The sequence below is a fragment of the Pantoea allii genome (assembly GCF_002307475.1).
Taxonomy (GTDB): domain Bacteria; phylum Pseudomonadota; class Gammaproteobacteria; order Enterobacterales; family Enterobacteriaceae; genus Pantoea; species Pantoea allii.
The window spans coordinates 115,344-230,686 of record NZ_NTMH01000011.1 but is presented as its reverse complement, the minus strand read 5'-3'; the positions used below and the strand labels follow the sequence as shown (position 1 = coordinate 230,686).

The 115,343-nt window shown below is 51.8% G+C and carries 98 protein-coding genes, 1 riboswitch and 1 other annotated feature (1 of these 100 only partly in view); of the genes, 56 read left to right on the top strand and 42 right to left on the bottom strand.

Going from position 1 to position 115,343, the window contains the following annotated elements; translation table 11 throughout:
- Positions 1–81: 81 nt before the first annotated feature.
- The 5 genes from CMR03_RS03970 (at position 82) to CMR03_RS03950 (ending at position 4,988) form a co-directional block, all read left to right on the top strand.
- A complete protein-coding gene (locus tag CMR03_RS03970; protein ID WP_063880220.1) occupies positions 82–447 on the top strand; it encodes a YkvA family protein in 366 nt (121 codons plus the stop codon).
- Positions 448–464: 17 nt separating this feature from the next.
- Positions 465–1,331: a DNA-binding transcriptional regulator YeiE gene (gene yieE, locus CMR03_RS03965; RefSeq protein ID WP_063880219.1), complete on the top strand. Its 867-nt coding sequence runs from the start codon at positions 465–467 to the stop codon at positions 1,329–1,331.
- A 185-nt stretch (positions 1,332–1,516) separates the two neighbouring features.
- Complete coding sequence (locus tag CMR03_RS03960; protein WP_096010844.1) at positions 1,517–2,989, top strand: amino acid permease; 1,473 nt, start codon at positions 1,517–1,519, stop codon at positions 2,987–2,989.
- Between the two features lie 134 nt (positions 2,990–3,123).
- Positions 3,124–4,200 carry a FecCD family ABC transporter permease gene (locus CMR03_RS03955; protein ID WP_096010843.1) on the top strand — a complete coding sequence of 359 codons (1,077 nt, stop codon included), beginning with the start codon at positions 3,124–3,126 and terminating at the stop codon, positions 4,198–4,200.
- Positions 4,200–4,988: an ABC transporter ATP-binding protein gene (locus tag CMR03_RS03950; protein WP_096010842.1), complete on the top strand. Its 789-nt coding sequence runs from the start codon at positions 4,200–4,202 to the stop codon at positions 4,986–4,988. The genes CMR03_RS03955 and CMR03_RS03950 overlap by 1 nt, the downstream gene beginning before the upstream one ends.
- Positions 4,989–5,024: 36 nt before the next feature.
- On the opposite strand, the gene fghA is transcribed toward CMR03_RS03950, so the two are convergent.
- The 3 genes from fghA to ptrR form a co-directional block, all read right to left on the bottom strand.
- On the bottom strand, positions 5,025–5,870 hold the full coding sequence (gene fghA / locus CMR03_RS03945) for an S-formylglutathione hydrolase (protein ID WP_096010841.1): 846 nt from the start codon (positions 5,868–5,870) through the stop codon (positions 5,025–5,027).
- A gap of 11 nt (positions 5,871–5,881) precedes the next feature.
- Entirely contained in the window at positions 5,882–7,006 is a 1,125-nt protein-coding gene (locus tag CMR03_RS03940; RefSeq protein ID WP_063880215.1) for an S-(hydroxymethyl)glutathione dehydrogenase/class III alcohol dehydrogenase, read from the bottom strand.
- A 78-nt stretch (positions 7,007–7,084) separates the two neighbouring features.
- Positions 7,085–7,996, bottom strand: a complete 912-nt coding sequence (gene ptrR / locus CMR03_RS03935; RefSeq protein ID WP_063880214.1) for a putrescine utilization regulator PtrR — start codon at positions 7,994–7,996, stop codon at positions 7,085–7,087.
- Positions 7,997–8,102: 106 nt separating this feature from the next.
- On the opposite strand from ptrR, the gene CMR03_RS03930 reads away from it, so the two are divergent.
- The 7 genes from CMR03_RS03930 to mglC all read left to right on the top strand — a co-directional run bounded on the left by CMR03_RS03930 (position 8,103) and on the right by mglC (position 16,349).
- Entirely contained in the window at positions 8,103–9,230 is a 1,128-nt protein-coding gene (locus tag CMR03_RS03930; protein WP_096010840.1) for a YbfB/YjiJ family MFS transporter, read from the top strand.
- 125 nt (positions 9,231–9,355) lie between these two features.
- On the top strand, positions 9,356–10,021 hold the full coding sequence (gene folE / locus CMR03_RS03925) for a GTP cyclohydrolase I FolE (protein ID WP_014594111.1): 666 nt from the start codon (positions 9,356–9,358) through the stop codon (positions 10,019–10,021).
- A 50-nt stretch (positions 10,022–10,071) separates the two neighbouring features.
- The gene (gene yeiB, locus CMR03_RS03920) at positions 10,072–11,232 is read left to right on the top strand and encodes a DUF418 domain-containing protein YeiB (protein WP_096010839.1); all 1,161 of its coding nucleotides are present in this window, start codon (positions 10,072–10,074) and stop codon (positions 11,230–11,232) included.
- A gap of 142 nt (positions 11,233–11,374) precedes the next feature.
- Positions 11,375–12,415, top strand: a complete 1,041-nt coding sequence (gene galS / locus CMR03_RS03915; RefSeq protein ID WP_096010838.1) for an HTH-type transcriptional regulator GalS — start codon at positions 11,375–11,377, stop codon at positions 12,413–12,415.
- Between the two features lie 317 nt (positions 12,416–12,732).
- Positions 12,733–13,728, top strand: a complete 996-nt coding sequence (gene mglB, locus CMR03_RS03910; protein ID WP_063881216.1) for a galactose/glucose ABC transporter substrate-binding protein MglB — start codon at positions 12,733–12,735, stop codon at positions 13,726–13,728.
- Positions 13,729–13,798: 70 nt separating this feature from the next.
- A complete protein-coding gene (mglA, locus tag CMR03_RS03905; protein WP_063880209.1) occupies positions 13,799–15,319 on the top strand; it encodes a galactose/methyl galactoside ABC transporter ATP-binding protein MglA in 1,521 nt (506 codons plus the stop codon).
- A gap of 19 nt (positions 15,320–15,338) precedes the next feature.
- Positions 15,339–16,349, top strand: a complete 1,011-nt coding sequence (gene mglC / locus CMR03_RS03900) for a galactose/methyl galactoside ABC transporter permease MglC (protein ID WP_063880208.1) — start codon at positions 15,339–15,341, stop codon at positions 16,347–16,349.
- A gap of 456 nt (positions 16,350–16,805) precedes the next feature.
- Here mglC and sanA read toward each other — a convergent pair whose 3' ends face one another.
- The 6 genes from sanA to metG all read right to left on the bottom strand — a co-directional run bounded on the left by sanA (position 16,806) and on the right by metG (position 23,763).
- Positions 16,806–17,522: an outer membrane permeability protein SanA gene (sanA, locus tag CMR03_RS03895; RefSeq protein WP_063880207.1), complete on the bottom strand. Its 717-nt coding sequence runs from the start codon at positions 17,520–17,522 to the stop codon at positions 16,806–16,808.
- A gap of 134 nt (positions 17,523–17,656) precedes the next feature.
- Complete coding sequence (locus tag CMR03_RS03890; RefSeq protein WP_096010837.1) at positions 17,657–19,354, bottom strand: NAD-dependent malic enzyme; 1,698 nt, start codon at positions 19,352–19,354, stop codon at positions 17,657–17,659.
- Positions 19,355–19,523: 169 nt separating this feature from the next.
- A complete protein-coding gene (gene cdd / locus CMR03_RS03885) occupies positions 19,524–20,414 on the bottom strand; it encodes a cytidine deaminase (RefSeq protein ID WP_096010836.1) in 891 nt (296 codons plus the stop codon).
- 119 nt (positions 20,415–20,533) lie between these two features.
- Positions 20,534–21,226: a CidB/LrgB family autolysis modulator gene (locus tag CMR03_RS03880; RefSeq protein WP_096010835.1), complete on the bottom strand. Its 693-nt coding sequence runs from the start codon at positions 21,224–21,226 to the stop codon at positions 20,534–20,536.
- Positions 21,219–21,611 (bottom strand): CidA/LrgA family protein, encoded by a 393-nt coding sequence (locus CMR03_RS03875; protein ID WP_096010834.1) that lies wholly within the window; start codon positions 21,609–21,611, stop codon positions 21,219–21,221. The genes CMR03_RS03880 and CMR03_RS03875 overlap by 8 nt, the downstream gene beginning before the upstream one ends.
- Positions 21,612–21,729: 118 nt before the next feature.
- Complete coding sequence (gene metG, locus CMR03_RS03870) at positions 21,730–23,763, bottom strand: methionine--tRNA ligase (RefSeq protein ID WP_096010833.1); 2,034 nt, start codon at positions 23,761–23,763, stop codon at positions 21,730–21,732.
- 175 nt (positions 23,764–23,938) lie between these two features.
- Between metG and apbC the strand changes: the two genes are divergently transcribed.
- Entirely contained in the window at positions 23,939–25,051 is a 1,113-nt protein-coding gene (apbC, locus tag CMR03_RS03865) for an iron-sulfur cluster carrier protein ApbC (protein ID WP_096010832.1), read from the top strand.
- On the opposite strand, the gene CMR03_RS03860 is transcribed toward apbC, so the two are convergent.
- A complete protein-coding gene (locus tag CMR03_RS03860) occupies positions 25,048–25,503 on the bottom strand; it encodes a GNAT family N-acetyltransferase (protein ID WP_096010831.1) in 456 nt (151 codons plus the stop codon). The two genes, apbC and CMR03_RS03860, sit on opposite strands and share 4 nt — an antisense overlap.
- Before the next feature lie 335 nt (positions 25,504–25,838).
- Here CMR03_RS03860 and ahpC point away from each other — a divergent pair, with 335 nt between their 5' ends.
- Together ahpC and ahpF are read left to right on the top strand one after the other, a co-directional pair.
- Positions 25,839–26,402: an alkyl hydroperoxide reductase subunit C gene (gene ahpC, locus CMR03_RS03850; protein WP_096010829.1), complete on the top strand. Its 564-nt coding sequence runs from the start codon at positions 25,839–25,841 to the stop codon at positions 26,400–26,402.
- Between the two features lie 71 nt (positions 26,403–26,473).
- Complete coding sequence (gene ahpF / locus CMR03_RS03845) at positions 26,474–28,042, top strand: alkyl hydroperoxide reductase subunit F (RefSeq protein WP_063880197.1); 1,569 nt, start codon at positions 26,474–26,476, stop codon at positions 28,040–28,042.
- 49 nt (positions 28,043–28,091) lie between these two features.
- Here ahpF and CMR03_RS03840 read toward each other — a convergent pair whose 3' ends face one another.
- Both CMR03_RS03840 and CMR03_RS03835 read right to left on the bottom strand, forming a co-directional pair.
- On the bottom strand, positions 28,092–29,051 hold the full coding sequence (locus CMR03_RS03840) for an AEC family transporter (protein ID WP_096010828.1): 960 nt from the start codon (positions 29,049–29,051) through the stop codon (positions 28,092–28,094).
- A 93-nt stretch (positions 29,052–29,144) separates the two neighbouring features.
- Entirely contained in the window at positions 29,145–29,342 is a 198-nt protein-coding gene (locus tag CMR03_RS03835) for a hypothetical protein (protein WP_096010827.1), read from the bottom strand.
- Positions 29,343–29,643: 301 nt separating this feature from the next.
- Positions 29,644–29,740: riboswitch (TPP riboswitch) on the top strand.
- A 31-nt stretch (positions 29,741–29,771) separates the two neighbouring features.
- On the opposite strand from CMR03_RS03835, the gene thiM reads away from it, so the two are divergent.
- Both thiM and thiD read left to right on the top strand, forming a co-directional pair.
- Entirely contained in the window at positions 29,772–30,572 is an 801-nt protein-coding gene (thiM, locus tag CMR03_RS03830) for a hydroxyethylthiazole kinase (RefSeq protein WP_244181331.1), read from the top strand.
- Complete coding sequence (thiD, locus tag CMR03_RS03825) at positions 30,559–31,359, top strand: bifunctional hydroxymethylpyrimidine kinase/phosphomethylpyrimidine kinase (RefSeq protein WP_063880193.1); 801 nt, start codon at positions 30,559–30,561, stop codon at positions 31,357–31,359. Before thiM ends, thiD begins: the two co-directional genes overlap by 14 nt.
- Before the next feature lie 34 nt (positions 31,360–31,393).
- On the opposite strand, the gene CMR03_RS03820 is transcribed toward thiD, so the two are convergent.
- The 13 genes from CMR03_RS03820 to CMR03_RS03755 form a co-directional block, all read right to left on the bottom strand.
- Positions 31,394–32,080, bottom strand: coding sequence for a GntR family transcriptional regulator (locus CMR03_RS03820; RefSeq protein WP_096010944.1), 687 nt, complete (start codon positions 32,078–32,080; stop codon positions 31,394–31,396).
- A gap of 48 nt (positions 32,081–32,128) precedes the next feature.
- The gene (locus tag CMR03_RS03815; protein WP_096010825.1) at positions 32,129–33,598 is read right to left on the bottom strand and encodes a mannitol dehydrogenase family protein; all 1,470 of its coding nucleotides are present in this window, start codon (positions 33,596–33,598) and stop codon (positions 32,129–32,131) included.
- Between the two features lie 156 nt (positions 33,599–33,754).
- On the bottom strand, positions 33,755–34,657 hold the full coding sequence (yegS, locus tag CMR03_RS03810; RefSeq protein ID WP_063880192.1) for a lipid kinase YegS: 903 nt from the start codon (positions 34,655–34,657) through the stop codon (positions 33,755–33,757).
- Positions 34,658–34,887: 230 nt separating this feature from the next.
- Positions 34,888–36,261 (bottom strand): prephenate-dependent tRNA uridine(34) hydroxylase TrhP, encoded by a 1,374-nt coding sequence (gene trhP / locus CMR03_RS03805; RefSeq protein ID WP_096010824.1) that lies wholly within the window; start codon positions 36,259–36,261, stop codon positions 34,888–34,890.
- A gap of 122 nt (positions 36,262–36,383) precedes the next feature.
- Positions 36,384–37,091: an envelope stress response regulator BaeR gene (gene baeR, locus CMR03_RS03800; RefSeq protein WP_063880190.1), complete on the bottom strand. Its 708-nt coding sequence runs from the start codon at positions 37,089–37,091 to the stop codon at positions 36,384–36,386.
- 6 nt (positions 37,092–37,097) lie between these two features.
- Positions 37,098–38,486 (bottom strand): envelope stress sensor histidine kinase BaeS, encoded by a 1,389-nt coding sequence (gene baeS / locus CMR03_RS03795; RefSeq protein ID WP_096010823.1) that lies wholly within the window; start codon positions 38,484–38,486, stop codon positions 37,098–37,100.
- On the bottom strand, positions 38,483–39,883 hold the full coding sequence (gene mdtD, locus CMR03_RS03790) for a multidrug transporter subunit MdtD (protein ID WP_063880188.1): 1,401 nt from the start codon (positions 39,881–39,883) through the stop codon (positions 38,483–38,485). The genes baeS and mdtD overlap by 4 nt, the downstream gene beginning before the upstream one ends.
- 12 nt (positions 39,884–39,895) lie before the next feature.
- On the bottom strand, positions 39,896–42,973 hold the full coding sequence (gene mdtC / locus CMR03_RS03785; RefSeq protein ID WP_096010822.1) for a multidrug efflux RND transporter permease subunit MdtC: 3,078 nt from the start codon (positions 42,971–42,973) through the stop codon (positions 39,896–39,898).
- Positions 42,970–46,092 carry an MdtB/MuxB family multidrug efflux RND transporter permease subunit gene (locus tag CMR03_RS03780; RefSeq protein ID WP_063880186.1) on the bottom strand — a complete coding sequence of 1,041 codons (3,123 nt, stop codon included), beginning with the start codon at positions 46,090–46,092 and terminating at the stop codon, positions 42,970–42,972. Before CMR03_RS03780 ends, mdtC begins: the two co-directional genes overlap by 4 nt.
- Entirely contained in the window at positions 46,092–47,324 is a 1,233-nt protein-coding gene (locus tag CMR03_RS03775) for an MdtA/MuxA family multidrug efflux RND transporter periplasmic adaptor subunit (protein WP_096010821.1), read from the bottom strand. The genes CMR03_RS03780 and CMR03_RS03775 overlap by 1 nt, the downstream gene beginning before the upstream one ends.
- Positions 47,325–47,842: 518 nt before the next feature.
- On the bottom strand, positions 47,843–49,195 hold the full coding sequence (yegD, locus tag CMR03_RS03765) for a molecular chaperone (RefSeq protein ID WP_096010820.1): 1,353 nt from the start codon (positions 49,193–49,195) through the stop codon (positions 47,843–47,845).
- Between the two features lie 76 nt (positions 49,196–49,271).
- Positions 49,272–52,607, bottom strand: a complete 3,336-nt coding sequence (locus CMR03_RS03760) for a diguanylate cyclase (RefSeq protein ID WP_096010819.1) — start codon at positions 52,605–52,607, stop codon at positions 49,272–49,274.
- A 164-nt stretch (positions 52,608–52,771) separates the two neighbouring features.
- On the bottom strand, positions 52,772–53,386 hold the full coding sequence (locus CMR03_RS03755) for a phosphatase PAP2 family protein (protein WP_063880181.1): 615 nt from the start codon (positions 53,384–53,386) through the stop codon (positions 52,772–52,774).
- A gap of 279 nt (positions 53,387–53,665) precedes the next feature.
- Here CMR03_RS03755 and udk point away from each other — a divergent pair, with 279 nt between their 5' ends.
- The 3 genes from udk (at position 53,666) to asmA (ending at position 56,802) form a co-directional block, all read left to right on the top strand.
- Positions 53,666–54,307 (top strand): uridine kinase, encoded by a 642-nt coding sequence (gene udk / locus CMR03_RS03750; protein WP_063880180.1) that lies wholly within the window; start codon positions 53,666–53,668, stop codon positions 54,305–54,307.
- Between the two features lie 84 nt (positions 54,308–54,391).
- Positions 54,392–54,973 (top strand): dCTP deaminase, encoded by a 582-nt coding sequence (gene dcd / locus CMR03_RS03745; protein WP_063880179.1) that lies wholly within the window; start codon positions 54,392–54,394, stop codon positions 54,971–54,973.
- 14 nt (positions 54,974–54,987) lie between these two features.
- Positions 54,988–56,802 (top strand): outer membrane assembly protein AsmA, encoded by a 1,815-nt coding sequence (gene asmA / locus CMR03_RS03740; RefSeq protein WP_096010818.1) that lies wholly within the window; start codon positions 54,988–54,990, stop codon positions 56,800–56,802.
- Between the two features lie 10 nt (positions 56,803–56,812).
- Here asmA and CMR03_RS03735 read toward each other — a convergent pair whose 3' ends face one another.
- Positions 56,813–58,378, bottom strand: coding sequence for a TerC family protein (locus CMR03_RS03735; RefSeq protein ID WP_096010817.1), 1,566 nt, complete (start codon positions 58,376–58,378; stop codon positions 56,813–56,815).
- A 777-nt stretch (positions 58,379–59,155) separates the two neighbouring features.
- On the opposite strand from CMR03_RS03735, the gene wbaP reads away from it, so the two are divergent.
- From wbaP to wzzB, 31 genes are all read left to right on the top strand, one after another.
- On the top strand, positions 59,156–60,589 hold the full coding sequence (wbaP, locus tag CMR03_RS03730) for an undecaprenyl-phosphate galactose phosphotransferase WbaP (RefSeq protein ID WP_063880176.1): 1,434 nt from the start codon (positions 59,156–59,158) through the stop codon (positions 60,587–60,589).
- A gap of 278 nt (positions 60,590–60,867) precedes the next feature.
- The gene (locus CMR03_RS03725) at positions 60,868–62,007 is read left to right on the top strand and encodes a polysaccharide export protein (RefSeq protein ID WP_096010816.1); all 1,140 of its coding nucleotides are present in this window, start codon (positions 60,868–60,870) and stop codon (positions 62,005–62,007) included.
- A gap of 9 nt (positions 62,008–62,016) precedes the next feature.
- On the top strand, positions 62,017–62,451 hold the full coding sequence (locus tag CMR03_RS03720; RefSeq protein ID WP_063880174.1) for an arsenate reductase/protein-tyrosine-phosphatase family protein: 435 nt from the start codon (positions 62,017–62,019) through the stop codon (positions 62,449–62,451).
- A 12-nt stretch (positions 62,452–62,463) separates the two neighbouring features.
- Complete coding sequence (gene wzc, locus CMR03_RS03715) at positions 62,464–64,641, top strand: tyrosine-protein kinase Wzc (RefSeq protein WP_063880173.1); 2,178 nt, start codon at positions 62,464–62,466, stop codon at positions 64,639–64,641.
- Between the two features lie 255 nt (positions 64,642–64,896).
- Complete coding sequence (locus CMR03_RS03710) at positions 64,897–66,033, top strand: EpsG family protein (protein ID WP_063880172.1); 1,137 nt, start codon at positions 64,897–64,899, stop codon at positions 66,031–66,033.
- A 129-nt stretch (positions 66,034–66,162) separates the two neighbouring features.
- Positions 66,163–67,080 (top strand): glycosyltransferase family 2 protein, encoded by a 918-nt coding sequence (locus CMR03_RS03705; protein WP_063881214.1) that lies wholly within the window; start codon positions 66,163–66,165, stop codon positions 67,078–67,080.
- A gap of 81 nt (positions 67,081–67,161) precedes the next feature.
- On the top strand, positions 67,162–67,914 hold the full coding sequence (locus tag CMR03_RS03700; protein ID WP_096010815.1) for a glycosyltransferase family 2 protein: 753 nt from the start codon (positions 67,162–67,164) through the stop codon (positions 67,912–67,914).
- 45 nt (positions 67,915–67,959) lie between these two features.
- Positions 67,960–68,994, top strand: a complete 1,035-nt coding sequence (locus CMR03_RS03695) for a glycosyltransferase (protein ID WP_096010814.1) — start codon at positions 67,960–67,962, stop codon at positions 68,992–68,994.
- Between the two features lie 87 nt (positions 68,995–69,081).
- On the top strand, positions 69,082–71,295 hold the full coding sequence (locus CMR03_RS03690) for a phage tailspike protein (protein ID WP_096010813.1): 2,214 nt from the start codon (positions 69,082–69,084) through the stop codon (positions 71,293–71,295).
- 144 nt (positions 71,296–71,439) lie between these two features.
- The gene (wcaK, locus tag CMR03_RS03685) at positions 71,440–72,702 is read left to right on the top strand and encodes a colanic acid biosynthesis pyruvyl transferase WcaK (protein WP_096010812.1); all 1,263 of its coding nucleotides are present in this window, start codon (positions 71,440–71,442) and stop codon (positions 72,700–72,702) included.
- A 4-nt stretch (positions 72,703–72,706) separates the two neighbouring features.
- Positions 72,707–73,930 carry a glycosyltransferase gene (locus tag CMR03_RS03680; protein ID WP_096010811.1) on the top strand — a complete coding sequence of 408 codons (1,224 nt, stop codon included), beginning with the start codon at positions 72,707–72,709 and terminating at the stop codon, positions 73,928–73,930.
- Positions 73,927–75,267, top strand: a complete 1,341-nt coding sequence (locus CMR03_RS03675) for a lipopolysaccharide biosynthesis protein (protein WP_063880166.1) — start codon at positions 73,927–73,929, stop codon at positions 75,265–75,267. Before CMR03_RS03680 ends, CMR03_RS03675 begins: the two co-directional genes overlap by 4 nt.
- A 267-nt stretch (positions 75,268–75,534) precedes the next feature.
- A complete protein-coding gene (gene galF / locus CMR03_RS03670) occupies positions 75,535–76,431 on the top strand; it encodes a UTP--glucose-1-phosphate uridylyltransferase GalF (protein WP_063880165.1) in 897 nt (298 codons plus the stop codon).
- 45 nt (positions 76,432–76,476) lie between these two features.
- On the top strand, positions 76,477–77,490 hold the full coding sequence (galE, locus tag CMR03_RS03665) for a UDP-glucose 4-epimerase GalE (protein ID WP_063880164.1): 1,014 nt from the start codon (positions 76,477–76,479) through the stop codon (positions 77,488–77,490).
- Between the two features lie 510 nt (positions 77,491–78,000).
- Positions 78,001–79,077: a UDP-N-acetylglucosamine--undecaprenyl-phosphate N-acetylglucosaminephosphotransferase gene (gene wecA, locus CMR03_RS03660; RefSeq protein WP_096010810.1), complete on the top strand. Its 1,077-nt coding sequence runs from the start codon at positions 78,001–78,003 to the stop codon at positions 79,075–79,077.
- Positions 79,078–79,233: 156 nt separating this feature from the next.
- A complete protein-coding gene (gene rfbB / locus CMR03_RS03655) occupies positions 79,234–80,319 on the top strand; it encodes a dTDP-glucose 4,6-dehydratase (protein ID WP_096010809.1) in 1,086 nt (361 codons plus the stop codon).
- A complete protein-coding gene (rfbD, locus tag CMR03_RS03650; RefSeq protein WP_096010808.1) occupies positions 80,319–81,215 on the top strand; it encodes a dTDP-4-dehydrorhamnose reductase in 897 nt (298 codons plus the stop codon). The genes rfbB and rfbD overlap by 1 nt, the downstream gene beginning before the upstream one ends.
- 55 nt (positions 81,216–81,270) lie before the next feature.
- The gene (rfbA, locus tag CMR03_RS03645; RefSeq protein WP_096010807.1) at positions 81,271–82,146 is read left to right on the top strand and encodes a glucose-1-phosphate thymidylyltransferase RfbA; all 876 of its coding nucleotides are present in this window, start codon (positions 81,271–81,273) and stop codon (positions 82,144–82,146) included.
- 76 nt (positions 82,147–82,222) lie between these two features.
- Positions 82,223–82,786 carry a dTDP-4-dehydrorhamnose 3,5-epimerase gene (gene rfbC, locus CMR03_RS03640; RefSeq protein ID WP_096010806.1) on the top strand — a complete coding sequence of 188 codons (564 nt, stop codon included), beginning with the start codon at positions 82,223–82,225 and terminating at the stop codon, positions 82,784–82,786.
- A gap of 4 nt (positions 82,787–82,790) precedes the next feature.
- Positions 82,791–84,032 (top strand): flippase, encoded by a 1,242-nt coding sequence (locus CMR03_RS03635; protein WP_096010805.1) that lies wholly within the window; start codon positions 82,791–82,793, stop codon positions 84,030–84,032.
- A complete protein-coding gene (locus CMR03_RS03630; protein ID WP_096010804.1) occupies positions 84,019–84,927 on the top strand; it encodes a glycosyltransferase family 2 protein in 909 nt (302 codons plus the stop codon). The genes CMR03_RS03635 and CMR03_RS03630 overlap by 14 nt, the downstream gene beginning before the upstream one ends.
- Complete coding sequence (locus CMR03_RS03625; RefSeq protein WP_096010803.1) at positions 84,924–86,108, top strand: EpsG family protein; 1,185 nt, start codon at positions 84,924–84,926, stop codon at positions 86,106–86,108. The genes CMR03_RS03630 and CMR03_RS03625 overlap by 4 nt, the downstream gene beginning before the upstream one ends.
- A gap of 36 nt (positions 86,109–86,144) precedes the next feature.
- Positions 86,145–87,182, top strand: coding sequence for a glycosyltransferase family 4 protein (locus CMR03_RS03620; RefSeq protein WP_096010802.1), 1,038 nt, complete (start codon positions 86,145–86,147; stop codon positions 87,180–87,182).
- Positions 87,179–88,285, top strand: a complete 1,107-nt coding sequence (gmd, locus tag CMR03_RS03615; protein WP_096010801.1) for a GDP-mannose 4,6-dehydratase — start codon at positions 87,179–87,181, stop codon at positions 88,283–88,285. The genes CMR03_RS03620 and gmd overlap by 4 nt, the downstream gene beginning before the upstream one ends.
- 2 nt (positions 88,286–88,287) lie before the next feature.
- The gene (gene fcl / locus CMR03_RS03610) at positions 88,288–89,250 is read left to right on the top strand and encodes a GDP-L-fucose synthase (protein WP_096010800.1); all 963 of its coding nucleotides are present in this window, start codon (positions 88,288–88,290) and stop codon (positions 89,248–89,250) included.
- A gap of 1 nt (position 89,251) precedes the next feature.
- A complete protein-coding gene (locus CMR03_RS03605; protein WP_096010799.1) occupies positions 89,252–89,716 on the top strand; it encodes a GDP-mannose mannosyl hydrolase in 465 nt (154 codons plus the stop codon).
- 4 nt (positions 89,717–89,720) lie between these two features.
- On the top strand, positions 89,721–91,136 hold the full coding sequence (locus CMR03_RS03600; protein WP_096010798.1) for a mannose-1-phosphate guanylyltransferase/mannose-6-phosphate isomerase: 1,416 nt from the start codon (positions 89,721–89,723) through the stop codon (positions 91,134–91,136).
- Positions 91,137–91,138: 2 nt separating this feature from the next.
- Positions 91,139–91,882 (top strand): glycosyltransferase family 2 protein, encoded by a 744-nt coding sequence (locus CMR03_RS03595; protein ID WP_096010797.1) that lies wholly within the window; start codon positions 91,139–91,141, stop codon positions 91,880–91,882.
- Positions 91,883–91,886: 4 nt separating this feature from the next.
- Entirely contained in the window at positions 91,887–93,263 is a 1,377-nt protein-coding gene (gene cpsG / locus CMR03_RS03590) for a phosphomannomutase CpsG (RefSeq protein WP_096010796.1), read from the top strand.
- Between the two features lie 186 nt (positions 93,264–93,449).
- On the top strand, positions 93,450–94,859 hold the full coding sequence (gndA, locus tag CMR03_RS03585; protein ID WP_096010795.1) for an NADP-dependent phosphogluconate dehydrogenase: 1,410 nt from the start codon (positions 93,450–93,452) through the stop codon (positions 94,857–94,859).
- A 96-nt stretch (positions 94,860–94,955) separates the two neighbouring features.
- Entirely contained in the window at positions 94,956–95,960 is a 1,005-nt protein-coding gene (wzzB, locus tag CMR03_RS03580) for an LPS O-antigen chain length determinant protein WzzB (protein WP_096010794.1), read from the top strand.
- A gap of 192 nt (positions 95,961–96,152) precedes the next feature.
- Here the strand turns inward: wzzB and CMR03_RS03575 are convergent, their stop codons facing one another.
- The 12 genes from CMR03_RS03575 to hisL all read right to left on the bottom strand — a co-directional run bounded on the left by CMR03_RS03575 (position 96,153) and on the right by hisL (position 106,221).
- Positions 96,153–97,451: a succinylglutamate desuccinylase/aspartoacylase family protein gene (locus CMR03_RS03575; protein WP_096010793.1), complete on the bottom strand. Its 1,299-nt coding sequence runs from the start codon at positions 97,449–97,451 to the stop codon at positions 96,153–96,155.
- A 104-nt stretch (positions 97,452–97,555) separates the two neighbouring features.
- A complete protein-coding gene (locus CMR03_RS03570; RefSeq protein ID WP_096010792.1) occupies positions 97,556–98,353 on the bottom strand; it encodes an ABC transporter substrate-binding protein in 798 nt (265 codons plus the stop codon).
- 66 nt (positions 98,354–98,419) lie between these two features.
- Positions 98,420–98,899: a YbaK/prolyl-tRNA synthetase associated domain-containing protein gene (locus CMR03_RS03565; protein ID WP_063881212.1), complete on the bottom strand. Its 480-nt coding sequence runs from the start codon at positions 98,897–98,899 to the stop codon at positions 98,420–98,422.
- Between the two features lie 88 nt (positions 98,900–98,987).
- The gene (gene hisIE / locus CMR03_RS03560; protein ID WP_096010791.1) at positions 98,988–99,599 is read right to left on the bottom strand and encodes a bifunctional phosphoribosyl-AMP cyclohydrolase/phosphoribosyl-ATP diphosphatase HisIE; all 612 of its coding nucleotides are present in this window, start codon (positions 99,597–99,599) and stop codon (positions 98,988–98,990) included.
- Complete coding sequence (hisF, locus tag CMR03_RS03555) at positions 99,593–100,369, bottom strand: imidazole glycerol phosphate synthase subunit HisF (RefSeq protein ID WP_096010790.1); 777 nt, start codon at positions 100,367–100,369, stop codon at positions 99,593–99,595. The genes hisIE and hisF overlap by 7 nt, the downstream gene beginning before the upstream one ends.
- Positions 100,351–101,088 (bottom strand): 1-(5-phosphoribosyl)-5-[(5-phosphoribosylamino)methylideneamino]imidazole-4-carboxamide isomerase, encoded by a 738-nt coding sequence (gene hisA, locus CMR03_RS03550; RefSeq protein ID WP_063880147.1) that lies wholly within the window; start codon positions 101,086–101,088, stop codon positions 100,351–100,353. Before hisA ends, hisF begins: the two co-directional genes overlap by 19 nt.
- Positions 101,088–101,678 (bottom strand): imidazole glycerol phosphate synthase subunit HisH, encoded by a 591-nt coding sequence (hisH, locus tag CMR03_RS03545; protein ID WP_063880146.1) that lies wholly within the window; start codon positions 101,676–101,678, stop codon positions 101,088–101,090. The genes hisA and hisH overlap by 1 nt, the downstream gene beginning before the upstream one ends.
- On the bottom strand, positions 101,678–102,745 hold the full coding sequence (hisB, locus tag CMR03_RS03540) for a bifunctional histidinol-phosphatase/imidazoleglycerol-phosphate dehydratase HisB (RefSeq protein WP_096010789.1): 1,068 nt from the start codon (positions 102,743–102,745) through the stop codon (positions 101,678–101,680). Before hisB ends, hisH begins: the two co-directional genes overlap by 1 nt.
- Before the next feature lie 2 nt (positions 102,746–102,747).
- Entirely contained in the window at positions 102,748–103,818 is a 1,071-nt protein-coding gene (gene hisC, locus CMR03_RS03535; protein ID WP_096010788.1) for a histidinol-phosphate transaminase, read from the bottom strand.
- Positions 103,815–105,122 carry a histidinol dehydrogenase gene (gene hisD, locus CMR03_RS03530; RefSeq protein WP_063880143.1) on the bottom strand — a complete coding sequence of 436 codons (1,308 nt, stop codon included), beginning with the start codon at positions 105,120–105,122 and terminating at the stop codon, positions 103,815–103,817. The genes hisC and hisD overlap by 4 nt, the downstream gene beginning before the upstream one ends.
- A 3-nt stretch (positions 105,123–105,125) precedes the next feature.
- Positions 105,126–106,025, bottom strand: a complete 900-nt coding sequence (hisG, locus tag CMR03_RS03525; RefSeq protein WP_063880142.1) for an ATP phosphoribosyltransferase — start codon at positions 106,023–106,025, stop codon at positions 105,126–105,128.
- 52 nt (positions 106,026–106,077) lie between these two features.
- Positions 106,078–106,198, bottom strand: a sequence feature (His leader region).
- Positions 106,174–106,221 carry a his operon leader peptide gene (gene hisL / locus CMR03_RS24925; RefSeq protein ID WP_100396937.1) on the bottom strand — a complete coding sequence of 16 codons (48 nt, stop codon included), beginning with the start codon at positions 106,219–106,221 and terminating at the stop codon, positions 106,174–106,176. (Overlaps the previous feature by 25 nt.)
- Positions 106,222–106,399: 178 nt before the next feature.
- On the opposite strand from hisL, the gene CMR03_RS03520 reads away from it, so the two are divergent.
- Positions 106,400–107,227 carry an SDR family oxidoreductase gene (locus CMR03_RS03520; protein ID WP_063880141.1) on the top strand — a complete coding sequence of 276 codons (828 nt, stop codon included), beginning with the start codon at positions 106,400–106,402 and terminating at the stop codon, positions 107,225–107,227.
- 44 nt (positions 107,228–107,271) lie between these two features.
- On the opposite strand, the gene CMR03_RS03515 is transcribed toward CMR03_RS03520, so the two are convergent.
- From CMR03_RS03515 to puuD, 3 genes are read right to left on the bottom strand one after another with little or no spacing between them, the layout of a single operon-like run.
- A complete protein-coding gene (locus CMR03_RS03515; protein WP_096010787.1) occupies positions 107,272–108,549 on the bottom strand; it encodes an NAD(P)/FAD-dependent oxidoreductase in 1,278 nt (425 codons plus the stop codon).
- A gap of 27 nt (positions 108,550–108,576) precedes the next feature.
- Entirely contained in the window at positions 108,577–109,134 is a 558-nt protein-coding gene (gene puuR, locus CMR03_RS03510) for an HTH-type transcriptional regulator PuuR (protein ID WP_096010786.1), read from the bottom strand.
- Positions 109,131–109,892: a gamma-glutamyl-gamma-aminobutyrate hydrolase gene (puuD, locus tag CMR03_RS03505; protein WP_096010785.1), complete on the bottom strand. Its 762-nt coding sequence runs from the start codon at positions 109,890–109,892 to the stop codon at positions 109,131–109,133. Before puuD ends, puuR begins: the two co-directional genes overlap by 4 nt.
- Positions 109,893–110,104: 212 nt before the next feature.
- Here puuD and CMR03_RS03500 point away from each other — a divergent pair, with 212 nt between their 5' ends.
- Entirely contained in the window at positions 110,105–111,520 is a 1,416-nt protein-coding gene (locus CMR03_RS03500) for a glutamine synthetase family protein (RefSeq protein ID WP_096010784.1), read from the top strand.
- A gap of 375 nt (positions 111,521–111,895) precedes the next feature.
- Positions 111,896–113,254: an APC family permease gene (locus CMR03_RS03495; protein ID WP_063880136.1), complete on the top strand. Its 1,359-nt coding sequence runs from the start codon at positions 111,896–111,898 to the stop codon at positions 113,252–113,254.
- A gap of 54 nt (positions 113,255–113,308) precedes the next feature.
- Here CMR03_RS03495 and ygbI read toward each other — a convergent pair whose 3' ends face one another.
- The gene (ygbI, locus tag CMR03_RS03490; protein WP_096010783.1) at positions 113,309–114,076 is read right to left on the bottom strand and encodes a DNA-binding transcriptional repressor YgbI; all 768 of its coding nucleotides are present in this window, start codon (positions 114,074–114,076) and stop codon (positions 113,309–113,311) included.
- A 264-nt stretch (positions 114,077–114,340) separates the two neighbouring features.
- Between ygbI and ltnD the strand changes: the two genes are divergently transcribed.
- Positions 114,341–115,246, top strand: a complete 906-nt coding sequence (ltnD, locus tag CMR03_RS03485) for an L-threonate dehydrogenase (protein ID WP_096010782.1) — start codon at positions 114,341–114,343, stop codon at positions 115,244–115,246.
- Positions 115,246–115,343, top strand: partial view of a 3-oxo-tetronate kinase gene (otnK, locus tag CMR03_RS03480; RefSeq protein ID WP_096010943.1) — the beginning only. 1,165 nt of this gene lie beyond the right edge of the window; 98 of the gene's 1,263 nt are visible here — the first part of the coding sequence; it begins with the start codon at positions 115,246–115,248; the stop codon falls past the right edge of the window. The genes ltnD and otnK overlap by 1 nt, the downstream gene beginning before the upstream one ends.

Sequence of the window (115,343 nt, the reverse complement as noted above, 5' to 3'; positions counted from 1 at the left end):
CGCATCATCACGCCAGGTTTGTTAAAAGTGAAATTGATTATATATTTATAATCTACCGCTATAAGTGATAAGGCAGGGTTTATGCTGTTCGCACGACTGGGGCGTTTCATTACGCTTATCAAAAGAGATGTTTTAACGCTCGTCTATGCCTGTCGCGATCCGCGAACGCCGCTGTGGTGTAAAGGCCTGGCGGTAGGACTTATGGCATACGGTATCAGCCCCATTGATTTGATTCCTGATGTAATCCCGGTGGTGGGGCTACTGGATGATGCGGTGATCATTCCCACGGGTGTCATGGTGTTGCTGAAAATGCTGCCGAAGGCGGTGCGTGACAGCAGCGCGGAGCGTGCCCGGCAACAACGCGTACGCGGTAAAAAAGTGTTCAGCGTGCTGGCGGTGGTGTTCCTGCTGTGGATAGCCTTGATCATTTACCTTGTACAGCGTTAAGTCATTCAGGAGTTCCCATGCACATTACACTGCGGCAAATTGAAGTCTTCACCGAAGTGCTGAAAAGCGGTTCCACCACCCAGGCTTCCCAGGTGCTGGCTTTGTCTCAGTCAGCCGTCAGCGCGGCCCTCGCCGATCTGGAAAACCAGCTTGGCGTTCAGCTTTTCGATCGCGTCGGCAAGCGGCTGGTACTGAACGAGCATGGCCGGTTACTCTATCCCCGCGCCGTGGGGCTGCTTGAACAGGCCACAGAAATCGAACAGTTATTTAAAGAAGATAACGGTGCGATTCGTATTTATGCCAGCAGTACGATAGGGAATTACCTGCTGCCTGGGATGATTGCCGGCTACCGCCGTGATTTCCCGACCTTGCCTTTAGAGCTGAGCGTCGGAAACAGTCAGGACGTGATCACGGCCGTCTCTGATTTTCGAGTAGACGTGGGGTTAATAGAAGGCCCGTGCCATATGACGGAACTGGTGAGTGAACCCTGGCTTGAAGATGAGCTGGTGGTATTTGCCGCGCCCGATGCTCCGATTTTGCAGCAGCCGGTCACACTGACAACCCTGGCCGATGCTACCTGGATTCTCCGCGAACGCGGTTCAGGCACCCGTGAAATCGTTGATTATCTCTTATTGTCCCATTTACCGACGTTCCAGCTCGGTATGGAACTGGGGAATTCTGAAGCGATCAAACATGCCGTCCGGCACGGTATGGGCATTAGCTGTTTGTCCCGCCGCGTCATCGCCGATCAACTGAGCGCCGGAACGCTTATCGAACTGAATACGCCGTTGCCCAATCTGACGCGTACGCTTTACCGCATTCATCATCGGCAAAAACACATCTCAAAGGCCCTGACGCGGTTTTTGTCCTACTGCCGTGAATAAACGCAGAGAGCCGATCTGGTGGTGAAATCAGCGGTTCAACCCCTTGAAATTCAGGGAAACAGGCATCGCCGCTAATAATTTCCCGTGAATCATGAAGGTAACTTATAACTGTATAGCATTCGCTATACAGCACGGCCTTTGCTGCTACAATCGCGCCTTATTTTTACCCAGCGTAATGTTTACACATGCATAATGACTCAAATACAACACAACAACCTGCGTTACGACGCGATCTAAAAGCACGTCACCTCACCATGATCGCCATCGGCGGTTCAATTGGTACAGGTCTCTTTGTCGCATCGGGTGCCACCATCTCTCAAGCTGGCCCCGGCGGCGCGTTACTCTCCTATGCCTTAATTGGCCTGATGGTCTACTTCCTGATGACCAGCCTGGGTGAACTGGCGGCGTTTATGCCGGTATCGGGCTCTTTTGCTACCTATGGTGCAAAATATGTCGAAGAAGGCTTCGGTTTCGCGCTGGGCTGGAACTACTGGTACAACTGGGCGGTTACGATTGCTGTCGATCTGGTGGCCTCCCAACTGGTCATGAATTACTGGTTCCCGGATACGCCAGGCTGGATCTGGAGCGCTCTGTTCCTGAGCCTGATGTTCCTGATTAATTACATCTCGGTGAAGGGCTTTGGCGAAACGGAATACTGGTTCTCGCTGATCAAGGTTGTCACCGTGGTGATCTTTATCGTGGTCGGCGTGCTGATGATTGTCGGCATTATGCGCGGCGCCGAAAATGCAGGCTGGCATAACTGGCAGGTGGGGGACGCGCCCTTTGCAGGTGGGTTTGCCTCGATGATCGGTGTGGCAATGATTGTCGGTTTCTCATTCCAGGGCACTGAGCTGATCGGTATCGCGGCGGGTGAATCAGAAGATCCCGCTAAGAATATCCCGCGCGCGGTGCGTCAGGTGTTCTGGCGTATTCTGCTGTTCTATGTGCTGGCTATCCTGATCATCAGCCTGATTCTGCCTTATACCGATCCGCAGCTGCTGCACAATGATATTAAAGATATCAGCGTCAGTCCGTTTACGCTGGTGTTCAAAAATGCCGGTCTGCTGTCGGCGGCGGCGGTGATGAATGCGGTGATTTTAACGGCGGTATTGTCCGCCGGTAACTCCGGAATGTACGCCTCAACGCGAATGCTTTATAACCTGGCTCGTGAAGGCAAAGCGCCGCGTATTTTTGCCCGACTGTCAAAAGGCGGTGTACCGCGAAATGCCCTGTGGGCGACCACGGTGGTGGCGGGCCTGTGCTTTTTGACCTCGAAATTTGGCAATCAGGAAGTCTATCTCTGGCTGTTGAATACCTCCGGCATGACCGGTTTTATCGCCTGGCTGGGGATTGCGATCAGCCACTATCGTTTCCGTCGTGGTTATGTGGCGCAAGGGCGTGATCTTAACGCATTGCCTTACCGTTCGGGCTTCTTTCCTGTCGGTCCCATTTTTGCCTTTATCCTCTGCCTGATGATCACCTTAGGCCAGAATTATCAGGCGTTCCTGCAGGACAGAATTGACTGGTATGGTGTGGCAACCACCTATATTGGTCTACCGCTGTTTCTGCTTATCTGGCTGGGTTACAGGCTGGTGCGGGGCGGTCGCATTATCAAATACAGTGAGATGGAATTCCCTCTCCATCAAGACGATAAATGACCAGAAGCGCACGGTGAAAGCCGTGCGCTTTTTACCTTACGTCATCACTGTTAACATTCGATGAATTGATAATTATTATCACCTGCACTATTGTGGCTGCGATTTTAATTTTGGAGCCATTACTGGGTTGAATCATGACAACGGAATCCTCGTTGATCGGTGCTGAAGAGGGCCATCAGCACACACTGACAAACTATCATCAGGTTGTGCGCCGCCGCCTGTTCTGGCTGGGCGCGCTGCTGATAGCAATACTCGCCTCACTCATTCTCGATTTTACGCTCGGTCCGGCAGGGCTTTCTTTATCCGTGCTGTGGCACACACTGCTGTCTCCCGAGAGCGTTGATGCGGGTACGCGCGTGATCGTCTGGGATATCCGCTTACCCTATGCATTAATGGCCATTGTTGTCGGCCTCGCGCTCGGTCTGGCCGGGGCGGAAATGCAAACCATCCTGAATAATCCCCTTGCCAGCCCCTTCACGCTGGGCGTGTCCTCTGCGGCCGCGTTTGGTGCCGCGCTGGCCATTATTCTGGGCGTGGGTATTCCCGGTATTTCCGGGCAGTGGTTTATTTCAGCTAACGCGTTTCTGTTTGCCCTGTTCGCCGCATTAATGCTGGACGGGATTACACGCTGGACCCAGGTGTCCTCGTCAGGTGTGGTGCTGTTTGGTATCGCCCTGGTGTTTACCTTCAATGCACTGGTTTCGATGATGCAGTTTATCGCCAGTGAAGATACGCTGCAGGGACTGGTGTTCTGGACCATGGGCAGCCTGGCGCGCGCGTCCTGGGAAAAACTGGGCGTACTGAGTGCAGCCTTTGCGGTGCTGGTTCCTTTCTCCATGCTCAGTAGCTGGAAGCTCACCGCGCTGCGGCTGGGGGAAGACAGGGCGATCAGTTTTGGTATCGATGTGCGTCGCTTGCGTCTGGCGACTCTGCTGCGCATCAGCGTGCTTTCCGCACTGGCGGTGGCTTTCGTTGGCCCCATTGGCTTTATTGGCCTGGTCGCACCCCATATTGCACGCATTATGTTTGGTGAAGATCATCGCTTTTATTTGCCTGCCAGCGCACTTACCGGTGCACTGGTGCTGTCGCTGGCTTCCGTGGCGTCGAAGAACCTGATCCCTGGCGCGATCATTCCGGTCGGCATTGTCACTTCGCTGATTGGTGTCCCGTTCTTCCTGAGTATTATTCTGCGTCATCGGGGGAATGTGTGATGGAACAAGGTTTAAGCCTGGTCGGTTTCACCACCGGTTACCCTAAACGTCGGGTGATTGAAAACCTGAATGTCGCGCGTTTGCCGCGTGGCGAGATTACGGTACTGCTTGGACCGAACGGCTGCGGCAAATCAACGCTGCTGCGTGCACTGGCCGGGCTGAATAAAGGGCAGGGCGAACTGTGGCTAAACGGGGAAGACCTGATGACCCAGCCTTTCGCGCGCCGTGCCAGGCAGGTGGTTTATCTACCCCAATCCCTGCCGGCGGGTGTTCACCTGCACGTGCTGGAGTCCATTATTGTGGCGCAGCGTGCCTCTAGTGGATTACACAGTGCCGCCAGCGAAGCGGACGTGATGAAGCTGCTGGAGCAGTTGGGCATCGCTCATCTGGCCATGCGTTATCTCGACCAGCTGTCTGGCGGACAAAAACAGTTGGTTGGCCTGGCGCAGTCGCTTATTCGTCGGCCTGCGCTGCTGCTGTTGGATGAACCGCTCAGCGCGCTGGATTTAAATTACCAGTTCCACGTGATGGATTTGGTCCGGCGCGAAACCGCGCTGCGCAATATGGTTACGGTGGTGGTGGTGCACGACATCAATATCGCCTTGCGCCACGCTCAGCATGCGTTGATGCTCAAAGAGGGCAAACTCATTGCTGAAGGCGCGCCGGATCACGTCATCACACCCGCGACGCTGGCGCAGGTTTACGGCGTGCAGGGCCGCATTGAGCACTGTTCGCGAGGAACACCGCAGGTCATGATTGACGGGCTGGTCCAGGAAGGGCTGGCGTAGAATCCGGGGATTGCTCAGGCAATCCCCTTTTTTATATCACCCCACCAACAGGTGTTGCGCATGGAAGCGCAGGTGATCTTCGACAAAACTGGCAATGAAGAAGTAACTGTGATCGTAGCCAGGCTGGATACGCAGTGTTAATGGAAAGCCCATCTCCTGGGCAATCGCTTCTAAGCGCTCCGGCTGGAGTTGATCGGCCAGGAACTGATCGCTGTCGCCCTGATCGATCAACAACGGCAGGCGATGCTGAACGTTATGCATCAACTGACAGCTGTCATATGCGCGCCAGGCCTGGCGATCTTCTCCCAGATAGGCCGTGAATGCTTTCTGGCCCCAGGGAACGTCGCACGGATTGACGATAGGCGCAAACGCCGAGGCAGACGCAAAGCGATTGCCCAGACGTAATGCCAGCATCAGTGCGCCATGTCCACCCATTGAGTGCCCCATGATTGACTGACGTTCACTGACCTTAAAGTTATCGGCAACCACTGCGGGCAGCTCTTCACTGAGGTAGTCGAACATACGGTAGTGGCTTGCCCAGGGCTGTTGCGTGGCATTGAGGTAAAACCCCGCGCCCTGACCCAGATCATAGCCCTCGTCATTGGCGACCTGCTCACCGCGTGGGCTGGTATCTGGCATGATTAACACCAGACCCAGCTCGGCGGCAACACGCTGCGCGCCCGCCTTGGTGGTGAAGTTTTCATCATTGCAGGTCAGCCCCGCCAGAAACCACACCACCGGCGGTGGGGACTCACCGCGTGGGCCTGGCAAATAGATACTGAACGTCATCGGGCAGTTCAGCACCTGTGACTGATGACGCCAGCGCTGCTGCCAGCCGCCAAAAATTCGATGCTCTTCCAGCAGCTCCAGAGTAGATGTCATAGCGCCCCCGATTACTTATTAAAATGCACGACAGAGCGGATCGATTTTCCATCATGCATTAAATCAAAGGCGTCATTAATCTCTTCCAGCGGCATGGTGTGCGTGATGAAATCATTCAGGGCAAATTTGCCGTCCAGATAATCCTGCACAATACCAGGCAACTGTGAGCGGCCTTTTACGCCACCAAAGGCAGAGCCACGCCAGACACGACCAGTAACCAGTTGGAACGGACGCGTCGAAATTTCCTGACCCGCACCCGCTACCCCAATGATCACCGACTCACCCCAGCCTTTATGACAGCATTCAAGGGCAGAGCGCATGACGTTGACGTTACCGATACATTCAAATGAGAAATCCACCCCGCCGTCGGTGAGTTCAACAATCACATCCTGAATGGGTTTGTCATAATCTTTCGGGTTAATCAGATCGGTCGCGCCCAGCTTACGGGCCAGATCGAACTTGCTGGTGTTGATATCAATACCAATAATGCGACCGGCTTTGGCCATTTTTGCGCCGATGATTGCGGATAGTCCAATACCGCCCAGACCAAAGATGGCAACGGTATCGCCTTCTTTAACCTTAGCCGTATTCATCACCGCACCCATGCCGGTGGTCACACCGCAGCCCAGCAGGCACACTTCTTCCAGCGGGGCTTCTTTACTGATTTTTGCCAGGGAGATTTCAGGCACGACAGTGTATTCAGAGAAGGTGGAGGTACCCATGTAGTGGAAAATGGGCTTGCCGTCTTTGAAGAAACGCGTAGTACCGTCAGGCATCAGACCTTTGCCTTGCGTAGTACGAATGGCCTGACAGAGGTTGGTTTTACCGGACAGGCAGAACTTACATTTGCCGCATTCTGGCGTGTAAAGCGGGATCACGTGATCGCCCACTTCAACGCTGGTCACGCCTTCGCCCACCGCTTCAACAACGCCACCGCCTTCGTGACCCAGAATGGCTGGAAACACACCTTCGGGATCGCTGCCAGACAGCGTGTAAGCATCGGTATGACAGACGCCGGTCGCGACGATACGTACCAGCACTTCCCCTTTCTGCGGCGGCATTAAATCCACTTCTTCGATTTTCAGCGGTTCGCCTGCGGCCCAGGCTACGGCGGCGCGGGTTTTGATCATGTTCATGCAATCCCTCTTACAGTCAGATTGTGACGCGACATGGCGTCTGGATGGTCGTGATAAGTTAAAAATAGCGCGGAAACACTATTCCGCTGCATGCAATGGATGCATCAGCTCATCATTGAGCGGACGATCGTGAAATTGTTCGATAATAAGGTACTTCAGCGCCTCAACGTTGGGCGTGAAGGCATCGCGTCGCCACATCAGCCAGGTGGCGGTGTCGCGGTATTCAGCCGGAAGGCTGTGTACCTGCACACGGGCGCGGTCTGGCATCTGTTTCAGGACCGACGCCGGTATCATGGCAACGCCAGCACCGCCCGCCACGCAGGCCAGCATGGCGTGATAGGACTGAATCTCCATCACCGTGTTAGGTGCCGCCTGACTGTCGCGATACCATGCTTCAAGTTTAACCCGGTAGGAGCAGCTGTTACGAAACGCAAACAAGGTATCCTCCTGGGTGTCCCGTGCGCAGGTCACCGGGATATGGTCAAGGTCGGTGATTAAAACCATTTCCTCGCGAAAGGCAATGCAGCCATTGAGATCGTCGTGTTGAACCGGCCCATCGACCAGGGCTGCCGCCAGGGTGCCTTCGCGCACCCGATCGATAATTTCTCCCGAGGTGCCGGTGATCAGCGATAAGGCGACCGCAGGAAAACGTTGATGGTAGGCAGCAAGAAGGCCGGGCAGGCGCGTCGCCGCCGTGCTCTCCATGGAGCCAAGCGCGAAGTTACCGCCAGGCTTACCCGCCCGGGTCATGCTTAATGCTTCATCACTCAACGCCAGAATACGCTGTGCGTAATTAAGGAAATTATGGCCCATAGGCGATAACCGGATGCGCTGTTTTTCGCGAATAAACAGATCCACCCCCAATTCCTCTTCCAACTGGCGCAGGCGCGTGGTGAGATTGGACGGTACCCGATGCAAGTGTTCTGCCGCACGGGCCAGGGAACCGCTCTCTGCCACGGAACAGAACATACGTAACTGAACTAAATCCATAGTGTTCTCTTACCGTAAACAAGTTGCTTAAGATTATTCACTTTTTGTGAGTTTAAGCATCGTTCATGCTATAAGCAAGTTTCAACGCAAAAAACTGAGGTACCAGATGGCGTTTCGCGTGGCGATAAGTGCATTTTTAACCTTGTTTGTGGCTATGGGAATAGGGCGCTTTACCTTTACCCCCCAGGTGCCCTTGATGATCCAGGAACATCAGTTAACCCTCACCAGCGCCAGTCTGGTGGCGGCGTTAAACTACCTGGGTTATCTGTGTGGATCTTTTGATGCCATGCGCGCGCACCAACGCGTTGAGCTGCGTCTGCAACTGGGAATATGGGGCACCGTTGTACTGACGGCGTTGTCAGCACTGGCTGACGGGCCTGGATGGCATGGGGTGATCCGCTTTGTTATTGGTTGGGCCAGCGGCTGGGCGATGGTGCTGGTCGCGGCCTGGAGCAACGAGCAGTTGCACCACCATGGCCGTCCCGGCCTGTCGGCAGCGGTGTTTGCCGGGCCGGGCGCAGGCATTTTTGTCAGCGGCCTGTTGGCCGTGGCGCTACACAGTTTACAGGTCAGCGCAGCACTGGCCTGGTCGGTTTATGCAGCGCTGGCAGCGGTACTGGTCGCGCTTATCAGCCGCAACCTGCCGCGCGCGGGTGAACTGCATCGGCCCGAACAGGCCCCGCAACCGCTGGTTCTGACCCGCAATCTGAAGCGGCTAGTTCTGAGTTACAGTCTGGCCGGCTTTGGCTATATTTTGCCAGCAACCTTTCTTTCACAGATGGCAGCAGCGCGTTTCCCTGACAGTGCCACGGCCCAGTTTGTCTGGCCGGTATTCGGTGGGGCGGCAGTTGTGGGTATTGTGTTAGGCATTGCCACTCGCCGGACAGGCAGCAGCCATGCCCGCTTAGCCGTGGTGCTGTGGGCGCAGGCGTTGGGCGTGCTGGCGGCGGCGCTGCTCCCTGGATTCAGCGGCCTGCTAACAGGCGCGCTGCTGGTCGGCGGGGGCTTTCTGTGCGTGGTGCAGCTGTCGCTGCTCTGCGCCCGTGAGCTGGCACCGCAACATATGCGTTACATGGCCGGGCTGCTGACAACCGGATATGCGATTGGGCAGTTGGCAGGGCCGATGCTTTCCTCGCTTTCAACGCTGTTCTTACATCGCCTGGAGCCTGCCTTGTGGGTCGCCGGTGCCAGCCTGATATGGGCAGGGTTGCTGGTCTGGCGACGGGCAGCATGAAAAGCTTTCATCCCCAATCAGATTGATTGCTGGATTACCTGCACAGAAAGTTTCACAATACGCGCTCAGTAATATGACCCGCTGGCAACAAACGGCGGGCGCAACACCTGCCGGAGAAGAGTAAGATGAGTACCTTAAGTCAGGAAGCTGCACTGGTCCACGAAGCGCTGCTGGCGCGTGGACTGGAAACGCCGCTGCGTGCACCCACGCGTGAAATAGACGATGAAACGCGTAAGAGCCTGATTGCAGGCCATATGACGGAAATCATGCAGCTGCTGAATCTGGATCTTGAAGATGACAGCCTGATGGAAACCCCGCACCGCATCGCCAAAATGTATGTCGATGAGGTCTTTTCCGGTCTCGATTATGCCAACTTCCCCAAAATCACCCTCATTGAAAACAAGATGAAAGTGGATGAGATGGTCACGGTTCGCGACATTACGCTGACCAGCACCTGCGAACATCACTTTGTGATTATCGATGGGAAAGCGACGGTTGCCTACATCCCCAAAGATAAAGTGATTGGCTTATCAAAGATCAACCGTATCGTACAGTTTTTCGCACAGCGGCCTCAGGTGCAGGAGCGTTTAACCCAGCAGGTCCTGCTGGCGCTGCAGACGCTGTTGGGCACCAACAACGTTGCCGTCTCGATTGATGCCGTTCACTATTGTGTCAAAGCGCGCGGCGTGAAGGATGCAACCAGCGCGACCACGACGACCTCGCTGGGCGGCCTGTTTAAATCCAGCCAAAACACCCGTCAGGAATTTCTGCGCGCGGTACGTCATAACTAAAGCTGACAGGCGGGCGCGGCTGTCGTCTGCCTGATACTTCAGGATTCCACATGCAACGCTACCTCGTGCTGGATTTCATTCGGGGCTGTGCCATTCTCGGCATTCTGGTGTTAAACATTATTGGCTTTGGTTTACCTTCCGCCGCGTATCTCAATCCCGCCTGGCAAGGCAGCGTCACGCTCTCTGATGCCTGGACATGGGCCATTTCCGACATCTTTGCCCAGCTCAAATTCCTGACGCTATTCGCTCTGCTGTTTGGCGCAGGGCTGCAAATGCAGCTGTCACGCGGCAGTCGCTGGCTGAGTGCCCGTTTATCCTTGTTAGTGGTGCTGGGATTTATTCACAGTGTCTTTATCTGGGAAGGGGATATTTTACTGGATTACGGCATTATCGGGCTGATCACCTGGCGTATGTTGCGTGATGTACCTTCTACGCGAGGGCTCATTAACACGGGCGTCCTGCTCTATCTGATGGGATGTGCCGTATTGCTGGTGTTCGGGCTTATCTCCAGCCCTGAACCTTCGCCATCGTGGCTCCCGGGCGCCGCCGGGATTCAGTATGAACAGTTCTGGAAGCTGACGGGCGGCCTGGCTGCCGTGCAGATTCGTCTGGACCACCTTTCCTCGGGCCTGATGGCGCTGGTGGCGCAGTATGGCTGGCAACTGGCCGGATTGATGATGCTGGGTGCTGCTCTGGTGCGCTGCGGCTGGCTGAAAGGCGCCTTTCCGGTACAGCACTACCGGCGCGTAGCCGCAATGTTATTGCCGCTGGGGTTACTGATCGCTACTGTCGGTGTTGCCGCACAGTGGTGGGTCGACTGGGATTACCGCTGGAGCGCTTTTTTTCTGCAACTGCCGCGTGACCTGGCCAGTCCATTGATCAGTCTTGGCTATGTCGCATTATGTTTCGGCTTTTGGCCTTCTCTCCAACGCTGGCGGCTGAGCTATGCCATCCGCTGCGTGGGCAGGATGGCGCTCAGCAACTATCTGTTGCAATCCCTGATATGCACCACGCTGTTTTACCGCTTCGGCTTGTTTATGCATTTCTCACGGCTACAGCTGGTTATGCTGGTACCGGCCATCTGGTGCGTTAACCTGCTGTTTTCTGTGCTGTGGTTGCGCTATTTTCCGCAGGGCCCAATGGAATGGGTCTGGCGTCGTCTGACGCAAATTGCGGCAGGCACCTCATCCACTTCCCCTTCTGAAAGATAATGACCGCCATCACAAAGGTTACAGAATTGTATGTAACCGTTTTCATTGATGTGACGTAATTCACGCTGCACGCTCTTCTTCCCTGACAAAATAGCGCCGGTGTTGTAACTGGCATAATGCCTTATCTCTCTGGAAGTGCTGCATGATAACGATTCGTGATGTTGCGCGTCAGGCCGGTGTGTCGGTCGCTACCGTTTCGCGCGTACTAAATAACAGCAGCGCGGTCACCGCTGAAACACGTGAAGTGGTGTTACAGGCGGTTGACGCTCTGGGCTATCGCCCAAATGCCAATGCACAGGCGCTGGCAACCCAGGTGAGCGATACCATCGGGGTGGTCGTCATGGATGTGTCCGATCCCTTTTTTGGCGCGCTGGTCAAGGCGGTAGACACGGTGGCACAGCGCGTACATAAACATGTTCTGATCAGTAACTCCTGGCACCATGAAGAGAAAGAGCGTCATGCGATTGAGGTACTGATTCGCCAACGCTGCAATGCGCTGGTGGTGCACGCGAAAACGCTTTCAGACGCGGAACTGGCTGATTTTATGAGCCAGGTGCCCGGTATGGTGGTGATTAACCGTAGCGTGCCGGGTTTTGAGCACCGTTGCGTCAGCCTTGATAATGTAACAGGCGCATTGATGGCCTCAAGAATGCTGCTGCAACAGGGTCATTGCCGCATTGGCTATCTGTGTTCCAGCCATCCTATCGAAGATGTCGCGCAGCGGCGGGAAGGCTGGCTGCAGGCAATGGCAGAGCAGGGGATTCGCCCGCAGGAAAGCTGGATTGCCAGCGCGGAGCCTGATATGCAAGGGGGCGAAGCGGCAATGGTGGAACTCCTGGGCCGTAATCTCAACCTCAGTGCCATCTTCACCTACAACGACAGCATGGCGGCGGGAGCCCTCACGGCCTTAAAAGACAACGGTATTCAGGTGCCCCAGCATTTTTCAGTGGTGGGCTTCGATGATATCCCGATTTCACGTTATACCGATCCTCAACTGACCACGGTCCGTTATCCTATTGTTTCTATGGCGAAACTTGCCACTGAGCTGGCGCTTCAGGGCGCGGCGGGCTGTATCGACAGCAGTGCAAAACACATCTTTATGCCGACGCTGGTACGCCGCCACTCGGTGGCGCAAAAGCAAATTGTGGAGTCCGTCACTAATTCAGGCGATTCAGCGATGTAACCGTTTTCAATCTGTGATTGTATTCACAGTTAATTAACATTGCTCTCACTATGATGGCAGCGTCTAACAGTACTGAAACATTATGTAACGCCACTCTCTTCATGAGGGGGCCGACCGGGCGTCGGTTTACATGGTTCATGACACGCACTATGGATGCATTGCCTACACGGAAGTCACGGAAGTCGAGTTTTGCATGGCACAGCAGGGGCTCCGCCTGATAAAGCGCATCCTGCCTCGCCGAATAATTCTACCTGATGTTCTGACGCCATCTGGGCGGCTGAACAAAAAAAGACCCTGCAAAAAAAACCGGAGATACCATGAATAAGAAGGTTTTCACGCTCACAGCACTGGTTGCCAGCATGATGTTTGGTGCAACTGCTCATGCCGCTGACACACGCATCGGCGTGACCATTTACAAATACGACGACAACTTTATGTCGATGGTTCGTAAAGATATCGAGAAAGAAGCCAATACACTGGGCGGCATTCAGCTGCTGATGAATGACTCACAGAACGATCAATCCAAACAGAACGATCAAATTGACGTGCTGATGGCAAAAGGCGTGAAAGCGTTAGCCATTAACCTGGTTGACCCGGCTGCGGCGGCCGTTGTCGTGCAAAAAGCCCGTGCTAACGATATTCCCGTGGTGTTCTTCAATAAAGAGCCTAACGCTAAAGTGCTGGCCGGCTATGACAAAGCGTACTACGTGGGTACCGACTCTAAAGAGTCAGGCGTGATTCAGGGCAAACTGATTGAGAAGCACTGGAAAGCGACCCCAGCATGGGACCTGAATAAAGATGGCGTGATCCAGTATGTTCTGCTGAAAGGCGAGCCAGGCCATCCTGATGCAGAAGCACGTACCAAATATGTTATCGACACGCTGAACAAAGACGGCCTGAAAACCCAGAAGTTAGCGATGGATACGGCTATGTGGGATACCGCTCAGGCGAAGGATAAGATGGACGCATGGCTGTCTGGTCCAAACGCTAAGAAAATTGAAGTGGTTATCGCTAACAACGATGCAATGGCAATGGGCGCAGTTGAAGCACTGAAAGCGCACAACATGTCTTCCATTCCGGTATTCGGTGTGGATGCGTTACCTGAAGCGCTGGCGCTGGTTAAGTCAGGTGCAATGGCGGGTACCGTGCTGAATGACGCGGAAAACCAGGCGAAAGCGACCATTGATATGGCGAAAAACCTTGCAGATGGCAAACCGGCTACGGCAGGCACCAACTTCAAGATGGTAGATAAGATCGTCCGCGTACCTTATGTACCGGTCGATCAAGAAAACCTGTCTCAGTTCCAGAAATAAGTTTTTGCAGATGGGCGCGGCAGCTGCTGCGCCTTTTTTATGTCATCACCGTTTTTTAGCCAGGTAAATTATGGCCAGTGATAATACGACCGCGCAGCGCGAATATCTGCTGGAAATGACCGACGTCAGTAAATCATTTCCCGGCGTGAAAGCTCTCGATAACGTTAATTTAAAAGTGCGGCCTCACTCCGTTCATGCACTGATGGGTGAAAACGGCGCTGGTAAATCGACGTTGTTAAAGTGCTTGTTTGGTATCTATAAAAAAGATACCGGCAGTATTCTTTTTCAAGGGCAGGAAATTGATTATAAAAGCTCCAAAGAAGCGCTGGAAAACGGCGTATCAATGGTGCATCAGGAATTAAATCTGGTATTGCAACGCACCGTGATGGACAACATGTGGCTTGGGCGTTATCCACGCAAAGGCTTCTTTGTCGATCAGGACAAAATGTACCGTGATACCAAAGCGATTTTTGACGAGCTGGATATCAATATCGATCCTCGTGATAAAGTCGCCCATCTCTCTGTCTCGCAAATGCAGATGATTGAGATTGCTAAAGCGTTTTCCTATGACGCAAAAATCGTGATCATGGATGAACCGACTTCCTCCTTAACGGAAAAAGAAGTTAATCATCTGTTCACGATTATCCGTAAGCTGAAAGATCGCGGCTGCGGTATTGTTTATATCTCGCATAAGATGGAAGAGATCTTCCAGCTGTGCGATGAAATTACCATCCTGCGTGATGGTCAGTGGATTACGACTCAGCCGCTTGAAGGGCTGGATATGGATAAGATCATCTCCATGATGGTCGGACGTTCACTGAGCCAGCGCTTCCCGGATCGTATCAACGTCCCGGGAGAAACCATTCTTGAGGTGCGTAATCTGACCTCACTGCGTCAGCCTTCTATTCGTGATATTTCGTTTGATTTGCGTAAAGGGGAGATACTCGGCATTGCCGGGTTAGTGGGTGCAAAACGTACTGATATCGTTGAAACGCTGTTTGGCATTCGCGAAAAATCAGGCGGCACCATTAAACTGCATGGTAAAACGATTAACAATCATACGGCCAATGAAGCCATTAACCACGGCTTTGCGCTGGTGACGGAAGAGCGTCGTTCTACCGGTATTTATGCTTTTTTGGATATTGGCTTTAATTCTCTTATATCCAATATCAAAAAATATAAGAACAGTATTGGCCTGCTGGATAATAAACGCATGAAAAGCGATACCCAATGGGTGATCGATTCCATGCGGGTAAAAACCCCTGGGCACCATACGCAAATTGGTTCGCTTTCTGGTGGTAACCAACAGAAAGTGATTATTGGACGCTGGTTGCTGACTCAGCCCGAAATATTAATGCTCGATGAACCGACGCGCGGGATTGATGTGGGTGCCAAATTCGAGATTTACCAGTTGATGGCGGAGCTGGCAAAGAAAGAAAAGGGCATCATTATTATCTCTTCCGAAATGCCAGAGCTGTTAGGCATCACCGATCGTATTCTGGTAATGAGTAACGGTCTGGTAGCCGGCATTGTTGATACGAAAACTACCACGCAGAACGAAATATTGCGTTTAGCGTCATTACACCTTTAATGAAGTAAGGGCTGTTAACATGAAAGCGACTACAAAAAAGAATGCGCTAACCTGGCTTAAAGAGGGCGGCATTTATGTCGTACTGCTGGTACTACTGGCTATTATTATTTTCCAGGACCCGACATTTTTAAGTTTAATGAACCTGAGTAACATTCTCACCCAGTCCTCGGTGCGTATTATTATCGCATTGGGCGTCGCCGGGCTGATTGTGACCCAGGGTACGGACCTGTCAGCAGGCCGTCAGGTGGGACTGGCGGCGGTTGTCGCGGCAACGCTGCTGCAGTCGATGGATAACGTCAATAAAGTGTTTCCACACATGGAAACTGTACCAATCCCAGTGGTTATTCTGATCGTCTGTGCAATTGGTGCAGTGATTGGGCTGGTTAACGGTATTATTATTGCCTATCTCAAAGTGACGCCGTTTATTACCACGCTCGGCACCATGATTATCGTTTACGGTATTAACTCCCTGTATTACGACTTTGTGGGTGCGTCACCTATCGCAGGTTTTTATGACGGCTTCTCAACCTTTACTCAGGGGTTTCTGCGTTTCGGTGATTTCAAGCTGTCGTACATCACGTTCTATGCGCTGGTTGCCATCGTTTTCGTCTGGATTCTGTGGAATAAAACCCGCTTTGGTAAAAACATTTTTGCCATCGGGGGCAACCCGGAAGCGGCGAAAGTCTCAGGCGTCAATGTTAACCTGAACCTGATTTTAATTTATGCCTTGTCCGGTGTGTTTTATGCCTTCGGCGGCATGCTGGAAGCGGGCCGTATCGGCTCAGCCACCAACAACCTCGGCTTTATGTATGAGTTAGATGCAATTGCAGCCTGCGTCGTCGGCGGGGTCTCCTTCGCCGGTGGTGTGGGTACCGTTGCGGGCGTGGTGACCGGTGTACTGATCTTTACCGTTATCAACTACGGTTTGACCTACATCGGTGTGAACCCTTACTGGCAGTACATCATCAAGGGCGGCATCATTATCTTTGCAGTGGCGCTCGACTCGCTGAAGTATTCGCGTAAAAAATAACAGAAGTGGCAATCATACAAGCGGCCTCCGGGCCGCTTTTTTTTGGACCGTGCAAATGCGCGTTCGTCAGCTGGTCTTTAGGCTGGGCACGGCCTTAATATCATCAGTTCATCAGTTCATCAGTTCATCAGCTAAAATCGCAAACCCGCAAACCCGCAAACCCGCAAACCCGCAAACCCAGAAATCCGTAACTCGATAAGTGCATAAACTGGCCAGTGAAGAACAGTCTCCTGCACGTCTGTTCGCCTTCAGCCCTCGACGGGCGCTGGATGCGATATTGCCTTTTCGTATGATTTCTAACACTGAGAGTAGAACGGCAGAACGGCAGAACGGCAGAACGGCAGAACGGCAGAATGAAAAGATGGCAGGATGAAAAGATGGCAGGGCAGGAAGCGCCGTGCGAAGTCTCGTCAGCCCTTTCAGTTAAGGAAAAGCAGCACTGAGCTGGCGGGATAACTAACGGCGTTTCTGTTCGAGTTCCAGCAGTTGTTCCGGGGTCACGGCCGGATAGCTTTGTGCATCTTCAGGTATCTCATGCACGGCAGGGATCGGTACCAGCGGGCCAAGGAAACGTGGTTCGCGCTTCAGCAAAAACAGATCCGCCAGCGCGCCAAGACGTGCACCCACTTCACGCATCCGCACGCTGAGCATATTTTTAGGGGACGGCACTGCGTAGCACTGAGCCTGAATGCCGAGATGTAAAGCGATAAACAGTGCCCGCTCGCAGTGAAAGCGCTGGGTGATGATAATAAAGTCATTGGTATCAAATACCTTGCGCGTGCGCACTATCGAATCCAGGGTACGGAAGCCGGCATAGTCCAGCACGATATCAGCAGGATCGACACCGCCTTTGATCAAATCGCGCCGCATTGTCATCGGCTCGTTGTAGCTTTGCTGTGCATTGTCACCGCTCAACAGCAGGTAGTTAACCTTACCGCTGTTATAGGCGTTGAGCGCGCCCTGCATTCGGTAGAGGTAATACTGATTAATCACACCTGTGCGGTAATATTTCGCCGTTCCCAGCACGACGCCCACTTGTCGATGAGGGAGCGATGCGAGGTTGTCATAAATATAAGGTGCCGTTTTCCAGCTGATCCAGCGATCAAGGCCGAACGCCGTCGCCACCATCGTTAAGATGATGAAAAGCAGAGCAATGAAAACGCGTTTCAGCATGCGCCTGAGCACTCGAGATCAGAAGTTTTGGTGGGACAAGGCTACTTGAGCTACACCTGCTAAGCAAGTTTACCCCGTTTGGCTGGTGTAAATTTGAGCTGCGCTGAATCAATGACGACCCAGCGCAGCAATTTTTAGATCGAGGTACGGCGATAATGACGGTATTGAGGCAGCCAGAAATTGTTCGCGATGGACTGTGACAGCACGTCTTCTGAGGTCACCACTGCCACGCCAGCCAGCTGCGCGGCTTTACCCACTTCCATGGCGATAATCTTCGACACGCCCTGAATATCTTTGATTTCAGGCAGTACCGGACCTTCACCGTCGTTCACCAGCGGTGAGCAATCCGCCAGCGCACGGCTGGCCGTCATCAGCATGGTATCGGTGACACGGGACGCGCCAGAGGCGATCACACCCAAACCGATACCCGGGAAGATGTACGAGTTGTTGCACTGCGCAATCGGGTAGGTTTTGCCGTTCCAGGAAACCGGTGAGAACGGGCTACCGGTGGCCACCAGCGCTGCACCATCAGTCCAGGCAATAATGTCTGCTGGGGTGGCTTCAACGCGCGAGGTTGGGTTGGAAAGCGGCATCACAATAGGACGTTTGCAGTGCTTATGCATCTCACGGATGATCTCTTCCGTGAACAGGCCAGGCTGACCTGACACACCGATTAAAATGTCGGGCTGTGCATTACGCACGACGTCCAGCAGGGAGATAGCGTCGCTTGACGTATCCCAGTCTTTAAGATTGCCGCTTTTCTGCACCAGCCTGCTCTGGAAATCCAGCAGGTTAGGCAGTTTGTCGGTCAGCAGACCAAAGCGATCCACCATCATAACGCGACTACGTGCTTCGTCGTCGCTCAGACCTTCCGACTTCATTTGGGCAACAATCTGCTCAGCAATACCACAACCGGCGGAACCTGCGCCCAGGAAGACGACCTTCTGCTCACACAGGCGGCTTCCGGCAGCGCGGCTTGCGGCAATCAGAGTGCCGACGGTCACGGCAGCGGTGCCCTGAATGTCGTCATTGAAGCAGCACACTTCATCACGGTAGCGCTCCAGCAGCGGCATCGCGTTTTTCTGTGCAAAGTCTTCAAACTGCAACAGCACTTTCGGCCAGCGGCGTTTAACGGCCTGAATGAATTCATTGACAAAGGCATCATATTCTTCACCGGTGATACGTGGATGACGCCATCCCATATACAAGGGATCGTTCAGCAGTTGCTGGTTATTGGTACCCACATCCAGCACAACGGGCAGCGTGTAAGCCGGGCTGATACCGCCACATGCGGTGTACAGTGACAACTTCCCGATTGGAATGCCCATACCGCCAATGCCCTGATCGCCCAGGCCAAGGATGCGCTCTCCGTCAGTGACCACAATCACTTTTACGTTCTGCTTGGTGGCGTTTTGCAGCATGTCTTCGATGTGCGCACGATTGGGGTAGGAGATGAATACGCCGCGTGCGCGACGATAAATTTCCGAGAAATGTTCGCAGGCGGCACCGACGGTTGGGGTATAAATAATCGGCATCATCTCTTCGAGATGGTTGTCCAGCAGGCGGTAAAACAGCGTTTCGTTGGTGTCCTGAATGTTGCGCAGGTAAACATGTTTATCGTTATTGTTTTTAAAGTCCTGAAACTGACGCCATGCGCGTTTTGCCTGCTCTTCGATGGATTCTACAGCTTCAGGCAGTAAGCCATTGAGATTGAACTCATTGCGCTCTTCGATGCTGAAGGCGCTGCCTTTATTCAGCAGCGGAAATTCCAGCAAAATAGGGCCAGCATAGGGAATATATAGCGGGCGTTTACTTTCGTATTCGAGTTCCATGCAGTCATGCTCCGGTTGCAAGTTTTCCTGGCGCAATAATCAAAGAGTAGGGTGGACGCCAGTTTTATTGTGATGACGAAGGCCTGGCGCCAGATCCTATGAAATTTCTCGCCGATGTACAGCTTTTGTAAATAAAAGATTTAGAAACTGTTTAAAACCGTGCCGCACATTACGCTTTTGCCAGGGGCACCTGCGTCAGTTGATCGCAACCCAGCGCGCGTAATGTCGCCTGAGTAGCCGAAAACTGATCCAGAGCAGGCTGGTGCGTCTGGGCCAGTGCGGCGGCCTGGATATCGTGACAGGACTCACCTGCCATGTTCAGTAAAATCAGTGCGGCCTGCAGCGGCGGCAGGCTGGGATTGAACGCCGCGTTTTCTGCATAGCGTCCGCTAAAAATACGGCCTGAGACGGTCTGTAACGCGACACCGCTAAACGCCCGGCTGTAAGGTGCATGAGAGCGATTGGCCGCCTTAACCGCGGCCTGAGCCAGCGCATCGCCCGTTACAACGTAGCCCTGGTCCACATCATCCATCAGGCGTTCCATAATCTTTAGATCACCCGGGCCAAACGCATCGGGCAGGTAATGCGCCAGCGTCTGTACGTCGCGCTGCGGCAGGCTGATGCGAATGTCTGTACCGCTGTTGAGTTCGTTCATGAACTGGCGACAGTGACCGCAAGGCGTGTAGTTGACAGTGATGCTTTCAAGGCGCGATTCGCCACGCAGCCAGGCGTGGGTGATGGCGCTTTGCTCCGCATGAACGGTTTGCTGCATGGTCGCACCGGTAAACTCCATATTGGCACCGAAATACCAGTTACCGCTCACGCCACGCGCGATAGCACCGACGTTAAAATGCGACAGCGTCGCCACCGCGCAGGCGGCGGCGACCGGCAGCAGCGCCAGCGCCAGGGCATCTGCATCCAGTTTGGTTTGCGCCTGCAACAGGGTGACCTGCTCGGCCCGCAGCATCGCGTCAAATCCCGGCTCGTTCAGCACCGGGCGAAGCGCGGTTTGCAGTGCAGCGGGAAGTCCTTCAACGGCAGAGTGGAAACGTGGATGCATGGAAGCCTCATTCAATCATCAGAGCGGTATGCCAGACATCGGTTTATATGTGATCTCCGTCGCTCTGACAATGCAACATGTCTTACAGTTTTCAACTTTGCGAGATCTCTCCCAAAGTTTTAGCCAAACCAGTGCAGCAACAGCGGGAAAACAAAGGGAGCCAGCAACGAGGTGATGATGCCGCAAATCACCAATGCCAGCGAACTAAAGGCGCCTTCCTGAAAATCAATTTCCGCCGCCCGTGCCGTTCCCAGTGCATGAGAGGCATTACCAATCGCCAGGCCGCGTGCCGCTTTGCTCTTCACGCCTAACAGATTCAGTAGCATATGACCAAATACCGCACCCAGCACGCCCGCGATCAACACACAAATCGCGCTAATCGCAGGAATGCCGTGCAGAGATTGGGAGACCGCCATGGCAATCGGGGTGGTCACCGATTTTGGCAAAATCGTGGCGGCGATTTCTGGGGTTGCGCCCATCCACAGCGCAATGGCGGTGCCCGAAATCATTGCCGTCAGGCTACCAATCACGCACACGCCGATAATGGATTTCCAGCGGGCACGGATTTGATGCATCTGTTCATACAGCGGCAGCGCCAGGGCCACCACCGCGGGTTGCAGCAGCTGATTCAGCACCTCGCTGCCAGCGAAATAACGGGCATAGGGCATGTGCAGTAACAGCAGGATGGGAATAATCACGGCCATGGAAACCAGTAACGGATTCAGCAACGATATCTTCAGTCTTGCCGCCAGCTTGCGCGCCAGTAAAAACGCCCCGACAGTGAGTGGCAACGACCACCAAATATCATTCATCGTTAACCTCTTTGACCGTAGGTCGCGAATGCAGTTTATGGGCACTTAACCCCACAATGGCAAGGACAGCGAAGGTACTGACAAGGCAGGAGACGACAACAGGACCGAATTGCGCGGTGAGGATATCGGTGTAATTCATGACGCCCACGCTGATGGGCACAAACAGCAGCGCCATGTAGCGGATAATCAGATGACAACCCGGCTTGACCCAACGCACGGGCAGGATTTGCGACGCAAGCAGCGCAAACATAATAAGCATGCCGATGATGCTGCCGGGCAGGGTGATGGGCAGCAGCAGGGCTATGCCGTTTCCTGCATATAAGCAAAGATAAATAATGATAAAAGCGCGCAGATAACGCCAACTCATCGTTAGCACGGTGTGCATGACAGGCTCCTGTTTTTAACGGGTTTTATCATACGCACTAACGGCCTGGCCTGCCAGCAATCAGCCGTGTGGCTGAAGCGCCATCCCCGGCGGTAAACCGCAGAGGATGGCCAGAGGACTATTTCACCGGCATGCCAGGTACGGCACCGCTGTCTACGGACAGGACAAACAGATCTTTGCCACCGGGGCCGGCAGACAGCACCATGCCTTCCGACACGCCAAACCGCATTTTACGCGGCGCAAGGTTGGCCACGATGATGGTCATCTTGCCGACCAGCACCGCGGGATCGGGATAGGCCGCACGAATGCCTGAGAAAATCTGGCGCTTCTCACCGCCCAGATCCAGCTCAAGACGCAGCAGTTTGTCCGACCCTTCGACTAATTCCGCTTTCTCAATCAGCGCGACGCGCATATCCACTTTGGCAAAATCGTCGATGGTAATGGTATCGCCAATAGGTGCATCCGCCAGTGGGCCGGTTACCGCCGGTTTATTGGCTTCTGCCGCATCCACTTTTGATGCCTCAATCAGGCCTTCGACCTTCGCCATTTCAATACGGCCATAAAGCGCCTTAAATGGCGCGACCTGATGATTCAGCAGCGGCTGTTGAATCCCATCCCATTGCAGTTCGCTGTTCAGGAACGCTTCAGCACGTTCGGTCAGCGATGGCAGCACCGGTTTCAGCCAGGTCATCAGGATGCGGAACAGGTTGATGCCCATTGAGCAAATGGCCTGCAGGTCTGCATCACGGCCTTCCTGCTTCGCCACCACCCAGGGTGCCTGCTCATCAACATAGCGATTCGCCAAATCGGCCAGCGCCATGATTTCACGAATGGCCCGGCTGAATTCACGGCTCGCCCAGGCTTCACCAATCTTCTCTGATGCGTCCAGGAAGGTTTGATACAGGGCGGGATCGGCCAGTTCCGCTGACAGCTTGCCGTCAAAACGTTTAGTGATGAAACCGGCATTACGCGAGGCAAGGTTGACCACTTTGTTGACGATATCGGCGTTGACGCGCTGAACAAAATCTTCCAGGTTCAGGTCAATATCATCGATACGTGAAGAGAGCTTCGCCGCGTAGTAGTAGCGCAGGCTGTCGGCATCCAGATGCTGTAACCAGGTGCTGGCTTTGATAAAGGTCCCGCGTGACTTCGACATTTTTGCGCCATTGACGGTCACGTAACCATGCACAAACAGGTTATTCGGTTTACGGAAACCGCTGCCTTCCAGCATGGCCGGCCAGAACAGACTGTGGAAGTAGACAATGTCTTTACCGATGAAGTGATACAGCTCCGTGGTCGAATCCTGCTGCCAGAATTCGTCGAAGTTGATATCGCCACGCTTGTCACACAGGTTTTTAAACGATCCCATGTAGCCGATAGGTGCATCCAGCCAGACGTAGAAATATTTGCCCGGCGCGCCTGGGATTTCAAAGCCAAAGTAGGGCGCATCACGGGAGATATCCCACTGCTGCAGTCCCGACTCAAACCACTCCTGCATTTTGTTTGCGACCTGCTCTTGCAGTGCACCAGAACGCGTCCAGGCACGCAGCATTTCGCTGAACGACGGCAGATCAAAGAAGAAGTGTTCAGAGTCACGCAGGACCGGCGTCGCACCGGAAACCACGGATTTCGGGTCGATCAGCTCAGTCGGGCTGTAGGTCGCGCTGCACACTTCACAGTTATCACCGTATTGATCGGGTGACTTACATTTCGGGCAGGTGCCTTTGACGAAACGGTCCGGCAGGAACATGCCTTTTTCCGGATCGTATAGCTGAGAAATCGTGCGGTTTTTAATAAAACCGTTCTCTTTCAGGCGACCATAAATGAGCCCGGCAAGCTCACGGTTTTCATCGCCATGCGTAGAGTGATAGTTGTCATAGCTGATATTGAAACCGGCGAAATCTGTTTCATGCTCGTGTTTCATTTCAGCAATCATCTGCTCCGGCGCAATACCAAGCTGCTGCGCTTTCAGCATGATCGGTGTGCCGTGAGCGTCATCGGCGCAGATGAAGTAAACCTGATTGCCACGCATTCGCTGATAACGCACCCAAATGTCCGCCTGGATATGCTCGAGCATGTGACCGAGATGAATTGAGCCGTTTGCGTAAGGCAGGGCGCAGGTTACCAGAATTTTTTTAGCGACTTGAGTCATAGTTTGCGTAGCTTTCAGTTAAGTAAAAAACGGGCTTAGATGGTAACCGATGGGCACAGCCGCGTAAACACAAGGGATTTCCCATGCGCAACAGCCCGCGAAACGATCGGCATCTGATAGAATTGTTATTACCTCGCTGGAACACAGCGCAAGCACAGCAGAAAAAGGAGTGGGGATGACAGCGCAATCCCGGGAACCGCATACACCAGAAGCCTTACGCGCCGTTGTGGTCGGCGTGCTGAGCAGCTTTGAACATCCGACGCTTCAACGTAACCTGATTGCCCTCAAGGCATTACATCATGTGGCGCTGCTCGATGGCACGCTGCACATTGAATTGCTGATGCCGTTTGCCTGGAGCGGTGCGTTTGAAGACCTTAAAGCCGAAACCAGTGCTGAGCTGCTGCGGCTAAGCGGCGCACAGGCGATTGACTGGCGCTTAAGTCATGATATCGCCACCCTGAAACGGGTTAAGAATCACCCTGGCGTCAACGGGGTGAAAAACATCATTGCCGTCAGCTCCGGTAAGGGCGGTGTTGGCAAATCGAGTACGGCAGTCAATCTGGCGCTGGCGTTGATAGCGGAAGGTGCGCGCGTGGGTATCCTTGATGCCGATATCTATGGCCCGTCCGTGCCCAACATGTTGGGTTGCGAAAAAGAACGTCCCACGTCACCCGACGGAACGCATATGGCCCCTGTTCTGTCCCACGGGTTGGCAACCAACTCCATCGGCTATCTCGTGACAGATGATAATGCGATGGTATGGCGTGGGCCGATGGCCAGCAAAGCATTGATGCAGTTGCTTACCGAAACCCTGTGGCCAGACCTGGATTATCTGGTGCTGGATATGCCGCCAGGTACCGGCGATATTCAGCTCACCCTGGCGCAAAGTGTGCCGGTGACCGGCGCGCTGGTAGTGACCACGCCGCAGGATATTGCCCTGATTGATGCGCGCAAAGGCATGGTGATGTTTGAGAAGGTTAACGTGCCGGTGCTGGGCGTTGTTGAAAATATGAGCATTCATATTTGCAGCCAGTGCGGCCATCATGAACCGATTTTCGGCACGGGCGGTGCGCAACGGCTGGTGGACGATTATGGCACCCGGCTGCTGGCGCAGCTTCCGCTGCATATTCACCTGCGCGAAGATCTCGACGATGGCGAACCCACCGTGATCCGTCGTCCGCACAGCGAGTTCGCGGCACTTTATCGCCAGCTTGCCGGGCGGGTGGCTGCCCAGCTTTACTGGCAGGGTGAGGTGATTCCGGGCGATATCGCCTTCCGGGCGCTTTAGCGCGCGTCGGCATCGCTGGTGTAAAGCGAGGCCGCGGGATAGTGCATCAGCACATAGTTGCCCTGTTCGCTTTCAACCTGTGAAATGATTTTCCAGCCGCGCTGCAAATAAAAGGTTTGCGCGGCTTTATTCATTTCCAGGCACTTCAGTGCGCCGGTAGAGGTAAAGCGTGACTGCACCTCGTCAAGTAAAGCGCTGCCCACGCCACGACCCTGGAACGCAGGATCGACATACAGGCTATGCAGGAAGTTATCGTTTTCCATCAGCCCGGCAAAGCCCGCCCGATGACCGTCCAGTTCGGCAACCAGAACGGTTTCGCCAGGGATGATCCGATCAAAGTCTTCAAGCTGCCAGTCATCGTTTTCAATCCAGTTCCAGTTATGACGGCGTGCGGCCAAAAACAGGGTTCGCAAAAAGGGGCGATCGGCCTCAGTAAACAATCGAATATGCACATCATGCTCCGTTAAGTCTTTTTAACAAACCTGGCAGGGATCGCCAAAAAAGCAAAAGCAGAACAAATGTCATCTTTTTCACGGTACACTGCTCGATGGTGCCGTTTGGGGAGAATGCGGTGCGCCGTCGGTTTTTACACGTGGTATTTGGCGCATAAGCAAGTAAAGAGTGACGTTACGAACAGCACCGCTCGCAAAAAAGCGGTTTTTTCCCTGAAAGATCATGACGATCGGCGTTTGATAGCTTTCGTTTATTTTATTGATAACGAGCGCTTATTAGATGTTGGCCCAGAAAATTTGTAACCTGCATCACATATTCTAAAGGAGGCCATCACATGTCCATTATCAATACCAAAATTAAGCCGTTCAAAAATAGCGCTTTTAAAAACGGCGAATTCATTGATGTAACCGAGAAAGACGTTGAAGGTAAATGGAGTGTTTTCTTCTTCTATCCAGCTGATTTCACTTTCGTTTGCCCGACCGAACTGGGCGACGTAGCGGATCACTACGAAGAGTTCCAGAAAATGGGCGTGGACATCTATTCCGTGTCTACCGATACCCACTTTACCCACAAAGCCTGGCACGGTTCTTCCGACACCATCGCTAAAATCAAATATGCGATGCTGGGCGATCCAACTGGTGCGCTGACCCGCAACTTCGACATCATGCGCGAAGACGAAGGTCTGGCTGACCGTGGTACGTTCATTGTTGACCCACAGGGTATTATCCAGGCGGTAGAAATCACCGCTGAAGGTATCGGTCGTGATGCGTCTGATCTGCTGCGCAAAGTGAAAGCAGCACAGTACGTCGCGTCTCACCCAGGTGAAGTGTGCCCGGCAAAATGGAAAGAAGGTGATGCTACGCTAGCGCCGTCTCTGGACCTGGTTGGCAAAATCTAATTTCGCATCGATACGTCGATCATTTTCTCATCGGGTGCTGCGGCACCCGATTTTTTGACCAGGAACTCACTATGCTTGATACCAATTTAAAAACGCAGCTCAAAGCCTACCTTGAGAAACTCACCAAGCCTGTGGAGTTGATTGCGACGCTGGATGATGGCGCAAAATCAACGGAGATTCGCAATCTGTTGGTCGATATCGCGAGCTTGTCTGACAAAGTCAGCTTCCGTGAAGAGAACGATCGTCAGGTGCGTAAGCCCTCATTTTTAATCACCAACCCTGGTGCGAATAACGGCCCACGTTTTGCCGGTTCCCCGCTGGGTCACGAATTTACCTCACTGGTGCTGGCGTTGCTACAGACCGGTGGGCACCCGTCTAAAGAAGCGCAAAGCCTGCTCGATCAGATTGTGGCACTGGATGGAGATTTCCATTTCGAAACCTATTATTCACTGTCGTGCCACAACTGCCCGGATGTGGTGCAGGCATTAAACCTGATGGCGGTGCTGAATCCCCGCATCAGCCACACCGCGATTGACGGCGGTCTGTTCCAGAATGAAATTCAGGAACGCAATGTGATGGGCGTGCCTGCTGTCTATCTGAATGGCAAAGCCTTTGGTCAGGGACGTATGAGCCTGGCCGAGATCGTCAGTAAAGTTGACACCAATGCAGACAAGCGTGCAGCAGAAGAGCTGAACAAACGCGATGCTTACGAGGTTCTGATCGTCGGTAGCGGCCCGGCTGGTGCGGCTGCGGCCATCTATTCTGCACGTAAAGGCATCCGTACTGCGTTACTGGGCGAGCGTTTCGGTGGACAGGTACTGGATACCGTCGATATCGAAAACTACATTTCCGTCCAGAAAACGGAAGGGGCCAAACTGGCCGGCGCCCTGCGTGCCCACGTAGATGACTACAATGTGGACGTCATTGACAGCCAGAGCGCCATTAAACTGATTCCGTCTGCGGTCAAAGGCGGCTTGCACGCCATTGAAACCGCATCCGGCGCGGTCCTGAAATCACGCAGCATCATCCTTGCCACCGGTGCGCGCTGGCGCAACATGGGCGTGCCAGGGGAAGAGCAATATCGCACCAAAGGCGTAACCTACTGCCCGCACTGTGACGGTCCTCTGTTTAAAGGCAAACGCACTGCGGTCATCGGTGGCGGTAACTCTGGTGTCGAAGCGGCTATCGATCTGGCGGGCATTGTTGAACACGTGACGCTGCTGGAGTTCGCCAGTGAAATGCGTGCGGACAAAGTGCTGCAGGACAAACTGCGTAGCCTGAAAAACGTGGATGTGATTCTTAATGCACAAACCACCGAAGTGAAAGGCGACGGCAGTAAAGTCACGGGCCTGCAATATCTGGATCGCACCAACCAGACCACCCATGAGCTGGCGCTGGCGGGCATTTTTGTTCAGATCGGCCTGCTGCCTAACACCAACTGGCTGGAAGGCGCAGTTGAACGCAACAAGATGGGCGAAATCATGATCGATGCGAAATGCGAAACCAGCCTGAAAGGCGTTTTCGCAGCAGGGGACTGTACCACTGTTCCTTATAAGCAAATCATTATTGCCAGCGGTGAAGGTTCAAAAGCCTCTTTGAGCGCGTTTGACTACCTGATTCGCACCCAGCCTGCGCACTAAGTTTTCGCGCGCATGATCAAGGCCCGGTAACCTGCGTTACAGGGCCTTTTTAGTATCCTGCCAGCGTCATTAACATCATCCACAGCGGCGTGGTTATCGCCGCGAAAAGCGTGGAAAACAGCATGCTGGCGGCCGTCGTCCCGGTAATCACATTGAATTTCTGCGACATCAGATACACATTCACCCCAACCGCCATTGACCCCAGTAGCACCACCACTTTGCTTTCCAGCGCGGGCAGGCCGGTTAGCCTGGCAATCGCCCATACGCACAGCGGTTGCAGAATGAGCTTCAACGCACAGATGGTGTAACTCTCTTTCAAGCCTTCACGAATCCGGTAGTGCGCCAGGCTCATGCCAAGGGTGATCAGGGACAGGGGTGCAGCAATGGAGGCCAGCATGCGCAGAGGTTCGGCGGCAATAACGGGCAGTGGGCGCTGTAGCAGGCTCCAGGCGGTACCGGATAAAATCCCGATGATTAACGGATTTTTTAGCACGCTGATCAAGGTGCGTTTAAAGCCGCCCAGTGAAAAACTGCCCTGTTTTGACCATTCCACCGACACCGTTAATAACGTCCACAGTATCAGGCTGTTAAACACCAGCACCAGGGCGACGGAGGGCAGGGCCGCAGGCCCAAGCAGGACGGTGGCAACCGGAATCCCCAGCATCACGTTGTTGGAGAACACGCCGCCCAGGGCAAAGACCGATCCGGCTACGCCATCCAGTTGAAACAGGCGCGAGGCCACAATCCGCCCCACAATGAAGACCAACAGGCAACTGCCAAAAAACGCCAGCAGCAGGCGCACATCGACCGGAGGACTGTTATAAAAGTCACTCATGATGCGAAACAGCATGCAGGGCAGGGCGACGTTGAACACAAAACGGTTCATGCCTTCACTGACGGTAACGGGCCATTTGCCGAACCGGATAAGGCAGAATCCCAGAAAAATCAGGATAAACAACGGGGCCGAAAGATAAATCTGGTGTCCTAAAGTATCCAGCAGGAAAGGCATAAGCGTTCACACGTAAAAAATCACTGGACGTGAGATTAGCAAATTACGCCAGCAACGTAACCTGCCGGTCAGTACCAGGTCGCAATTTTATGATTAGCCCAGCCAGCGCCGCGCCTGTTCATCACTGATATCACGATAGTAAACACGGTGAATGACATCATCGCAATGTGTGCAGCGGGCAGAAATATAAGTGGAATAATAGTGTCGACCAGAAGGAGAAACCGCACCCTGACGGGTTATGTTAATGTCGGTCCATCGATGACGATGAGGAATAAGCGCTAAGAATCGCATCATGCTTCCTGTAAAGTATGAAGTGTTCTGTTTGTTTATTAACTACATGAATTATATGTTTTTTGTTGCGATGTCTAAGGCAGGCTTTATTTATTAAAAGGCGGTGTAATAGATACGAATATTATTATTAAATAGCGGAAAAGTTTTCACGACTATTACGTATGAATTTACAGCCCGCAGCATTAAGCCTTTTTTTGTGAGGTTGGTGGTTGATCGAGATCATGCAAAACGTTTGCATATCCAATCGAAAAAATAATAAGTGCCTTGCTTAAAACAGGGTGCTTACTTATGCTTCTGTTCGTAACACGACTCGGGGTGCCCTTCTTCGTGAAGGCTGAGAAATACCCGTATTACCTGATCTGGATAATGCCAGCGTAGGGAAGTCCGATGCCTGACCGCATTCGCCTTCTTGTCCGCCGGTTGGGAGTTATGATGACACATCAACCGCAGCACCTTTCTGATGCGCAATGCGCGCCCATCCTGCAACAGTTTCGCCGTCAGTCACCGCTGGTGCACTGCATGACCAACGATGTGGTGCAAACGCTAACCGCTAACGTCTTACTCGCCCTTAATGCCTCACCGGCCATGGTTATCGACGCTGAAGAAGCGGCGCAGTTTAGCGCTATCGCCGATGCGCTGCTGATTAATGTCGGTACGCTAACCCACGATCGTAAGCAGGCGATGCAGGCTGCGGTGCTTGCAGCTAATCAGGCTGGCACGCCGTGGACGCTAGACCCGGTGGCGGTGGGCGCACTGACGCTGCGCACCGTGTTTTGCAAGCAGCTGCTCGCGCAGTCGCCTGCAGTGGTACGCGGCAATGCCTCAGAGATTCTGGCTCTGGCGCAGCAGGCCGCAGGCGGACGCGGTGTTGACAGCCTGCACCCGGCCGAAGCCGCACTGCAGGCAGCACAACAGCTGGCAAAAGCCTTTCATACCTGTGTGGTGGTGACCGGCGAAGTGGATTATGCCACTGACGGCACGTTGACCTGGGCGATTCCGGGCGGCTCGCCGTTGATGACGCGGGTGGTGGGCACTGGCTGTGCGCTTTCGGCGGTGGTTGCGGCCTTTGCCTGTTTGCCTGGTGACCGACTGATCAACATCGCCTGCGCCTGCCGGGTGATGGCGCTGGCCGGGGAAAAGGCCGCGCACGTAGCAGATGGACCGGGCAGCTTTGCGCCTGCTTTTCTGGATGCCCTCTGGACGCTGGAGGCGCGCGATGAAACGCATTAATGCCCTGACGATTGCAGGAACCGATCCCAGTGGCGGTGCCGGTATCCAGGCCGATTTAAAAACCTTCTCTGCACTGGGCGCGTACGGCACCAGTGTGATTACGGCGCTGGTGGCGCAGAATACCTGCGGCGTGCAGTCGGTATACCGTATTGCGCCTGAATTTGTGACCGCCCAACTGAACTCAGTGCTGGATGATGTGCGCATCGATAGTGCGAAGATTGGCATGCTCGCTGAAACGGACATTGTGGAGCGCGTGGCACATGGCCTGCAGCGGCGGGACATTCCTTTTGTGGTGCTGGATACGGTCATGGTGGCAAAAAGCGGTGATGCCCTGCTGAACCCGGATGCGATCGCCTGTGTACGTGAGCGCCTGTTGCCGCAGGTGTCATTGATTACACCTAACCTGCCTGAAGCCGCTGCATTGCTGGGATGTCAGGTGGCAGTCAATGAAGATGAGATGCTCACTCAGGGCGAAGCCTTGTTGCTGATGGGCTGTCAGGCGGTACTGATGAAAGGTGGTCATCTGGATGACGATGAAAGCCCGGACTGGCTGCTGACCCGGACAGGACGGCAGCGCTTTAGCAGCGTACGGGTAAATACGCGCCATACGCACGGCACCGGCTGCACGCTGTCCGCCGCGCTCGCAGCCTTGCGGCCGCGCCACCACAGCTGGGAAGCGACGATCAGCGAAGCGAAAGCCTGGCTACAGCAGGCGTTACTCGCCGCGGATTCGCTGGAGGTCGGCAACGGGATTGGACCGGTGCACCATTTTCATCAGTGGTGGTAGCCGCCATGCTTGCGCCTGGCTGTCCGGCAAGGCGTTAATCCTCGTCGAACCAGGCGCTGTTTTGCTTGATGACGGGGGTGATCGAAAACTTCATGGCCTGCAGATGGTGGCGCAGTGCTGCCTCTGCCATCTCGGGATCGCTTGCTTTCAGCGCGGCAAAAATAGCGTCATGCTGCTTAATCAGCGATTCGGCGGGTGCAAGGTCGTTCAGGGTTAAATAACGTACCCGGTCCATGGTGGCTTTGATGTTCTCTACCGTTTCCCATGCCAGCGGGCAGTTAATGCTCTCAGCGATCAGACGATGAAACTCATCATCCAGGCTTAAGAACATCTGACTGTCGCCACGGACAGCCGTGATGCGCTGCAACTGCAGATTATGTTCCAGTGCCATCAGTCCCAGCTCACCGATTTCCTGAGCCGCACGGCGGATCACGGCAACCTCGACAGCCTCACGAATAAAACGGCCATCTTCGACCCGTTTAGCCGAGATCCTGCGGACAAAGGTGCCGCGCTGCGGCAGGATCTGCACCAGCCCCGCTTCCGCGAGCTTGATAAAGGCTTCACGCACCGGCTGACGAGAGAGGTTAAACCTTGCGGAAACCTCTTTTTCAGAAAGCGATGCGCCCGGCTGAATCACGCAGGTCACGATATCGCGGCGCAGGTAGCGGTAAACCTGCTGATTTACCGGCTCGCTGGTGGTGATGGTGTAAGAAAGTGTCATATTGCTGTCCATGTAAAAATCAGTCTGTCCGGGCGTTGGGCTATCGCATCAGTGCTGCGGCTGGCTTGCGGTAGCCTGCTGTACGCTGGCGCGTGCACCCTGTGCAGCAAGCTGTTGGTAACAGGCGGTAAGTTGTTTAACCAGCTCATCGTTTTTGGCAAGGTCATCGCCAAACACCCTGTTCAAGCGCAGCAAGGCCCGCACGCGTGCTTCACCCTCATCACTCTCGGCCACACATGTCGCCAGTTGCGCTTTCAGCGGATCGCGGATCTCAATAGGCTCGCCTTTGTCATCGACCGCACTGACATAACGCATCCAGGCGGCAATGCCCAGCAACAGTAACGGGCAAGGCGTGCCGTTATTCAGGTGCCAGCGCAGGCTGTCCAGAAAGCGCTGGGGCAGTTTCTGTGTGCCGTCAGTTGCAATCTGATACGTCCGGTGTTTGATCGCGCGATTGGCAAAGCGGGCAATCAAAGCATCGGCGTACGCGGGTAAATCAACGCCCTGAATAGTGAGAGTGGGTGCCTGCTCATTGACCATCAGTGCGCGTGCCGCTGCCCGAAACGCGTCATCTGCCATACAGTCGCTGATGTGTTCGTAACCGGCAAGATAGCCAAGGTAAGCTAAAAATGAGTGGCTGCCATTGAGCATGCGCAACTTCATCTGCTCAAACGGCAGGACATCCTGCACCAGTTCGGCACCCGCTTTATCCCAGTCAGGTCGGCCGCTGACGAAATTATCCTCAATGACCCATTGAAAGAAGGGTTCGGCTTCGACGGCCACCGGATCATGGGAACCGATGCGCAGACGTAACGCGTCAAACGCCGCGTCATTCATGGCGGGAACGATACGATCCACCATGGTGGAAGGAAAGGTGATGTTCTGTTGGATATACTCAGCCAGTAAGGGATCGTGCTGCTGGGCTAACTGCATAACGACGTGACGCGTCACATGGCCATTTTCCGGCATATTATCGCAGGACATGACGCTAAACGGCGCTAAGCCGAGATCGCGACGGCGGCGGATTGCCGCAACAATCAGACCCGGCAGAGACTGCGGGTGTTCGGGATGCGCCAGGTCATGCTGAATATCGACATGCTGCAGGTCAAGGTTTCCGCTGGCGGGCAGGTGACAGTAGCCTTTCTCGGTGACGGTCATCGATACAATGGCGACATCAGGCTGGCACATCGCGTCAATCACGGCTGCGATACCGTCCGTTTTGCCGTGTAACGCGGCGGTGATAATGCCGATCACGCGGGTTTCCACCGCATCATCACTTTTCTCTGTCAGCGTGTAGAGCAGGTCTTGTTCACGCAGCGCCTGAATGAGTGCACCGCTGTTAAGGTTGACTTCACAGTATCCCCAGTCACTGCCGTGTTCGGCCAGCTTATCGCTGCATAACGCCTGATGTGCGCGATGAAACGCACCAAAACCGATGTGCACCATGCGGGTTTTAAGCTGGCGACGGTTGTAGGCTGGGCGCTGGACATCAGCGGGAAGGTGGTCAGTTTGCAGCATAATGCATCCTTTTAGCGGAGAGGACGACAGGCCATTCCGGCGTTAAGGATGAAAAATTACGCGTCCTACTACTACCATACAAGTTGACGTAACAAAATTGTGAATGTAATCACGAACTGTTTACATTTAAGCCGGGAGCCTTCACTCCCGGCGCACTCAGTTCAGCAATGCGCACTGCGGTGGCAGACGGCAGCTTAACGCGCCCGGCATAACATCAATCGTGAATTCCTGCCCGGACAGCGGCTCGCCATCCAGATTAAATGTCATCTCGTGGGGCGAGCGAATCGTCAGGGACGATAAACGGGTCGAAATGATGCTGGGATTATCTTCATCGCCGCCGGTGAGGGAATGCAGCAGGGTGGGCAGTAACTCCTGCGCGGTGACCACGCTGACGTCGAGCAGGCCGTCATTAATCAACGCAGAAGGGCATAATCGCTGACCGCCGCCCGCCTGGCGACCATTGCCAATGCCGATGACCAGCGCATCGCCTTGCCAGTGGAAATCGGGCCCGCTGATTTCACAGCTGTCGGGTTTCAGGGTGTCCATGCGCATCAGGCCGTGAATAAAATAGGAAACCCCACCCAGCGCCGATTTCAGCTTTTCCGGCGTCTCGGTGGTAATGCGCGTGCCGAAACCGCCTGTAGCCATATTGATAAAGTAGTGACGCTGATTCACCCGGGCCAGATCGATGTCGTACGCTTTGCCCTGAATAGCCAGCCGTAAAGCCGGTTCGATCTCTTCGGGGATGCCGACGCTGGTGGCAAAATCGTTCGCCGTGCCCAGGGGAATAATCCCCAAGACAGGACGGTCGGCGACATTTACCGACGCCAGTGCGGTGGCGATTTCATTGACGGTGCCATCGCCGCCGCCCGCCACCACGGTGACCGCCTGTAATTCCAGCGCTTCTTCGACGTAGCGTTCGCCGTCGCCTTTTTCATATGTCACGCGCACGGCAATGTTGTAGCCCTCATCGCGCAGCTTAGTGACCGCTTCACGTAGATCATCATTGCCTGCGCCTTTACCGTTAAGGATCAGCAGCGTAAGCGATTCTTTGTCCATTATCTGTTCCTTGAAGATCTAAAGCGTAGGTAGTGGTTATAGCACAGCCTGGAGAGAAAAATGATGGGCGAAAGGGAGAAAAAAGAAAACCCGCACGGGGGAGCCGGGCGGGTGAATGAGGTGGATCCAGTTACAGCTGCTGATAATTGTTACTCATTGGTAGCAGGCAGCACTATAGAGCAGCAAAATTAAGCCGTCTGTGATCCTTCTCGTGCTTTTGTCAAAATGTGTCAACCTGTCACACCGGTGGCGTGAGGCGCGCGCGTATCCTGACCGTCGGTAAAATTGCGCAGCAACAACGCAAATTGCAGATCGACCTGTGGAGGCACCTTCATCCAGACACGATGACCGTCTCCCGGCGCCACGTCCGTCGGCTCGCCCCGGCTGTTTTGCAAGGCATCCAGGGTACAAATCAGGTTACCAGAGGGCGTCATGATCTCCAGGCTGTCATGCAGGACAAATTTATTCTTCACCACCACCTCCGCCCAGTCATCACGCTGCTCGCCGCTGAATTCGCCGACAAACTGTTGGCGCTCAGAAACAGAATAGCCGTTCTGGTAATTTTGATAGCTGTCATGTGTATGGCGACGTAAGAAGCCTTCGGTATAGCCGCGATGCGCCAGACCTTCCAGGGTTTCCAGCAGGGCAGGATCAAAAGGTTTGCCGGCGGCGGCATCGTCAATCGCTTTGCGATAGACTTGCGCGGTGCGGGCGCAGTAATAATAAGATTTGGTTCGGCCTTCAATTTTTAATGAGTGAATGCCCATCTGGCTCAGCCGTTCAACGTGCGCCACGGCACGCAAATCTTTCGAATTCATGATGTAGGTGCCGTGTTCATCTTCAAAGGCACTCATCATCTCGCCGGGTTTCATCTTCTCTTCCAGCAGAAAAACCTTGTCACTGGGCTGACCGATGCCCAGGGTTGGCGTGACGTCCTGCACCGTCACCGGCTGATGGATTTCAACAATATTGCCGACGTCATCTTGTTTGGCCTCCTGCAACTGATATTCCCAGCGGCAGGCATTGGTACAGGTTCCCTGGTTCGGATCGCGTTTATTCATGTAGCCGGAAAGCAGACAGCGCCCGGAATATGCCATACACAGCGCGCCGTGTACGAAGACTTCCAGCTCCATGGTGGGCACCTGCTGTCGAATGTCGGCAATCTCTTCCAGCGACAGTTCACGTGACAAAATCACCCGACTAAGGCCCATCTGCTGCCAGAACTTCACGGTCGCCCAGTTAACGGCATTGGCCTGAACGGATAAGTGAATGGGCATGGCCGGAAAAGCCTCGCGCACCAGCATGATCAAACCGGGATCGGACATAATCAGCGCGTCCGGCTGCATCTCAATCACCGGCGTTAAGTCGCGGATAAAGGTTTTTAGCTTGGCGTTATGCGGGGCGATATTGACGACGACGTAAAATTTTTTACCCAACGCATGGGCTTCGTTGATGCCTTTCGCCAGGTTTTCATGGCTGAATTCGTTGTTACGAACCCGCAGGCTGTAGCGTGGTTGGCCGGCATACACGGCATCTGCGCCGTAGGCAAAGGCATAACGCATATTCTTCAGCGTACCCGCTGGAGAAAGTAATTCTGGTTTCATGGCGTACTCACTGATGTCAGGTCAGTATGCCGCCTCAGGCGGCACGTGCAGGGGCGTTACCCCTGCAAAAGGTGCGGAATTGTAGGCAGTGAGAAAAAGGAAGTAAATTGATCTGAATCAATCTAAATCAAATGACAGATATCGGCTTCCCAGCGATAGCCCATGCCATACACGGCGCGAATGAAAGGCTGCTCGCTGTCCAGGTTTTCCAGCTTTCTTCGCAGGTTCTTGATATGACTGTCAATAGTGCGGTCAGTGACGACCCGATAATCGTCATAGAGGTGGTTTAACAGCTGCTCGCGTGAAAACACTTTTCCAGGCTCAAGGGACAGCGTTTTTAACAAACGAAATTCCGCAGGCGTTAAGTCGAGTGGTTCATCGCGCCAGCTGGCCTGGAAGCGACTTTCATGCACTTTCAGCAGCGACGCAACCGGGGCTTCTTCAGGCGAACGTTTCACCCGACGCAAAATGGTTTTCACCCGCGCCACCACTTCACGCGGGCTGAACGGTTTACAGACGTAGTCATCCGCCCCAATTTCCAGCCCCAGCAGGCGATCGATTTCTTCTGTCCGCGCAGTCACCATAATAATCGGCAGTTCAGAGTCACGGCGGATTTCACGGCACAGTGTCAGGCCGTCCTTACCTGGCAGCATTAAATCCAGCAGGATCAGATCGGGCGGGGTCTGATGAACGTAGTCCAGCACCTCATTGCCATGCGCCAAATGGTGGGTACGGTAGTTGGACGCCTGTAAATAATCGATCATGAGTTGCGCCAGCTTGGGTTCATCCTCAACCACAAGGATTAGCGGATAGGTGTTTTCCTGATTCATAGTCTTCTAAACGGGAGGAACATAACGCAATTGTAGCGCGATTTTCAGTCCACCTAAATCAGCGTGCGTCGCGGTTATGGTTCCGCCATGCGCATCAACAATATTTTTACAGATTGCCAGACCCAAACCTGAGCCGCCGCTGGCCCGATTGCGGGACCCTTCGGTGCGGAAAAACCGTTCGAAAATTTGCGCCTGCTGCTCGCCATCCACACCGGGTGCGCTGTCCTCAACGGTGACGTGCCAGTAGGGTGCGTCATACCAGAGACGAACCTGGACCGTGCCACCCGCATCGGTATAACGCAGGCTGTTTTCCAGCAGATTGATAAACAGCTGCATCAGGCGATCGGGATCGCCAAAGAAGGGCGCATCTTCAGGCATAGCCAGTTTCAGTGTCAGGTCATGGGCACGGTAGCGTTCGGTAAAATTGCCTGCGCTGACCTCAATGAGCTGCACCAAATCCGTGGCCTGCTTGCGGTAGGCCAGCGCACCAACATCAGAAAGAGACAACTGATGCAGGTCGTCTACCAGCTTCGTCAGCAACGCAACTTCACTTTGCAATGAGGTAATGGCGTCGGGCGTCAGCTGACGAACGCCATCCTGCATCGCCTCCAGTTCACCGCGTAAAATAGCCAGCGGCGTTCGCAACTCATGAGAAATATCGGCCATAAACGCCCGGCGCATACTTTCATTTTTCTCCAGTGAGCTGGCCAGCAGGTTAAAGTCATGTGCCAGCTGGCCCAGTTCATCCTGGCTGCTGACCTCCACTCGGGTGGCTAAATTCCCCTCGGCCAGATGATGGGTACCGTCCACCAGCCTTTTTACCGGAGCCAGCAAGCCTCGCGCCATCAGCCAGGTCACCAGCGCGGCAAGCAGAGTCGACAAGCCGACGATATACCAGCTGGTTCGTCGCTGTTGCTGATCAAAATTAATGTCGGTACTGCGCGTCAGGCGTTCGGGCGGTGAGCTGATGATCCAGCCCACCACCTTGCCGTTGCTGGTGGTGATATTGTGGCGTATTCCCTCTGGCGGTACCTGTGAGCGCGGACCAACCATCACTTTATATTGCTGATCGAGCACCCAGAACTGGGTTCGCCAGCCGTGCGGCGGAAGCTGATTGTTGCTGTCGGGATTCTGCTCCAGCGAGCGCAGCATGGTAAAAATCAGTCGGTCATTGTTGCGCAGAAAATCCCAGTTGCCATGCTGCTCGTACTGATCGGCCAGCGCCGCGCCCAGCAAATTCAGTCGCTGTTCATTACCGCGTTTGATGTAGTCGACGAAGCCATGCTCAAAGCTCAGCCTGACGCCCCAGTGCATGGTAATCAGTACCAGCATGCAGGTGGAGAAAATAGCCATAAACAGCTTGGCACCGATGCCAACGCGCAGAAACGATCTCATTCACTTCTCCGGCGTCGCAGATCGACGCTTTTACTCTCTTCTTTCGGGACACGCCAGAACACCAGCGCAGGCAGAATAATGATCAGGGCCATACAGAGATAAACATAGATAAAGGCCTGGTGGCTTAACCCCTGTTGCCCCAGCGCCGACTGACCAAACGCGCCCAGCAGCAGGCCCGCGACGGTTACCCCGATACTCATTGAAAGCTGCATGATCATCGACAGCAGGCTGTTACCGCTGGATGCCAGATCGTCCGGCAGCTCTTTCAGCGTCAGCGTGTTCATTGAGGAGAAGCGAATCGCATTCACCATCCCTTGCAGGAATAACACCAGCGGCAGCATGGCCGTCCAGCCCAGCATCGCCACCAGCGGAAACAGCAACACCACCAACGCCAGACCGACGGTCGATCCCACCAGCACGTTGCGATAGCCGAACAGGTTAACGATACGGACCACGATGCGTTTCATGCCCATATTGCCGAGCACCATCGCAATCATCATTAAACCGGCATGAAACGGGCTGAAACCCATTCCGATCTGTAAAAAAAGCGGCGTCATAAAAGGTAACATCCCGCTGCCGATGCGGCCCGCCAGGCTACCGAGTAATCCGATGGAGAACACCCGATTATCAAACAGCTTCAGGCTAAACAGCGCATCGTCGTTGTGGCGCGCATGCAGCAGGTAAAACAGCAGGGAACCTGTGCCTGTCAGGATCATCGCCGCCAGCAACAACGCGGAGCCGCCGCTGCTGCGCTGGCCATCAAGCGCCAGCGTCAGGGTTGCCATGCCCGCAGCCAGCAGAACAAAACCCAAAAAATCGAAGCGTCGTGGCGGCATGGCGTAGTTGGGTAACAGCTTTAAGGTGGCGATAGCGCCGATCACGCCAACCGGGATATTAATCAGGAAAATCCAGTGCCAGCTGGCATATTCCACCAGTACCCCGCCGAGCGCCGGACCCAGTAGCGGACCAATCTGGCCGGGCAGGGTGACGAACGTCATGGCGGACATATATTGATCGCGCGGCACAATGCGCATCACCGTCAGCCTGCCTACCGGCACCATCATGGCCCCGCCGATGCCCTGCAGTACACGTGCCACGAGCAGCTGATCCAGCGTGTGGGACAACCCGCACATCAGCGAACCCAGGCTGAACAGCACGATGGCGCTGAAGAAGATATTTCTGACGCCAAACCGATCGGCCAGCCAGCCACTCAGGGGCAGGGTGACCGCCACCGTTAACACGTAGGCGACAATGACCGAATGCATATGCAATGGGCTCACGCCCAGATCGTGGGCCATGGACGGGATGGCCGTATTGACGATGGTGGTATCCAGCGCCTGCATAAAGAAGCCAAAGGCGACAATCCATAACTGCCAGCGGACCGTTACGCTCTGCATGATAGTTACCCCTTAGTGCTGCGTCGCATTCATTGTCTGAGTGCGCTTTTTGCGTCGCAGTTTATCCATCATTAAGTACACCACTGGCGTGGTATACAGGGTAAGGAGCTGGCTCATGATCAGCCCGCCCGCAATGGTGATCCCTAACGGCTGGCGCAGTTCCGCGCCATCTCCGCTGGTCAGCACCAGCGGGAGCGCGCCAAACAACGCGGCCAGGGTAGTCATTAAAATAGGGCGGAAACGCAACAGGCAGGCCTGGAAAATGGCATCGCGGGCGCTCAGGTTACCCTTACGTTCTGCCTCCAGGGCGAAGTCCACCATCATGATGGCGTTCTTTTTAACGATCCCGATTAATAACAGAATACCGATCAGGGCAATCAGGCTGAACGGCGTATCAAACAGCTCCAGCGCCAGCAGCGCACCGACGCCTGCCGAGGGCAACGTTGAAAGAATGGTCAAAGGATGCACGTAGCTCTCATAGAGAATGCCCAGCACAATATAGACTGCCGCAATGGCGGCCAGCATCAGCCACAGCTGGCTGCTCTGCGACTGCTGGAAAGCCTGCGCGGTACCGGCAAAGCTGCCGCGCACGCTGGACGGCACGCCCAGCGCGGTCATGGTGCGGTCGATGGCCTCCGACGCCTGTGACAGGGAAACACCTTCTGGCAGGTTAAAGGAAATGGTCGATGCGGCAGACAGCCCCTGATGATTGACGGACAGCGGGGCATTAGCCGGCTGCCATTTGGCAAACCAGGCGAGCGGGATCGGTTTGCCCTCGCTGTTAATCACAAACATCTGATTCAGCGCGCTGATGTCCTGGGTATAGCGGGGGTCCACTTCCATGACGACCTTGTACTGGTTCAGCGGCTGGTAAATGGTGGATATCTGGCGCTGACCAAATGCATCATTTAACAGGGCGTTGGCTTCTGAGACGTTGATTCCCAGCCGGGCCATGCTGGCGCGATCGTAGGTCAGGGCCATTTCACTGCCTTTATCCTGTTGGTCGGAGTTGACGTCAGCCAGTTCCGGCAGGGCGGTAAAGGCCTGGCGGATTTGGGGTTCCCAGGTGCGAAGCGCAGCAAGATCGTCTGACAGCAGCGAGTACTGATAGCTGGCATTGGCTTCGCGACCGCCCACCCGAATATCCTGCACCGCATTGAGATACAGGTTGGCTCCGGGTTCGTTTGCCAGCTTCGTACGCAGCCGGGCAATCACCATCTGGGCATTGTCTTTCCGTTCAGACAGCGGTTTCAGGGAGATAAACATCAGCCCCATGTTGGTGCGCATCCCGCCGGTGAAGCCCACCACGCTGGACACATCGGGATCGGCACCGACGATTTTCATAAAGTCTTCCAGCTTACCGCGCATCGCCTGAAACGAAATACTTTGGTCGGCTGAGATAAAGCCCGACAACCGGCCAGTGTCCTGCTCGGGCAGGAAGGTTTTGGGAATACTGATAAACAGCCATACCGTCAGGGCCACCGTCCCCAGCAGCAGCAAGAGTACCCAGCGCGCGTGGTTCAATACCACGGTCAGTGAGCGCGCATAACCGCGCTGCACCGCCAGCAGCAGCCGTCCAAATCCCCGTCGTTGCGGTTGACTGCGCGGCGCATGGGGCTTGAGCAGGTAAGCACACATCATCGGCGTCAGCGTGACAGAGACAAACAGGGAGATCAGGATGGCGACCGACAGCGTGATAGAAAATTCGGCGAAGAAGCGACCAATCAATCCGCCCATCATTAGCAGCGGCAGGAATACCGCAATTAACGAGAGGCTCATCGACAGCACGGTGAAGCCGACTTCACGCACGCCTTTGAGCGCGGCAGCCATGGGTTTCATCCCGGCTTCCACATGACGGGCGATGTTTTCCAGCACTACAATGGCATCATCCACCACAAATCCGGTGGCGATCGTCAGGGCCATCAGCGACAGGTTATTCAGGCTGAAGCCGCATAAATACATCGCGGCGAAGGTGCCGATCAGCGATACCGGTACTGCCACGGCAGGGATGAGCGTGGCGCGACCAGAGCGTAAAAACACAAACACCACCAGAATCACCAACGCGACGGCAATCACCAGCGACTGTTCCACTTCCTCAAGCGAGGCGCGGATGGTGGGCGAGCGGTCCTGCGCCACCTCAAGGTTAATGGCCGCAGGGATAATCTCGTGCAGTTCGGGCAGTTCGGCACGAATGCGATCCACCGTGTCAATCACGTTCGCATCGGCGGTTTTGCGTATGACCAGCAACACCGCTGGTTTACCCCGTGACATCCCGGCGTTACGCACGTCCTGTACCGAATCCTGCACTGTGGCAACATCCGACAGGCGCACCGCTGCGCCATTGTTGTAATGCACCACCAGGGGCTGATATTCACTGGCGGTTTGCAGCGCATCGTTGGTGCGCAACTGCCACCGCTGTTGACGATCTTCTAGCGCGCCCTGTGGACGACGCTGGTTGGCGTTAGAAATGGCCTGCCGTACTGCGTCCAGGGAAACGCCCTGGTTAAACAGGGCCTGCGGGTTCAGCGCAACGCGCACGGCGGGCAAAGAGCTGCCGCCTACGGTGACATCGCCAACGCCGTTAATCTGCGACAGCTTCTGCGCCAGCTGTGTGGAGGCGTAATCGTAGAGCTGAGCCGGGCTGAACAGGTCGGAGGTCAGCGTCATGATCATGATCGGCGCATCAGACGGGTTAGCTTTGCGATAGGTCGGGCGCGAAGGCATACCGGTGGGGAGCAGGCTTTGCGCAGCGTTGATCGCCGCCTGGACATCCCGCGCCGCACCATTAATGTCACGATCAAAATCGAAGACCATAATGATGCGGGTCGATCCCAGTGAACTGGTGGAGGTCATTTCGCTGACGCCGGCGATGCGGCCCAGAGAACGTTCCAGCGGCGTGGCGACTGACGAGGCCATCGTTTCCGGCGAGGCGCCGGGCAGAGAAGCCGACACCATAATCACCGGAAAATCCACCTGAGGCAGCGGGGCGACGGGCAGCAGGCGAAAGCCCAGCATCCCGGCCAGCGCAATCGCCAGCGTCAGCAGCGTGGTGGCAACCGGGCGATGGATAAACAGCGCAAAAAATTTCACTGCTGTTCCTCCGTGTGACCGAGGCGGCGACGCAGGTTATGCGCCAGTCGGTCAAACAGCAGGTAAATAACCGGTGTGGTAAACAGGGTCAAAATCTGGCTGAGGATCAGGCCGCCGACCATAGCAATACCCAGCGGTTGGCGTAATTCTGCGCCGACGCCGGTGCTGAGCATCAGCGGTAACGCCCCCAGCAGCGCGGCCAGCGTGGTCATCAGAATAGGTCGGAAACGCAGCAGGCAGGCCTGATAGATCGCGTCATACGGCTTCATGCCCTGTTCACGCTCCGCAGCCAGGGCGAAGTCAATCATCATGATGGCGTTCTTCTTCACGATGCCAATCAGCAAAATGATGCCGATGATCGCCACGATATCCAGCTCGTTGCCGCTTATCATCAGGGCCAGCAAGGCACCCACACCTGCGGTTGGCAGGGTTGAAAGAATGGTGATGGGATGAATAAAACTCTCGTACAGGACGCCCAGCACGATATACATCGCCACGACAGCCGCCACAATCAGCCACACCGTGCTCGTCAGTGCCGCTTCAAACGCCAGGGTGCTGCCCTGGAACTGCGTCATCACCTCTGACGGCATACCAAGCTGTTCTTCGGCCTGGGTTATCGCCTTTGTGGCATCTTCCAGCGAATAGCCCTTCGCCACATTAAATGAGAAGGTGGCAGACGGAAACTGGCTCAGGTGGTTGATGGTCAAAGGCGCATGGCGCTGCTCAATGCTGGCGATAGCATTTAAGGGAACGCTGCCGCCGTCGGTACTGATCAGGCGAATACCCTCCAGACTTTGCAGGCCCTGCGTGGTGCTGTTGTCCTGCTCCAGCACCACACGGTACTGGTTTGCCTGGGTATAGATGGTGGAGATCAGCCGCTGCCCAAAGGCGTCGTAGAGCGCGTTATCCACATCCGCCATGCTGATACCCAACCGACTGGCGCTGTCACGATCGACTTTGATATAGGCTTCCAGGCCCTGATCCTGCCAGTCGCTGCTGACATCTTGCAGCGCGGGCAGTTTCTGCAAGGCGCTCACCAGCGCAGGAACCCAGGTGCTGAGTGAGTCCAGCGATCCGGACTGTAGCGTAAACTGATAGGGCGTGCGGCTGGCCTGGGTATCAATCGTCAGATCCTGAACCGCCTGAAGCCACAGCGTGACGCCGGGGATCATGCTGATTTGCTGTTGCAGTCGCTGCTGAATCTCAGGAATACGTTCGCTGCGCGCATCCAGCGGTTTAAGGTTGATCTGCAACCGGGCACTGTTGAGTGACGGATTGGTGCCGTCGACGCCCACAAACGAAGTCAGGCTTTGTACCGCGGGATCTTTCATTATCACCGAGGCAACGTCACGGGTGCGCTCAGCCATGCTGGCGTAAGACACCGACTGCGGGGCCTGCAGAGTGCCCTGGATGATGCCGTTATCCTGCTGTGGGAAAAAGCCTTTAGGAATCGCGATCCATAACAAGACGGTAAGCAGCATTGTGCCAAGTGCCACGGATAGCGTCAGCCAGGGATGGTTAAGCACCCGACTCAGCCCGCGACCGTACACCGCAATCACTCGCTCAAACATGGCTTCGCTGGCGCGGGAAAAGCGGTTTTGCCTGCGCAGCGATTCTGCGCTCAACATGCGGGCACACATCATCGGCGTCAGGGTGAGCGAGACCACGGCTGAAATCAAAATTGCCACCGCCAGCGTCACCGCAAATTCGCGGAACAGACGGCCGATGACATCACCCATAAACAGCAGCGGGATTAACACCGCAATCAGTGAAAACGTCAGAGAGATAATGGTAAAGCCAATTTCGCCCGCGCCCTTCAGGGCCGCCGTCATGGGTTTTTCGCCTTTCTCGATATAGCGCGAGATGTTCTCAATCACGACGATGGCATCGTCTACGACAAAGCCTGTGGCGATGGTCAGCGCCATCAGCGTCAGATTGTTGATGGAAAAACCCAAAAAATACATCGCCGCAAAGGTGCCAATCAGCGACAGGGGCACTGCCACGGCCGGAATAATGGTGGCAGGCACGTTACGCAAAAACAGGTAGATGATCATCACCACCAACCCCATTGCCAGCATCAGTTCATGCTGGGTGTCGCTGACGGACGCACGAATGTTGGTGGTGCGGTCAGTGACCAGTTTCACGTCGACTGATTTAGGCAGGCTGGCGATCAGTGACGGCAGCATGGCGCGAATGCTATCGGCGGTGGCAATAATGTTGGCACCTGGCTGGCGTTGCACATTCAGCACAATGGCTGGTTCACGGTTGGACCAGGCACCCAGCCAGCTGTTTTCTGCGCCCTGTTCAATGGTTGCCACATCCGCCAGGCGCACCGGTGCACCATTTTTATAACTGACGATCAACTGGCGGTAATCCTCTACCGATTTCATCTGATCGTTGGCGGAAAGCGTGACCGAGCGGGTAGGGCCATCCAGGCTGCCTTTCGCGGAGTTGACATTGGCATTGGTGATCGCCGTGCGCACCGTTTCGCTGGTCAGCCCCATGGCGGCCAACGCCTGGCTGTTCATCTTCACGCGCACCGCCGGACGTTGACCGCCCGTCAGCGTCACCAGACCGACGCCGGTGACCTGCGATATCTTCTGTGCGACACGGGTTTCCACCATGTCCTGCACCTGGGTTAACGGCATGCTGCTGGTGGTGACGGCCAGAGTCATAATCGGTGGATCGGCCGGATTGACTTTGCTGTAAACCGGCGGATTCGGCAGGTCACTGGGCAGCAGGTTGGTGGCAGAGTTGATCGCCGCCTGCACTTCCTGCTCCGCCACATCAAGCGGCAGCGTCAACTGAAATTGCAGCGTGACGATTGAGGCGCCACCCGAGCTTTGCGATGCCATCTGTTTCAGTCCGGACATCTGGCCGAACTGGCGTTCAAGCGGGGCGGTAATGGAGGAGGTCACTACATCCGGGCTTGCCCCGGGATACAGCGTAACGACCTGAATCGTCGGATAATCCACTTCAGGCAGGGCAGAGACCGGCAAAAAGCGGTAACCCAGAATCCCCGCCAGTAAAATGGCAATCATCAGTAAGGTGGTCGCGACCGGACGCAGGATAAACTGGCGTGACGGCCCTCCGCTGTGGTCAGGAGGCATAACCTGCATTACTCAGATTCCCCTTTTGACGGCAAGCTGGTGCGGGTCTCTTTTGTGGCGCGACTCTGCGCGGCAACCACTTCGACTTTTGCCCCTTCTGTCAGGCGGTCCAGTCCGTCGGTGACGACGCGATCGCCTGCGTTGAGTCCGGCGCTGATTACCACTTTCTGGCTGTCCTGCAGACCGGCGGTCACGCTTTTCTTACTGACCTTGTCTTCACTGTTGATCACCCAGACAAAGTGGCCTTCATTCCCCATTTGCAGTGCTGCGGTGGGAATCACGACGGCATCCTGTAAGGTATTCACCTTCAGGCGCGCATTAACAAACTGGTTAGGAAAGAGCAGGTCATCCTGATTATCAAAGCGCGCTTTAATTTTAATCGTGCCGGTGGTCACATCAATCTGGTTATCCAGACTGAGCAGTTTACCGCGGGTGATCAAATGCTGATTGCTGCGATCCCAGGCTTCGACCAGTAAAGGTTCGCCAGTTTTCTGCGCCTGCATGATCTGGCTGATAGTGTTTTCAGCCACGCTGAACACCACATCGACCGGATGCGTTTGAGTAATCACCACCAGGCCATTGGTGTCGCCGCTGGTAATGTAGTTGCCGATATCAACCTGCTTCAGACCCACGCGGCCATCGATAGGTGAAGTGATGCGGCTGTAAGTCAGATTCAGTTGGGCGCTGGCAACGCTGCCTTCATCGGCTTTTATCGTGCCCAGGGTTTCATTCACCAGGGCGCTCTGTGTGTCCAGATCCTGCTGGGAAACCAGCGAGGTTTTCGCCAGCTTCTGGTAACGGGCTAAATCGCGGCGTGCGTTCGCCAGGGTAGCCTGGTCGCGCGCCAGCTGACCCTGTGCCTGCATGAGGGCTACCTGATAGGGACGGGGATCGATCTCGGCGAGCAGATCGCCGGCTTTCACCTGCTGGCCTTCTGTGAAGTGGATAGCCATCAGATTCCCATCCACCCTGCTACGCACCGTCACGGTGTTGGCGGCTGTCACGGTGCCTAACCCATTCAGGTATTGCGGCACACTCTCTTTGACCGCACTGGCCGCCTGCACCGGCGCTAAGGGCTTATGCGCGCCACTGCCTCTTTTACCATGTGCAGACTGGCCGGATGCGTCACCGTCGCTTGCGGGCTGGGCCGGATGCTTCCACCAGTAATAGCCGCCTGCGGCCACGGCAATCACCACCAGCGCAATCAACGCTTTTTTCATAACAGGGTATCGGTTGTTCATTGTTGTTGTTGCTCTCCAGCACTGTCTTTCCAGGGCGCGGGCTTAAAAGGTCGCCTGCAAACCACGAATTGTAGTCGTCCCTGCGGGTAAAAATTTGAAGGAATTAAGGATATCTGTCAGCACTGCGTAATTATGTCGATTTTCTGAAGACATATTGTCGTTTAATTGATGGGCCGTATTCATAACGCATTTGAATGAGTGTGCCACAGCATAGCGCGCGATGAGCTGTTGTGGTCAGGAAATGATTTTTTAAATTCATCAATGGCAACAAGCGCAAAAAGCCAGAAGGAGCAGGTGTCAGGCGGCAATACGCCGCGCGGAGCGGCGTGAAAACGCCAGCGTTTGCCCGCAGGAAGGCGAGCAAAAGGCATGAGGTGACGTCAGGTGAACGAATGGTGCAGAGAGGGTGCCTCAGCGGCGCGAGGAGCGCAGAGCCTTGATACCGACTCTGGCGACATCGCCGGCCGTTGACGCTGTCCTTTTACTGCCACACCAGGCAGTTGCCTCACCCGGCAGGATCAGGCAAACATCACCTCTGCCCAGCGCGCCAGACCTGCGGTGACCGAGGCAAAATCGTCTCCACCGGCAATGGGCGTACCCGGCAGGGCCTGCTGCAGTGCGGCGCGTAAAAGAGGCGAGCGGGCGCTGCCGCCGGTGAGATAGATCACCTCGGGTTTGATATTGCTGGTTGCCAGCGCCAGCTGTACCTGCTCCAGAATCTTCTCCAGCGGCTGGCTGATTGCGTCCTGCAGGGTGGTCACGCTGATATCGGCCTGTAAACCGGCGGTGATAAAATCCAGGGATGCCGTAAAGTCGGGGCGATCGGACAGGGCGATCTTGCTTTCTTCGGCGGTCCGGACCAGGCGATAACTCAGCTTCTGCTGCCATACCTTGAGTAAATGGGCGACGGCGACAGGATTTTCTGCCTCGCGGACTAAATCGCGCAGCATCTTGCCGCAGGCGGTGCTGTAAAAATCGCTTTGCGCAGGCACATCGTTGATGGCGACGGCGTTCCACCAGGGCAGGGCAGGCAGAGCAGTGCCTTTCTGGGTGTTACCGCCCGCGCCCAGTAAGGGCATCAGCGCCTTGAATGCCAGCATAATATCCAAATCGTTCCCGCCCACGCGACAACCACTGTGACCCAGCAGGCTTTCACGCCGATCTGACAGGTTGCGCCACTGCGGGCCCATCAGCAGCATCGAGCAGTCGGTGGTTCCCCCGCCAATATCGACCACCAGCACACGGGTTTCCTTATCCAGCGTCGCCTCAAAATCCAGGCCCGCCGCCACCGGCTCAAATTGAAATTCCACATCCCGGAACCCCGCGCGTTTCGCCGCACGTAACAAAATGCCCTGTGCCTGCTGATTCGCGTCTTCGCTGCCTAATCCTTGAAAGTTAACCGGACGGCCTATAACCGCCTGGTCAATCGGCTGCTGGGTTTGCGCTTCACCCTGTTGGCGAATGTGCAGCATCATGGCGCAGACCAGATCTTCAAAAAAGGCAATCTGCTGCGGTTTCAGGCCCGTGGCACCCAGAAAAGATTTAGGGGATTTAACAAACCAGACATCTTCAGGATCGACCATGTAATGCTGGAGCGCGGTCAGGCCAAACTGAATGCTGTCGGGTAAAACATCGATATCTTCTTCGCGGTTATAGCGTAGCGCCCGCTGCAGCAGCGCCGTGCTTTCCTGTTCAGGTGTGGCAACCTGATGATGGCGATAGAGCCATTCCGTCACGGCTTCACGTGTAGGGGAGCAAATCATGGACGGCAGCAGGCGTTGACCCTTCTCCAGCGTTAACAGCCGTGGCGAGCCATTTTCGCTGACCGCAATGGAACAGTTAGCCGTACCGTAATCGAATCCAATGAACATTTTTCGCCCCCAGGCAGGAAAAAAGGGGGCGACTTTAGCGCAGCTGAAAGGTCGTGGCAAGCGGTGAGCGGCAGAATTAGCGAATCGCGAAAAGGGACTCTTCCGCCAGTTTACTCAGTGGCTGGCGTTCTGCGACCGCGCTTCCCCAGACGCCGGCAACGTCGAGACGGGTGAGCGTGGTGAGAACGGCTGGAACCGAAACCGGGCCTGCAAGCAGGGTAATATCACGCTGGCTGGTCTGGCTCTGAATAATGGAGATCAGCATCTCATCCATCAGATTATTGTGCAGGTTAGCAACCAGCTCCGGGGCCAGAATCAGGCAGTCAACGACCTTGCCGGTGAGCTGATTAAAGGCATCCAGATTACGGCCAAAATGCTGCAACACGATGCGACAGCCCGCCTGGCGTAGTTTCGTCAACGCGCCGATCAGGCGCTCACCGCTGGCAAGGACGCTGGCGGCGTTAAGCGCAATCCCGCTATGGCTGTCTGCAAGACCCGATTCCGCAAAGCGAAAACACAGGTTTTCGACAAAGGCCGGATCGTAAAGCGCGTTCACATCAAGGGGCAATATCAAGGCGATGCCTTTTTGGCTCATTGTGGAAATACGCTGACCGAAAAAGGCTGCAACGATATTGTCTTCCAGCCGGCGTTTCAGCGCCTCATCGGTCAGGTTGTTACGCAGCAGATGCTCATCAATAAGCAACCCTTCCTCGGTGAACAGCTGAATCTCCACCAGCCAGACGCTGGCAGAATGAGGCTTACCGGGCGGCGCGACCGCCCATACCTGCATTTCAACCTGCAAGGCATCCACCATCGTCAGATCCAGGGCGTGAGGGTTTCCCATCAACGCGAGAGGGTGCTGCTCATACACCATATAGCGGCCCCGCCCGCTACGCTTGGCGTTATAACAGGCAATATCCGCCTGCGAGAGGACATCACTGCTCTGCGCGTTCTGTGCGGAGATTTGCGTAATGCCCGCGCTGGCACCGACCTGATAGGCGCGCCCCAGCCATTCAAAACAGTAGTCACTGACGGCGCGAACGATGTTTTCGACCTCTTCGCAGGCCTGATCGACCCGGCATTCGGGCATCAGGATGGCAAACTCGTCGCCGCCGAGCCGGGCCAGGAAGTCGCTGCCGCGCAGGCGGTGGCGCATTAAGTCCGAGAGTTCGCTTAGCAGGGCGTCCCCGGCGGCATGTCCCGCGCTGTCGTTGACCGCCTTAAATTTATCAAGGTCAATAAACACCAGCACGTGCTGATTCTGATGCTCGACAGCGTCGGAAAGCAGTCGCTTAAGTTGCAGCTCAAAGCTGGCCCGGTTAGGCAATCGGGTCAGCGTATCGTGCAGGGCGCTGTAACTCAGGCGTTTCATCACTTTACGTGACTCGCTGACGTCCTGAATAACCAGCACCGCACCGCGCTCGGTGCCAGATTCAGATTTGAGCGGCGTAATACTGTAATGGATATCAATGTGTTCGCCGTTCAGCGTGTGTAATACCCACTCTTCAGACAGGTAGGGCGCGGTTTTTTCGGAGGGGATGTGGTTCAGCAGCAGGTTTTCGACTTCAGGGCCATGACGACCATGGGTGATATGCAATAGCTCGCTGACCGGTTTACCTGCCGCCGCGTCCTGAGACCAGCCCGTCATTTTTTCCGCCACAGGGTTCATAAAGGTCACGCGCATCTCCTGATCGGTACTGATAACGGCCTCACCGATTGAGTCCAGCGTGATCATCATGCGCTCTTTTTCCTGAAACAGTGCATCATTCAAATTACGTAACGGAGTGATGTCTTGAGAGATCCCCAGGATGCGCTCAATACGGCCATCTTTACTGAGCAGGCGGTTAGCCTGGGTACGAATCCAGTAGTGCTCATCCTCTCGCACCACCCGATACTCCATCTGGAACGCACTGCTTTGTTCAATAGCGCCTTGTATCGTCATCACGCAATATTCACGATCGGCGGGATGGACCATCTTCACCCAAAGATCGTAGCTGGGCGATTCATGGGATTTCATGCCAAACAGCTCGTACATGCGCTTATCCCACAGTACTTCGCCGCTGATCATGTTCCATTCCCATACGCCGATGCCGCCCGCTTCATTCGCCAGCGTAATCCGCTCCATCAGACGCTGATTCACTTGTTCGCTCTGTTTCAGTTCGGAGATATCGATAATCTGCGCAATAAAATAGAGCGGTTGCTGCGCATTATCGCGCACCAGGGAGATGGTCAGCCGTACCCAGACTATTTCGCCGTCTTTACGAAAATAGCGCTTTTCCAGCGTGTAGGAATAAATTTTGCCTTCGAGCAGCTTCTCCAGTCGCTTCTGATCGTCATAGATGTCGTCGGGATGGGTAATTTGCAGGAAGGTTAGTTTGGTGAGTTCATGCTCGGGATAACCCAGCGTATCGCACAAGGATTTATTCACCTGAAGCCATCGGCCTTCTACAGAAACCAGCGCCATGCCAATGGCTGAATACTCCATGGCATGACGAAAACGGGTTTCGCTCTCGCTAATGTGATGCTTTTCATGGCGGAAAGCATCCATCACTAACGACATGATATGACAGGGGATTAAAACCATCAAAAACGGAAGCCAACTGGTGATGACCGCATAGGCGCTGACGGTAGGCGTGACCTTAATCCAGTCTAATGACAGCAGTAACGCCATAAAGCTGGCGTTAAGAAAAAACAGCACAAAGGCTTCGACCTTGGGCAGCCGCACGGCACACCAGAACAGCACGACCAAAATAAAGGTAAACGGCCAGGGTAAGAACCGCAGCGATAAATAGCTGGCGGTGAGCGTCAGAACGAGGGTGATAAGCGTTTCAAACAGCGACGCGCGTTTCAGATAATCGTGCGGCAATGGCCAGGAGAGCAGCAGCAAAACCGGGCCAAGGGCGAGCATGCCGATAATTTCTGAAATCACCCAGGTATAAAAGAAGGCAAACGACGCCTGTTCACCCACGTGCAGTACCCACAGGGCAAGGGTACCGCCAATAACCGGAGAAATGATGCCGGTGGCAATGACAAAGCGTATCCAGTCATTTAGCGAAACCAGCGGCGCATCCCGGTTAAGCAATGCGCGTAATAAAAATCCGCCGATCAGGGCCTGCAACAGATTAAGCAGCGCAAATTTTAAATTTGAAAGGGCAGGGCCGATAATCAATGCGTTTGCCACCGCCGTACCAATGAGGCAGGCAAGGAGCAAAAAGGGCAACTGGCGTGAAGTGCAACGAAAAACCACGATGGTCATTAGTGCCGTTGAGAACCAGAGCGGCGAAATTTTACCGCTGACCACAATTAGTTCAAGACAGAACAACGTCAGGACGAAGGAAACCAGGCTAAGCCAGCAGGCGTGTAGCCACGTGTTAGGTGATTTATCTGACGAGGCCAGTGTCTCAACGATCATTTATCGATCCAGCAGGGAGCAAGATAGTGCAATGGGATGCAGTGCGCGAGCCATTGTTATTGGAAGAATGCTAGCACATTTGGTAGAAAAAACAGGGGGGAAATCATTAAATTGCGGTATTCGTTGGATTGAATGGCGCGCGCCAGCACGCGCCATTCAGTTTATCAGTCGCGGAAAAGATCTGCCCTTGTATAAGGTTTTTCCATGCCAGCCAGACGGGCAGAAAACTGCTCCAGAAACTGTTGTGTTGTGGCTATCCGGCCGTGCCCCAGCAGCAGTACCGGGACCAGGAGCGCCGCGGCAATTTGTGGCCAGCTAAAGCCCTTCAGCGCCGTTTGCCGTTGCGACAATAAAAACGCGGTACTGAGCGTAAAGCCCAGCAACAGCCCGGTCAGTACCTCACTAATGGAATGGGCATGAATGACCAGTCGTGACAGACCTACCATCAATGGAATGACATAGCCCACACCAATGGCAAAGACGCGCCACCGGCTTGACCAGCGCCCAGATATTAACCAAAGCATCACTGGCCACAGGGTAGCGGACATGGCGCTGTGACCGCTAAACCCGGTGAAGTTAAAGCGGGCGCTACCGATACCAAAACCAAGAAACAGTATTTTGGACACGCTGACAACCAACCCGGCTAAACCAAACGCCATGATCCAGTACCATACGGTGCGGCGGTTATCGCTTTTCCACGGCAAAATCAGTGCAATAATCACCGCCGTGGGAATCAACAACATACTGTCACCAAAATAGGTGAGGGTCTTCCAGAGCATAGTCTTCCTTTATTCTTCTTCGGGCAAAACGCCCTTATTCATCAGCCATATCAGGCCCGACAGGTGCTGTGCGTCGTCATTCTGTTTTGTGCTGCTAGTTTATCGGTGAAACCCGTTAGGTTAAAAGGGGAAAGTCTGAAAAGGGAGAATGCCATTTCTCTGGCATCAAAAGGCCGAAATCCCTATACTTAGCGCCAACTCACCCTCTCCGTTCAGCCCCATTAACTGGGTGCGCAGTTTGCGCACAGTTTCTGGCTCCAGTATCAGGTTTTTAAAAGTATGACTGACAAGTCTCATCAGTGCGTGATCGTTGGCATTGCAGGTGCATCCGCATCCGGTAAAAGTTTAATCGCCAGTACTCTCTATCGTGAAATCCGCGACCAGGTGGGCGATGAACATATCGGCGTTATTCCTGAAGATGCGTATTACAAAGATCAAAGTCACCTCACCATGGAAGAGAGGGTTAAAACCAATTATGACCATCCCAGCGCGATGGATCATGATTTGTTATTACAGCATTTGCGTGCGGTAAAAGCAGGACAGGACATTGAGTTACCCGTGTACAGCTATGTCGAGCACACTCGTACGAAAGAAACGCTGCAAATTAAGCCTAAAAAAGTCATCATCCTTGAAGGCATTTTACTGTTGACCGATGCGCGCCTGCGTCAGGAACTGAATTTCTCCATCTTTGTGGATACGCCGCTCGACATTTGTCTGATGCGTCGTATGAAGCGTGATGTGAATGAACGTGGTCGTTCAATGGACTCCGTGATGAGCCAGTACCAGAAAACGGTTCGCCCTATGTTTCTGCAGTTCATTGAACCCTCCAAACAATATGCAGATATTATTGTGCCGCGCGGGGGTAAAAACCGTATCGCCATTGATATCCTCAAGGCCAAGATTAACCAGTTCTTCGAGTAGTTTACGTCTCAAAGGACGTGGCGCGAACAGGTTAACAGCACAGATGCGCCCTGTTCGCTACACTTACTTCATGGAGTTACCGCAATGAGATTATGCGACCGCGATATTGAAGCCTGGCTTGATAGCGGAAAACTGGCGATTACGCCGCGGCCACCCGTAGAACGTATCAATGGTGCAACGGTTGACGTCCGTTTAGGCAATCAGTTCCGTACTTTCAGTGGACATACCGCTGCCTTTATCGACCTGAGTGGCCCGAAGGACGAAGTGAGTGCCGCGCTCGATCGCGTGATGAGCGATGAGATCGTTCTCCCCGAAGGCGAGGCGTTCTTCCTGCATCCAGGAGAGCTGGCTCTGGCGGTAACGCTGGAATCCGTCACCATTCCTGACGACCTCGTAGGCTGGCTGGACGGACGCTCCTCGCTGGCGCGCCTGGGTTTGATGGTCCATGTGACCGCGCACCGTATCGATCCAGGCTGGCAGGGCCGTATCGTGCTGGAGTTCTATAATTCGGGCAAACTGCCCCTGGCGCTGCGCCCCGGAATGCTGATTGGTGCCCTAAGCTTTGAGCCGCTTTCCGGGCCAGCCGCGCGCCCTTATAATCGCCGTGAGAACGCGAAATATCGAGGCCAGCAGGGTGCTGATGCCAGTCGTATCGATAAAGACTAATTCATGAGGATGTGATGAGAAGAGTGATAACCACGCTGGCCATCTTACTGGTGGTGGTCGTAGCAGGCTTGACCGCGCTGGTTTTGCTGGTCAATCCCAACGACTTTCGTAGCTACATGGTACAACAGGTCGAACAGCGCAGCGGTTATCAACTTACCATCAACGGCGATTTGCGCTGGCATGTCTGGCCAAAACTCAGCATTCTTGCCGGTCGTATGAGTCTGACGGCGCCCGGTGCGTCGCAGCCCGTCGTTTCTGCAGACAACATGCGCCTGGATGTAAACCTCCTGCCTTTATTGTCGCATCAGTTGAGCGTCAGCCAGGTGATGCTGAAAAATGCCGTGGTGCGGGTGACACCTGACAGTGCCGCACAGGCCCCGCAGGATGCGCCGCGCGGCCCGCACAATACCGAGCCGACCTCTTCTGCCCGCTGGTCATTCGATATCGACAAGCTTCAGCTGTCGGACAGCCTGTTTATCTGGCAACAGCCCGGCGGTGATGCGTTCACCTTCCGCAATCTGAATCTGGATATGGAGCAGGATCAGTCCAGCGTGGCAACGATCACGCTGAATACCAGCCTGACGCGCAACCAGCGCACGGCGCTAGTCAATCTGAAAGGCCGGCTGGACAAATCACAGTATCCTCATCAGTTAAGCGGTCAGCTCGATCAGCTGGATTACGATCTGTCTGGTGCCAGCCTGCCGCCGCAGGGCATTAAAGGTACGCTGAGTTTTCAGGGACGCTGGAATGCCGACAGGAATACCTTTGCCGTCACCGACCTGAAGCTTAACGCCAACGACAGCGTTCTCAGCGGCAACGCGCAAGGCAACCTCACGCCACCGCAACAACTGGCGCTGGACCTTCATGCCACTTCACTCGATATGGACAACCTGCTTTTTATCTCATCACTGACCCAGCAGGTGAGTGGGCAAAGCAGCCAGATCGCCCCTGCGCCAGTGATTGCCGATCAGCGCGAACCCACGAATGCGGACTCGCCGCTCAACGATATCGATCTGGATGTCAAACTGCAGGCGGATAAGGCGGTGTGGCGAGGTCTTAGCCTCACCAAATTCGCTGTGGATGCGGTTAACCAACAGGGCTTGATGACACTGCGTACGCTGTCTGGCTCAGTAGGGCAGGGCAGTTTCTCTGTTCCTGGCAGCATTGATATTCGTCAACCCGTTACTTATGTCAGCTTTAAGCCGGTGCTGAACCAGGTTGATATCCAGCCCTTGTTAAAGGCGCTTGCCTTGCCGCAGTCGCTACAGGGAACGGTGGATCTCAACGGTGATTTGGCGGGTGATAACCTTACCCTTGAGGATGCGAAACGCAGCTGGCAGGGCAAAGCGGATATCCGTGTGAGCCACCTCAAGCTGGCACAAATTGACTTGCAGCAGATGGTGCGTCGCGCCGTCGCACGCGTCAGCGACCGTATCAGCAGTGACGATCAGGCATCAGGGCAGGGCATCGACGACATTAGTGGCCAGCTTGCGCTGAAAAAAGGGCTACTCACCTTTAGCCATCTTAACGGTACCAGTAAGCAACTGGCATTACGGGGTGACGGCAGTGTCAATATGGTGCAGCAACAGTTAGACGTGACGCTGGGCCTGACGCTGAGTGGCTGGCAGGGTGATGAAAAACTGGTTGCAGCGCTCTCCAGCCAGGCGATCCCGTTTCGTATCTACGGCAGCTGGGATAATCCACAATATACGCTGCCGGTTGACGACGTGCTCCGTGATAAGTTGCAAAACGAGGCTAAATCGCGTCTGAATCAGTGGCTCGATCGTCAGCAGACCAAAGACAGCCGCCAGGATTCGCCGCGCCCATAAAGGCGCTGCATCAGTGCGGCGCGTCGGGGTTCGGCAGGATTTCTACCTTCTGAATCCGGTGGTGTTCAACCTGCAGGGTGCGTAACCGGTAATCGCCGAGTGCGATCTCTTCGCCTTCCTGCGGGATCGTCTGCAGTCGATCCATCACCAGCCCGGCAAGCGTGTGATAATTCCGTTTGTCGTCCAGCGGCAAGGTGACATACATTGCCAGGTCTTCTAACGGCATTTGGCCATTGGCAATCCAGCCGCCCGCACCGTTAGGCTGAATGTCATAGCGCGCATCGGTCTCACCTGCCTCATTGGGCAGACTCCCGGCGATGGTTTCCATCAAATCGCTCAAGGTGACAACGCCTTCCACAGAACCAAACTCATCAACGACAAAAGCAAAGTGCGTGTGCCCCTGACGAAACAGCTCCAGCGCCTGTAACAGGGTGATGCGTTCATGAAACACCAGCGGCTGGCGGATCAGACTGCGTAAATCGAGTGAATGGTGGTGCAGTGACTGATGCAGCAAATCGTTAACATGCACAATACCGAGCGGCTCGTTGCCGTTATCCGTGATAACGATGCGCGTATGCTGATTACTGTCGAGATTCGCCATAATGACGGCCGGATCGTCACTTAAGTCAATATGCTGAACATCGTGGCGCGTCGTCATAATGCTGTTTACGTGACGTTGCCCAAGCCCCATGACTCTGGCGATCATCACGCGCTCCTGACGATTGAACAGCGCGACTGAATCGCCATCGGCAAGCATCGACGACGTTTTTGCATCCAGTTCTGCCCGTTCGGCTTCGCCGCGTAACAGGCGTAAAACCGCTTCGGCGGTACGCTGCCGTAACGGACGACCGGCAGACAGCACCTTGCGACGGTTAAACTGCGCAAGCTGGTTCAGGGCTTCAATAAGCACCGAGAAACCAATGGCGGCATAGAGATAGCCTTTCGGAATGGCAAAGCCAAACCCTTCCGCCACCAGACTAAAGCCAATCATCAGCAAAAAACTCAGGCACAGGATAACGATGGACGGGTGACTGTTGACGAAGCGGGTAAGGGGCTTACTGGCCAGCAACATCAATAAAATGGCGACGGTAACCGCGACCATCATCACGGGCAAATCGTTTACCATACCGACAGCCGTGATCACCGCATCCAGCGAAAATATCGCGTCCAGCACCACAATTTGTGCCACTACTGGCCAGAATTTAGCGCCGCCTTTTTGTTGAGCGTTGTCGTCATCGCTACCTTCTAGTCTTTCGTTCAGTTCTGTTGTCGCTTTAAACAATAAAAACAGTCCACCGAACAGCAGTAACAGGTCACGGGCGCTAAAGGCGTGATTAGCCAGCGTCATCAATGGCTGGGTCAGTGTTACCAGCCAGGAAAGAGATGCCAGCAGCAGCAGTCGGCAGACCAACGCCATCAGCAGGCCAATAACCCGGGCCCGATCGCGCGACGCGGCGGGAAGCTTTTCGACCAGAATGGCGATAAATACCAGGTTATCGATGCCCAGTACCAGTTCAAGAACGATTAGCGTGACTAAACCTGCCCATAACGCGGGGTCGGCCATTACCTCCAACATGCTTTATTCACCTGAATGTCTAAAAATAAGCTTTATCTGATGATAGTGGAGAGAGGGCCAGGGGACAAATAGCGACCTTACAGGTTCTTTACGATTTAATTGAATACCGCATACATTAATTACAGGATGATTCTTCAGCAGATTGATTAATGCGGGGACGACAGTAGCGGAAAAAGGTTGCAGATTAATGTCACCGCATTTCTCATTCAGAGGAATTTCTTATGCGATTATTCCTGGTGCCAACATGGAATAAATCTGATTTTTTTCCACCTCAAAGCCGAAAATGGGCGGGTTCAATACTTATTACTGGTAGTCTTTTTCCTAAAATAGTCCAGGGATGGCGGGGTCTACTTGTAAACATGCCAGTAATAACTAGTATAGCAACGAGTTAGTCAACGCCTGCGCCTGAATCTGTAATTTGCGCGATAATCCGTCATGGTATGTAGCGGAATGTCAACGCATTCTGCACAAGGATGTTTTGTGCGCAATCGCACGCGGTGCAGCGAAAAACAGTGGCAATCAGGGCGGTATTGGCAGCGACAGCCAAGGGCGGTAGCGTGTCTGAGTCGCCGCTTCGGTTTGATATTTAATCAGCATGTTGCTGATAAAGTCAGAGTAATCTGTTGGTATTGAGTACGGTATTATTGGTTTCATAGTCAATGACAATGGCGTAAATGCCGCAGGAGCTCCCCTCAGAAACGCTCGGGCTTAAGGGACAATGCTGGTCGCTTAAGAGTCTGGTGTGGTGGGTTAAGGAAATAAAATAAAGAGTTAAATATGCGCGATAACGAATTTACGTTTAAAAGTCTTATCACCAAATTATTATTGGCTTGTTCTGATTTAATATGTTTCAACGCGGCATTATTTATCGCGATGATGCTAATTAATATGACATCTCCTTCACTGTTGTCGGATATGTCTGATCGGGAATTAAATTTAAAAGTTGCTACACACATCTGCCTGTCTGTAATTTGCGTGTTCTGGTTCTGGGTCAGGCTGCGTCATTACACCTATCGCAAACCTTTTTGGTTCGAATTAAAAGAAATTTTTCGTACCATTCTCATTTTCTCCGTCATTGAACTGTCGATCACGGCCTTGTCACAATGGCAGATGTCACGTTTTGTCTGGTTGCTGACCTGGCTTATTACGCTGGTGATCATTCCGGTCTGCCGTTCGCTGTCTAAACGCCTGCTGAATAAATACGGCTTGTGGAAAAAGCAGACCATTATCATCGGTAGCAATAAAAACGCCCAGGAAGCCTGGCAGGCTTTGCAGAGCGAAGAAGTCATGGGCTTCGACGTGATTGCCTTCTATGACGTGGACGGTTCCTGCCCGCAGGAGTTAATTTCAGGTATCCCGGTGCTGCGCGATGAGCAAGCGCTGTGGAATCTGACGAACAGTGAAACGCAGTTTATTGTTGCGGTTGAGTTCGAGCAAAGTCAGCACCGCGACATGTGGCTGAAATCCCTGGCCATGCATAACTGCCGTTCTGTGTCAGTGATCCCGACGCTTCGCGGTGTGCCGCTTTACGGCACCGACATGGCCTACATCTTCAGCCATGAAGTCATGATTCTGCGTGTTCAGAATAACCTGGCAAAACGTACCTCACGTTTCCTGAAACGCACCTTCGATATTTTCGGTGCACTGTCGATCATCCTGATGCTGCTACCGGCTCTGCTGGTGCTGGGCTTCCTGGTCGGACGCGACGGTGGGCCGCCAATTTATGGTCACGAGCGCGTAGGTTTAAACGGTCGTAAGTTCAAATGCCTCAAGTTCCGTTCGATGGTGATTAACTCGAAGGAAGTGCTGGAGGAAGTCTTACGCACGGACCCGATTGCCCGCGCTGAATGGGACAAAGATTTCAAACTCAAGAACGATCCACGTATTACTAAAGTCGGGCACTTTATTCGTAAAACCAGCCTTGATGAACTGCCGCAGTTGTGGAACGTCGTGCGTGGCGATATGAGCCTGGTCGGACCGCGTCCGGTGATTGAAGATGAACTGGCTCGCTATGCTGGCGATGTCGATTACTACCTGATGGCCAAACCGGGCATGACAGGCTTGTGGCAGGTCAGTGGGCGCAACGATGTAGATTATGAAACGCGAGTCTATTTCGACTCATGGTATGTAAAAAACTGGTCTCTGTGGAACGACATTGCGATTTTGTTCAAAACCGTTGGTGTCGTACTTAAACGTGATGGTGCTTACTAGCCGCAGAAAAAAACTCTGTCAGCCATGCTCTGATAGCAGCCTTTTTCAGGTGCCCGGCTGGCAGGTTTTTCTAAAAAAAAGCGGTACGGCATTGATAAACAGAAATGTTCTGCTTTGCTTTAATCCGTCACGGGTAAAGCGCGTTATTGGTAAAAGACAGGAGCTAAGAATAATGAACGACATGTTCAGGGCCTGATTCAGGATAGTTTACATTTTTCGAGCGCTTACACAGCGGCGTATTCGCCTCTATCAAACATTAACTGATAGCGAAGATCTAAATGATTACAATGAAAATGAAAATGATACCTGTTCTGGTATCTGCCACGTTTATGGCCGGCTGTACCGTCGTGCCGGGGCAAAATTTGTCCACTTCGGGAAAAGATGTCATTGAGCAGCAGGACAACAATTTTGACATCGACAAATACGTTAACGTTTACCCGTTAACACCAACGCTGGTGGAGAGAATGCGTCCCAAGCCCCTGGTGGCACAGGCTAATCCATCACTCCAGACCGAGATTCAGAACTACGAATACCGCATCGGCATTGGTGACGTGCTCACCATCACCGTGTGGGATCACCCTGAGCTCACCACCCCCGCAGGTCAGTACCGCAGCGCCAGCGACACCGGTAACTGGGTACATTCAGATGGCACGATTTTCTATCCTTACATTGGCAGAGTCCGTGTAGCTGGCCGTACCGTTGGTGAGGTGCGTGATGAAGTCGCGCGTCGTCTGGCGCAGTACATCGAAAGCCCTCAGGTCGATGTCAGCATCGCCTCGTTCAAGTCACAGAAAACCTATGTGACCGGCGCCGTGACCACTTCAGGCCAGCAGCCCATTACCAACGTCCCGCTCACTGTCCTGGATGCGATTAACGCCGCAGGTGGCTTAGCGGCGGATGCAGACTGGCGTAATGTCATTCTGACTCACAACGGTCGTGAGCAGCGCGTCTCGCTGCAGGCATTGATGCAGAACGGCGATCTGAGCCAAAACCATCTGCTTTATCCGGGTGACATTCTGTATGTGCCGCGCAATGACGATCTGAAAGTCTTTGTGATGGGTGAAGTGAAACAGCAGGCAACCCTGAAAATGGATCGCAGTGGCATGACGCTGGCGGAAGCACTGGGTAACGCGGCGGGCATGGATCAAACCACCTCTGACGCGACCGGTGTGTTTGTTATCCGACCGACTCGCGGCACTGACCGCAGCAAAATTGCCAACATCTATCAGTTAAACACCAAAGATGCGGCGTCCATGGTCATGGGTACCGAATTCCAACTTGAACCTTACGATATCGTCTACGTAACCTCGACGCCGCTGACGCGTTGGAACCGTGTGATATCGCAGTTGATACCAACCATCGCCGGTGTTAACGATGCGACTCAGGCCGCACAGCGCATCCGCAACTGGTCGAACTAAGGTTTAGCCATGATTAAGTCCGTGTTAGTCGTCTGCGTAGGCAACATCTGCCGCTCTCCCACAGGAGAGCGCCTGTTCAAACGTGCGCTGCCGCACCTTCCTGTGGCATCTGCCGGACTCGGCGCGCTGGTCGGTCATGCGGCGGATAAAACCGCGACTGAGGTGGCGGCCGAAAAAGGGTTATCCCTGGACGGTCATGAGGCCCAGCAGTTAACGGCCAGCCTGTGCCGGGAGTATGACCTGATTCTGGTGATGGAAAAACGCCATATTGAACAGGTTAACCGCATCGATCCGGCTGCACGCGGCAAAACGATGCTGCTTGGGCACTGGCTCAATCAGAAGGAAATAGCGGATCCGTACAGAAAAAGCCGTGAGGCCTTTGAAGAGGTTTACGGGTTACTGGAACACGCCACTCAGAAATGGGTCAGCGTACTAAGCCGATAGTTGGGATTATCCATGAATATAAAAAACAAAGTCATGACCGCGCCACGCGAGGAATCGAATGGGTGGGATTTGGCGCATCTTGTGGGACAGCTTATTGATCACCGCTGGGTCATCGTCGCTGTTACCGCTTTTTTCATGCTGGTGGCAACGCTTTACACGCTGTTTGCGACGCCCATTTACAGCGCCGACGCCATGGTTCAGGTTGAGCAGAAGAATAGCAGCACCGTCCTGAATGAACTGCAGTCAATCATGCCCACGACGCCGGCCTCAGATACCGAAATCCAGATCCTTGAATCACGTATGGTGCTGGGGAAAACCGTTCAGGACCTCGGCCTGGATGCGATGGTTTCGCAGAACTACTTTCCGGTCATCGGTAAAGGCTTGTCGCGTCTGATGGGCAACAAGCCCGGACAGGTCGCGGTATCCCGTCTTGAAATCCCGCGCACTATTGAAAAACGCAGTGTTGAACTGGAGGTTACGGGTAAAGACAGCTATACCGTTTCGGCTGATGGCGATGAGCTGTTCAAAGGTAAAGTGGGGCAGTTTGAAAAACACGGCGACGTGAGCATGCTGGTCAGCGATATCAATGCGGAGCCTGGCACCACGTTTACCGTCACCAAACTCAACGATCTGCAGGCAATTAACAGCATCCTGTCTAACCTGACTGTTGCGGACAAAGGGAAAGATACCGGCGTACTGGGACTGCAGTATGTGGGTGAAGATCAGGAGCAGATCAGCAAAGTTCTGAACCAGATCGTCAATAACTACCTGTTACAGAACGTGCAGCGTAAATCCGAACAGGCCGAGAAAAGCCTGGAGTTCCTGAAACAGCAACTGCCGGAAGTTCGCGGCAAACTGGATCAGGCCGAAGACAAACTCAACACCTACCGTCGCGAGAATGAGTCCGTTGACCTGTCGCTCGAAGCAAAATCGGCACTGGATTCTTCCGTCAGTGTTCAGAGCCAGCTTAACGAGCTGACCTTCCGTGAAGCTGAAGTTTCACAGTTGTTCACCAAGGATCACCCAACCTACCGGGCGCTGTTGGAAAAGCGTAAAACGCTGGAAGACGAGCAGACGCAGCTGAACAAGAAAATTGCGCAGATGCCTAAAACCCAGCAGGAAATTCTGCGTCTGACCCGCGATGTGCAGTCAGGACAGGAAATCTACATGCAACTGCTGAATCGTCAGCAAGAGCTGAGCATCAGTAAAGCCAGTACCGTGGGTGATGTACGTATTATCGATCAGGCCGCGACCGCTAATTCACCGGTTGCGCCGAAAAAGCTGCTGATTATTGCCGCCAGCCTGATTCTGGGTCTGATGGTGTCCGTGGGCGTGGTACTGCTGAAGGCGCTGCTGCATCACGGTATCGAGAACCCAGAGCAGCTGGAAGAGCTGGGCATGAACGTTTATGCCAGCGTCCCGCTTTCCGAGTGGCAACGTAAGAAAGATACCGAAGCACTGGCACGTCGCGGTCACAAGGTGAAAACCGATCCGCATGAGACGTTGTTAGCGCTGGGTAACCCAACCGATCTGTCTATCGAAGCGATTCGTAGCCTGCGTACCAGCCTGCACTTCGCGATGATGGAAGCGAAAAACAACATTCTGATGATTACCGGTGCCAGCCCAGGAATTGGTAAAACCTTTATCTGCGTTAACCTCGCCACTCTGGTTGCGAAAGCAGGGCAGAAGGTGTTGTTTATCGATGGTGATATGCGCCGTGGTTACACCCACGAACTGTTGGGTGCGGAAAATAAATCCGGTCTCTCTAACGTGCTGTCAGGCAAAACTGAATTTACGCCAGCGATGATTCAGCAAGGACCATACGGTTTTGACTTCCTGCCGCGCGGTCAGGTTCCACCGAATCCGTCGGAGCTGTTGATGCACCGCCGCATGGGTGAACTGCTGGAGTGGGCAAGTAAAAATTACGACATAGTCCTGATTGATACGCCACCGATTCTGGCCGTAACGGATGCCTCCATTATCGGTAAGCTGGCCGGTACCTCGCTGATGGTGGCGCGCTTTGAAACCAACACCACGAAAGAAGTGGATGTCAGCTTCAAACGCTTTGCCCAGAACGGTATCGAAATTAAAGGGATTATCCTTAACGCCGTGGTACGAAAAGCGGCTAACTCGTACGGTTATGGCTATGACTACTACGACTACGAGTACGGTAAACCGACGAAAAGCTAAGAGCTGAAAGAAAAGGGGCGGGTTTGACCGCCCCTTTTGATCGCAGGCTCAGGATGACGACACATAACGATTTGCACAGGTGATTCTGGATACAACGCACAATAAGCGACGATCTAACGTCAATCATCAGAATTCATCATCAACACGCTTTTGTCTGTCGCCATGTCGGCGCAGACCCGCTGAGATATCAACCCGGACGGTAATCAGCACAGGCCGCTGTTGGCATGAGAACTTGTGGATTTAAGGAATCACACCATGGCTCCATATTGGTATATATCAGGGTTTTTGCTGCTGATTTCGCTGTTTGAAATCCTGGTGAAAAAAGACGAACGCACAAATTATATTTTGACCTGGCTGCTGTGCTTTGCGGCCATTATTCTGATCGTGTTCGGTGGTATTCGTGGGCTTGGCACCGGCATGGATGACTACCAGTACCGCAGTTTCTTCGAAGATTTTATCCGGCGCATCCAGATCAACGGCTTTTTCGAGACCGTTGCGTTTTTCCGCTACGAACCGCTGATTTTTGCGATGGCGTGGGTAACCAGCTTAGTTTCGCACAATGCCAGCGTGTTCCTGTTTGTCTTCTGCGCCATCGCGGTATCGATAAACGCTTATTTTTTCAAAAAGATGTCACCTTACCCGGTGCTGGCGCTGGCGCTGTATTCGGCGCACATCTTTATCAATAAAGACATTAACCAGATACGTTTTGGCTTAAGTTCCGCTCTGTTCCTTGGCGTACTGTGGACGATATACCTGAAGCGTTACTGGTGGGCCTTTGCCTTTTTTATTCTGTCATTTATGAGCCACAACACCGCCGTGATGGTGGTGACGCTGGTGCCATTCCTGTTTATTCGTGACTGGCGCTGGTGGCCGGTGATTATCATCGGTTTCAGCCTGCCGCTCTCGGTGGTGGGGGGATCAAGCTTTATTGCCCTGATTGCCGGTCATCTTGGATCGCTGGGGGAAAGGGCATCGGGTTATAACAACGATCCCTCCTATGCAATGGATGGCAGCATCCTGTCAGTGTCGAACCTGAAGAACATCATGCTGGTGTTTATCTTCTTCTATTTCATGCTGAGCAATGAGCTGAAACGCGAAAACTATGCGCAGTATCGCCTGAACTACCTGCTGATTTTAAGCTTTGCTATCGGCGGGGCGATCCGTATCTTCCTGTACAACTTCCCGTCAGGTTCGCGTCTTTCTAACTATCTGCAACAGGTTGAACCCATCATCCTGACCTCACTGATCTATCAAGCCAGGCGAGTATGGAAGCCGGCGCTGTTTGGCATGCTGTTTTTCTTCCTGCTCTATTACCTCTACTACAACACCATTTCAACCAAGCAAGCGGTTGTTGGGTATGAAGTGGCCCAGGAGTTTTGGCTGATTCGGTAACGGACCCGGCGATCCGCGCCGCGTGAACGGCTTCACTCAGCGCGGCGGTCGCCTGAAATATCACAGGTTTTTCTTCGACGTTTGTCGATTGAATTGTTTATTTTTGAATACTTTTATGAGGTGCTGGCAATGAAGGACATTCGTTTCTCCATCGTAATTCCGGCTTATAACGCGTCAGAATCGATTGTCACGACGCTGGATTGCGTTAAAGCACAAACGTATCGTCATTTCGAGGTCATCATCGTGGATGACAAATCCGCCGATGCTGCCGCGCTGGCCGACGTGGTGCGCAGTGAGCGCTATCAGGATCTGGACATCAATCTGGTGTTATCTGAGGTGAAACTCAACGGTGCTGGTGCTCGTAATAAAGGCATCGAGCTGGCAACGGGTGACTACATTAGTTTTCTGGATGCCGACGATGAATGGCATGCGGACAAGCTGCAGCAGGTCAGCGAGAAAATTGCTGAGCTTGAGGCACAAGGCAAACAGAACACCATTATTTTCAGTCAGGTGAACATCTATCAGGACGGTGAGTTCCTGAAAGTCATGCCCATGCAGCCGCCCGCCGAAAATGAAACTGTGGCGGAATACCTGTTTGGCTGTTATGGCTTTATTCAAACCAGCACCATTGTGCTGAAGCGTGAAGATGCCGCTAAAATTCAGTTCGACGCGCGGTTTATCCGCCATCAGGATTATGATTTCTGCATCCGTGCCGATCGCATGGGTTACCGGTTTGAAATGATCGCTTTCCCGCTGGCTAACTATCATCTGGTCACGAAGTTTGGCTCTAAACACAAAGGTGAATCGGTCAAGTACTCCCTGTTTTGGCTGGAGACGATGAAACCGCACCTTACCGCACGTGATATTCACACCTACAAAGCATTCAAGCTGCCCCTGCGCTACAAAATGGACGGCAACTCGTTGATGGCGAGCGTCAGTTTTGCACGCTACTTCTTGCTGACCAATAAAGACAACCGCACTTACTTCCTGAACCGCGTGAAAGACAAGTTAAAAGCGCGTTTAGGCGGCGAAAAGGCGCTCTCCTGATTCCATTGAATGTCGTGACGTTTTAACGCTGCCGGACAGGCTCCTGGTGGCTCCGTCTATTTTATTTATTCAGGTATGAAAATGAATAATCACTCTGGTACCGTTGGCATTGTTATGCCTATGTATAATGCTCGCCAGACGGTATTACGCGCCGTGCAGTCCGTTATCAATCAAACCTATCAGGACTGGCACCTGTATCTGATCAACGATAAATCCACCGATGATTCACTCGAGTGGGTGAGAGAACAGTGTCAGGACCCGCGTATTACCATTCTTGATAACGCGGTCAACATGGGCGCCGCAGAAACCCGCAATGTCGGATTGCGTGCCGCGACAGAAGAGATCATCGCCTTTCTTGACAGCGATGACGAATGGCACAGCGATAAGCTGCGTCAGCAGATGCAGGCTATTGCCGATGGCGATAATCTGGTCATTACGGAATATCACTACAAAACGCGCAAAGCCGACCACGATATCCGCTACGCAAAGCCTTATCTGCAACAGGACAACTTCGTGAAAAAACAGTATCGGGTGTGCTTCTCATCCGTCTGTTTTCGCCGTCCGCCGGGTGGCATTTTGTTTGAACGCAAAGGCCATGAAGACTTTCTTTTCCTCTACGAACTGTTTAACCGTTATAAACAGGCCCGCATAATTCAGAGCATTCTGGTGAATTATTACGAACTGGGTGATTCCCTGTCGCGTAATAAAAATAAAGCCGCCAAATGGCACCTCGAACTATTAAGAATTATCTATAAAAACAATCCGTTAAAAATCTATTACTATTACGCCTGGTATATGGTGAATGGTGTGCTGTTTAGCCTGAAACACCGCTAAGCCGATCGGCAGGATTGTGTATAAATTTGAGGTGGATAACGTTTAATGAAAAAAATTGTCCTGGTGATCAAAGACGCTTACTCGTATGCGGGCACCGAAAATATCTGTAATTTTATGTCGGAATGTCTCGGCGATGAGCACGACGTCACCATCTACTCGCTAGAGGGGCACGGTGAACCCTTTTACCCTTTTGAGAAGGTCAAACAGATCGTCAGCTTTGAAGGGGAAAGCAATCCCATCAAGCGTGCCGTTGCCCGTATCCAGCAGGAAGGCTTCGACACCGTATTTTTAATCAGCATGGGTCGCCTGAGCGTGATGTTTGCCTTCTGGAACCTGATGACGCTGAAAAAGAAGCGTTTCAAAGCCTATGCCTGCGAGCACATCGCCATTAACTCCTTCAGTAAACCCATTAAATTCCTCAAGTTCCTGCTACTGCGCTACTACGATCGCGTCATCGTGCTGACGGATAAAGATCATCAGGTGTTTCAGCGCTGGCACATTCCCAGTCAGGCCATTCCTAACCCGGTAGTGTACAAATCCTGGCATCGCACCACGCGCCATCGTCAGGCGCTGGCCGTGGGCCGTCTGGACAATCAAAAGGGATTTGACCTGTTACTGGATATCTGGCGCGACTTTACGAGAGCCCATCCTGACTGGACGCTGGTCATTGCCGGCGATGGAGAATTACGTCAGCAGTTGCACGATCAGGCGGCGGTACTGGGCATCACTTCCAGCGTGAATTTTGTCGGTAAAGTCACCAACATCAATGATTACTATCGCGACAGTGATATGGCGCTGATGACCTCGCGCTACGAAGGTTTGCCGCTGGTGCTGCTGGAAGCAAAATCCTGGTCACTGCCGGTCGTCGCCTATGACTGTCCAACCGGCCCGCAGGAGATCATTAACCACGGTGAAGACGGTTTCCTGGTGCCAATGAACAAGAAAAGCGAATTCCTGGCGCGGATGGAACAGCTGGCCAGCGATGATGCGCTGTTCTACGCCATGAGCGAAAAAACCCAACAAACCGCGCTGAAATTTGACGGCAAGCAAATTAAACAAAGCTGGCTGGCACTGGTGTAACGGGCTGGAGAAGCTCACTTTTGATGTGCCTCATGGGACACCTTTTATGGCTGAGTTTATAGCCTTCATGACGACGGGATTTATTGCATGAAAAGAAGAGAAGTCTTGCAAACCGCAGCCTCCGCCCTTGTAGGGGCGCTCTCCGTGAGCACCTTTTCCAGTTACGCCGCTAAAAGTAATGGCCTGGCGCTAAAGTCGGTTGATGCCACCGCGATTCCTAAAGGCGATGTACCCATTCTGACACCTGAAAATGTCTATGCGATGCCGCCGCAGTTTTGGCAAAACTTTCAGGGAAAACTGTGGATTGGTCAATCCGGCAGTGATGCCAGCAAACCGGGTAACCAGATACCGGTATTCCTGCGCGATGCAAAAGGTAATCTGGCACAAATCAGCCAGCCGATTACCCTGAACAAAGGCAATTTTGACCAGTTCGTTAAAGATAATGCGGCGCTGATAGCCAACCCCTCGCACTCGATGGCGCTGGAAGACAGCAACGGGCAGATGGTGTTTAACATTCCTGATGTCAGCCAGCCGGGCCAGGCGGCCTTCAGCCAGCGCCTGGCGCAGCCTGCGGGTTACCAGCTGATTGGCGAGATCCCCTCGGTAGACGATCTGCGCAAGACGCGACCGCTGTTTGAAGGGGCAAAAATCAAGCTGAAAAGCTGGCACGCCGGGCTTGAAGTGGGCGGCGGTGAGTTCGTCGGCAGCTTTCAGCCGGCGCAGGACGATCAGGGGGTGATTTTCAGCGGCGACGGATTTCACTGGCGTCGCGTGGTCGATGACTTCAACCGTCTGTCGCTGTTTGATTTTGGCGCTATCGCTGACGGCAAAACCGACAGTGCGCCCGCGATTAAAGCCATGTACCAGTGGTCGCAACAGAGCGATCAGCCCATCTGTGTGCAGTTCCCTGCCGGTACCTTCTTTGTGTCCGGCTGTGATTTCGGCGAAGAACAGCGCCGCTTCTTCCGTATCTCCGGGGCGATGGTTAACTTCGGTTATTTCCCGGCGACCACCATCGTTTCAGATGGTAAATCCCCGTTTGTGTTCGAAGTCAGCGCCCGCTGGGTGGAAATCTCTAACCTGATTTTCAACGGCAATACGGATTCCAGTCCCAATAAACAGGGCCTGTTCCGTAATACCTGTCCGGGCGGCCAGTTTTTCCGTGGCGCGTGCCTGCGCTTCAACCAGGTCGGCGGCACCGCGCTCAGCCTGCTGGATACACTGGATTGTAAGATTGACCAGTGGTACGCCTCGGCCTGTACCGGTGATGTGATCCAGGCGGGCTGGTCCGGTCAGAAGAAGGGCAACTGGGATCACAGCACGGCCATCGAGTTGTCTAACTTTAACGCTCAGCACTGTAAGGGCGGCAAAGTCCTCAATCTGCCGCGCTGCAGCCAGTCGCTGATTCATAACGGCTGGATAGAGCACTGCGACAATCCGGGTGATATCTCAAACGGTCAGTGGATTATTGACGCCCTCAGCCTTGAGGATTGTAAAAATCCGCTGATCGCCTGGCATTCCCGCCTGAATACGCGTCAGACCAACCTGCAATCCGGCAGCTGGATTGATAATTCAGAGCAGGGCGACCGCTGGTTAAGCGCCTGGGAGATGGGATCAACCCGCGTTGAATCCTATGGCGTCGCCATTGATGGCAGCCTGAAATACAACTACCTCACCTCGCGCTGGTTGTTGGAAAACAACAGTAATCAGGCCGTGTGGTTCGAACTGGCTAATCTTTATTCCCCGACCGTCGGTGATTCGTGGGAAATCGAACTCTTTGGTCAGTCGCAGTTCAATAACGGCACGGATGGTGAACCGCTGATGAACCTGATCAGTGGTAAAAACACCGGCGGCCGGGCGGTGATTCATATTCAGCGTAAGAAAGACCATGCCGAAGCCAGCTGGTCAGCGGAAGGCAGTAGCCCGGTGCTGGATGTGCGTTACGTCGCCAAAACCGATACCGACACCCAGGTTTTCGTCAAACTCGCCGGGTGGACGCCATCTGCCGCCGTGATGATCAAGAGCACAGCGAAAGATCGTTTTGTGACCGGCCGTTGTGCGCGGGTCGATGCCAAAATGGCGAAGGCCACGCCGGACAGCAGCAGCCATGCTGCCCCACAGCGTTTCAGCCTGCACAATGGCAAAGCGGGCGTGGGCGCGAATGAGCAGGGGGATTTATTGCTGGCCTCCCGCGCGTTGTCTGATGACAAGGTGGATACCAGCAAACCTGAAGGATTCGTGTCTGTCGTTATTAACGGTAAGCAGGTCGCTTTACCGTATTTTGCTATCAAATCGTCATGAGAGAGGGCTGCCTGATGGCAGCCAACACCAACAGCATCTGGGACGTTGGTGAACTGAAATAACTTGCTGTTTTTAATCGTATTCATTTTGCCCGTTTCGGAACTGGGCGGTTGGTAGAATTAGAAAAAATTATTCGGAGTTTTTATGAAGATTTTATTGGTGGGTAACCATACCTGTGGGAATCGTGGGGATGGCGCGATTCTACGTGGACTGATTGATTCAATTCAGGCCGCGCGCAACGATGTAGATATTGATGTTATAAGCCGTTATCCAACCAGCTCCGGTTATCTGCTTCAGCAACATATTCAGCAGGATAAGCTCTTCCTGCACAATAACTCCTCGGGTAAAGGCCTGATTGGCTCCGTGAAACGCAAAGTCGCTAACCGACTGATGCCGAATATCATGATGGCGCACCTGGGCAAAGGCGGGCCGTATAAATCCTTTTCCGTTCCGCCGCACCTTAAAGCTTTTACGGAAAGTCTGGCGCAGTACGATGCGGTGATTCAGGTTGGCGGATCGTTTTTCGTCGATCTCTACGGTGTTACCCAGTTTGACCATGCGCTCTGCGCGCTACTGGCGAAAAAACCGCTTTATCTCATCGGTCACTCAGTCGGCCCCTTCCAGAACGCCCGCACTAATCAACTGGCCAATTTTGTCTTTGACCGGGTTGATCAACTTATTTTGCGTGAGTCTGTCAGCCTGGACCTGATGAAGCGCGACGGCGTGACCAGCTCGAAAGTGGTGCCCGGCGTGGATACCGCATTCCTGGTTCGCGCCCGCCACGTTGACAATCCCAGCCACAGCCTGCAGCACTGGCAAAGCGTCATCCGTACCCGTAAAACCATTGCGATTACGGTCCGCGAACTGGCCCCGTTTGATAAGCGTCTCGGCGTGACGCAGCAAGAGTATGAAGCCGCATTCGGTCGGGTGATCAATGCGATGATCGCCAGCGGTTACCAGGTCGTGGCGTTATCAACCTGCACGGGCATCGACAGCTATGCAAAAGATGACCGTATGGTGGCGCTGACTTTACGCGACCATGTCCAGCAGCCTGAGCATTATCACGTTGTCATGGATGAGTTTAACGACCTTGAGCTGGGAGTGCTTCTCAGCGAGTGTCATTTGACCATTGGAACCCGTCTGCACTCAGCCATCATCTCAATGAACTTTGGCACACCTGCGGTCGCTATCAACTATGAACACAAATCCATGGGCGTCATGAATCAGTTAGGTCTGCCGCAAATGGCGACCGATGTGCAGAGCCTGATGGACGGTTCGCTGATTGATAAGGTTCAGGCTATCCTGGCCGACTACGACACCATCAAGCAAAACGTCGACATCGCCGTGGCGCGCGAAAGGGAAGTCGGTAACAGAATCACGGAAGAGATTCTAAACGTAATAGGATAATGTGATGAAACTGACTTTTTTCACTATGCGTTTCCCGGTTGCCTCAGAAACCTTTGTTCTCAACCAGGTCACTCACTTTATTGATGCCGGTTACGACGTCGAGATTATCTCGGTGTTTCCGGGGGACTTAGTGAACCGGCACGGCGCGTTTGACGAATATGGCCTGGCGGCAAAAACCCATTATCTGCTGCCAGAAGAGAAAATTTCCCTGGCCGATAAGCTGGGGCAACGCCTGAAACTGGTTCTGCCGAAAATCACCAAAGTCTCGTTACTCCGTTCGCTGAACGTGCGCCGCTATGGCGCACAGTCCAGTAAACTGCTGCTGCCTGCGATTGTCGCCAACGCGCGCCAGACCTACGTCGCCGATGTCTTTCTGGTGCATTTCGGCTACGCCGGTGCGCTGGCAAACAAGCTGCGTGAACTGGGTATCCTGAAAGGTAAACAGGCAACGGTGTTTCACGGAGCGGATATCTCCCGTCGTCACATCCTGGACGAGCACAAGCAGGATTACCGCAATCTGTTCCAGCAGAGCGAACTGATGCTGCCTATCAGCCATCTGTGGCAAAACAAGCTGATTGCAATGGGTTGTCCGCCAGAGAAGATCCATGTTACCCGCATGGGCATCGAACCGGAAAAATTCAATTTCCAGCCACGTGATGCCTTTCACAAGCCGTTGCGCATTGTGTCCGTCGCTCGCCTGACCGAAAAGAAAGGGTTGGACGTGGCCGTTAAAGCCAGCGCCATTCTCAAACAGCGCGGCGGGCAGTTCCAGTACACCATCATCGGTAATGGCGACCAGGATCAGATGATGCGCGACTTCATCGCGCACGAAAAGATGGACGACTGCGTCACCATGTCGGGCTTTAAACCTCAGGAAGAGATCCGCAAGGCACTCAATGAAGCCGATATCTTTCTGTTGCCTTCGAAAACAGCCGCAGATGGCGATATGGAAGGGATTCCGGTGGCCCTGATGGAAGCGATGGCGGTGGGGCTGCCGGTGGTCTCCACCTTCCACAGCGGGATTCCAGAGTTAATCGAACATAACGTTTCGGGCTGGTTGGTGAAGGAAGATGATGCCGAAGCGCTGGCCGACACGCTGCTGAAGTTATCTCAAGGCGAAGTGGACGTTGCGCCGGTTGTCGCGGCCGCCAGACAAAAAGTTGAAACCGAGTTTAATCAGCACATCGCGTATCGCGAGCTGGCACAGATTCTGGAGCAAATGGTTTGAGTGGAATAAAGTCACAGGCGATGTGGTTGTTTGGCAGCACCTGTTTTTCAGCCGTATTACAGGTCGCCCAACTGAGTATTCTCGCCCGGAAACTCGAAACCCATGAACTGGGGCTGTTGGCGATCATCAACGCGATTCTGGCGGTAGCAGGCGTGCTGCAGGACATGGGCATGAGCAGTTATCTGGTCCATCGCCAGAACATTACCCGGCGCGAACAGAGCACCATCTACTGGGTGAACGTCTCGCTCAGCTTGTGTACCGGCCTTGTTATGCTGTTGATTGCCTGGCCTGTTTCCTGGTTCTATCATCTGCCGGAACTGGTGGGGCTGATTATGCTGACCAGCCTTAACTTCCTGGTACTGGGGCATCTTTCGCAATATCAGGCGCACTACATTAAAACCAAACGGATGGTGTCGCTGGCGAAGATTGAAATGGGCACCAAGTTGTTTGCGTTTCTGTGCGTCGTGGCGATGCTGGAGTTTACCTCGCTGACGGTGGCTGCGGCGATCCTTGGCCTGTTCATCAACGCCTTCACCCGCATTCTGTGCATGATTGCGCTGGGTGAGAAGTCCTGGCGTCCTACATGGGAATTCGACAAGCAAACCTTCTTGAGTGCGATACGTTACGGCATCTATCAGCTGGGTTCACAGACCATTAACCAGCTCCGCACCCAGGCCGATGCGCTGGTGGTCGGTAAAGTGATGGGGGCCGAGATGCTCGGCATCTATTCACTGGCAAAAGAGCTGGTGCTGCAGCCGCTGAAGTTGGTGTCGCCGGTCATTAACCGCCTGGCACTGCCGCGTTTTGCCGAGAAGCAGCAGGACCCGGAGCAATTAAAGAAGCTGTTCCTGAAAGGCACATTGATGATAATGCTCTTCAGCAGCGCCATGTACCTGGCTATCGGTATTCTGTCTCCGGTCATTGTACGCGTGCTCTATGGTGCATCTCATGAACAGGTTTATCACCTGATCCCGCTGATGCTGCTGTTTGGTATGTTGCGTCCAATGGGCGGACTGACCGGGGCGATTTCCCAGGCGAATGGCCGCACTAACGTGGAGTTCTACTGGAACATCGTTGCCAGCCTGGTGGTCATGGCCGTGCTTGCCACCACCTTCATCTGGCCAAACGTGCTCTATGTCGCGCTGACGTTGTCGATCTCACAGGTGCTGATTTCCGCCCTGGCGCATCCATTCTTCATCAAGCCGGTGATAGGTATCCGCTTTATCCCTTATGCCCGACAGTGGGTATCTGTGTCGGTGCTGTTTGTGGGACTCATGCTGCTGGTTAATCACTTCGATCTTTTCGTGATGCCAGAATGGTTTGAACAGTGGCTGTAAGCCAATAACAACGGGCGACCTCAGGTCGCCCGTTTCTTTTTACGGCTGGTATTAAAAACACCTGAGTAAATTCTGATAACACGTCTCAGGCTCGCCTTTACGGATTGTGTTTACTCCGCATCTTTCGGGGTTCAGGCATCGTAAAAACCCGAATTTGTAAGATTTCACAGCGAGTTAGTGTTGCCTTTTCAGATAAAGATTATACTTCCTTTTCCGGTCCATCCGGCATAATTGACGTATGTCTTCACTTCATTAGATGGAATAACTATGACCAAGCTTAAAGCAGTAATCCCGGTTGCGGGTCTCGGTATGCATATGCTTCCGGCGACTAAAGCCATTCCGAAAGAGATGCTGCCTGTAGTGGACAAGCCAATGATTCAATACATCATTGATGAGTGTGTTGCGGCAGGTATCAAAGAGATTGTGCTGGTCACCCATGCGTCAAAAAATGCGGTAGAAAATCACTTTGACACCACCTATGAGCTTGAAGCTCTGCTCGAAGCACGCGTTAAGCGCCAACTGCTGAGTGAAGTCCAGTCAATTTGCCCACCAGGCGTGACCATCATGAACGTGCGCCAGGCGCAGCCATTGGGCCTGGGCCATTCCGTCCTCTGCGCACGTCCTATGATTGGCGACAATCCTTTTGTTGTTGTCCTGCCGGATGTGCTGTTAGACGATTCCACCGCTGACCATTTACGCTATAATCTCGCGGCAATGGTTGCACGTTTTGAAGAGACAGGTAACAGCCAGGTCCTGGCAAAACACCTTACCGACTACGATCTGTCTGAGTATTCCGTTATCACTACGGAGCAGCCGCTGGAAAACCCAGGCGATGTCAGCACCATTACCAACTACGTTGAGAAACCAGAGCATCCGGATGAGTTAAACTCGGATCTGGCAGCGGTAGGCCGTTACGTGCTTTCTGCGGATATCTGGGCTGAACTGGAACGTACCGAACCGGGTGCATGGGGCCGTATTCAGCTGACGGATGCCATTGCCAGCCTGAGTAAGAAGAAAACGGTGGATGTGTCACTGATGACAGGACACAGTTTCGACTGCGGACGTAAAATGGGTTACATGCAGGCATTTGTTTCTTATGGTTTGCGTAGCAATGCGCAAGGTCGCGAGTTCCGCGAAGCCATCAAGAAAATTCTGGCGAAGTAATCACATATTATTCGCTGCGGCTGACGCGGCAGAAAGGGAGAAAAGATGGCTATTTTGGTAACGGGAGGGGCAGGTTATATCGGCTCCCACACAGTGCTGGCACTGCTTGAGCGCGGTGATGATGTGGTGGTACTGGATAATCTGTGCAACGCCTCGCGTGAGGCCATCAATCGGGTTGAAAAACTTGCCGGTAAGAAAGCCACCTTCATCGAAGGTGATGTTCTTGACCGCGCCTGCCTGCGTGACCTGTTCGCTTCAAACAGTATCTCTGCCGTGATTCACTTTGCCGCGTTAAAAGCGGTAGGGGAGTCAACGCGTATGCCGCTGGAATACTACGAAAACAACGTCGCCGGCACGGTAGTTCTGCTGGAAGAGATGCGCAATGCCGGCGTCTGGAACTTTATTTTCAGCTCTTCCGCCACCGTTTACGGTGCCAATGCGCCCGTACCTTACGTGGAAACCACACCGATTGGAGGTACCACGAGTCCGTATGGTACCTCCAAACTGATGGTTGAATTTATCATTCGTGATTTCGCCAAAGCTGAACCTCATTTCAAAACCATTGCACTGCGCTACTTTAACCCGGTCGGCGCGCATGAGTCGGGTGAGATTGGCGAAGACCCAACGGGTATTCCTAATAACCTGCTGCCCTATATTGCCCAGGTCGCTATCGGTCGGCTGGACAAGTTAGGCGTTTTCGGCGGTGACTATGACACGCCAGACGGCACCTGTCTGCGTGACTATATTCACGTTGTTGACCTGGCGGAAGGCCACCTGAAAGCGCTGGACCATCTTGGCAAGATCGAGGGTTATAAAGCCTATAACCTCGGTGGTGGGAAAGGTTTCTCCGTGTTGGAAATGATCAAGGCGTTTGAGAAAGCCTCAGGCAAACCGATTCCGTTTGAAATCAAGCCACGTCGTGATGGTGATTTGCCTGCGTTCTGGGCGGATGCCTCGCTGGCAAACCAGGAACTGGACTGGCGCGTTTCGCGTGGTATCGATGCGATGATGCGCGATACGTGGAACTGGCAGTCGAAGAATCCGGATGGGTTTCGCTAATCCCGTCACGTTGAGCGTATAAAAAACCCCCACGTTGTTTAATGACTACATAGCATTAGAACAACGTGGGGGTTTTTTCTTTCAGGCAGTTAATTTTTTTACATTAGCCAGCAAATGAAACTGGTTCATTAGAAAAAAATCAGAACATCAAGTTTTTGTTTTTTTAATGAATAAAATCAAGGGAATATGGCCGTTATACTTAACCTACTGTGCGAATGGATATAGAGCTTTGTAGATTAAATGAGCAAGTTTGTGATTTTGCAGCCGGGTTAATTACAAAATTGTCAAAAAGTGGCTTTTTAAACCTTGTTTCGAGACCCGTATAGTACGAGAATCGTAAGGTTTTTTATCGATTAGGCTGGGTTCTCAAAAATATTAGCCCGGCAATACAACGCCATTTTGTAATGCAGTCTATGCTTAACGATGGCTAAAACTACGTTCACGCAAGTGGTTGCGATAGCCAGGGGCGGTAGCGTGGTTAAAATATGACAACTCAGCAGTGGTGCATACATGCAAGAGATCGTTTGTGTTTTTCTAAGTGCATTTGCGTTGCTATTCATAGCGCGCAAAGTGGCTCGCAAAGTCGGGCTGGTTGATAAGCCCAACGACAGAAAACAGCATAAAGGACACATTCCACTGGTTGGTGGCGTTTCGGTCTACTTATCATTATGGATACTGTATATCATGCAGCCGGGTTGGTTACCTGACTTCACCATTTATATGTTCTGCGCTACTGTGCTTTTAGCCGTAGGCGTACTTGACGATCGTTTCGATCTGCCCGTAATGCCGCGCATAATGATTCAGGCACTAATGGCTTGCATCATGATGTGGAATGGATACTACCTCTACTCGCTAGGTAATGTTCTCTTTGGTTTTCAGTTAGTTTTAGGGATCTTTGGTTATGCTGTCACACTATTCGCTGTTATAGGTGCGATTAACGCGTTTAACATGGTTGACGGAATCGATGGGCTATTGGGTGCATTATCATGTGTGACCTTTGGCGCATTAGGCATTGTGTTTGAACTCGGTGGTAACAAGCATCTGGCGCTGTGGTGTACCTGCCTCATGGCCGCTTGTCTGCCTTACATATTGTTAAACCTCGGTATTCCATGGGGTAAAAAGTTTAAAGTCTTCATGGGCGATGCAGGAAGTACGCTAATCGGTTTCACAGTGATTTGGCTACTGATGTTGGCCACTCAGGGAACGGAGCCGGTGATGCGACCCGTTACCGCATTGTGGCTTATTGCCGTACCTCTGATGGACATGGTTCGGGTGATGACAGCACGCATTCGTCGTGGTTCAAGCCCATTTAAACCCGATCGTGAACATCTACATCATCTCCTTATGCGAGGTGGCTTAACCGGGCGTGGGACACTCGTTGTTATGGTTGCATGTGCCGCGGTGCTTGCAGCAACAGGCATTGGCTTTGATGCTTTTGGCCTCAGTGATTGTTGGCAACTGATCTTTTTCATTGGCATCTTTTTTACATTCAACGCCATCATTTATAAGTCAGCGCGTTTCCATAGGGTTAATCAAATTACTCTGACAAATCAGAATGATAACAATGTATTTGCAGATAAATATTGATGCGTGTTTTATAAATATTTCAAATGTAATAACGATTTTTTTTGTGGTTTGAAGTTTATCTTCATGTGAAAATTTAACGGCATTTTGAATTAGATGTTAGATGTTTAAAAATCTTTTCAGAATGTAGTACTAAAAATAATATTCTGGATAGCGAACGTGAAAATTTTAGTTACCGGTGGTGCGGGATTTATTGGGTCTGCTGTAGTTAGGCATATTATCAAAAATACTCAAGATACTGTGGTTAATGTTGATAAACTGACGTATGCAGGCAATCTTGAATCTCTAAAAGAAATCGATGGCCATCAACGCTATGCTTTTGAAAAAGCGGATATATGCAATGCAAGTGAGATGGCGAGTATTCTTCAGCGTCACCAACCTGATGCCATCATGCATCTGGCAGCTGAAAGTCACGTAGACCGTTCAATTACAGGTCCTGCGGCGTTCATTGAAACGAATATCGTAGGGACATACACGTTACTTGAGGCAACCAGACAATACTGGCTTCAACTTGATAGTGTTAAAAAAGAAAAATTTAGATTTCATCATATCTCAACGGATGAGGTTTATGGTGATTTGCCACATCCTGACGAGGTTGAGTTTGGGTCTGAATTGCCACTTTTCACTGAAGATACTGCCTATGCGCCGAGCAGTCCCTATTCTGCGTCAAAAGCATCGAGTGATCATCTGGTCAGAGCCTGGTCACGTACGTATGGGCTACCGGTAATCATAACGAATTGTTCGAATAACTATGGCCCATATCATTTTCCAGAAAAACTCATCCCGTTAGTCATTCTCAATGCGGTTGATGGTAAGCCGTTGCCGGTTTATGGCAAAGGCGATCAAATCCGCGATTGGTTATATGTAGAAGATCATGCCAGAGCACTTGTCGTCGTGGTTAAAATGGGCAAAGCGGGTGAGACATATAACATTGGTGGTCACAACGAGAAGAAAAATCTCGATGTAGTGCATACTATTTGCGATTTACTGGATGAAATCTGTCCTAAAGATGTTTCTTATCGTGAACAAATTACTTATGTAAAAGATCGCCCAGGCCACGATCGCCGCTATGCGATTGATTCAAGCAAAATAGCGCGTGAACTGGGATGGAAGCCATTAGAGACATTTGAGAGCGGGATTCGTAAAACAGTAAAATGGTATTTAGCTAACACACAGTGGGTAAGCAATATTAAAAGTGGTGCTTACAAAAGCTGGATTGAAGAGAATTACGGAGATCGTCAGTAATGGATATCCTGTTGTTAGGGAAATCGGGGCAGGTAGGTTGGGAACTTCAGCGTGCTCTGGCTCCTTTGGGAAATGTAATTGCGCTGGACAGACACTCCAAAGAATATTGTGGCGATTTAAGTAAGCCCGAAGAATTAATAAAAACAATTCGCCATATCAAACCTGGTATCATCGTCAATGCCGCAGCTTACACAGCAGTAGATAAAGCTGAGTCTGAACCTGAACAAGCTTATTTGATTAATGCTCACTGCGTTGAAATGATTGCAAAAGAAGCTCAGAAAATTAATGCCTGGGTTGTCCATTACTCTACTGATTATGTATTTTCAGGAACAGGCGACAGCGCATGGTCTGAATCCGATGTTACCAGCCCAATAAATACTTACGGTGCAAGTAAACTTGCGGGTGAGCATGCCTTAAGTACCTATTCAACTAACTATCTGATTTTTCGAACCAGTTGGGTCTATGCAGCGAAAGGAAACAACTTTGCAAAAACTATGCTGAAGTTGGCCATGCAAAGAAACGAACTTTCTGTAATAGACGATCAGTTTGGTGCACCTACTGGGTCGGAACTGCTGGCTGATTGTACTGCTCATGCTCTTAGAATGGCATTGAGTCAGCCTGACGTCGCAGGCATCTATCATCTGACTGCAAGTGGTACGACGTCCTGGTATGAATATGCATCATTGATATTTGATGAGGCACGAAAAACAGGTGTTGTGCTGTCTCTGGAAAAACTCAATGCTGTAGCAACCAGCGCTTATCCCACTCCAGCTCGACGACCTAATAATTCCCGGTTAAACAATACCCGTTTCCAGGAGGTGTTTGGGTTAAGGTTACCTGAATGGCAGTTAGGTGTTAAGCGTATGCTAAGTGAAGTTTTTGCAGCTATTCCGTAACAATAATCAATTGATTGCCTGATTTCAGGCTGATTGTGCTTAAAGAGATAAATGAATGGCAAAGCGTAAAGGAATTATTCTTGCAGGTGGATCTGGAACACGCCTCTATCCCGTTACAATGGCCGTCAGTAAACAATTACTGCCTATATACGATAAACCCATGATCTATTATCCGCTATCAACATTAATGCTGGCGGGTATTCGTGACATCTTAATTATCAGTACTCCCCAAGATACTCCACGTTTTGAGCAACTTTTAGGTGACGGAAGTCAATGGGGACTGAATCTTGAATACAAGGTTCAACAAAGCCCAGATGGACTTGCTCAGGCTTTTATTATTGGTGAAGAATTTATAGGCAATGATAATTGTGCATTAGTTTTAGGCGACAATATTTTTTACGGTCATGACTTGCCAAAATTAATGGAAACGGCAATAGAAAAAGAAAGCGGAGCGACTGTATTTGCTTATCACGTCAACGATCCTGAGCGTTACGGCGTTGCTGAATTTGATAAAGACGGGAAAGCCATTAGCCTTGAAGAGAAACCAGTTAACCCAAAAAGCAATTACGCTGTAACAGGTCTCTATTTTTATGACAATCGTGTAGTGGATATGGCAAAAAAACTCAAACCATCATCTCGCGGTGAGTTAGAAATTACGGATATTAATCGTCTTTATCTCAAGCAAGGTGATTTATCTGTAGCAATGATGGGGAGAGGCTTTGCCTGGCTTGATACGGGAACACATCAGAGTTTGATTGAAGCGAGTAATTTTATACAGACAATTGAAGAACGTCAGGGATTAAAAATTTCATGCCCTGAGGAAATTGCATACAGGAAAGGTTTCATTGATCGCGAGCAGGTTGCAAAACTTGCAAAACCACTTGAAAAAAATCAATACGGCCAATATCTGATGAGAATGATAAAACAGTAATAATTGATTTTTTATCCAGTATTATCATCTTAAATAAAAATCAGCCTTTAAGAAATTTATCATACAGATTGAAAATATGAATATCCTAAAAACAGATATTAATGATGTAATGATTATTGAACCAAAAGTATTTGGTGATGATCGCGGGTTTTTCTTTGAAAGCTTTAATAAAAAAGTTTTTGAGGAGGCAGTCGGCTACGAAGTAAACTTCGTTCAAGATAATCATTCTAAATCAAAGAAGAATGTTTTACGCGGGCTTCATTTCCAGAAATCACCCATGTCACAGGGTAAGTTAGTTCGCTGTGTTAAGGGTGAAGTTTATGATGTTGCAGTAGATATCAGACCGGACTCAGTTTCTTTTGGTAAGTGGATAGGTGTTTATCTCTCAGCTGAAAATAAAAAACAATTATGGATTCCAGAGGGTTTTGCCCATGGATTTTATACGTTAACTGAAGAGGTGGAATTTGTTTATAAAGCAACAGACTATTATTCTCCAGAAAACGAAAGATGCATAAAATGGGATGATAAAGATTTGAATATTACCTGGCCTCTTATGGATAATGTCATGCCTGAGTTATCAGTAAAAGATGAGAAAGGAAGTTCTTTTAAATCAAATTTTACTAATTTCATATCTGTATAATACAATGAGTTTAATAAAAAACAGCATATTTAATCTGTCAGGGTTCATAATACCGACTATTGTAGCTATTCCGAGTTTGGGTATTTTAGCACGTACGCTTGGAACTGAGCTTTTTGGAATTTTTACGTTAGCATTTGCTGTAGTAGGCTATGCAAGCATATTTGATGCAGGGCTAACACGTGCGGTTATAAGAGAAATATCTTTATACAGACATGATGACGATGAGCAAGTTAAAATAATATCAACAGCATCAGTTTCTGTTTTGGCATTAGGATGTATAGCAGGAGTAATACTTTACTTTATCACTTCTTATGTCCCGGGTTTTTTGAATGTGTCAACAGTCAATGTGAGTGACGTTCAATCGTCATTTAAAGTGCTGGCGCTAACGATACCCGTTTTTTTATTGAATCAAATATGGTTAGCTTATCTGGAAGGGCACGAAAGGTTCGCTGTAATTAATATACAGCGCGCACTAAGTAGCTCCTCCATAGCAGCAATACCTGCGATTTTAGTGTTGCTGCATAATAGTCTTTATTATGCAATTTTAGGGTTACTGGTAGGTCGGGTTATTTCACTGATAATGAGTTTCTACTTTAGCCGTGAAATTATTCTCAGAGACTTTAAATTAAGTAAAGAAACTTATCTTCGGCTATTGAAGTTCGGTGGATGGATTACAATAAGCAATGTTATATCACCTGTCATGGTCTATTTTGACCGGTTTGTGATATCGCATCTGCTCGGTGCAAACAAAATAGCATATTATACAGCGCCTTCAGAAGCCGTCTCTCGTCTCTTAAATATTCCTACAGCACTTTCCAGAGCGCTTTTTCCTAAACTAAGTGCGGGCAACGTTGACAGAAAAAAACTTGAAAAATTGAGTTATTTATTAATGGCAGCATGTTGTTTGCCCATCCTTATCATCGGCATTCCATTTGCCGAAAAGATACTGGTTGCCTGGATGGGAAATGATTATGCCGGAGAACCTGCAAAAATATTAAAGATCCTTTTAATTGGTTTTTTATTTAATGCGATGGCACAAATTCCATTTTCGAAAATACAAGCTATTGGCAAGGCACACATTACAGCAAGTCTTCATATGTTAGAGTTAGTACCTTATTTGCTAATGCTTTATTATTTAACTATTAATTATGCATTGACAGGGACTGCAATAGCATGGAGTGTGAGGGTGATAGTAGATTTTTTCGCTTTATTTTATCTTTCAAGGAAATTAGATGCAGAACGTTGACATAGCAATGGCAACCTATAACGGTGAAAGGTTTATAGCTGAGCAACTATTGTCTATACAAAAACAAACCTATCCTTACTGGACCTTGTATATCAGTGACGATGCATCTACCGATAACACGATTAAAATTATAAAAGATTTTGCATCTACTGATTCTAGAATAAAATTAATTAATACAGAAAGACAAGGCGGTGTAGTCAACAATTTCAACAAAGCTTTACTGGCTACCGATGCAGAGTATGTGTTGCTTTCAGATCAGGATGACTATTGGCCTGAGCAGCGGATCAATAATTTATTAGCAGCAATGATGGAAAAGCCTCAGGATAATGTCGCAATGGTGTTCAGCGATCTTACTTTGGTGGATGAGAATTTAAATATTGTATCTGAAAGTTTTTACAAATCGAGATCTATAAATCCTACAGAAAATATTAACTGTAATACGCTGATTTGGAAATGCAGTGTGTACGGTTGTTCCGTAATAGTTAATAGAAAACTGCTTAAAAAATGCTTGCCTATGCCCGAAGGAATTACAATGCATGATAACTGGCTGGCGCTTAACGCTGCGACAGAGAGTGGACTATATTTCTACAATCATCAGACTATTTTATACCGTCAACATAGCAATAACGTTGTAGGTGGGGCAGGTAAAACATTATGGGCAAAGATAACTACGCTTCCTCTAACAATTAAGAAAGTAATAAATTACAGAAAAAAAATAACGCGCCTCATCTCAGCAGCGAAAAACATTGAAGGAAATGAATCTCTTCATCCTGTTTGTACTTCGTGGTTATCTGACGTTTTTTTTGCTTTTAAATATATTATGCCCGCAGTTTTATTTGAGAACAGGAAAGGATTTGCCTTGACTATGTTCTTAGCTTTTGTGGTAAGCAGATGATTTATTTTATATATTTTTCTATAACTCTTCTCATATCCTTATTGAGACACAGGAAAAGTGAAAGAGTTACGTGCCTAATCATCACTTTATTGGTTTTTTGCTTTTCTTATCCAGCAGGAAATGACTGGATAGGTTATTTTCAAAATTATGATTGTTTGCAAAACAATTATTGTGACAACAACGCTCCGCAATTCGAACCTGGGTTCAATCTTATAGTCTATGTATTCGGAAGCTTAGGGTTTCTAGGCTATAATATAGTAATTGCCATATTTAATATCTATTGCCTTGATAAGTTTTCAAAACAATTCGAAAATAAAGCATTTATATATTTTTCAATGCTCAGTTTTATGTATTGGATGCTTTATCTCGAAGCAGTAAGACAATCGATAGCAATTTCATTATTATTATTAGCAATACCTTTCCTTTTCAGAAGGAAAATAATAGTTTATGTACTATTGATTTTGTTAGCCAGTACCGTACACACAACAGCCATTGTATGTTTGCTCTTTATTTTCCCAATAATTTCGCCAAGACTTTCAAGATTAAGTTCTTTATCGACACTGCTATTTTCATTAGCATTTCTATTTATTCCTTTTATTATTTTAAATATCGTTTTTTCACTGTTACAACCAGGTTCACTTGTGTATGAAAAATTAAACTTTTATCTCACCTCTGAAGCTTATCGCCCTCAACTTTCAGCTGGTGTGGGTACGGTATTTGATTTCATACTAATAGTACTACTCTTTTTATGCTATAAGCAGATAAAACGCAAAGATGAATGGCTTACTAATCAGCGCCTAAATTTAGTTTTACCAGGTATTATACTTTATATAAGTTTTGCAATAATTATTGGAAAAATGATGCCTGTTATGACAAGAATAGGATGGTATGGGCTGCCATTTGTCATAATAATGCTCAATACGAAAATTTCAGATTCCATTTATTTCGATAAAATTAAAAGCACAGCGTCTTTTCCTGTTACCAAATTAATGATTTATCTTTTTCTGATCGCGCAAGCTGCTCGCCCAATGCTTTATGAGCATTCACGATATGGAATAATGAATCAGGAAACTATCTTCCAGGCAGCTAACTACCTTAATGATGAAGGGCTTTATATTAAAGCGCAAAAAAAATGCGCAGTTTTACATGAGATGGGGCTTGAATTCCTGTGTTCAATATAATGGTTAACATGTGGAATAACTGATTAAGGCAACGTAATGATTTTTATTGATGGAATTATCTATTCTCTACAAAACTCGGGTGGAATATCTGTTTATTTTGATGAGTATTTGAAATATCTGAAGAAAAATAAAATTGAAAACGAACTGATTATTTATCCTAATAATAATCCCTATGCCAGCGAATTCAATGTAAACCGAACTCCGCGGATGAGTCTCAGCATAGAAAGATATATTGACGTAAGCATTTCACCTGAAACAAAAGATGATATTTTCCATTCTAGTTATTATCGACTCCCCGTAAACAAAAAAAATGTAAAAATAATCACGACTGTGCATGACTTCACATATGAAGTTTTCCCAAAGGGACTCAAAACAATAGTTCATCATTGGCAAAAAAAACGTGCAATACTCAATAGTGATGGGATTATTTGTATTTCTGAATCAACGCGAAAAGATATGCTTAAATACATCCCTGAAGCACGGTATATTCCTACAAAAGTAATATACAATGGCGTTAGCGATTTTACTCCTTTAGAGAAAACTTCAAGCAACGATAAATATGTGGTTTTTGTAGGAGCAAGAAATGGTTATAAAAATTTCACTTCTTGTGTAAAAGCACTTCAAAAGCATGAGGATATTAAACTTGTAGTAGTGGGTGGCGGCAAGTTTAACCCTGAAGAAATGACATTGTTAAATGAATATATTCCAGGTCGCTTTAATCATGCAGGATTTGTTAGTGAGGAAGAACTCAACTTACTTTACTCAAATGCCTATTGCCTTATTTATCCATCCTTGTATGAAGGCTTTGGAATCCCTGTCATAGAGGCAATGCGTTCTGGGTGTCCTGTTATAGCGTCGAACTCTTCTTCTGTAAAAGAAATCGCTACTGGCTCAGCAATTCTGTTAGATAAAATCACCGAAGACGATATCAGTCATGCGTTGCTACAACTCGGTGATAACGTAATAAGAGAAAAATTAATCTCATCTGGATTAGTTAATTCTGCTAAATTTTCCTGGACAAAAATGGCTCAGGAAACATTGAATTTTTATGATGAAATAAGAGATATAAAATGAAAAAAGCATTAATTACAGGCGTAACGGGTCAGGACGGATCTTATCTTGCAGATTTTTTGCTGGAAAAAGGATATGAAGTCCATGGAATAATTCGACGCACATCATCGTTTAATACTGAACGAATTGATAATGCTTTGAGTAAAAATCGTAATATGTACCTTCACTATGGTGATTTAACTGATTCTTCAAACTTAATAAGATTAATGAAAGATATCAGTCCTGATGAGGTCTATAATCTTGGCGCAATGTCCCATGTTGCAGTTTCATTTGAATCGCCGGAATATACTGCAGATGTAGATGCGATTGGTACTCTTCGTTTGCTTGAAGCTATTCGTATTTGCGGCCTTGAGAAAAAAACAAGATTTTACCAGGCTTCTACTTCGGAATTATACGGTCAGGTAAGAGAAATTCCGCAAAAGGAAACCACACCTTTCCACCCTAGATCGCCCTACGCCGTTGCTAAAATGTATGCCTACTGGATCACTGTTAATTATCGTGAATCCTATGGTATGTACGCTTGTAATGGTATTCTTTTTAATCACGAATCTCCACGTCGTGGTGAAACATTTGTTACCCGTAAAATTACTCGAACACTGGCTAATATCGCGCAGGGGCTGGAGAAGCAGTTAGAGTTAGGGAATATGGATTCATTACGTGATTGGGGCCATGCAAAAGATTATGTACGCATGCAATGGATGATGCTGCAGCAAAATCAGGCTGACGATTTCGTTATCGCAACAGGTAAACAAATTTCAGTCCGTGAATTTGTAAGAATGTCAGCACGTGAGCTTGGCATTGAGCTGGCGTTCACGGGTACCGGTGTTGATGAAATTGCTACGGTAACGTCTGTTTCAGGTGATAATGCGCCTGAAGTAAAAGTCGGCGATGTTATTGTTAAAGTTAATCCCCGTTATTTCCGTCCTGCGGAAGTAGAAACGCTTCTCGGTGATCCATCGAAAGCGAAGGAGCTACTTGGCTGGGAACCTTTAATTACTGTAGAAGAAATGTGTGCAGAAATGGTAGGACACGATTTAGATAACGCGAAACAACATGCATTATTAAAAAGTCATGGCTTCAACGTTTCAATTTCTGTGGAAAGTTAATTATGATTAAAAAAGTATTTATTGCAGGTCATCGCGGGATGGTAGGCTCCGCAATTCTACGCCAACTATCCAGGCGAACAGATATCGAAATTATTACAAAAACAAAAGAAGAGTTAAATTTACTTTCAAAAAATGATGTAGAAGAATTTTTCCAGTCTTCTGATATTGATGAGGTTTATCTCGCTGCTGCAAAAGTTGGTGGGATTCATGCTAATAATCATTTTCCAGCTGACTTTATTTATGAGAACATGCTGATTGAATGCAATGTCATCCATGCAGCGCATCTTGCCAATATACCTAAATTACTTTTTTTAGGTTCAAGTTGCATCTATCCAAAATTTGCCGAACAGCCAATTAAAGAATCTGCTCTTCTTACTGGCGAGCTTGAACAAACTAACGAGCCTTATGCTATTGCTAAGATAGCAGGTATTAAATTGTGTGAATCTTACAACAGGCAATTTGGGCGAGACTATCGAAGCGTAATGCCAACTAATTTGTATGGTGAAAATGATAATTTTCATCCTGAGAATTCCCATGTTGTTCCTGCTTTGATGCGTCGCTTCCATGAGGCCATGCTTAATGACGATTCAGAAGTAATTGTATGGGGAAGTGGTAACCCTATGCGAGAATTTTTGTATGTGGATGATATGGCGGAAGCTTCGGTTTTTGTAATGGAGCTGAATAATGCTACTTACGCAAACAATACTGCACCTATGCTTTCACATATAAACGTAGGAACGGGTATTGATTGCTCTATAAGAGAATTGGCGCAAACAATTGCTGAAGTAGTTGGTTACAAGGGCGAAATAAAATTTGACAGTTCAAAGCCTGACGGGACGCCAAGGAAATTACTCGATGTACAGCGCCTGAAAGATATGGGTTGGTCCTACTCTACCGATCTTAATGTTGGACTTAAAAAAACATATAATTGGTTTTTAGAGAATCAAAATTCTTTTAGGAAGTGAAATGGTACACCGACTAAGCAAAGATTTATTTGAGTCTGTTATCGCTAATGCGCCTTTAATTTCTATTGATCTTATTGTTGAAAATTCTAAAGGTGAAGTTTTACTAGGATATAGAAATAATAAACCTGCACAAAACTATTGGTTTGTACCGGGTGGCAGGATATTTAAATCGGAAACAATCCCTAATGCCTTTAAACGGATCGCGTATGATGAGTTAAATCTTAACTTAGATATTGATCTTGCTACCTTTAAAGGTGTTTATGAACATCATTATGACGATTCATTCGTCAGTGACGATGTTAAAACGCATTATGTTGTTCTCGCTTACGCTATATTTAATGTATCTGATTCAGAAAGTATGCCTGACATACAGCATGCGAAATTTAAATGGTTCAGCAAAGAAGAACTTTTAGTTTCTGATTCCGTTCACACCTATACTAAAAACTATTTTCAAGAAAGGCATTGATCTTATGTCAGTAAAATTGTTACCTGTTATTATGGCTGGAGGTTCGGGTAGTCGTTTATGGCCATTATCGAGAACATTATATCCTAAGCAATTCCTTGCACTTACCTCTGATGCAACCATGCTGCAGGAAACGATTAAGCGTGTTGAATCTTTGCCTCATCTTTCACCGTATTTAATATGTAACGAATCGCACAGGTTTATTGTCGCTGAGCAACTCCGGCAACATAATATAAAACATGGAGGGATTTTCCTGGAGCCTGTGGGGCGAAATACAGCACCTGCAATAACTTTAGCGGCATTACAGGCAGTTAAGAACTTAGACGATCCTGTTATGTTAGTACTGGCTGCAGATCACGTAATTAAGGATGAACAAGCATTCTTAACCGCAGTTGAAAATGCTATTCCTCTTGCTGAGTCTGGTAAGCTGGTTACATTTGGTATTGTACCTGACCGCCCTGAAACGGGATATGGCTATATCAAGCAGGGCGCTAATGTAAATGATTACTCCTTTAAAGTAGATTCTTTCGTAGAAAAACCGAATCTTGAAACTGCTCAAGAGTACTTATCCTCTGGAAAGTATTATTGGAATAGCGGGATGTTTTTATTTCGCGCCTCTGTGTTCTTAAAAGAAATAAGAAAGTTTCATAAAGAAATTTTAGAACACTGTGAAAAAGCCTTACTTGGTCAACATACCGATCTTGATTTTATACGTTTAGATGACACCGCATTCAAAAATTGCCCAGATGAATCGGTTGACTACGCTGTGATGGAAAAAACCCAGGACGCTGTCCTGGTTCCAATGAATGCAGCATGGAGTGATGTAGGTTCATGGTCTGCTTTGTGGGAAATAAACACTAAAGACAAAAATGACAATGCTATCAGAGGTGATGTCGTTACTTCAGATACATCCAATAGTTATATATACTCTCAAAATAAACTTGTTGCCACTGTTGGAATTGATAATTTAGTCGTTGTCGAAACTAAAGATGCAGTATTAATTGCACATAAAGATAAAGTGCAGGGCGTTAAAGATATTGTTCAACAGTTAAAAATTGATGACCGTTGTGAACATCTTCAGCACCGTGAGGTATTCAGACCATGGGGTTCACATGATACTATAAGTGAAGGTGCCCGTTTTCATGTTAAGAAATTGACTATAAAACAGGGGCAGCGCACTGCAACTCAGATACATCATCATCGTGCTGAACACTGGATTGTTGTATCTGGTACTGCAAGAGTATATAAAGGCGAGCAAAGTTACCTAATTACAGAAAACGAATCTATATATATACCTATAGGTGAAGCGCACGCTATCGAAAACCCTGGTGTTCTTCCTCTTGAGATCATTGAAGTCCGTACAGGAACATACTTGTCTGAAGACGATGTCATCCGTATTGGTGATGACGGGACAGGATATTAAGAATGAAAGTTTCTATAATTACAGCAACTTATAATAGTGAAAAAACAATCAAAGATACTGTCTTATCATTAGAGTCTCAAGATTATGATGACATCGAGTTTATTATTATTGATGGCGGATCTAAGGATAACACACTCGCTGTTGCACAAGAACACAGTTCACGGATTTCTAAAATAATTAGCGAGCCGGACAAAGGTATTTATGATGCTTTAAATAAAGGCATCCTTCATTCAACAGGTGATATTGTAGGTTTTCTTCACTCGGATGATGTTTTTTCATATCCTTCCGCGGTGTCGGATATTGTAAATAGTTTTAGTAATAATAATGTTGATGCTGTTTATTCTGACCTTAATTATGTTTCTCAAAAGAACATGAATAAAGTGGTTCGTAAATGGCATAGTGGTGTCTTCGATATTAGAAAACTTAAGTTTGGATGGATGCCCCCGCATCCCACTTTTTACATGAAAAAGAAAAAATATGATGAGTGGGGCGCATTTGATATTTCATACAGAATCTCAGCAGATTATGATTCCTTGCTGCGATATTTATATGTTCACAAAGCCTCAGTATTTTATCTCCCAAAAGTTCTGATTTCGATGAGGGTGGGCGGAGAAAGCAATCGATCACTCAGTAATATTATTAAGAAATCCAAAGAAGATATTGATGTTATCAAAAAAAATGGCTTGTTTTGGCCAGTTGTTCTGATATGTAAAAATCTTTCTAAACTTCCTCAATTCATCAAGTAATGATATGAAAAAATTAACTTGTTTTAAAGAATATGATATTCGTGGGAAACTTGGCGACGAACTTAATAATGATATTGCTTATAAAATAGGCCGCGCTTTCGGCCAATTTTTACAACCTAAAACAGTGGTTGTAGGTGGCGATGTAAGACTTACAAGTGAAGAGCTTAAACTTGCTCTTGCTCAGGGCCTCCAGGATTCGGGGGTTAATGTACTAGATCTGGGTATGGTTGGTACTGAAGAAATTTACTTTGCCACATTTCACTTAGGCTGCGATGGCGGTATTGAAGTAACGGCGAGCCATAATCCTATAAATTATAATGGTATGAAGCTTGTCCGGGCAGGCGCAAAGCCCGTTAGTGGTGACACCGGCTTGAGAGAGATTCAGTCCCTTGCTGAGTCCGCTATTTTTAGTCCTGTTGAGAGTAGCGTTAAAGGGACTTATTCGAAAATATCAACCCTTAACGAATATGTTTCTCATATCATAAGTAGTATCAATCTCAAGAACTTAAAACCCCTGAAGTTGGTCGTCAATAGCGGTAACGGTGTAGCTGGGCATGTCATTGATGCTATCGAAAAAAGATTCGTAGAAAATAATGTACCTGTCGAAATAGTAAAAATTCACCATAATGCCGACGGCCATTTCCCTAATGGTATTCCCAATCCGCTCTTGCCCGAATGTCGTGAAGATACGCAAAAAGCGGTTATAGAGCATAACGCCGATTTTGGGATAGCCTTTGATGGTGATTTCGATCGCTGCTTTTTCTTCGATGAAAAAGGAAGATTTATTGAAGGTTATTACATCGTTGGATTACTTGCTGAAGCTTTCCTCAAGAAAAATCCTGGCGAAAAAGTAATCTATGATCCTCGGTTGACATGGAACACTATTGACATTGTTACCTCAGTCGGGGGGCAGGCGATCATGTCTAAGACAGGCCATGCATTCATTAAAGAACGCATGCGCAAAGAAGATGCGATTTATGGTGGAGAGATGAGCGCGCATCACTATTTCAAAGATTTTGCTTATTGTGATAGTGGAATGATACCCTGGTTGTTGATCGCTGAACTGGTTAGTCTTAAAAACGTGTCTTTAGGTGAACTGGTTTCAGAAAGGATCGCCGCCTATCCTTCATCTGGTGAAATAAATATAAAATTAGCTGATCCTGACGCATCGATCGAGCGTGTGCTCGAGCACTACAAAGATATTGCAGAAAGTAAAGACTTTACTGATGGAATTAGTCTTGATTTTGGAACATGGCGTTTTAATTTGAGAAGATCGAATACGGAGCCTGTGGTGCGTTTGAATGTAGAATCACGAGGCAATATTCAATTGATGCAATCTAAAACATCTGAAGTATTGGACCTTTTAAATTCGTCCAATTAAACCTAAAGTCAAAAATGTCTTTTAGTTTAGTTGCGTTTAGTACAACTGTAAATTTTAAGTTTTCATGGTTTAACGATATATGCTGAAACCATCAATTACTTCCCTCATCTCGTTATCATGGGATAACATGTCAACACATTAAAAGCAGTCGTGTACTGCTGATTTCACATCAAGACAGGAGTAGATATGTCTAAGCAACAAATCGGTGTTGTAGGTATGGCAGTAATGGGACGCAACTTGGCACTTAATATTGAGAGCCGCGGCTACACCGTTTCTGTCTTTAACCGCTCACGTGAGAAGACTGATGAAGTGATTGCTGAGAATCCAGGCAAGAAGCTTGCGCCGTTCTACACCGTTGAAGAGTTTGTTGATTCACTGGAAAAACCGCGTCGTATCCTTCTGATGGTACAAGCCGGTGAAGCAACAGATAAAACGATTGCTTCTCTGACTCCACACCTTGATAAGGGCGATATCCTGATCGATGGGGGGAATACTTTCTATAAAGATACCATCCGTCGCAATAAAGAGCTTTCAGATCAGGGTTTCAACTTCATCGGTACTGGTGTTTCTGGCGGCGAAGAGGGTGCACTGAAAGGCCCTTCAATCATGCCTGGTGGCCAGAAAGAAGCGTATGAGCTGGTTGCGCCTATTCTTGATAAGATTGCTGCACGTGCGGAGGACGGAGAGGCTTGCGTCTCTTATATCGGTCCGGACGGTGCTGGTCATTACGTTAAGATGGTTCATAACGGTATCGAATACGGCGATATGCAGCTGATTGCCGAAGCCTATGCTCTGCTGAAAGGGGCGCTCGGCCTGAACAATGAAGAACTGGCTGAAACCTTTACTGAGTGGAATAACGGTGAACTGAGCAGTTATCTGATCGATATCACCAAGGACATTTTCACTAAGAAAGATGAAGAAGGTCACTACCTGGTCGATGTGATTCTTGATGAAGCAGCCAACAAAGGTACGGGTAAATGGACCAGCCAGAGTTCGCTGGATCTCGGTGAGCCGCTGTCGCTGATTACCGAATCTGTGTTTGCGCGCTATCTTTCTTCACTGAAGACTCAGCGTGTCGCTGCTTCAAAAGTTCTGAGCGGTCCTCAGGCTAACGCTTTTACCGGCGATAAAGCTGAATTCATTGAAAAAGTCCGTCGCGCTCTGTACCTGGGTAAAATCGTTTCTTATGCACAGGGCTTCTCACAGCTACGTGCAGCATCAGACGAGAACAACTGGGATCTGCAGTATGGTGAAATCGCGAAGATTTTCCGTGCTGGCTGTATTATCCGTGCGCAATTCCTGCAGAAAATTACGGATGCGTATGCAGAGAATGCAGGCATTGCTAACCTGCTGCTGGCGCCATACTTCAAAGATATTGCTGACCAGTACCAACAAGCGCTGCGTGATGTTGTGGCTTATGCCGTACAAAATGGTATTCCAACACCGACTTTCTCAGCCGCTATTGCCTACTACGATAGCTATCGTTCAGAGGTTCTGCCTGCTAATCTGATTCAGGCTCAACGTGATTATTTTGGTGCGCACACCTATAAGCGCATCGATAAAGATGGCGTTTTCCATACTGAATGGTTAGATTGATTTATAACGAAACCTCCCTTCTGGGAGGTTTCGTTTTTTAGTTCGCCTTTTTGCATATAACGCGATTGGAAACAGTCTATCCCGAGTTGAATTTTTATGAATGAAAATATTTCCACTAAAGGTAAAGGATCTGCAGCCCATGAAAATAATTCTGTTTCAAGCAATGAGCTTGACTTAATAGATGTTGTTTTTCAGCTGTGGCAAGGTAAGAAATTTATTGTCATTGGGATGATGACGGCGCTTATTATAGCAATAATATATGTGAGTGTGGTTAAGGAAAAATGGACATCGCAAGCTACAGTAACTTTACCCGCTGCAGGGCAGGTTGCTAACTACAATGCTGCTTTAGCTATTGTATATGCAGATACACCACAAGATAAACCTTCATTAAGTGGGTTACAAAATCAACTGTTTGGCCGATTCAGCGCTTCTCTAAATGCCTTGTCAGGCGCACTTGCCAACCTTGAAGAGCCTTTGTCGTTACGAGTAGAGCCCATCAAAGGAAGAGATGATGCACTCAATATCTCATTTGTTGGAAGCACGGCTAAAGAAGCACAATCACAACTTTCAAAATATATTGATAATGTTAATGCTGATGTTGTGAGAGATTATGGTGATGATATTAAGCGTAACCTTGGAGTGAAAACAAGGGAACTGACAAATACGCTCGATACCTATACTCAGGTTGCCATTAATCAAAAAGAGCACCGACTTGATGTAATCAAGCAGGCTCTCAAAGTTGCTCAGGCATCCAACGTCGATAAGCTGCAAGTCAATCAGGCAGAATTTCTCTCTGATGATACCTTATATTTACTGGGTACTGATGCACTGAATGCTATGGTGACAAACGAGAATTCTAAACCTCTTGATTATAGCAAAGAGTATTATGAAGCTCAGCGCGCTTTGCTGGCTGTGACGCATCTAAAAGTCGAGGTTGAAAACCTCCAATCCTATCGATACATTTCTCAAGCGGATCTTCCATTTAGGCGAGACAGTCCTAAAAAGGGCCTTATATTATTTCTTGCTATAATAGGCGGTGCAATTATTGGAGCATTGTTTGTTATTACACGTAATGCTTTTTACAGTTACAAGCAAAAATAATAAAGGCGATTGACGCATCTAAGAAATCTAAAATGATAGGTTGATATTGTAATTGTTAGAAAAAGCTCATTGTAAAATGAGCTTTTTTTTATTTTGATGGTATCAGGATTAAAAGATCTTTCGTAAAATCTGTGAGTAGGTGGTAAATCACCTCCACATCCTGAACATTTATTAAAAATTGTAGTTTTTACCTTATTGAACCAACAAATCCCCACTCCTCACCGACTTCTCTCCCGCCAACCTCAACACCAACATCCCTGCAGTGGCAAATCTGGCCCAGTGACGGGCATAAAGTATCCCACCGAACTCCGCCACCAGTGGTGTGATATGGTCCGTTACCGGATCGACAATCTCCGCGACCACTTCACCTGGCCTGATAAGCGCACCCAGAGGTTTACGATGCAGAATCAGTCCCGACACCGGCGAGTGAACATATTCGCAACCCGCAAGCGGAGTAGGGGGATTTTTCAGCGCAGGCGACAGGGCGGATGTCCCTTCGATATGACGTTGTTTAATAATGCTGCTTTCATCAATGCTCGTTGCCACACCCGGAGCGCCGAGTCCGGTACCGCTCTCGTCAACGCCTACTACATCTTCGCCGCCGCTGGCGACCGACACCAGCTCATCACCGCCGATAACCGGTGCCGCGACTTCGACAGAAACGGCAGCCTCACTGGCGGTAATGTAGCCTGACTCCTGTAGCGCGCTGATAATCGCATCGGCATCCTGCTCCGCCTGCTCTGGTGACACGTCGCGCACGCCCCGAAGTTCAAGCGTCACAGGTAACAAGCCCTGCGGCATCGGAAACTGTTCGCCAAAGCGGTCAGCCAGCGTCAGCCAGGGTTCACAACAGGCTTCATCGAATGGCTCTCCACCAGAAATTTGAGCCAGCAGTTGAACTTCACTGCCTAACCAGCGTGCCAGCGGTTCAACCTCCGGCCACGCATGAGGCGTGGTATACAGATGCGGCAGGGCTTCCCAGTCGCAATGCAGGTCGATCATTAAATCAGCCTGGCTGGCCATGCGCATCAGCGTGAAACGCTGTGCTTCAAGCTCCGTTTTGGGCACGGTATCACGGTAGTGGCGATCGATCGCATCGCGAATCAGCCGCTTGTTCTGGGTTTCGTTTGGCGTCAGGACAGTGGCCAGTTCATTAGCCAGCGAGGCGCCAAGCGACGGAAACTTACGGTTAAAGTCTTGACCGGTCTGGGTATGAAATCGCCCTAAATGAGTGCCATGCCAGTGCTGGCTGAGCGCCAGAGGATTAGAAACCGGGATCAGCGTAAACGACGCTTTCAACCGCCCGGCGGACTCCAGGGTTTGCAGACGCTGTTTCAAAAACCACGCGACAGCCATGCCGGGTATTTCATCCCCATGCAAGGCTGCCTGGATATAAACCTGTCGCGTAGGGTCATCGCCAAAATGAAAACTGATGATTTCACGCTGGGTGCCGAGAGAGGCGCTTAACAAGGGGTGATGTTGTTGGTACATACCGTGTTAATGTCCTTTTGTCGGTTCAGGGCAGCAAGCGCTGCCCATAAAGTCATTGAGTATAGCCCTGCAGAGGCCGAAGGGCGAAAATGCCCTTCATGACCTTACTTTTGAATGGAAATGTCGGTCGAGAAATAGTGCTTCTGAATCTTATCAAAGGTGCCGTTTTTCTTGATTTCATCAAAGGCATTATCCAGCGCCGTTTTTAGCTCGGTGTCATCTTTGCGCAGGCCAATAGCCGTGCCTGGACCGATAATGGGGTCCTGAACAATCGGGCCTGCGAGTGCAAAATCTTTGCCCTGCGGCTGTTTCAGAAAACCATTGGCGGCCTGCGCGGCATCGGTAAAGACCGCGTCAAGGCGTCCGGCCACTAAATCGCTTTCCACCTGGGCCTGATCGCCGTAAGGCACTACGGTGACGCCATGCGGCTGCCATTTTGCGCGGGCATAACGTTCCTGCACCGTGCCCTGTTCTACACCAACCGTTTTCCCTTTGAGCGACTCTGGCGTCGGTAACAGGCCAGAACCTTTGCGTGCGATAAGCTGAGTGTGGGTATCGTAAAGCGGCTGGGTAAAGTCGATTTGCTTCAAACGCTCTTCTGTAATGCCCATGTCAGACAGGATGGCATCGAATTTACGGGCTTTGAGTGCCGGGATCATGCCGTCGAACTGACTTTCCACCCACACGCACTTCGCCTGCATCTGTGCACACAGGGCGTTGCCTAAGTCGATATCGAACCCCACCAGTTTGCCCTGCGGGGTTTTTGATTCGAAAGGCGGATAGGTGGGATCGACAGCGAAGCGGACCTGTTCGATTTTTGCCTGTGCGCCGAACGCACAACCGGCAAGCACGGCCAGTGCCAGCGCAGCGCGCAGGCGGGTTTTGAGGGTTTTCGTTGCCATAGTTAAGATCTTCTGTTGTCGTAATGTTGTATTACGCAGAGTACCTTTCGACCGGGGTGATGGCAATTAGAGGATGATTTTCACAGTGTTAGCCCCACAAAGTGCACGGTAATCCTGGGTGTTCAGGATCACTGAGTGGTCCAGCACGCCCGCATTAAACGCAATCTCATCGTAACGTTCAAACAGCAGCGGATCGACAATCAGCAGTAAATCGGGATGAAAGCTGAATGGCGGAATAGCGCCAAATACACAGCCGGTAAGGCTGTCCACTTCCGCCGGTGAGGCGAGTGAGGCTCGGCGTCCGCCCACTGCCGCAGCCACTTTGGACAGGTCCGCCTGCTGGTCGGCCGGCAACACCGCCAGCACATGCTGTTTAACCCCATTGCCTTTGACATGGCACACCAGCGCCTTTGCACCCTGACCGACATCGGTGCCGCGGAGTTGTGCGACGGCTTCACATTTGCCGCTGGGCTGATGGGCGACCAGCCGGTAACGTGCCTGATGTTGATCGAGCAACGCGATCAATTTTTCATGGGTACTGAGCATCGGCTTTTCCGTTTTAATAAAAAAGGCGCCACCGCGCCTTTTTGTAACGCTGCTGCCCGCCTGACGGAGGAGCAGCAGAGAGGACAATCTACTTATGACGGGCGCGCAGATTACTGATAATCGTGCTGAAGTCTAACGCCTGGTCCTGCAGGAGTACCAGCAGGTGATAGATCAGATCCGAGGCTTCATTGGTCAGCTCTTCACGATCGTTCACCGTCGCCGCCAGTGCGGTTTCTACACCTTCTTCACCGACTTTCTGTGCAATGCGCTTGGTGCCGCTGGCATAGAGTTTCGCGGTGTAAGAGCTGTCCGGATCGGCGCTTTTACGTGATGCCAGCAGTTGTTCCAGCTGATAGAGGAACGTCCAGTCAGGGGCAGCAGGCGAGAAGCAGCTGGACGTACCAAGATGACAGGTTGGGCCAATCGGGTTCGCCAGCACCAGCAACGTGTCGTTGTCACAGTCCGGCGTAATGCTGACGACCTGCAAAAAGTGACCAGAAGTTTCACCTTTGGTCCACAGCCGGTTTTTGGTACGTGAAAAAAACGTCACGTTACCGTCCTGCAGGGTTTTCTTCAGCGCATCCTGGTTCATATAACCGTGCATCAGAACTTCGCCAGATACGCTGTGCTGGACGATAACGGGCATCATGCCTTGGGTCTTTTCCCAGTCTAACCGGGACAACTGTTGTTCAGTTAACACGCGCGAATCTCCACACCGTTGTCGATCAGAAAGCGTTTCAGCTCGCCGATATTAATAATCTGTTTGTGAAACACCGATGCCGCAAGGGCACCGTCAACGTTGGCCTGTTCAAAGGCCTCAAGGAAGTGGGCCATGGTACCTGCGCCACCGGAGGCGATAAGCGGCACCTTGCACACTTCACGCATTGTCTTTAGCTGTATCAGGTCATAGCCATTGCGCACGCCGTCCTGATTCATCATGTTCAGCACAATCTCACCTGCGCCAAGCTTCTGCACTTCCTGCACCCAGTCGCGCGTTTCCCACTGGGTGACGCGCGTCCGGGATTCATCGCCCGTGTACTGATTAACATGATATTTGCCGCTGGCATCATCAAACCAGGTATCAATGCCCACTACGATGCACTGCACGCCAAAGCGGTCGGCCAGCCGGGTGATCAAGGAAGGATCGGCCAGGGCAGGGGAGTTGATGGAGATTTTATCCGCACCAAACTCCAGAATCCGGGCCGCATCTTCCGGGGTTTTAATCCCGCCCGCCACGCAGAAAGGAATATCGATAACCTCAGCGACGCGCGAAACCCAGCTTTTATCCACCACACGGTCATCCGATGAGGCGGTGATATCATAAAATACCAGTTCGTCGGCCCCTTCTTCCGCATAGCGCTGCGCCAGCGGCACGATATCACCGATAATTTCATGATTACGAAACTGAACGCCTTTCACCACCTGACCGTCACGCACATCAAGACAGGGAATTATCCGTTTTGCCAGCATGCTATTGCCTCCGAAACCGTAAATTTACCTTCCAGCAGCGCACGCCCGACAATCACGCCCTGAACGCCACTGCCGCGTAAGGCGGCAATATCACTGAGTTCACCAATACCGCCCGACGACTGAAACGCAATCTGCGGAAAGCGCGCGGTCACTTCTTTATAGAGTTCCACATTCGAGCCGCTGAGCGTACCGTCGCGGGAAATATCCGTGCAGAGGACATGCCTGAGGCCAACGGGCTGGAACTGTTCGATCACCTCTTCCAGCGTCACACCGGCCGCTTCCTGCCAGCCGCTGATGGCGATGTCTTTACGGTTCGCCGCATCAATACGGACGTCCAGCGCCAGCACGATGGCCTCGGGGCCAAATTCCTGAAACCAGGCTTTGACGTCCTCGGGCTGTTTCACGGCGGTTGAACCGACAACGACCCGGCTGGCGCCCGCATCCAGCAACGCTTTTACGTCATCCCGGGTACGAATACCACCGCCAACCTGCACGATCGCATTTACGCCGTTGAGCAGGTTTTTCAGTAAGGCAATCTGGCGTTTAGCCGGGTCTTTGGCACCGGTCAGGTCAACAAGGTGCAATACCGTTGCGCCCTGGCCTGCGTAGTCCTGCAAACGGGGCAGGGGATCGCTGCCGTAATCACGCTGTTGCGCATAATCACCCTGATGCAGGCGCACGACCTTGCCATCGATTAAATCTAATGCGGGGATAATCATTACATCTCCAGGAAGTTTTTCAGCAACTGTGCGCCCACTTTGCCAGAGCGTTCCGGGTGGAACTGCACGCCAAAGAAATTATCTTTCTGCACTGCGGCGGTAAAGGCCTGACCATAGTGGCACTGGGCAATGGTGCTGGCGTTTACCGGCATGGCATAGCTGTGGACGAAGTAGAAATAGCTGCCTTCATCGATGCCGCGAAACAGATGATTTCCGGCCTGCGAGGTAATCTGGTTCCAGCCCATGTGCGGCAGCGGCAACCCCTGAGTATCCATCAGCGAAACCGGCTGGTCGATAATGCCCAGCGTCGGCACGCCGCCGTTCTCTTCGCTGTGGCTGCCCAGCAGTTGCATCCCCAGACAAATACCTAAGACCGGTTGCGTACAGGCTTTGACCAGCTCAATAAGCTCGCGCTCTTCTAACTGATTCATGGCGGCCTGGGCCGTACCTACGCCCGGCAGAAACAGCTTATCGGCGCGCAGCACCACGTCAGGATGGCGGCTGACCTCTGGCGCGTAGCCCAGACGTTCAACGGCCCACTTTACCGATGACAGGTTGGCACAGCCCGTATCCAGGATCACCACGTTCATTAGAGCACTCCTTTCGAGCTCGGCAGGGTATTTCCTTCCACGCGAATGGCCTGACGCAGCGTACGGCCAAAGGCTTTGAACAAGCTTTCCACACGGTGGTGGTCGTTTTTACCTTTCGTCTTCAGGTGCAGGGTGCTCATCATGGCGTAGGACAGCGAACGGAAGAAATGTTCCACCATCTCCGTGCTGAGATCGCCCACGCGCTGGTAGCTGAATTCGGCTTTGAATTCGATATGCGGACGACCGGAAATATCCAGCGCGCAGCGCGCCAGGCATTCGTCCATTGGCAGCACAAAGCCAAACCGACCAATGCCGCGCTTATCGCCCAGGGCTTTCAGCAGTGCTTCACCCAGTGCCAGACCGGTATCTTCAACCGTGTGGTGATCGTCAATGTACAGGTCGCCTTTTACTTCGATGTTCATGCGAAAGCCGCCGTGTACGGCAATCTGATCCAGCATGTGGTCAAAGAACCCCACACCGGTATTGATCTTGCTACCGCCTTCACGGTCCAGCCAGACCTCGACGCGCACCTGGGTTTCTTTGGTGTTGCGCTGTACCAGTGCATAGCGATCGCGTTGTGTCAGCTGTTGCTGAATGGCTTTCCAGTCCTGACCTTCTGTGCCGTAGCGAATGCCCTGAATGCCCATGTTCTCGGCCAGCTGAATATCGGTCTGACGATCGCCAATCACATAGCTTTGCGCGATGTCGAGTGCGCCCTCTGCCAGCCAGGCTTCCACCATTTTGGTTTTTGGCTTGCGGCAGTCGCAGTGATCGTCTGGCTTATGTGGGCAGATCAAAATGTCGCTAAAGCTAATGCCCTGCGAGTTCAGGATCTGCATCATCAGATTGTGCGGGCCATCAAAATCGGCCTGAGGAAAACTGTCCGTGCCCAGACCGTCCTGATTGGTGATCATCACCAGCTGATAGCCTGCGTCCTGAAGCGCCAGCAGCGCGGGCACCACATCCGGCTCAAATGCCAGCTTATCCATGCGATCCACCTGAAAATCCTGCGGAGGTTCAGAGATAATCGTGCCATCGCGGTCAATAAAAAGGGTCTTCTGACTCATGCTTACTCCAGAGATAAGGCTTGCAGCGCGGCGATCAGGCGTTCGCACTCTGTTCGGGTTCCCACAGAGATACGCAGACAGCCTGCAAGGCCGGGATTCTTGTTTTGGTCACGCAAAATAATGCCCTGATCCCACAAGGTTTTAAAGACCCGCGGCGAGTCAGTAAAGCGCACCAAAATATAGTTGGTTTCGCTGGGAAAAACCTGCTCTACGGCGCGAATCTGTGGTAACTGCTCAAACAGCCAGCGGCGATTGGCATTCAGCTCTTCCACGTGCTGGCGCATCAGGGCAACGCCTTCCTCGTTCAGGGCCTGGCCCGCGACGTCGGCGACCGGTGTGGCAAGCGGATAGGGCGCAATCACTTTCATGAGCAAATCGATGACCGGCTTATTCGCCAGGGTAAAGCCACAGCGCAGGCCAGCCAGCGCAAAAGCTTTCGATAAGGTACGCAGAATCACCAGGTGCGGATAATCCTTTAACCAGCCCGCGAGCGTCGCCTGGGGGCAAAACTCAATATAGGCTTCGTCCGCGACGACCAGCGCTTTTCCGGCGGTCATCGCCAGCAACTGACGGATATCGTCCTGATCAATCAGATTACCGGTGGGGTTATTCGGGCTGCACATGTAGACCACTTTCACACCGTCGAGTTGTTCGGCAATCGCGGGCAGGTTCAACTGCCAGTCTTTCAGCGCCGGAACGGTACGGTATTCAATACCGATGGTTTCGGCACTGACGCTGTACATGCCATAGGTCGGTGGGCAGAAAAGAATGGCATCTTTCCCCGGCTCACAAAATGCACGCATCAGCAGTTCAATGCCTTCATCTGCACCACGGCTAACCAGCACCTGCTCTGGCGTGAGACCGGCATAGGCCGCATAACGCGTGATCACCTGTTTCGGCTGGCATTCCGGGTAGCGATTCAGGGTTTGCTGCGACAGCTCAAAGGGCACCGGCAGCGGGAACTCGTTAGCGTTCAGCCAGACATCACCATTGCCGCCCAGGCGTCGGGCCGACTGATAGGGCGTCAGTGCCCGCACGTTAGCCCGTGCCAGCTGTTCAATATCCTGACTCATGCTTGCTCCTTGAGTGCGGCAACGCGCAACGTAACGGCATTTTTATGGGCATGCAGCTGCTCAGCCGCCGCCAGGGTTTCGATGGTCGCTGCCAGGTTCAGGAAGCCCTGCGGTGTCAGTTCCTGCACGGTCATGCGTTTCTGAAAGTCGGCCAGGCCCAGGCTGGAGCAGGTGGCGGTGTAGCCATAGGTGGGCAGCACGTGGTTAGTACCGGATGCATAGTCACCCGCCGATTCCGGCGACCAGTCTCCCAGAAAAACCGAACCGGCGCTGGTGATGTGTTCGACCAGATCCCGTGGCGCGCGGGTTTGCAGAATCAGATGCTCCGGGCCATATCGGTTGGAAATGTCGAGGCACTGTTGCATATCCTGGGCCACGATCAGACGGCTGCTTTCCAGCGCCTGCCGGGCAGTCGCGGCGCGTGGCAACTGGGCCAGCTGTTCTTCAACCGCGTCGGCGACGCGCTCAGCCAGCGCCTGGGAAGGCGTCAGCAGAATCACCTGCGAATCGGGGCCGTGTTCCGCCTGTGACAGCAGGTCAGAGGCAACGAAAGCCGGCGTCGCACCTTCATCGGCAATCACCAGCACTTCCGACGGACCGGCGGGCATATCAATCGCCGCGCCATCAAGACGCTGGCTCACCTGACGTTTGGCCTCGGTCACCCAGGCATTGCCCGGGCCGAAAATTTTGTCCACCTTAGGAATGCTTTCCGTGCCAAAGGCCAGGGCGGCAATCGCCTGTGAACCACCAACCTGAAACACCTCTTCCACCCCGCAGAGCTGCGCTGCGTAGAGAATTTCATCCGCAATGGGCGGAGGCGAACACAGCACGACGCGACCGCAACCGGCAATGCGTGCAGGCGTCGCCAACATCAACACGGTAGAGAATAGCGGGGCAGAACCGCCAGGAATATACAAACCGACGGATTGTACCGGGCGCGTCATTTGCTGACAGCGCACGCCGGGCTGCGTTTCCACATCCACCGGCGGTAAGATCTGCGCCCGGTGAAAGGTTTCAATATTGCCAATGGCTACTGCCATCGCCTGCTTCAGTTCGTCACCAAGGCGATCGCTGGCGGCCTGAATCTGCTGCGGTGTGACGCGCAGCGTTTTTACGTCGACCTTGTCAAAGCGCGCGCTGAATTCACGTAATGCCGCGTCACCCTCGTCTTTCACCCTGACCAACACATCGCGCACAATCTGACTGATGCTGTCAGATGAGGAGAGTGCGGGGCGCGCCAGCAGCGCCTGTTGCTCCTCGCGGCTGCACGCTTGCCAATTCACGGGCGTCATGATTTTGCTCATCGCTTACTCCAGCATTTTTTCGATTGGCAACACCAGAATAGAACTGGCACCCAGCGCTTTGAGTTTTTCCATGGTTTCCCAGAACAGCGTCTCGCTGCTCACCATGTGCATCGCCACGCGGCTGACATCGCCCGCCAGCGGCAGGACAGTCGGGCGTTCGGCACCCGGCAACAGGCTGATCACGTCTTCCAGACGCTCGCTTGGCGCGTGTAACATGATGTATTTCGATTCACGCGCTTTGATCACGCCCTGAATGCGGGTCATCATTTTATCGATCAGCTCCTGCTTGGCGGCTGGCATCTCGCCGTCGCGCTGAATCAGCACGGCTTTTGAGCGATAAATGACTTCTACTTCGCGCAGGCCGTTCGCTTCCAGCGTCGCGCCGGTGGAGACCAGGTCGCAGATCGCGTCGGCCAGACCGGCACGCGGTGCCACTTCTACCGAGCCGTTTAATAAACAGGATTTAAAGTTGACGCCTTGCTTGTCGAGATACTGTTTTAACAGGTGAGGATAGGAGGTGGCGATACGGGCATTGTTCAGGCCCTGCGGGCCGCTGTACGCGTCGTCAACCGGCATGGCCAGTGACAGGCGGCAACCGCCAAAATCCAGACGACGCAGCGTGAAATAACGCGGGTCTTCGCCCTGCGCGCGGCGGTTCAGCATCTCTTCTTCCAGCACGTTCTCGCCGATAATGCCCAGATCCACTACGCCGTCCATTACCAGTCCCGGAATATCGTCATCGCGCACCCGCAGGATATCAATAGGCATATTTTCCGCAAAGGCGATCAGACGCTGTTGCTGAAGATTAATTTTGATACCACAGCGTGCCAGCAGCTCGCGTGAATCATCGCTTAATCGACCTGATTTCTGCATAGCTATGCGTAAACGGCTATTGTCTAACATCGTTCCTGTCCCCTTGATTGACCTGTCCTGAATGATTGATTTGCGTCAGCCCATAAAAAAACCCCCGGAAGACGATCTTCCGGGGGTTCTCTTGCGTTCGCACCACTGGAAGATCCTAGACGTCTTCCAGCACACATCGCCTGAAAGACTAGTCAGGGTGATGGTGGTGATGATGGTTGAACTGAACGCGTGTCATAAAATTCTCGATAATGAAAAGTTATTCATTTGTGTGGAATTAACCTAACGAAGATAGTTGAAATTGGCAACTCTTTTTTAATGTTGTTATTCGCAAAGCGCCGAAACACTTTGAACTGGTTTGCAACTCAGCGGAGGCTTAAGATGAGAACATCTTGAAGTCTGCAGCAGGAGACAAAATGAAAAAGGTCGCAATAGTAGGACTGGGCTGGCTGGGCATGCCGTTAGCTACGGCGTTAACCGCCAGAGGCTGGCAGGTCACCGGCAGTAAAACCACGCCGGATGGCGTTGAGGCGGCCCGTCGCTGCGGTATCGACGCGTTTCAACTGGAACTGACGCCCGACCTTATCTGCGATGCGGAAGATCTGGACGTGCTGTTCGACGTTGACGCGCTGGTCGTCACCTTGCCCGCCAGCCGCACGGCAGAGGGCGGGGACGCTTACGTACAGGCGGTGCAAAACGTGGTAGACACGGCGCTGGCCCGTAACGTACCGCGTATTATCTTTACCAGCTCGACATCCGTCTATGGCGGCAGCTCAGGCATCAAAACCGAAAAAAGCGCCTTGCAACCGGAAACCACGGCGGGCAAAACGCTGGTGGAACTGGAAAACTGGCTGCATGATTTACCTGGCACCAGCGTGGATATTCTGCGTCTGGCAGGGCTGGTGGGGCCAAAGCGTCATCCGGGACGTTTCCTGGCCGGTAAGCTGGCGCTGCCCAACGGTTCACATGGTGTCAATTTGGTTCACCTTGATGATGTGGTTGAGGCCATCCTGTTGCTGTTACAAACGCCTAAAGGCGGGCGCACGTTCAACCTGTGCTCTCTGAAACATCCGTCTCGTGCGCAGTTCTACCCCGGCGTCTCACGCCAGTTGGGCATGACGCCACCGACCTTTGCGCCTGAAGCCGGTGACGACAGCGGTAAGCTAATAGACGGTTCGCGGATTTGTCACGAGCTGGGTTTTGAGTACCGCTACGATGACCCGCAAAAAATGCCTCTGGAATAAGCCCGGTTTTCCCCTCGCCGGGCAATGAATGTATGAACCGGCTGTCAGACGCCGAGCCTGTCGCGCAGCGCATACCAGGCTGCGCCCATTGCCGTCAGCGGCACTTTAAACCGCCGTCCGCCAGGGAAGGGCAGATGAGGCAGTCTGGCGAAAGCGTCAAAGCGTTCCGCATCACCGCGCAGCACTTCGCTGATCAGTTTGCCGGAGAGATGCGTTGCGGTGACGCCATGACCGCTGTCGCCCTGCATAAAATAGACATTGTTTTCCAGCCGACCAAACTGCGGCATACGTGACATCGTCAGCAGAAAATTGCCGCTCCAGGCGAAATCGAGTTTCACGTTATGTAACTGCGGAAAGGTGCGCAGCATCTTAGGGCGGATTATTTTCTCTACGTCGGCGGGTTCCCGCGCGCCGTAAATCACCCCGCCGCCGTAGAGCAGGCGGTTGTCAGCGCTCAGGCGAAAATAATCCAGCAGATAATTACAGTCCTCTACCGAATAATTATTGGGTAACAGCGCCAGGGCCTGATCGCGGGACAGCGGTTCGGTGGCAATAATCTGCGAGCCGCAGGGCATACTTTTTCGGCTCAGGCGCGGCTCCAGTTCGGAAGGTAAATAGGCATTACCCGCAAAAACCAGGAAGGTGGCGCTGACTTCCCCCTGAGCGGTTTTCACCCGATTAGGTGAGCCATAGTTGACGCTTAACGCGGCGGACTGCTCATAAATGCGCCCGCCGTGACGGCGAATCGCTTCGGCTTCGCCCAGTGCCAGGTTGAGGGGATGCAAATGTGCCCCACGTTTATCGAGCAAACCGCCGACATAGCGTTCACTTGCCACTTCGCGCCGAATCCCACGTTCATCCAGCAGTTCAAGCTCATGATTACCATAGCGCGCCCATGCTGCTTTTTGTTTTGCCAGGTGCGCCATCTGACGGGCATTAAAGGCAGCAAAAATCCCGCCAGGCCGATAGTCGCAGGCAATCGCGTAACGATCGATGCGGTCACGGATGATATCACCGCCTTCAAACATCATGCTGCCCAGCATTTTCGCGGTATCGTTGCCGTAACGTTGCTCAATCACATCCACATCACGGCTGTAAGAGTTGACCGCCTGGCCGCCGTTACGGCCGCTGGCACCAAAGCCGACCCGTGACGCTTCAAGCAGGACCACATCGTAGCCGGCCTCGGTTAAAAACAGCCCGGCGGATAATCCGGTAAACCCCGCGCCAATGATGCAAACGTCACACTGAACGCTCTCCTGCAATACCGGCCAGGGCGCATGTGGATTCCTTGTCGCAGTGTAGTAATTTTCCACATAATTCATATCAAGCTCCTTGGCTGTCGACCCGGGTTAAAAATTAGCGGGCGTATGGGCGCTGACGATGCGACAAGGCACATCGGCAGGGTTGGTAAAACTGTGTGGCAGGCCCGTATCGATGACATAACTCTCACCGGCAGAGAGGTGAAATTGCTGACCGTTTATCTCCAGTACAATCTGGCCTTCCAGCAGCGTGCCGGTTTCTTCACCCGCGTGACGTAACTTTTCCCCGGTACTGGCACCGGGTTGATACGTCTCAAGCAGCATGCCCAGGGCTCGTCGGGTGGTGCCGTTATCAATCAGCTTCAGTGAAACGCCCTGGCTGCCGATCTCCAGCAGATCCCCAGCGCGCACTACCACTTTTGGCCCATCCTGCCCCTTCGGCTCAGAGAAAAACTCCGACAGCGACAGGCCATAGACCTTTAACAGCTTTTGCAGCGTACTGACCGCCGGGCTGACCTTGTCCTGTTCAATGGTGCTGATCGCGCTGTGGGTGAGACCAGCCAGTTCAGCAACGCGCCGTTGGGATAAGCCCATCGCCTGGCGAATCTGCGACAGGCGTCGCCCGGGAGCCTGGGTCGCATCGCTCATTGTTGCTTTTCCCGTTTGTAGAGATGCGCGGCCTGAATAAAGCCGTTAAACAGTTGAAAGGAAGGCGTCGCGGGTTTCAATTGCCATTCTGGATGCCACTGCACGGCCAGCGCGAAAGGATGTCTGGCCAGGCTTATGGCCTCAATCAGTCCGTCCGGCGATCGGGCTTCAATGCGCAGCTGAGGCCCGGCTTCACGAATGCCTTGATGATGCACCGAGTTTACGCTTAACGGCGCAGTACCCAGCAGCGCGGCCAGTAATCCGCCGGGTTCAATATTGACGTCGTGAGCGGGTGCGTACTGCTGGGGGAGCGGGGCGGCATCATCATCGTGATGGCGCTGAAACTGGGGATGCTGATTAAGGTGACGATAAAGTGCACCGCCGTTAGCCACCACCAGCTCCTGCATGCCGCGGCAAATGCCAAATAACGGCAGCTGTTTACCCACGGCGTGCGTAATCAGGTTAAAGGCCAGACGATCCCGTCCTGCATCTGCGTCCGGTTCCTCGCCTTCTTCACCATACAGCCAGGGTTCAAGGTTGCTTGGGCTGCCGGTCAGTAAGATGCCGTCCAGTGCAGCCATAGCGTTTTCTAATAGATGCGGGGCAGCCATAAGCTGATGAGGCAGAGCGAGCGGCGCGCCACCGGCGATAACGACAGCATCAAGATATTTATTATGCACCGACTGGACAGGATGGCCCTGATGATGAGTCTGGCACATCACTACGCCAATCAACGGCTTGTCAAAAATAATGCCCATGCTTCCCCCTCAACAGCTGTTCAAAATATTTGACGAAAAGGGCATAACTGACGGTTAAGTGTGCAATATTTTGTCAATCTAGCAACCCATCGCTGAATCTTCAAACAGATTTGTTACATTTGCACACTTTTTGTGTTAGCGCTATGTTAGAGGTGTGGCCGTTTTTTTGAGCATTACGCACTCCCATTTTGTGGTTAAAGGCGGATGAAATCATGACTAACCTGGTAGAAGTAGAAGACTTCACGTTGCACAGTGAAGAGAGACGAACCAGCGCGTTCCAGCAAGAGGTGAAAAACTGGCTGGAGCGCCACCCTGAAACGCAGTACGTTGATATTTTACTGAATGATTTAAATGGTGTTTTTCGTGGTAAGCGCATCCCGGTTTCCGCGTTAGCGAAGCTGGAGAAAGGCTGCTACTTCCCCGCTTCTGTGTTTGCCATGGATATTCTTGGCAACACCGTTGAAGACGCCGGGCTGGGACAGTCTCTCGGCGAGCCCGATAATCTTTGCCTCCCCATTCCGGATACGCTCGTTCCCTCTGCCGCCGATCCGCAACACATTGCACAACTGCTGTTAACCATGTGCAACCAAGATGGCACTCCCTTTGACGTTGAACCCCGAAATGTCCTGAACCGGCTGTGGCAACAGCTGCGTAACCGAGGGCTTTTTCCGGTGGTAGCGGTAGAGCTGGAGTTCTATCTGGTCGATAAAAAGCGCGATGCCGAAGGCTTTATTCAGCCGCCCTGTGCGCCGGGCAGCGACGAGCGCAATATGCAGAGCCAGGTCTATTCTCTGGACAACCTTGATCACTTCTCCGATGTACTACGGGATATCGACACGCTGGCCCGCCTGCAGGGGATTCCAGCCGACGGCGCGCTGGCAGAAGCCTCGCCTGGGCAGTTTGAAATCAACCTGCACCATACACGGGACGTACTGAGCGCCTGCGACCACGCCATTCAGCTTAAGCGCCTGATTCGTCAGGTGGCTGAAAATCACGGCATGACGGCGACCTTCATGGCGAAGCCCTATGAGGACTATGCAGGCAGTGGCATGCACGTGCATATCAGTATGCTGGATGCGGCCGACCATAATGCCTTTGCCTGCGACGACGGCAGCGACTCACCGCTGCTGAAGCGCACCCTGGCCGGCATGATTGATTTAATGCCGGCTTCCATGGCGCTACTGGCACCAAACGTGAATGCCTACCGCCGTTTTGTACCGGAAGCCTATGTGCCGTTACAGGCATCCTGGGGCCATAACAACCGCACGGTTGCGCTGCGCATCCCCTGTGGCGATATAGAAAGTCGTCGTATTGAGTATCGGGTTGCCGGGGCGGATGCGAATCCGTATCTGGTGATGTCAGCGATTTTAGCCGGGATGTTGCACGGTCTTGATACGCCGCTCTCCTTACCGCAGCCGGTAAAAGGTAATGGTCATGAGGCGGAAGGGCTGGCATTACCGATACGGCAAAGTGATGCCCTTTATGAATTTGAAAACAGCAACCCTTTACAAAAGTTACTGGGTGAGAAGTTTGCCAAAGTGTGGTTTAGCTGTAAAAATTATGAACTAATGCAGTTCGAAAGGTTAATCACTTCCACGGAAATTGATTGGATGTTAAAGAACGCCTGATTAATATTTTGCATTCTATGCGACAACGTCTTGAAATAATGCGTTGGGTTGGGGCAAAATACGCCCCCTGCAAATTCAGAACATAACCGACGCTCACCGCGCCGGTTATTTTTTTGCACGTTATCACAGAGTGAATTTTCGCTGACACAACCGAGGCCGGGCGCGTACCCGGATAGATAAACACTGAAAACACGCATTGGCGTGAGATAGAGGATGTAAAGATGGGGATGTTTAATACTCTACCGGCTCAGGCTGGTACACGTTTTCGTGACGACTACGGCGCCGCGCTTGCCGCAAACCTTACTCCCTGTCGCTTAATGCGCAGTATCCTTGTGAGTCAACCCAGTCAGGTTGCTGCGCAAGGAGGACTGAAGCATGTCGCTTAATACCTCTGCTGCACCACAACGTGCTCAACTGAAAAAAACGCTGACGTTACTGCCGGTCGTCATGATGGGCTTAGCCTACATGCAGCCGATGACCCTGTTTGATACCTTTGGGATTGTCTCGGGTCTGACCGACGGTCACGTTGCCACCGCTTATGCTTTCGCCCTGATTGCGATTCTGTTCACTGCCGTGAGTTACGGTAAGCTGGTACGCCGCTTCCCATCTGCGGGCTCCGCTTATACCTACGCTCAAAAGGCAATCAGTCCGCATGTCGGCTTTATGGTGGGCTGGTCATCGCTGCTGGACTATCTGTTCATGCCGATGATTAACATCCTGCTGGCAAAAAACTATTTTGAAACCCTGGTGCCAGGTATCCCGTCGTGGATTTTCGTGGTGCTGTTGGTCGGCTTTATGACGCTGTCCAACCTTAAGGGCATCAAAACCGTTGCCAACTTCAACAGCGTGATTGTGATTTTGCAGGTTGTGGTGATGGTCGGGATTACGGCCATGGTGATTTACGGTGTGGCGCACGGTGAAGGCGCGGGAACCGTGGTCAGCAGCAAGCCGTTCTGGTCGGAGAACGCCCATGTGGTGCCGATGATTACGGGGGCGACCATTCTGTGTTTCTCGTTCCTGGGCTTTGACGGCATCAGCTCGCTGTCGGAAGAAACCAAAGATGCAGAACGGACCATTCCGCGTGCGATTTTCCTGACCGCGCTGATTGGTGGCCTGATGTTTATCGTGGCGTCCTACTTCCTGCAGCTGTACTTCCCGGACATCTCGCGCTTTAAAGAGCCGGACTCCTCACAGCCTGAAATCATGCTGTACGTGGCGGGTAAAGCGTTGCAGGTCGGTATCCTGGTCTTCTCTGTGGTCACGGTACTGGCTTCCGGTATGGCGGCACACGCGGGTGTTTCACGTCTGATGTATGTAATGGGCCGTGATGGTGTCTTCCCGGAGCGTTTCTTCGGTTATATCCATCCAAAATGGCGCACGCCGTCCCTGAACGTGATTCTGGTCGGTGCCGTGGCGCTGATGGCGATTAACTTTGACCTGGTCACCGCCACCGCGCTGATTAACTTTGGTGCGCTGGTGGCCTTTACCTTCGTGAACCTGTCGGTGATCGCGCAGTACTGGGTACGTGAAAAACGTAACAAAACCCTTAACGATCACTTCCAGTATCTGGTTCTGCCGATGCTGGGCGCGCTGACCGTGGGTGCGCTGTGGGTAAACCTGGAGCAAAGCTCAATGGTGCTGGGCCTGATCTGGGCTGCCATTGGTATTATTTATCTGGCGTTTGTGACCCGCAGTTTCCGCAATCCTGTTCCGCAGTTTAGCGAAGAAGTGTAAGACCCTGGCCCTGTTCTGTTCCCGATGACGGGAGCAGAGCAGGGCAGCATCCATTCAGTTTTCCCGCGCGATCACCAATTCCCAGCTCCCCGTACTCAACGCTTCACGTCCCGTCGCATTCAGCTGACTGTCGGTAATAATGACATCGAACGTCTCCAGCGGTAAGGCCAGCCAGGTGGCGATTTTGTCGTATTTAGAGCTGTCACTGAGCAGCACGCGTTTGCTGCTGACGTCACATACCGCCTGCTTCACCGCCACTTTATCTTCGTCCGGCGTAAACAATCCACGCAGTCCCCAGCTTGAGGTGGAAACAAACGCAATATCGATTGCCAACTGGCGCAGGCTGCGCGCTGCCGCATCGCCAATGCAGGAGCGATTATCGCGACATACTGTGCCGCCGGTATGAATGACCCGGCAACGACTTGTCTCCATCAGCAAATTGGTCACCATAAAATCATTGGTCACCACTAACAAATCGTCCCGCTCGGCGATTTCCCGTGCCAGTGCCAGCGTGGTGGTGCCGGCATCCAGATAAATACAGCTGTTTCGCGGAATATGCTGGGCCGCCAGTCGTCCTATCGCCTTCTTCTGATCATTGAACAGGGCCGTCTTGGTCAGATGCGAGGGTTCACTGGCCAGCCGGTTAGCGGAACGCACGCCACCCGACACGGACAGCACCGCGCCTTGCTCTTCCAGCTTTTGCACATCGCGGCGAATGGTCATATGTGACACGCCAAACCGCTCCGTGAGCTCGGCAATGCTCATGACGCCGCGCTCTGCCACCAGAGCCAGGATCTGTTGATGACGCTCAACGGGGATCATAACTACCTCGATTTATCATTTTTTCACATTGTAGAGCATCGGCTCACGAAGACACACGGAAATTTTAACGCGGTTTCCCCCGCTGAACCGGCTGTTAAAGGCAGTGAACAGTCGGGGCCGGCGCATTTCCAGTGTGAATAAATGTTTAATATCGATCCTTTTGCGTTAATTTATGTGAATTAAGGCACGTTTTTGTGCGCACTTTATTGGCACTATCAACAACAGAAATCAAAAATTCACTTAATTTAACAAGGGAGGCCACCGATGCCAGTTTCACAAGTCTGTGTCATAGGCTTAGGTTCAATGGGAATGGGCGCGGCGCAGTCGTGTATCCGGGCAGGGCTGTCAACGTGGGGCGTCGATCTGAATCCGCTGGCGCTGGAGACACTGCGTCAGGCTGGCGCGCGCGATGCGCAGACCTCAGCGCACGCGTTTGCTGAGCAGCTTGATGCCGTGCTGCTGCTGGTGGTCAACGCGAAGCAGGTTAACGCCATCCTGTTTGGCGAAGAGGGACTGGCTGCCAGGCTTCGACCCGGCACGGTGGTCATGGTCTCCTCAACCCTGTCCGCGCAGGATGCAAAGCAAATCGAACAAGGGCTGGCTGACCATCAACTGCTGATGCTGGACGCGCCGGTGTCAGGCGGTGCGGCCAAAGCCGCGACAGGCGACATGACCGTCATGGCGTCAGGCAGCGATGCGGCGTTTGCGGCGTTGCAGCCGGTGCTGGACGCGGTGGCGGCGAAGGTTTACCGCGTCGGGAGCGAAATCGGTCAGGGTTCCACGGTCAAGATCATTCATCAGCTTCTGGCTGGCGTGCATATTGCCGTCGGGGCCGAAGCGATGGCGCTGGCCGCCCGCGCCGGGATTCCCCTGGATACGATGTATGAGGTGGTCACCAATGCCGCAGGGAATTCATGGATGTTTGAAAACCGCATGCGCCACGTTGTTGACGGCGATTACCGCCCAACCTCAGCGGTCGACATCTTTGTGAAAGACCTGAATCTGGTCGCCGATACTGCGCAAGCCCTGCATTTCCCGCTGCCGCTGGCGTCCACCGCACTCACTATGTTCACCGAAGCCAGCAATGCCGGTTTTGGGCGCGAGGATGACAGCGCGGTCATTAAAATCTTCAGCGGGATTACGCTGCCGCAGCGCCAGGAGAAAGCATGATACGTTTAGGTGTGATTGCCGATGACTTTACCGGCGCAACCGACATTGCCAGCTTTCTGGTGCAAAACGGCCTGTCCACGATTCAGTTTAACGGCAT

Excerpts from the sequence above, each read along its gene's own strand:
- CMR03_RS03970 (WP_063880220.1), top strand. The coding sequence starts at position 82 with ATGCTGTTCGCACGACTGGGGCGTTTCATTACGCTTATCAAAAGAGAT.
- yieE (WP_063880219.1), top strand. The coding sequence starts at position 465 with ATGCACATTACACTGCGGCAAATTGAAGTCTTCACCGAAGTGCTGAAA.
- CMR03_RS03960 (WP_096010844.1), top strand. The coding sequence starts at position 1,517 with ATGCATAATGACTCAAATACAACACAACAACCTGCGTTACGACGCGAT.
- CMR03_RS03955 (WP_096010843.1), top strand. The coding sequence starts at position 3,124 with ATGACAACGGAATCCTCGTTGATCGGTGCTGAAGAGGGCCATCAGCAC.
- CMR03_RS03950 (WP_096010842.1), top strand. The coding sequence starts at position 4,200 with ATGGAACAAGGTTTAAGCCTGGTCGGTTTCACCACCGGTTACCCTAAA.
- fghA (WP_096010841.1), bottom strand. The coding sequence starts at position 5,870 with ATGACATCTACTCTGGAGCTGCTGGAAGAGCATCGAATTTTTGGCGGC.
- CMR03_RS03940 (WP_063880215.1), bottom strand. The coding sequence starts at position 7,006 with ATGAACATGATCAAAACCCGCGCCGCCGTAGCCTGGGCCGCAGGCGAA.
- ptrR (WP_063880214.1), bottom strand. The coding sequence starts at position 7,996 with ATGGATTTAGTTCAGTTACGTATGTTCTGTTCCGTGGCAGAGAGCGGT.
- CMR03_RS03930 (WP_096010840.1), top strand. The coding sequence starts at position 8,103 with ATGGCGTTTCGCGTGGCGATAAGTGCATTTTTAACCTTGTTTGTGGCT.
- folE (WP_014594111.1), top strand. The coding sequence starts at position 9,356 with ATGAGTACCTTAAGTCAGGAAGCTGCACTGGTCCACGAAGCGCTGCTG.
- yeiB (WP_096010839.1), top strand. The coding sequence starts at position 10,072 with ATGCAACGCTACCTCGTGCTGGATTTCATTCGGGGCTGTGCCATTCTC.
- galS (WP_096010838.1), top strand. The coding sequence starts at position 11,375 with ATGATAACGATTCGTGATGTTGCGCGTCAGGCCGGTGTGTCGGTCGCT.
- mglB (WP_063881216.1), top strand. The coding sequence starts at position 12,733 with ATGAATAAGAAGGTTTTCACGCTCACAGCACTGGTTGCCAGCATGATG.
- mglA (WP_063880209.1), top strand. The coding sequence starts at position 13,799 with ATGGCCAGTGATAATACGACCGCGCAGCGCGAATATCTGCTGGAAATG.
- mglC (WP_063880208.1), top strand. The coding sequence starts at position 15,339 with ATGAAAGCGACTACAAAAAAGAATGCGCTAACCTGGCTTAAAGAGGGC.
- sanA (WP_063880207.1), bottom strand. The coding sequence starts at position 17,522 with ATGCTGAAACGCGTTTTCATTGCTCTGCTTTTCATCATCTTAACGATG.
- CMR03_RS03890 (WP_096010837.1), bottom strand. The coding sequence starts at position 19,354 with ATGGAACTCGAATACGAAAGTAAACGCCCGCTATATATTCCCTATGCT.
- cdd (WP_096010836.1), bottom strand. The coding sequence starts at position 20,414 with ATGCATCCACGTTTCCACTCTGCCGTTGAAGGACTTCCCGCTGCACTG.
- CMR03_RS03880 (WP_096010835.1), bottom strand. The coding sequence starts at position 21,226 with ATGAATGATATTTGGTGGTCGTTGCCACTCACTGTCGGGGCGTTTTTA.
- CMR03_RS03875 (WP_096010834.1), bottom strand. The coding sequence starts at position 21,611 with ATGCACACCGTGCTAACGATGAGTTGGCGTTATCTGCGCGCTTTTATC.
- metG (WP_096010833.1), bottom strand. The coding sequence starts at position 23,763 with ATGACTCAAGTCGCTAAAAAAATTCTGGTAACCTGCGCCCTGCCTTAC.
- apbC (WP_096010832.1), top strand. The coding sequence starts at position 23,939 with ATGACAGCGCAATCCCGGGAACCGCATACACCAGAAGCCTTACGCGCC.
- ahpC (WP_096010829.1), top strand. The coding sequence starts at position 25,839 with ATGTCCATTATCAATACCAAAATTAAGCCGTTCAAAAATAGCGCTTTT.
- ahpF (WP_063880197.1), top strand. The coding sequence starts at position 26,474 with ATGCTTGATACCAATTTAAAAACGCAGCTCAAAGCCTACCTTGAGAAA.
- CMR03_RS03840 (WP_096010828.1), bottom strand. The coding sequence starts at position 29,051 with ATGCCTTTCCTGCTGGATACTTTAGGACACCAGATTTATCTTTCGGCC.
- CMR03_RS03835 (WP_096010827.1), bottom strand. The coding sequence starts at position 29,342 with ATGCGATTCTTAGCGCTTATTCCTCATCGTCATCGATGGACCGACATT.
- thiM (WP_244181331.1), top strand. The coding sequence starts at position 29,772 with ATGATGACACATCAACCGCAGCACCTTTCTGATGCGCAATGCGCGCCC.
- thiD (WP_063880193.1), top strand. The coding sequence starts at position 30,559 with ATGAAACGCATTAATGCCCTGACGATTGCAGGAACCGATCCCAGTGGC.
- CMR03_RS03820 (WP_096010944.1), bottom strand. The coding sequence starts at position 32,080 with ATGACACTTTCTTACACCATCACCACCAGCGAGCCGGTAAATCAGCAG.
- CMR03_RS03815 (WP_096010825.1), bottom strand. The coding sequence starts at position 33,598 with ATGCTGCAAACTGACCACCTTCCCGCTGATGTCCAGCGCCCAGCCTAC.
- yegS (WP_063880192.1), bottom strand. The coding sequence starts at position 34,657 with ATGGACAAAGAATCGCTTACGCTGCTGATCCTTAACGGTAAAGGCGCA.
- trhP (WP_096010824.1), bottom strand. The coding sequence starts at position 36,261 with ATGAAACCAGAATTACTTTCTCCAGCGGGTACGCTGAAGAATATGCGT.
- baeR (WP_063880190.1), bottom strand. The coding sequence starts at position 37,091 with ATGAATCAGGAAAACACCTATCCGCTAATCCTTGTGGTTGAGGATGAA.
- baeS (WP_096010823.1), bottom strand. The coding sequence starts at position 38,486 with ATGAGATCGTTTCTGCGCGTTGGCATCGGTGCCAAGCTGTTTATGGCT.
- mdtD (WP_063880188.1), bottom strand. The coding sequence starts at position 39,883 with ATGCAGAGCGTAACGGTCCGCTGGCAGTTATGGATTGTCGCCTTTGGC.
- CMR03_RS03780 (WP_063880186.1), bottom strand. The coding sequence starts at position 46,092 with ATGCAGGTTATGCCTCCTGACCACAGCGGAGGGCCGTCACGCCAGTTT.
- CMR03_RS03775 (WP_096010821.1), bottom strand. The coding sequence starts at position 47,324 with ATGAACAACCGATACCCTGTTATGAAAAAAGCGTTGATTGCGCTGGTG.
- yegD (WP_096010820.1), bottom strand. The coding sequence starts at position 49,195 with ATGTTCATTGGATTCGATTACGGTACGGCTAACTGTTCCATTGCGGTC.
- CMR03_RS03760 (WP_096010819.1), bottom strand. The coding sequence starts at position 52,607 with ATGATCGTTGAGACACTGGCCTCGTCAGATAAATCACCTAACACGTGG.
- CMR03_RS03755 (WP_063880181.1), bottom strand. The coding sequence starts at position 53,386 with ATGCTCTGGAAGACCCTCACCTATTTTGGTGACAGTATGTTGTTGATT.
- udk (WP_063880180.1), top strand. The coding sequence starts at position 53,666 with ATGACTGACAAGTCTCATCAGTGCGTGATCGTTGGCATTGCAGGTGCA.
- dcd (WP_063880179.1), top strand. The coding sequence starts at position 54,392 with ATGAGATTATGCGACCGCGATATTGAAGCCTGGCTTGATAGCGGAAAA.
- asmA (WP_096010818.1), top strand. The coding sequence starts at position 54,988 with ATGAGAAGAGTGATAACCACGCTGGCCATCTTACTGGTGGTGGTCGTA.
- CMR03_RS03735 (WP_096010817.1), bottom strand. The coding sequence starts at position 58,378 with ATGTTGGAGGTAATGGCCGACCCCGCGTTATGGGCAGGTTTAGTCACG.
- wbaP (WP_063880176.1), top strand. The coding sequence starts at position 59,156 with ATGCGCGATAACGAATTTACGTTTAAAAGTCTTATCACCAAATTATTA.
- CMR03_RS03725 (WP_096010816.1), top strand. The coding sequence starts at position 60,868 with ATGATTACAATGAAAATGAAAATGATACCTGTTCTGGTATCTGCCACG.
- CMR03_RS03720 (WP_063880174.1), top strand. The coding sequence starts at position 62,017 with ATGATTAAGTCCGTGTTAGTCGTCTGCGTAGGCAACATCTGCCGCTCT.
- wzc (WP_063880173.1), top strand. The coding sequence starts at position 62,464 with ATGAATATAAAAAACAAAGTCATGACCGCGCCACGCGAGGAATCGAAT.
- CMR03_RS03710 (WP_063880172.1), top strand. The coding sequence starts at position 64,897 with ATGGCTCCATATTGGTATATATCAGGGTTTTTGCTGCTGATTTCGCTG.
- CMR03_RS03705 (WP_063881214.1), top strand. The coding sequence starts at position 66,163 with ATGAAGGACATTCGTTTCTCCATCGTAATTCCGGCTTATAACGCGTCA.
- CMR03_RS03700 (WP_096010815.1), top strand. The coding sequence starts at position 67,162 with ATGAATAATCACTCTGGTACCGTTGGCATTGTTATGCCTATGTATAAT.
- CMR03_RS03695 (WP_096010814.1), top strand. The coding sequence starts at position 67,960 with ATGAAAAAAATTGTCCTGGTGATCAAAGACGCTTACTCGTATGCGGGC.
- CMR03_RS03690 (WP_096010813.1), top strand. The coding sequence starts at position 69,082 with ATGAAAAGAAGAGAAGTCTTGCAAACCGCAGCCTCCGCCCTTGTAGGG.
- wcaK (WP_096010812.1), top strand. The coding sequence starts at position 71,440 with ATGAAGATTTTATTGGTGGGTAACCATACCTGTGGGAATCGTGGGGAT.
- CMR03_RS03680 (WP_096010811.1), top strand. The coding sequence starts at position 72,707 with ATGAAACTGACTTTTTTCACTATGCGTTTCCCGGTTGCCTCAGAAACC.
- galF (WP_063880165.1), top strand. The coding sequence starts at position 75,535 with ATGACCAAGCTTAAAGCAGTAATCCCGGTTGCGGGTCTCGGTATGCAT.
- galE (WP_063880164.1), top strand. The coding sequence starts at position 76,477 with ATGGCTATTTTGGTAACGGGAGGGGCAGGTTATATCGGCTCCCACACA.
- wecA (WP_096010810.1), top strand. The coding sequence starts at position 78,001 with ATGCAAGAGATCGTTTGTGTTTTTCTAAGTGCATTTGCGTTGCTATTC.
- rfbD (WP_096010808.1), top strand. The coding sequence starts at position 80,319 with ATGGATATCCTGTTGTTAGGGAAATCGGGGCAGGTAGGTTGGGAACTT.
- rfbA (WP_096010807.1), top strand. The coding sequence starts at position 81,271 with ATGGCAAAGCGTAAAGGAATTATTCTTGCAGGTGGATCTGGAACACGC.
- rfbC (WP_096010806.1), top strand. The coding sequence starts at position 82,223 with ATGAATATCCTAAAAACAGATATTAATGATGTAATGATTATTGAACCA.
- CMR03_RS03635 (WP_096010805.1), top strand. The coding sequence starts at position 82,791 with ATGAGTTTAATAAAAAACAGCATATTTAATCTGTCAGGGTTCATAATA.
- CMR03_RS03630 (WP_096010804.1), top strand. The coding sequence starts at position 84,019 with ATGCAGAACGTTGACATAGCAATGGCAACCTATAACGGTGAAAGGTTT.
- CMR03_RS03625 (WP_096010803.1), top strand. The coding sequence starts at position 84,924 with ATGATTTATTTTATATATTTTTCTATAACTCTTCTCATATCCTTATTG.
- CMR03_RS03620 (WP_096010802.1), top strand. The coding sequence starts at position 86,145 with ATGATTTTTATTGATGGAATTATCTATTCTCTACAAAACTCGGGTGGA.
- gmd (WP_096010801.1), top strand. The coding sequence starts at position 87,179 with ATGAAAAAAGCATTAATTACAGGCGTAACGGGTCAGGACGGATCTTAT.
- fcl (WP_096010800.1), top strand. The coding sequence starts at position 88,288 with ATGATTAAAAAAGTATTTATTGCAGGTCATCGCGGGATGGTAGGCTCC.
- CMR03_RS03605 (WP_096010799.1), top strand. The coding sequence starts at position 89,252 with ATGGTACACCGACTAAGCAAAGATTTATTTGAGTCTGTTATCGCTAAT.
- CMR03_RS03600 (WP_096010798.1), top strand. The coding sequence starts at position 89,721 with ATGTCAGTAAAATTGTTACCTGTTATTATGGCTGGAGGTTCGGGTAGT.
- CMR03_RS03595 (WP_096010797.1), top strand. The coding sequence starts at position 91,139 with ATGAAAGTTTCTATAATTACAGCAACTTATAATAGTGAAAAAACAATC.
- cpsG (WP_096010796.1), top strand. The coding sequence starts at position 91,887 with ATGAAAAAATTAACTTGTTTTAAAGAATATGATATTCGTGGGAAACTT.
- gndA (WP_096010795.1), top strand. The coding sequence starts at position 93,450 with ATGTCTAAGCAACAAATCGGTGTTGTAGGTATGGCAGTAATGGGACGC.
- wzzB (WP_096010794.1), top strand. The coding sequence starts at position 94,956 with ATGAATGAAAATATTTCCACTAAAGGTAAAGGATCTGCAGCCCATGAA.
- CMR03_RS03575 (WP_096010793.1), bottom strand. The coding sequence starts at position 97,451 with ATGTACCAACAACATCACCCCTTGTTAAGCGCCTCTCTCGGCACCCAG.
- CMR03_RS03570 (WP_096010792.1), bottom strand. The coding sequence starts at position 98,353 with ATGGCAACGAAAACCCTCAAAACCCGCCTGCGCGCTGCGCTGGCACTG.
- CMR03_RS03565 (WP_063881212.1), bottom strand. The coding sequence starts at position 98,899 with ATGCTCAGTACCCATGAAAAATTGATCGCGTTGCTCGATCAACATCAG.
- hisF (WP_096010790.1), bottom strand. The coding sequence starts at position 100,369 with ATGCTGGCAAAACGGATAATTCCCTGTCTTGATGTGCGTGACGGTCAG.
- hisA (WP_063880147.1), bottom strand. The coding sequence starts at position 101,088 with ATGATTATCCCCGCATTAGATTTAATCGATGGCAAGGTCGTGCGCCTG.
- hisH (WP_063880146.1), bottom strand. The coding sequence starts at position 101,678 with ATGAACGTGGTGATCCTGGATACGGGCTGTGCCAACCTGTCATCGGTA.
- hisB (WP_096010789.1), bottom strand. The coding sequence starts at position 102,745 with ATGAGTCAGAAGACCCTTTTTATTGACCGCGATGGCACGATTATCTCT.
- hisC (WP_096010788.1), bottom strand. The coding sequence starts at position 103,818 with ATGAGTCAGGATATTGAACAGCTGGCACGGGCTAACGTGCGGGCACTG.
- hisD (WP_063880143.1), bottom strand. The coding sequence starts at position 105,122 with ATGAGCAAAATCATGACGCCCGTGAATTGGCAAGCGTGCAGCCGCGAG.
- hisG (WP_063880142.1), bottom strand. The coding sequence starts at position 106,025 with ATGTTAGACAATAGCCGTTTACGCATAGCTATGCAGAAATCAGGTCGA.
- CMR03_RS03520 (WP_063880141.1), top strand. The coding sequence starts at position 106,400 with ATGAAAAAGGTCGCAATAGTAGGACTGGGCTGGCTGGGCATGCCGTTA.
- CMR03_RS03515 (WP_096010787.1), bottom strand. The coding sequence starts at position 108,549 with ATGAATTATGTGGAAAATTACTACACTGCGACAAGGAATCCACATGCG.
- puuR (WP_096010786.1), bottom strand. The coding sequence starts at position 109,134 with ATGAGCGATGCGACCCAGGCTCCCGGGCGACGCCTGTCGCAGATTCGC.
- puuD (WP_096010785.1), bottom strand. The coding sequence starts at position 109,892 with ATGGGCATTATTTTTGACAAGCCGTTGATTGGCGTAGTGATGTGCCAG.
- CMR03_RS03500 (WP_096010784.1), top strand. The coding sequence starts at position 110,105 with ATGACTAACCTGGTAGAAGTAGAAGACTTCACGTTGCACAGTGAAGAG.
- CMR03_RS03495 (WP_063880136.1), top strand. The coding sequence starts at position 111,896 with ATGTCGCTTAATACCTCTGCTGCACCACAACGTGCTCAACTGAAAAAA.
- ygbI (WP_096010783.1), bottom strand. The coding sequence starts at position 114,076 with ATGATCCCCGTTGAGCGTCATCAACAGATCCTGGCTCTGGTGGCAGAG.
- ltnD (WP_096010782.1), top strand. The coding sequence starts at position 114,341 with ATGCCAGTTTCACAAGTCTGTGTCATAGGCTTAGGTTCAATGGGAATG.